Origin of the sequence: Erwinia sp. INIA01 (assembly GCF_025947915.1) — a bacterium.
Taxonomy (GTDB): Bacteria; Pseudomonadota; Gammaproteobacteria; order Enterobacterales; family Enterobacteriaceae; genus Erwinia; species Erwinia coffeiphila.
This window is the reverse complement of sequence record NZ_JAPDNC010000013.1, coordinates 1-115343: the sequence shown is the minus strand read 5'-3', so window position 1 is coordinate 115343 and position 115343 is coordinate 1. Positions and strand designations below refer to the sequence as shown.

The 115343-nt window shown below is 53.9% G+C and carries 111 protein-coding genes and 2 tRNA genes (1 of these 113 running past the window's edge); 55 read left to right on the top strand and 58 right to left on the bottom strand.

The features are described from left to right. Window positions 1-567, bottom strand: the beginning of a protein-coding gene (locus OMR58_RS21275; RefSeq protein WP_264546859.1) for a YjgN family protein. Its footprint begins 621 nt before the window's first position; the window shows 567 of its 1188 coding nt (coding positions 1-567); it begins with the start codon at window positions 565-567; its stop codon lies beyond the left edge, outside the window. Window positions 568-788: 221 nt separating this feature from the next. Here OMR58_RS21275 and OMR58_RS21270 point away from each other — a divergent pair, with 221 nt between their 5' ends. Then, window positions 789-1298, top strand: a complete 510-nt coding sequence (locus OMR58_RS21270) for a GNAT family N-acetyltransferase (protein ID WP_264546858.1) — start codon at window positions 789-791, stop codon at window positions 1296-1298. A 655-nt stretch (window positions 1299-1953) separates the two neighbouring features. Here OMR58_RS21270 and miaE read toward each other — a convergent pair. Together miaE and rraB are read right to left on the bottom strand one after the other, a co-directional pair. Beyond that, the gene (gene miaE, locus OMR58_RS21265) at window positions 1954-2715 is read right to left on the bottom strand and encodes a tRNA isopentenyl-2-thiomethyl-A-37 hydroxylase MiaE (protein ID WP_105593111.1); all 762 of its coding nucleotides are present in this window, start codon (window positions 2713-2715) and stop codon (window positions 1954-1956) included. A 64-nt stretch (window positions 2716-2779) separates the two neighbouring features. Then, entirely contained in the window at window positions 2780-3205 is a 426-nt protein-coding gene (gene rraB / locus OMR58_RS21260) for a ribonuclease E inhibitor RraB (RefSeq protein WP_105592974.1), read from the bottom strand. 158 nt (window positions 3206-3363) lie between these two features. On the opposite strand from rraB, the gene argF reads away from it, so the two are divergent. The 4 genes from argF (at window position 3364) to ridA (ending at window position 6527) form a co-directional block, all read left to right on the top strand. Further along, window positions 3364-4371, top strand: a complete 1008-nt coding sequence (argF, locus tag OMR58_RS21255) for an ornithine carbamoyltransferase (RefSeq protein ID WP_105592973.1) — start codon at window positions 3364-3366, stop codon at window positions 4369-4371. Between the two features lie 269 nt (window positions 4372-4640). Continuing rightward, entirely contained in the window at window positions 4641-5600 is a 960-nt protein-coding gene (pyrB, locus tag OMR58_RS21250; protein WP_205066796.1) for an aspartate carbamoyltransferase, read from the top strand. Beyond that, window positions 5587-6051: an aspartate carbamoyltransferase regulatory subunit gene (gene pyrI / locus OMR58_RS21245; RefSeq protein WP_105592972.1), complete on the top strand. Its 465-nt coding sequence runs from the start codon at window positions 5587-5589 to the stop codon at window positions 6049-6051. The genes pyrB and pyrI overlap by 14 nt, the downstream gene beginning before the upstream one ends. An 89-nt stretch (window positions 6052-6140) precedes the next feature. Continuing rightward, window positions 6141-6527 carry a 2-iminobutanoate/2-iminopropanoate deaminase gene (gene ridA / locus OMR58_RS21240; RefSeq protein WP_105592971.1) on the top strand — a complete coding sequence of 129 codons (387 nt, stop codon included), beginning with the start codon at window positions 6141-6143 and terminating at the stop codon, window positions 6525-6527. A gap of 45 nt (window positions 6528-6572) precedes the next feature. Here the strand turns inward: ridA and OMR58_RS21235 are convergent, their stop codons facing one another. Next, the gene (locus OMR58_RS21235; RefSeq protein WP_264546857.1) at window positions 6573-9131 is read right to left on the bottom strand and encodes a DEAD/DEAH box helicase; all 2559 of its coding nucleotides are present in this window, start codon (window positions 9129-9131) and stop codon (window positions 6573-6575) included. Window positions 9132-9495: 364 nt separating this feature from the next. Here OMR58_RS21235 and nrdD point away from each other — a divergent pair, with 364 nt between their 5' ends. The 3 genes from nrdD to OMR58_RS21220 all read left to right on the top strand — a co-directional run bounded on the left by nrdD (window position 9496) and on the right by OMR58_RS21220 (window position 12483). Continuing rightward, on the top strand, window positions 9496-11634 hold the full coding sequence (gene nrdD, locus OMR58_RS21230; protein WP_264546856.1) for an anaerobic ribonucleoside-triphosphate reductase: 2139 nt from the start codon (window positions 9496-9498) through the stop codon (window positions 11632-11634). Continuing rightward, entirely contained in the window at window positions 11631-12095 is a 465-nt protein-coding gene (gene nrdG, locus OMR58_RS21225; RefSeq protein ID WP_200561955.1) for an anaerobic ribonucleoside-triphosphate reductase-activating protein, read from the top strand. Before nrdD ends, nrdG begins: the two co-directional genes overlap by 4 nt. An 85-nt stretch (window positions 12096-12180) precedes the next feature. Next, window positions 12181-12483, top strand: a complete 303-nt coding sequence (locus OMR58_RS21220; RefSeq protein ID WP_105592967.1) for a GIY-YIG nuclease family protein — start codon at window positions 12181-12183, stop codon at window positions 12481-12483. On the opposite strand, the gene OMR58_RS21215 is transcribed toward OMR58_RS21220, so the two are convergent. Next, a complete protein-coding gene (locus OMR58_RS21215) occupies window positions 12470-12973 on the bottom strand; it encodes a GNAT family N-acetyltransferase (RefSeq protein WP_264546855.1) in 504 nt (167 codons plus the stop codon). The two genes, OMR58_RS21220 and OMR58_RS21215, sit on opposite strands and share 14 nt — an antisense overlap. After that, window positions 12967-13491, bottom strand: coding sequence for a ubiquinone anaerobic biosynthesis accessory factor UbiT (gene ubiT, locus OMR58_RS21210; protein ID WP_420830665.1), 525 nt, complete (start codon window positions 13489-13491; stop codon window positions 12967-12969). The genes OMR58_RS21215 and ubiT overlap by 7 nt, the downstream gene beginning before the upstream one ends. A 207-nt stretch (window positions 13492-13698) precedes the next feature. Between ubiT and ubiU the strand changes: the two genes are divergently transcribed. Both ubiU and OMR58_RS21200 read left to right on the top strand, forming a co-directional pair. Then, window positions 13699-14694, top strand: coding sequence for a ubiquinone anaerobic biosynthesis protein UbiU (gene ubiU / locus OMR58_RS21205; RefSeq protein ID WP_200546570.1), 996 nt, complete (start codon window positions 13699-13701; stop codon window positions 14692-14694). An 11-nt stretch (window positions 14695-14705) separates the two neighbouring features. Further along, complete coding sequence (locus OMR58_RS21200; protein WP_264546854.1) at window positions 14706-15584, top strand: U32 family peptidase; 879 nt, start codon at window positions 14706-14708, stop codon at window positions 15582-15584. Between the two features lie 9 nt (window positions 15585-15593). Here OMR58_RS21200 and OMR58_RS21195 read toward each other — a convergent pair whose 3' ends face one another. The 3 genes from OMR58_RS21195 to OMR58_RS21185 are packed head-to-tail and all read right to left on the bottom strand — an operon-like array spanning window position 15594 to window position 18819. Beyond that, a complete protein-coding gene (locus OMR58_RS21195) occupies window positions 15594-16715 on the bottom strand; it encodes an ABC transporter permease (protein ID WP_264546853.1) in 1122 nt (373 codons plus the stop codon). Then, window positions 16712-17866 (bottom strand): ABC transporter permease, encoded by a 1155-nt coding sequence (locus OMR58_RS21190; protein ID WP_444861333.1) that lies wholly within the window; start codon window positions 17864-17866, stop codon window positions 16712-16714. Before OMR58_RS21190 ends, OMR58_RS21195 begins: the two co-directional genes overlap by 4 nt. Further along, window positions 17848-18819 carry an HlyD family secretion protein gene (locus OMR58_RS21185; RefSeq protein ID WP_264546852.1) on the bottom strand — a complete coding sequence of 324 codons (972 nt, stop codon included), beginning with the start codon at window positions 18817-18819 and terminating at the stop codon, window positions 17848-17850. Before OMR58_RS21185 ends, OMR58_RS21190 begins: the two co-directional genes overlap by 19 nt. A 282-nt stretch (window positions 18820-19101) precedes the next feature. Here OMR58_RS21185 and OMR58_RS21180 point away from each other — a divergent pair, with 282 nt between their 5' ends. Next, window positions 19102-20109, top strand: a complete 1008-nt coding sequence (locus tag OMR58_RS21180; protein ID WP_105592959.1) for a luciferase-like monooxygenase — start codon at window positions 19102-19104, stop codon at window positions 20107-20109. A 65-nt stretch (window positions 20110-20174) separates the two neighbouring features. Here OMR58_RS21180 and OMR58_RS21175 read toward each other — a convergent pair whose 3' ends face one another. The 13 genes from OMR58_RS21175 to secG all read right to left on the bottom strand — a co-directional run bounded on the left by OMR58_RS21175 (window position 20175) and on the right by secG (window position 33128). After that, window positions 20175-22088 (bottom strand): DEAD/DEAH family ATP-dependent RNA helicase, encoded by a 1914-nt coding sequence (locus OMR58_RS21175; protein WP_105592958.1) that lies wholly within the window; start codon window positions 22086-22088, stop codon window positions 20175-20177. Further along, complete coding sequence (yrbN, locus tag OMR58_RS26075; RefSeq protein ID WP_370348261.1) at window positions 22081-22155, bottom strand: protein YrbN; 75 nt, start codon at window positions 22153-22155, stop codon at window positions 22081-22083. The genes OMR58_RS21175 and yrbN overlap by 8 nt, the downstream gene beginning before the upstream one ends. Window positions 22156-22264: 109 nt before the next feature. After that, window positions 22265-23149, bottom strand: coding sequence for a lipoprotein NlpI (gene nlpI / locus OMR58_RS21170; protein WP_105592956.1), 885 nt, complete (start codon window positions 23147-23149; stop codon window positions 22265-22267). Between the two features lie 121 nt (window positions 23150-23270). Continuing rightward, window positions 23271-25400, bottom strand: a complete 2130-nt coding sequence (pnp, locus tag OMR58_RS21165) for a polyribonucleotide nucleotidyltransferase (protein WP_264546851.1) — start codon at window positions 25398-25400, stop codon at window positions 23271-23273. A 301-nt stretch (window positions 25401-25701) separates the two neighbouring features. Beyond that, entirely contained in the window at window positions 25702-25971 is a 270-nt protein-coding gene (rpsO, locus tag OMR58_RS21160; protein WP_105592954.1) for a 30S ribosomal protein S15, read from the bottom strand. Window positions 25972-26136: 165 nt separating this feature from the next. Beyond that, entirely contained in the window at window positions 26137-27081 is a 945-nt protein-coding gene (truB, locus tag OMR58_RS21155) for a tRNA pseudouridine(55) synthase TruB (protein WP_200561933.1), read from the bottom strand. Beyond that, window positions 27081-27494, bottom strand: coding sequence for a 30S ribosome-binding factor RbfA (rbfA, locus tag OMR58_RS21150; RefSeq protein WP_200546561.1), 414 nt, complete (start codon window positions 27492-27494; stop codon window positions 27081-27083). The genes truB and rbfA overlap by 1 nt, the downstream gene beginning before the upstream one ends. A 124-nt stretch (window positions 27495-27618) precedes the next feature. Next, window positions 27619-30312: a translation initiation factor IF-2 gene (gene infB, locus OMR58_RS21145; RefSeq protein WP_105592951.1), complete on the bottom strand. Its 2694-nt coding sequence runs from the start codon at window positions 30310-30312 to the stop codon at window positions 27619-27621. 24 nt (window positions 30313-30336) lie between these two features. Beyond that, a complete protein-coding gene (gene nusA, locus OMR58_RS21140) occupies window positions 30337-31842 on the bottom strand; it encodes a transcription termination factor NusA (RefSeq protein WP_105592950.1) in 1506 nt (501 codons plus the stop codon). A 24-nt stretch (window positions 31843-31866) separates the two neighbouring features. Beyond that, window positions 31867-32319 carry a ribosome maturation factor RimP gene (rimP, locus tag OMR58_RS21135; RefSeq protein ID WP_146114134.1) on the bottom strand — a complete coding sequence of 151 codons (453 nt, stop codon included), beginning with the start codon at window positions 32317-32319 and terminating at the stop codon, window positions 31867-31869. A gap of 213 nt (window positions 32320-32532) precedes the next feature. Then, window positions 32533-32609 (bottom strand) — tRNA-Met (locus tag OMR58_RS21130). 48 nt (window positions 32610-32657) lie between these two features. Next, a tRNA-Leu gene (locus OMR58_RS21125) sits at window positions 32658-32744 on the bottom strand. 51 nt (window positions 32745-32795) lie between these two features. Then, on the bottom strand, window positions 32796-33128 hold the full coding sequence (gene secG, locus OMR58_RS21120) for a preprotein translocase subunit SecG (protein WP_105592949.1): 333 nt from the start codon (window positions 33126-33128) through the stop codon (window positions 32796-32798). Window positions 33129-33217: 89 nt separating this feature from the next. Between secG and OMR58_RS21115 the strand changes: the two genes are divergently transcribed. Next, window positions 33218-33421 (top strand): hypothetical protein, encoded by a 204-nt coding sequence (locus tag OMR58_RS21115; RefSeq protein ID WP_200546558.1) that lies wholly within the window; start codon window positions 33218-33220, stop codon window positions 33419-33421. A 20-nt stretch (window positions 33422-33441) separates the two neighbouring features. Here OMR58_RS21115 and glmM read toward each other — a convergent pair whose 3' ends face one another. The 4 genes from glmM to rlmE form a co-directional block, all read right to left on the bottom strand. Beyond that, the gene (gene glmM, locus OMR58_RS21110; RefSeq protein WP_264546850.1) at window positions 33442-34776 is read right to left on the bottom strand and encodes a phosphoglucosamine mutase; all 1335 of its coding nucleotides are present in this window, start codon (window positions 34774-34776) and stop codon (window positions 33442-33444) included. A 4-nt stretch (window positions 34777-34780) separates the two neighbouring features. Then, a complete protein-coding gene (gene folP / locus OMR58_RS21105) occupies window positions 34781-35617 on the bottom strand; it encodes a dihydropteroate synthase (protein WP_200561931.1) in 837 nt (278 codons plus the stop codon). A gap of 116 nt (window positions 35618-35733) precedes the next feature. After that, window positions 35734-37632, bottom strand: coding sequence for an ATP-dependent zinc metalloprotease FtsH (gene ftsH / locus OMR58_RS21100; protein ID WP_105592945.1), 1899 nt, complete (start codon window positions 37630-37632; stop codon window positions 35734-35736). A gap of 113 nt (window positions 37633-37745) precedes the next feature. Further along, a complete protein-coding gene (rlmE, locus tag OMR58_RS21095; protein ID WP_264546849.1) occupies window positions 37746-38375 on the bottom strand; it encodes a 23S rRNA (uridine(2552)-2'-O)-methyltransferase RlmE in 630 nt (209 codons plus the stop codon). A gap of 127 nt (window positions 38376-38502) precedes the next feature. Here rlmE and yhbY point away from each other — a divergent pair, with 127 nt between their 5' ends. Beyond that, window positions 38503-38796: a ribosome assembly RNA-binding protein YhbY gene (gene yhbY, locus OMR58_RS21090; RefSeq protein WP_105592942.1), complete on the top strand. Its 294-nt coding sequence runs from the start codon at window positions 38503-38505 to the stop codon at window positions 38794-38796. Between the two features lie 143 nt (window positions 38797-38939). Here yhbY and greA read toward each other — a convergent pair whose 3' ends face one another. Continuing rightward, window positions 38940-39422: a transcription elongation factor GreA gene (gene greA / locus OMR58_RS21085; RefSeq protein WP_200561929.1), complete on the bottom strand. Its 483-nt coding sequence runs from the start codon at window positions 39420-39422 to the stop codon at window positions 38940-38942. Between the two features lie 250 nt (window positions 39423-39672). Between greA and dacB the strand changes: the two genes are divergently transcribed. From dacB to OMR58_RS21045, 8 genes are all read left to right on the top strand, one after another. Further along, window positions 39673-41106: a serine-type D-Ala-D-Ala carboxypeptidase gene (gene dacB / locus OMR58_RS21080; protein WP_105592940.1), complete on the top strand. Its 1434-nt coding sequence runs from the start codon at window positions 39673-39675 to the stop codon at window positions 41104-41106. A 3-nt stretch (window positions 41107-41109) separates the two neighbouring features. Further along, a complete protein-coding gene (gene pmrA / locus OMR58_RS21075; RefSeq protein WP_200561927.1) occupies window positions 41110-41772 on the top strand; it encodes a two-component system response regulator PmrA in 663 nt (220 codons plus the stop codon). Beyond that, window positions 41769-42827, top strand: coding sequence for a two-component system sensor histidine kinase PmrB (pmrB, locus tag OMR58_RS21070; RefSeq protein ID WP_200561925.1), 1059 nt, complete (start codon window positions 41769-41771; stop codon window positions 42825-42827). The genes pmrA and pmrB overlap by 4 nt, the downstream gene beginning before the upstream one ends. Before the next feature lie 258 nt (window positions 42828-43085). Then, window positions 43086-44261, top strand: coding sequence for an isochorismate synthase (locus OMR58_RS21065; RefSeq protein ID WP_200561923.1), 1176 nt, complete (start codon window positions 43086-43088; stop codon window positions 44259-44261). Window positions 44262-44270: 9 nt separating this feature from the next. Then, window positions 44271-45884, top strand: coding sequence for a (2,3-dihydroxybenzoyl)adenylate synthase (locus OMR58_RS21060; RefSeq protein WP_264546848.1), 1614 nt, complete (start codon window positions 44271-44273; stop codon window positions 45882-45884). A 15-nt stretch (window positions 45885-45899) separates the two neighbouring features. Further along, on the top strand, window positions 45900-46760 hold the full coding sequence (locus OMR58_RS21055) for an isochorismatase family protein (protein WP_200561862.1): 861 nt from the start codon (window positions 45900-45902) through the stop codon (window positions 46758-46760). Continuing rightward, window positions 46760-47518, top strand: coding sequence for a 2,3-dihydro-2,3-dihydroxybenzoate dehydrogenase (gene dhbA / locus OMR58_RS21050; RefSeq protein WP_264546847.1), 759 nt, complete (start codon window positions 46760-46762; stop codon window positions 47516-47518). Before OMR58_RS21055 ends, dhbA begins: the two co-directional genes overlap by 1 nt. A gap of 7 nt (window positions 47519-47525) precedes the next feature. Continuing rightward, entirely contained in the window at window positions 47526-47939 is a 414-nt protein-coding gene (locus OMR58_RS21045) for a hotdog fold thioesterase (RefSeq protein ID WP_264546871.1), read from the top strand. A gap of 45 nt (window positions 47940-47984) precedes the next feature. Here the strand turns inward: OMR58_RS21045 and cgtA are convergent, their stop codons facing one another. The 4 genes from cgtA to rplU form a co-directional block, all read right to left on the bottom strand. Next, on the bottom strand, window positions 47985-49163 hold the full coding sequence (cgtA, locus tag OMR58_RS21040) for an Obg family GTPase CgtA (protein ID WP_105592933.1): 1179 nt from the start codon (window positions 49161-49163) through the stop codon (window positions 47985-47987). Window positions 49164-49363: 200 nt separating this feature from the next. Beyond that, the gene (locus OMR58_RS21035) at window positions 49364-49513 is read right to left on the bottom strand and encodes a hypothetical protein (protein WP_444861332.1); all 150 of its coding nucleotides are present in this window, start codon (window positions 49511-49513) and stop codon (window positions 49364-49366) included. A gap of 98 nt (window positions 49514-49611) precedes the next feature. Continuing rightward, window positions 49612-49869 carry a 50S ribosomal protein L27 gene (gene rpmA, locus OMR58_RS21030; protein ID WP_017349604.1) on the bottom strand — a complete coding sequence of 86 codons (258 nt, stop codon included), beginning with the start codon at window positions 49867-49869 and terminating at the stop codon, window positions 49612-49614. Window positions 49870-49884: 15 nt separating this feature from the next. Continuing rightward, window positions 49885-50196 carry a 50S ribosomal protein L21 gene (rplU, locus tag OMR58_RS21025; protein WP_004155106.1) on the bottom strand — a complete coding sequence of 104 codons (312 nt, stop codon included), beginning with the start codon at window positions 50194-50196 and terminating at the stop codon, window positions 49885-49887. Between the two features lie 262 nt (window positions 50197-50458). Here rplU and ispB point away from each other — a divergent pair, with 262 nt between their 5' ends. Then, complete coding sequence (gene ispB, locus OMR58_RS21020; RefSeq protein WP_105592932.1) at window positions 50459-51433, top strand: octaprenyl diphosphate synthase; 975 nt, start codon at window positions 50459-50461, stop codon at window positions 51431-51433. 303 nt (window positions 51434-51736) lie between these two features. Further along, window positions 51737-51997 (top strand): helix-turn-helix domain-containing protein, encoded by a 261-nt coding sequence (locus OMR58_RS21015; protein ID WP_105592931.1) that lies wholly within the window; start codon window positions 51737-51739, stop codon window positions 51995-51997. A 50-nt stretch (window positions 51998-52047) separates the two neighbouring features. On the opposite strand, the gene murA is transcribed toward OMR58_RS21015, so the two are convergent. The 7 genes from murA to mlaF form a co-directional block, all read right to left on the bottom strand. Continuing rightward, window positions 52048-53310, bottom strand: coding sequence for a UDP-N-acetylglucosamine 1-carboxyvinyltransferase (murA, locus tag OMR58_RS21010; protein WP_200561844.1), 1263 nt, complete (start codon window positions 53308-53310; stop codon window positions 52048-52050). Between the two features lie 79 nt (window positions 53311-53389). After that, window positions 53390-53644: a BolA family iron metabolism protein IbaG gene (gene ibaG, locus OMR58_RS21005; RefSeq protein ID WP_105593107.1), complete on the bottom strand. Its 255-nt coding sequence runs from the start codon at window positions 53642-53644 to the stop codon at window positions 53390-53392. A gap of 228 nt (window positions 53645-53872) precedes the next feature. Further along, window positions 53873-54172, bottom strand: a complete 300-nt coding sequence (gene mlaB / locus OMR58_RS21000) for a lipid asymmetry maintenance protein MlaB (protein ID WP_200546545.1) — start codon at window positions 54170-54172, stop codon at window positions 53873-53875. 5 nt (window positions 54173-54177) lie between these two features. Further along, the gene (gene mlaC / locus OMR58_RS20995) at window positions 54178-54813 is read right to left on the bottom strand and encodes a phospholipid-binding protein MlaC (RefSeq protein WP_105592928.1); all 636 of its coding nucleotides are present in this window, start codon (window positions 54811-54813) and stop codon (window positions 54178-54180) included. After that, the gene (gene mlaD / locus OMR58_RS20990; protein ID WP_105593106.1) at window positions 54813-55367 is read right to left on the bottom strand and encodes an outer membrane lipid asymmetry maintenance protein MlaD; all 555 of its coding nucleotides are present in this window, start codon (window positions 55365-55367) and stop codon (window positions 54813-54815) included. The genes mlaC and mlaD overlap by 1 nt, the downstream gene beginning before the upstream one ends. Window positions 55368-55371: 4 nt before the next feature. Further along, window positions 55372-56154, bottom strand: a complete 783-nt coding sequence (gene mlaE / locus OMR58_RS20985; protein ID WP_105592927.1) for a lipid asymmetry maintenance ABC transporter permease subunit MlaE — start codon at window positions 56152-56154, stop codon at window positions 55372-55374. Between the two features lie 7 nt (window positions 56155-56161). Next, entirely contained in the window at window positions 56162-56974 is an 813-nt protein-coding gene (gene mlaF, locus OMR58_RS20980; protein ID WP_105592926.1) for a phospholipid ABC transporter ATP-binding protein MlaF, read from the bottom strand. A gap of 227 nt (window positions 56975-57201) precedes the next feature. Between mlaF and OMR58_RS20975 the strand changes: the two genes are divergently transcribed. From OMR58_RS20975 to npr, 11 genes are all read left to right on the top strand, one after another. Beyond that, complete coding sequence (locus OMR58_RS20975; RefSeq protein WP_264546846.1) at window positions 57202-58182, top strand: calcium/sodium antiporter; 981 nt, start codon at window positions 57202-57204, stop codon at window positions 58180-58182. Window positions 58183-58197: 15 nt separating this feature from the next. Beyond that, on the top strand, window positions 58198-59184 hold the full coding sequence (kdsD, locus tag OMR58_RS20970) for an arabinose-5-phosphate isomerase KdsD (RefSeq protein ID WP_105592924.1): 987 nt from the start codon (window positions 58198-58200) through the stop codon (window positions 59182-59184). Between the two features lie 17 nt (window positions 59185-59201). Beyond that, window positions 59202-59768 carry a 3-deoxy-manno-octulosonate-8-phosphatase KdsC gene (kdsC, locus tag OMR58_RS20965; protein WP_105592923.1) on the top strand — a complete coding sequence of 189 codons (567 nt, stop codon included), beginning with the start codon at window positions 59202-59204 and terminating at the stop codon, window positions 59766-59768. After that, complete coding sequence (gene lptC / locus OMR58_RS20960) at window positions 59765-60340, top strand: LPS export ABC transporter periplasmic protein LptC (RefSeq protein WP_200561838.1); 576 nt, start codon at window positions 59765-59767, stop codon at window positions 60338-60340. The genes kdsC and lptC overlap by 4 nt, the downstream gene beginning before the upstream one ends. After that, entirely contained in the window at window positions 60312-60860 is a 549-nt protein-coding gene (gene lptA / locus OMR58_RS20955) for a lipopolysaccharide ABC transporter substrate-binding protein LptA (protein WP_264546845.1), read from the top strand. The genes lptC and lptA overlap by 29 nt, the downstream gene beginning before the upstream one ends. A 5-nt stretch (window positions 60861-60865) precedes the next feature. After that, the gene (gene lptB, locus OMR58_RS20950; protein ID WP_200546540.1) at window positions 60866-61591 is read left to right on the top strand and encodes an LPS export ABC transporter ATP-binding protein; all 726 of its coding nucleotides are present in this window, start codon (window positions 60866-60868) and stop codon (window positions 61589-61591) included. Between the two features lie 46 nt (window positions 61592-61637). After that, complete coding sequence (gene rpoN, locus OMR58_RS20945) at window positions 61638-63071, top strand: RNA polymerase factor sigma-54 (RefSeq protein WP_264546844.1); 1434 nt, start codon at window positions 61638-61640, stop codon at window positions 63069-63071. A gap of 22 nt (window positions 63072-63093) precedes the next feature. Further along, window positions 63094-63381: a ribosome hibernation promoting factor gene (gene hpf, locus OMR58_RS20940; protein ID WP_105592918.1), complete on the top strand. Its 288-nt coding sequence runs from the start codon at window positions 63094-63096 to the stop codon at window positions 63379-63381. A 172-nt stretch (window positions 63382-63553) separates the two neighbouring features. Beyond that, window positions 63554-64030: a PTS IIA-like nitrogen regulatory protein PtsN gene (ptsN, locus tag OMR58_RS20935; protein WP_105592917.1), complete on the top strand. Its 477-nt coding sequence runs from the start codon at window positions 63554-63556 to the stop codon at window positions 64028-64030. 61 nt (window positions 64031-64091) lie between these two features. Next, the gene (gene rapZ, locus OMR58_RS20930; protein WP_105592916.1) at window positions 64092-64946 is read left to right on the top strand and encodes an RNase adapter RapZ; all 855 of its coding nucleotides are present in this window, start codon (window positions 64092-64094) and stop codon (window positions 64944-64946) included. Continuing rightward, window positions 64943-65215 carry a PTS phosphocarrier protein NPr gene (npr, locus tag OMR58_RS20925; protein ID WP_105592915.1) on the top strand — a complete coding sequence of 91 codons (273 nt, stop codon included), beginning with the start codon at window positions 64943-64945 and terminating at the stop codon, window positions 65213-65215. The genes rapZ and npr overlap by 4 nt, the downstream gene beginning before the upstream one ends. 25 nt (window positions 65216-65240) lie before the next feature. Here the strand turns inward: npr and mtgA are convergent, their stop codons facing one another. Together mtgA and arcB are read right to left on the bottom strand one after the other, a co-directional pair. Further along, window positions 65241-65933, bottom strand: coding sequence for a monofunctional biosynthetic peptidoglycan transglycosylase (mtgA, locus tag OMR58_RS20920; protein ID WP_444861334.1), 693 nt, complete (start codon window positions 65931-65933; stop codon window positions 65241-65243). An 808-nt stretch (window positions 65934-66741) separates the two neighbouring features. Next, window positions 66742-69084, bottom strand: a complete 2343-nt coding sequence (arcB, locus tag OMR58_RS20915; RefSeq protein ID WP_264546842.1) for an aerobic respiration two-component sensor histidine kinase ArcB — start codon at window positions 69082-69084, stop codon at window positions 66742-66744. Between the two features lie 1134 nt (window positions 69085-70218). On the opposite strand from arcB, the gene OMR58_RS20910 reads away from it, so the two are divergent. Both OMR58_RS20910 and OMR58_RS20905 read left to right on the top strand, forming a co-directional pair. After that, window positions 70219-75744, top strand: coding sequence for a glutamate synthase-related protein (locus OMR58_RS20910; RefSeq protein WP_264546841.1), 5526 nt, complete (start codon window positions 70219-70221; stop codon window positions 75742-75744). A gap of 105 nt (window positions 75745-75849) precedes the next feature. Further along, window positions 75850-77607 carry a sulfite reductase subunit alpha gene (locus OMR58_RS20905; RefSeq protein WP_200561828.1) on the top strand — a complete coding sequence of 586 codons (1758 nt, stop codon included), beginning with the start codon at window positions 75850-75852 and terminating at the stop codon, window positions 77605-77607. 96 nt (window positions 77608-77703) lie between these two features. Here OMR58_RS20905 and sspB read toward each other — a convergent pair whose 3' ends face one another. From sspB to zapE, 5 genes are all read right to left on the bottom strand, one after another. Next, entirely contained in the window at window positions 77704-78198 is a 495-nt protein-coding gene (gene sspB / locus OMR58_RS20900; protein WP_200546533.1) for a ClpXP protease specificity-enhancing factor, read from the bottom strand. A 5-nt stretch (window positions 78199-78203) separates the two neighbouring features. Then, on the bottom strand, window positions 78204-78845 hold the full coding sequence (gene sspA / locus OMR58_RS20895; RefSeq protein ID WP_105592909.1) for a stringent starvation protein SspA: 642 nt from the start codon (window positions 78843-78845) through the stop codon (window positions 78204-78206). A gap of 311 nt (window positions 78846-79156) precedes the next feature. Further along, entirely contained in the window at window positions 79157-79549 is a 393-nt protein-coding gene (rpsI, locus tag OMR58_RS20890) for a 30S ribosomal protein S9 (RefSeq protein ID WP_056231096.1), read from the bottom strand. A gap of 15 nt (window positions 79550-79564) precedes the next feature. Next, window positions 79565-79993: a 50S ribosomal protein L13 gene (rplM, locus tag OMR58_RS20885; protein WP_105592908.1), complete on the bottom strand. Its 429-nt coding sequence runs from the start codon at window positions 79991-79993 to the stop codon at window positions 79565-79567. 243 nt (window positions 79994-80236) lie between these two features. Further along, complete coding sequence (gene zapE / locus OMR58_RS20880; RefSeq protein WP_264546840.1) at window positions 80237-81364, bottom strand: cell division protein ZapE; 1128 nt, start codon at window positions 81362-81364, stop codon at window positions 80237-80239. Window positions 81365-81541: 177 nt separating this feature from the next. Here zapE and zapG point away from each other — a divergent pair, with 177 nt between their 5' ends. From zapG to degS, 3 genes are all read left to right on the top strand, one after another. Then, window positions 81542-81943: a Z-ring associated protein ZapG gene (gene zapG, locus OMR58_RS20875; RefSeq protein WP_105592906.1), complete on the top strand. Its 402-nt coding sequence runs from the start codon at window positions 81542-81544 to the stop codon at window positions 81941-81943. Window positions 81944-82063: 120 nt separating this feature from the next. Further along, window positions 82064-83437 (top strand): serine endoprotease DegQ, encoded by a 1374-nt coding sequence (gene degQ, locus OMR58_RS20870; protein ID WP_264546839.1) that lies wholly within the window; start codon window positions 82064-82066, stop codon window positions 83435-83437. 81 nt (window positions 83438-83518) lie between these two features. Then, on the top strand, window positions 83519-84574 hold the full coding sequence (gene degS, locus OMR58_RS20865) for an outer membrane-stress sensor serine endopeptidase DegS (protein WP_264546838.1): 1056 nt from the start codon (window positions 83519-83521) through the stop codon (window positions 84572-84574). A gap of 48 nt (window positions 84575-84622) precedes the next feature. On the opposite strand, the gene mdh is transcribed toward degS, so the two are convergent. Beyond that, a complete protein-coding gene (mdh, locus tag OMR58_RS20860) occupies window positions 84623-85558 on the bottom strand; it encodes a malate dehydrogenase (protein WP_105592903.1) in 936 nt (311 codons plus the stop codon). A 450-nt stretch (window positions 85559-86008) separates the two neighbouring features. Between mdh and argR the strand changes: the two genes are divergently transcribed. The 4 genes from argR to yhcN (OMR58_RS20840) all read left to right on the top strand — a co-directional run bounded on the left by argR (window position 86009) and on the right by yhcN (OMR58_RS20840) (window position 87938). Next, complete coding sequence (argR, locus tag OMR58_RS20855) at window positions 86009-86479, top strand: transcriptional regulator ArgR (RefSeq protein WP_105592902.1); 471 nt, start codon at window positions 86009-86011, stop codon at window positions 86477-86479. Window positions 86480-86931: 452 nt separating this feature from the next. Further along, window positions 86932-87195: a peroxide/acid stress response protein YhcN gene (gene yhcN, locus OMR58_RS20850; protein WP_264546837.1), complete on the top strand. Its 264-nt coding sequence runs from the start codon at window positions 86932-86934 to the stop codon at window positions 87193-87195. Between the two features lie 112 nt (window positions 87196-87307). Continuing rightward, window positions 87308-87577 carry a peroxide/acid stress response protein YhcN gene (gene yhcN / locus OMR58_RS20845; protein WP_105592900.1) on the top strand — a complete coding sequence of 90 codons (270 nt, stop codon included), beginning with the start codon at window positions 87308-87310 and terminating at the stop codon, window positions 87575-87577. 97 nt (window positions 87578-87674) lie between these two features. Then, entirely contained in the window at window positions 87675-87938 is a 264-nt protein-coding gene (yhcN, locus tag OMR58_RS20840) for a peroxide/acid stress response protein YhcN (protein WP_264546836.1), read from the top strand. Between the two features lie 80 nt (window positions 87939-88018). Here the strand turns inward: yhcN (OMR58_RS20840) and OMR58_RS20835 are convergent, their stop codons facing one another. The 4 genes from OMR58_RS20835 to aaeX all read right to left on the bottom strand — a co-directional run bounded on the left by OMR58_RS20835 (window position 88019) and on the right by aaeX (window position 91762). Further along, window positions 88019-88288, bottom strand: a complete 270-nt coding sequence (locus OMR58_RS20835) for a barstar family protein (protein ID WP_200561814.1) — start codon at window positions 88286-88288, stop codon at window positions 88019-88021. 358 nt (window positions 88289-88646) lie between these two features. Beyond that, window positions 88647-90605, bottom strand: a complete 1959-nt coding sequence (gene aaeB / locus OMR58_RS20830; RefSeq protein ID WP_370569484.1) for a p-hydroxybenzoic acid efflux pump subunit AaeB — start codon at window positions 90603-90605, stop codon at window positions 88647-88649. Window positions 90606-90618: 13 nt separating this feature from the next. After that, window positions 90619-91551 (bottom strand): p-hydroxybenzoic acid efflux pump subunit AaeA, encoded by a 933-nt coding sequence (gene aaeA / locus OMR58_RS20825; RefSeq protein WP_200561812.1) that lies wholly within the window; start codon window positions 91549-91551, stop codon window positions 90619-90621. A gap of 7 nt (window positions 91552-91558) precedes the next feature. Beyond that, the gene (aaeX, locus tag OMR58_RS20820) at window positions 91559-91762 is read right to left on the bottom strand and encodes a p-hydroxybenzoic acid efflux pump operon protein AaeX (protein WP_105592894.1); all 204 of its coding nucleotides are present in this window, start codon (window positions 91760-91762) and stop codon (window positions 91559-91561) included. 267 nt (window positions 91763-92029) lie between these two features. Here aaeX and aaeR point away from each other — a divergent pair, with 267 nt between their 5' ends. Further along, window positions 92030-92947 carry an HTH-type transcriptional activator AaeR gene (aaeR, locus tag OMR58_RS20815; RefSeq protein ID WP_105592893.1) on the top strand — a complete coding sequence of 306 codons (918 nt, stop codon included), beginning with the start codon at window positions 92030-92032 and terminating at the stop codon, window positions 92945-92947. An 81-nt stretch (window positions 92948-93028) separates the two neighbouring features. Here aaeR and tldD read toward each other — a convergent pair whose 3' ends face one another. The 8 genes from tldD to csrD all read right to left on the bottom strand — a co-directional run bounded on the left by tldD (window position 93029) and on the right by csrD (window position 105389). Then, on the bottom strand, window positions 93029-94474 hold the full coding sequence (gene tldD / locus OMR58_RS20810) for a metalloprotease TldD (protein ID WP_205066530.1): 1446 nt from the start codon (window positions 94472-94474) through the stop codon (window positions 93029-93031). Between the two features lie 102 nt (window positions 94475-94576). Further along, window positions 94577-98371 carry an AsmA2 domain-containing protein YhdP gene (yhdP, locus tag OMR58_RS20805; RefSeq protein ID WP_264546835.1) on the bottom strand — a complete coding sequence of 1265 codons (3795 nt, stop codon included), beginning with the start codon at window positions 98369-98371 and terminating at the stop codon, window positions 94577-94579. 40 nt (window positions 98372-98411) lie between these two features. Continuing rightward, window positions 98412-99881 carry a ribonuclease G gene (gene rng / locus OMR58_RS20800; protein WP_105592890.1) on the bottom strand — a complete coding sequence of 490 codons (1470 nt, stop codon included), beginning with the start codon at window positions 99879-99881 and terminating at the stop codon, window positions 98412-98414. After that, window positions 99871-100464, bottom strand: coding sequence for a Maf family protein (locus tag OMR58_RS20795; protein WP_264546834.1), 594 nt, complete (start codon window positions 100462-100464; stop codon window positions 99871-99873). The genes rng and OMR58_RS20795 overlap by 11 nt, the downstream gene beginning before the upstream one ends. 9 nt (window positions 100465-100473) lie before the next feature. Beyond that, window positions 100474-100962 (bottom strand): rod shape-determining protein MreD, encoded by a 489-nt coding sequence (gene mreD / locus OMR58_RS20790; protein ID WP_105592888.1) that lies wholly within the window; start codon window positions 100960-100962, stop codon window positions 100474-100476. Beyond that, window positions 100959-102011 carry a rod shape-determining protein MreC gene (gene mreC, locus OMR58_RS20785; protein ID WP_234471967.1) on the bottom strand — a complete coding sequence of 351 codons (1053 nt, stop codon included), beginning with the start codon at window positions 102009-102011 and terminating at the stop codon, window positions 100959-100961. The genes mreD and mreC overlap by 4 nt, the downstream gene beginning before the upstream one ends. Window positions 102012-102081: 70 nt before the next feature. Further along, complete coding sequence (gene mreB / locus OMR58_RS20780) at window positions 102082-103125, bottom strand: rod shape-determining protein MreB (protein ID WP_105592886.1); 1044 nt, start codon at window positions 103123-103125, stop codon at window positions 102082-102084. Between the two features lie 314 nt (window positions 103126-103439). Then, window positions 103440-105389, bottom strand: a complete 1950-nt coding sequence (gene csrD / locus OMR58_RS20775; RefSeq protein ID WP_264546833.1) for an RNase E specificity factor CsrD — start codon at window positions 105387-105389, stop codon at window positions 103440-103442. A gap of 226 nt (window positions 105390-105615) precedes the next feature. Here csrD and acuI point away from each other — a divergent pair, with 226 nt between their 5' ends. From acuI to fis, 11 genes are all read left to right on the top strand, one after another. Next, the gene (acuI, locus tag OMR58_RS20770; RefSeq protein WP_264546832.1) at window positions 105616-106593 is read left to right on the top strand and encodes an acrylyl-CoA reductase (NADPH); all 978 of its coding nucleotides are present in this window, start codon (window positions 105616-105618) and stop codon (window positions 106591-106593) included. A 126-nt stretch (window positions 106594-106719) separates the two neighbouring features. Continuing rightward, complete coding sequence (gene msrP, locus OMR58_RS20765; RefSeq protein ID WP_264546831.1) at window positions 106720-107724, top strand: protein-methionine-sulfoxide reductase catalytic subunit MsrP; 1005 nt, start codon at window positions 106720-106722, stop codon at window positions 107722-107724. A gap of 3 nt (window positions 107725-107727) precedes the next feature. After that, a complete protein-coding gene (gene msrQ / locus OMR58_RS20760) occupies window positions 107728-108330 on the top strand; it encodes a protein-methionine-sulfoxide reductase heme-binding subunit MsrQ (RefSeq protein ID WP_200561961.1) in 603 nt (200 codons plus the stop codon). 247 nt (window positions 108331-108577) lie between these two features. Next, window positions 108578-109030, top strand: a complete 453-nt coding sequence (gene aroQ, locus OMR58_RS20755) for a type II 3-dehydroquinate dehydratase (RefSeq protein ID WP_105592881.1) — start codon at window positions 108578-108580, stop codon at window positions 109028-109030. Between the two features lie 21 nt (window positions 109031-109051). Continuing rightward, on the top strand, window positions 109052-109528 hold the full coding sequence (gene accB / locus OMR58_RS20750) for an acetyl-CoA carboxylase biotin carboxyl carrier protein (RefSeq protein WP_264546830.1): 477 nt from the start codon (window positions 109052-109054) through the stop codon (window positions 109526-109528). Between the two features lie 11 nt (window positions 109529-109539). Continuing rightward, window positions 109540-110889, top strand: a complete 1350-nt coding sequence (gene accC / locus OMR58_RS20745) for an acetyl-CoA carboxylase biotin carboxylase subunit (RefSeq protein ID WP_200561802.1) — start codon at window positions 109540-109542, stop codon at window positions 110887-110889. 140 nt (window positions 110890-111029) lie between these two features. Next, complete coding sequence (locus OMR58_RS20740) at window positions 111030-111272, top strand: YhdT family protein (protein WP_264546829.1); 243 nt, start codon at window positions 111030-111032, stop codon at window positions 111270-111272. After that, window positions 111262-112716 (top strand): sodium/pantothenate symporter, encoded by a 1455-nt coding sequence (gene panF, locus OMR58_RS20735; RefSeq protein ID WP_264546828.1) that lies wholly within the window; start codon window positions 111262-111264, stop codon window positions 112714-112716. Before OMR58_RS20740 ends, panF begins: the two co-directional genes overlap by 11 nt. Before the next feature lie 10 nt (window positions 112717-112726). Beyond that, complete coding sequence (prmA, locus tag OMR58_RS20730) at window positions 112727-113608, top strand: 50S ribosomal protein L11 methyltransferase (RefSeq protein ID WP_200561796.1); 882 nt, start codon at window positions 112727-112729, stop codon at window positions 113606-113608. 305 nt (window positions 113609-113913) lie between these two features. Beyond that, window positions 113914-114879: a tRNA dihydrouridine synthase DusB gene (gene dusB / locus OMR58_RS20725; RefSeq protein ID WP_105592875.1), complete on the top strand. Its 966-nt coding sequence runs from the start codon at window positions 113914-113916 to the stop codon at window positions 114877-114879. 25 nt (window positions 114880-114904) lie between these two features. Further along, entirely contained in the window at window positions 114905-115201 is a 297-nt protein-coding gene (gene fis, locus OMR58_RS20720; protein ID WP_000462905.1) for a DNA-binding transcriptional regulator Fis, read from the top strand. Window positions 115202-115343: the final 142 nt, after the last annotated feature.

The following is a 115343-nucleotide window of genomic DNA, read 5'->3' as shown; positions in this document are numbered from 1 at the left end:
CAGCCCCACCAGATACAGTACGAAGCAAATCACGCCGACGGTCATTGTGGTGCTGATATTACCGCTGGTCGCACCTGCCGCGCCGATCATGCCGACCACCAGTAACAGTGCAAAAACCATCAGCACCGGTGCCAGATACATCGTCCAGTATGCTCGACCAATACGGCAGTGGTAGTTAAAGCGTACACCGCGGAAGCTGCTCATCAGCGCGTTGTAGCGCCAGCTGCGGATTATGATCCACGGGATGAGCGCAAAGAAGGCCAGCATCGCTACCAGAGTCAGGGTCGGGGAGATAGAGGAAATAATAAAGAACAGTACCAGACCGATAAAAACAATAATACGGCCAATAAGCAGGTTGATTGGCCGGGCGTGATAATCAAAACGATCGCCAGCAATTTCAGTATTACCATAGAAATAGCGACGGCGGCGTACGGTGGCCCAGGCAGAATATATCCCTAACGTCACCATGGTCAGTAATGCATTGACTAACCAGATTGAGAAATATTCACCGGCGCGGCCGTGAAACAGAACCGGATGGCGCTGAGAATGCGAGGTATTGTTTTCCATTAGATTTTCTTCCTGAAAATAAGAGAGCTAAATAATAATTCAGAATATGAAAGCGGTATAACTGCCTGCTATTTAATCATGGTGCCGATGGCCAAACAATGGAATAGTTATCATTAAGATTAACCCTGGTATTGCCGGGAGATCACTCATCCGCGCATTGCATCATCGCCTCAGCAATGTTATTACACTTACCTGCTGCCGAACTGCTACGAGCCTGATTTATGACAACCGCGATTCAATCTACCCTGACTGTGCAAGTACGTCCGATTACGCTTGCTGATAATCCCCATATTGCTGCGGTGATCCGTACGGTTTCTGCTGAATTTGGTTTAACGGCGGATAAAGGCTATACGGTTTCCGACCCGAACCTCGATCGTTTGTATGAGCTGTACAGTGAGGCGAACAGCGCCTACTGGGTGGTAGAAGTGGAAGGTAAGGTGGTTGGCGGTGGCGGTTTGGCTCCGTTGCAGGGTGGTGATGCGGACGTTTGCGAATTGCAGAAGATGTATTTCCTGCCGGAGGCTCGCGGTCTTGGCGTGGCACGAAATCTGGCATTGCAGGCGCTGGAGTTTGGCCGTGAGCGTGGGTTTAAACGCTGCTATCTGGAAACCACCGCGTCACTGACGCGCGCGATTCGTCTGTATGAGCATCTTGGTTTTCAGCATATCGATGGCCCGATGGGCTATACCGGGCATGTGGATTGTGAAGTCACAATGCTGAAGGCGCTTTAATTTTACCTGAGTCGCCTGAACGCTGGTGCTTTCGCTGAATGGTGTTGATTAAGATTTGATGTTATTTGCCTGAGTCGCCTGAACTTTAGTGCTCTCGCTGACTGGTGGTGGCTTCGGTCGGGCGGGTCCTCGCGCCGCGTTGCGGTCCCTTCTCTTCGTTCGTCAGCCTGTCGGACCGCCACAGACTGGGCTTCCTGCCCAGACCGTGCCTTTCGCCCACGTCCGTGTGGGCGAATCCTGGCTTCCTCTCTCTGTTCAGCGCTGCGGATGCACCGACCGAAGCCACCGCCAGTCCGCTGATAACGTCTGCGTTGCATGAAAAACGGACACACCAACCAACAGCCCATCAGCAAATAAAGTCTGCGTTACTGGAAAAACGCGCACCCTGTGTGAAGGGAGAGCGGCCTCTGCGGCTGACTGACAATCCGAAGCGCTGAGGAGCAGGCTGTGGGACCGGAGAGACCAGCAGGGATGCTGGGCTCAGGCGCAGCGCGGGCAGGACGCCCGCTCTGCGCCGATCCGAAAGGCCCGCAGCCGAAGCCGAAGGCACCGCGAAGCGGCGCGAGGACCGTCCGGCAGCCGCAGAGGCCGCTCTCCGTATTCCCAGGCTAACCAGCTAACCAGCTAACCAGCTAACCAGCTAACCTGCGATAAATTAAAAATCCGGCATCCCGCTATGGAAACGCAGTTCGCTATCCGGCTCGCTGATTAAGCGGGCTTCGGTTTCACCAAACTTCCGTACCCGCGCGCTGATATCCTGCCCGGAAATCAGCGTCGCCAGCGCCAGATAATCCTGATAGTGGCGCGCTTCCGAACGCAGCAGCGAGACGTAGAAGGCCGACAGCTCGTCATCCAGATACGGCGCCAGGCTGGCAAAGCGCTCGCAGGAACGCGCTTCGATATAGGCGCTGCAAATCAGCTTATCCACCAGCGTCTGCGGCTCATAGGTGGCGACTTCTCGCAGCAGCCCTTTGGCATAGCGGCTGGCGGTAATTTTCGCATAGGGAATATTCCGCGCCTGCATAATCTCCAACACCTGATAAAAATGATGCAGCTCTTCTTTGATCAGCAGCACCATCTTATCCACCAGCTCGTCACCGTAGGGCGCTTCTTCGCGGGTAATAATGGTTTTAGACAGCGCCCGGTGCTGTTCAAGAAACGTCAGGTCGCTGTGCGAATTGTGGACAAAGTTTTCCCACGGCTTCAGCCACGCCAGCAGCGCATCGCCGCTGGCTTTATCGGCCACGTACTTACGGATCAGCCACATGGCGGTTTGTGCCGCTTTTAGCTCACAGACCAGATGATCGGTCAGCAGCAGGGCCAGATTTTGCGGTTTACGCGCTTCGTCGATCCACGCCTGCGGTGTGCGGCAAAGCAGGAAGCCGTGAATGGGAGCAAGGAGATGTTCGATATTCATCATTCGGACCAGAAAGGAAAGAATCAGCACACCGCAGAGAGCCTGCGGCGTGCACTATGCGGGATTAGTGACGTACGCCGTTATCTTCCTCGTCGTCTGCCTCATCTTCACCGTCTTCATCTTCGTCCTGAGCATCAGGATCTTCGAAGTAGGTGCCCCAGCCGTCGTAGTCAACGTTGAATTTCGCCACCAGATCCACCAGCTGTTCAACCTGCTTGTCGATCAGATCCGCGTTCAGCGCGCCTTCGCTCAGGATATCGCAGCACATTACGGTGGTGCCGTCTTCCAGCTCCAGCTCTTCCGGCTCGGTGACTTCATAACCCAGTTTGAACGCTTCTACCGCCGCCTTCTCCAGCGCGTCAAAGCTGTCGCAGGAAAAATGATGCTCAATCGTATACAGCGCATCAGGATCGCTACCGTCTTCCAGCAGCTCTTCGATAATTAACCGCGTCTCTTCACGCTGCTCAGCCAAAAATGCTTCATTAGCCATGATCCGTTCCTTAATTTATGGGTCTTGTTTGATTATTTTCCCACAGCGCCCTCTGCGCCACTACCTTTATACAAAAGTTTCTGCACGCCGGGGTTGAAAATGAATATTCATACGGTTAGATTGAATTTAAATTCATTAAAGATTACCTGGAGTGCTTTATGAGTCATCTGTACCAACGTCATTTCCTCAGGCTGCTGGATTTTACCCCCGCCGAAATCAACGGCTTACTCGCTCTGGCCTCAACGCTTAAGACCGATAAGAAAAACGGTGAAGAAATTCAGCATCTGAAAGGCAAGAATATTGCGCTCATCTTCGAAAAAGACTCGACCCGTACCCGATGCTCTTTCGAAGTTGCCGCTTACGACCAGGGCGCTAACGTCACCTATCTTGGCCCAAGCGGTAGCCAGATCGGCCACAAAGAGTCGATGAAGGACACGGCTCGCGTGCTGGGACGGATGTATGACGGTATTCAGTATCGCGGCCACGGCCAGGCGCTGGTGGAATCGCTGGCTGAACATGCCGGGGTGCCGGTATGGAACGGCCTGACCAATGAGTTCCACCCGACCCAGCTGCTGGCCGATCTGCTGACCATGCAGGAACATCTGCCGGAGAAAGCCTTCAGCCAGATGACCTTCGCCTACGTTGGTGACGCGCGTAACAATATGGGTAACTCCATGCTGGAAGCGGCGGCGCTGGTGGGTCTGGATCTGCGCCTGGTAGCGCCGAAAGGCTGCTGGCCGGATGAAAAGCTGGTGCAAGAGTGTCGCACAGCGGCAGAGAAAACCGGTGGCAAAATTACCCTGACCGAAGACATTGCGGCGGGTGTAAAAGGCGCTGACTTTATCTATACCGACGTCTGGGTTTCCATGGGCGAGCCGAAAGAAGTCTGGGCCGAACGTATTGCGCTGCTGCGTAGCTATCAGGTCAATACGGCGATGCTGGAACTGACCGGTAATCCGCAGGTGAAGTTCCTGCACTGTCTGCCCGCTTTCCACGACGATCAAACCACGCTGGGCCAGCAGATGGCCCAACAGTACGATCTGCACGGCGGTATGGAAGTCACCGATGAGGTGTTTGAATCTGCGCACAGCGTAGTGTTCGATCAGGCGGAAAACCGTCTGCATACCATCAAAGCGGTGATGGTGGCGACGCTGGCAAAACTGTAGTAATCCGGCGGGAGGCAAACGATTACCCGGCGCGCGATTTTCACTTGCCGTGCCGTTTCGAATGCGTATAATGCCCCCCGTTTGCCGGGAGGAACCATGCCACAGAACGCTATCAACATCACCGTTCACCCACGTCTGTACACAGGCGGGCAGTGCCGTTTTTCCTTCCGTTGCAAGACCGATCATCAGAAGAAAGCCCCTCATTGAGGGGCTTTTTTTTGTCCTTTTTTCAGTACCGGCACGCGTAGAGGAGAGTGAACATGGCGACTATTGCCAATCCGCTATATCACAAACATATTATTTCGATTAACGATCTCAACCGTGAAGAGCTGGAACTGGTGCTGCGCACCGCCGCCAGCCTGAAGGCGAATCCTCAGCCGGAACTGCTGAAACATAAAGTGATTGCCAGCTGCTTCTTCGAAGCATCGACCCGTACCCGCCTGTCGTTTGAAACGGCGATTCACCGCCTCGGTGCTTCCGTAGTGGGCTTTGCCGACGGCAGCAACACCTCGCTGGGTAAAAAGGGCGAAACGCTGGCGGATACCATTTCGGTGATTGGCACCTACGTCGATGCGATTGTGATGCGCCATCCGCAGGAAGGCGCTGCACGCCTGGCGACCGAGTTTTCCGGCGGCATCCCGATCCTGAACGCCGGTGACGGCGCGAACCAGCATCCGACGCAGACCCTGCTGGATTTGTTTACCCTGCAGGAAACGCAGGGCCGTCTGAACAACCTGCACGTGGCGATGGTCGGCGATCTGAAATATGGCCGCACCGTTCACTCGCTGACTCAGGCGCTGGCCAAGTTCGAAGGCAACCGTTTCTACTTTATCGCGCCGGATGCGCTGGCCATGCCGACCTACATTACCGATATGCTGGATGAAAAAGGTATTGTCTGGACCCGCCACGATAATATTGAAGAGGTGGTGCCGCAGGTGGATATTCTGTATATGACCCGAGTGCAGAAAGAGCGCCTGGACCCGTCGGAATACGCTAACGTCAAGGCCCAGTTTATTCTGCGCGCCAGCGACCTGGCCCACGCCCGCGACAATATGAAAGTGCTGCATCCGCTGCCGCGCATCGATGAGATCGATACCGACGTCGACAGCACGCCTTATGCCTGGTACTTCCAGCAGGCAGGCAACGGTATCTACGCACGCCAGGCGCTGCTGGCGCTGGTACTCAACAGCGAACTGGCTAATCAGGAGAAGCATGATGACGCACGATAATAAATTACAGGTAGAAGCGATTAAATGCGGCACCGTGATTGACCATATCCCGGCGCAGGTGGGCTTTAAGCTGCTTTCCCTTTTCCGCCTGACCGAAACCGATCAGCGCATCACCATCGGCCTGAACCTGCCGTCTGGCGAGATGGGGCGCAAGGATATCATCAAGATCGAGAATACATTCCTCACCGACGATCAGATCAACCAGCTGGCGCTCTACGCGCCGCACGCCACGGTTAACCGCATTGATGATTACGACGTGGTGGCGAAAAGCTCCCCGACGCTGCCGGAACGCATTGAGCGCGTGCTGACCTGCCCGAACAGCAACTGCATCAGCCGCAACGAGCCGGTGTATTCCAGCTTCGCGGTGAAAGCACGCAACGCCAGTCTCTACCTCAAGTGTAAATACTGTGAGAAAGAGTTTGCCCACCATGTGGTTATGGCAAACGACTGATTCCTGTTTGCAGGTTTGAGCCGATATGGTAAATATCGCTGGGGCGCGCTAAGTCGCCCCGCAAACCTCAGACACATTCAGGAGAAACTATGTCTCGCGAAATCAGTACTGAAAACGCCCCGGCAGCGATTGGCCCCTATGTTCAGGGCGTCGATCTCGGCAGCATGATTATCACTTCTGGCCAGATCCCGGTAGATCCAAAAACCGGCAGCGTGCCCGATGATATTACCGCGCAGGCGCGTCAGTCGCTGGAAAACGTACGGGCCATCGTGGAAGCGGCCGGTCTGAAAGTCGGTGATATTGTGAAAACCACCGTATTTGTGAAAGATCTGAACGACTTCACCACGGTGAATGCCGCATACGAAGCCTTCTTTACCGAGCATCAGGCCAGCTTCCCGGCGCGTTCCTGCGTGGAAGTGGCTCGTCTGCCGAAAGATGTGAAGATTGAGATCGAAGCGATCGCCGTTCGTCGCTAAAGGTGCGGGCGGAGGCTTCCGCCCCGCATTGACCGACCGGGGAAATCAGGTCAGCAGCAGGGTCAGGTCATCCTGACTGAAGCTGGCCGGTTCGCTCAGTTCATCCGCCAGGATCTCCCCCGCCAGTTCTGCTTTATGCTGCTGTAACGCCACCACTTTCTCTTCAATGGTATCCGCCGCAATCAGCTTGTAAACAAAGACAGGCTTATCCTGACCGAGGCGATAGGCACGATCGGTCGCCTGATTTTCCGCCGCCGGGTTCCACCAGGGATCGTAGTGGATCACCGTATCCGCCGCCGTCAGATTCAGGCCGACGCCGCCTGCTTTCAGGCTAATCAGAAATACCGGGACTTCGCCCTGCTGGAAGCGCCGCACCGGCTCATTGCGATCGCGGGTGCTGCCGGTCAGGGTGACAAAATCAATCCGCGCGCGCTGTAGCTCTTCCGCAATAAGGGTCAGCATCGAGGTGAACTGCGAGAAGATCAGAATACGGCGATCTTCAGCCAGCAGATCGTTGAGCATTTCGCGCAGCAGCTTAAGCTTGGCGGAGTGCTTTACTTTTTCCGCCCGCACGTCCTCCACCAGCCGCGGATCGCAGCAAATTTGCCGCAGTTTCAGCAGTGCATCCAGTACCAGCAGATGGCTGCGCCCCGCGCCCTGCTGCTGCACCGCCAGCTGCACCCGATCCTGCATCGCCGCGCGGACCTGGTCATACAGTTCACGCTGCGCACCTTCCAGCGGCACGCTACGCACGATGGTGTTTTTTGGCGGCAGTTCTTTCGCCACTTCCTGCTTGCGGCGGCGCAGCATAAACGGCCGTACGCGCTTCGCCAGCAGGTCACGACGAGCTTTATCCCCGTTACGCTCAACCGGAATCCGCCACTCCTGCATAAAGTCGCGTTCGCTGCCCAGGAACCCTGGCAGCAGGAAGTCGAACTGCGACCACAGCTCGCCGAGGTGGTTTTCCAGCGGTGTACCGGTCAGGCACAGACGATGACGGGTCTTCAGCCCGCGGATCACCGAAGCCGCACGTGAAGCGCTGTTTTTCACGTACTGCGCCTCGTCGAGGATCAGCATGTGGTAGGCGTGTGCGACCAGCTGCGGCTGATCGCGCCACAGCAGGGAGTAGGTGGTAATCACCACATCGTGCTGCTCCACCTGCTCGAAGAAGTCTTTACGCTGCGGACCGGTCAGTGCCAGCACGCGCAGGTCGGGCGCAAAGCGAGTCGCCTCGCAGCACCAGTTATGCACCAGCGTGGTCGGGACGACGATCAGCGCCGGTCGGTCAAGTCGGCCAGCTTCTTTCTCCAGCAGCAGATGCGCCAGAGTCTGAATGGTTTTACCCAGTCCCATATCATCCGCCAGCACGCCCGCCAGCTGGTGCTGACGCAGGAACTGCATCCAGCTGACGCCCTGCAGCTGGTAGTCTCGCAGCGTGGCTTTCAGCCCCGCTGGCGGAGCGACCGGCTGCACGCCGTCATTGCCGCTGAGCTTCTGTGACAGCTGGTGCACCGCGCTGTCGCTGTCAAAGGTCCAGCGGCTATAGGGATCGCTCTGGCCAAGTCGACCGACGTCCCATGCGGCCAGCCTGAGCGGCTGCGGGTCCTGCCTGTCGAACAGGTCAATCAGGTTACCCACCAGCGGCTTGAGCTGCGCGGCGCGGAACAGCAAACGCCGATCGCGTTCATCGCGCAGTTCAATTTGTTCATCATCAGGAATCAGGTTCAGGCTACCGCCCATCCAGCGCCTGTCGCGGGCAAACAGCCCCGCCAGCAGCGGTTCCAGCCTCACGCGCTGCCGCCCCAGTTTCAATGCCAGCTCCAGATCGAACCAGCCATCCTGAGCCTGCACCGCACGCCCTTCAATGGCGTCGACTTCGGTCACGTTCCAGGTAAAGTCGCTGTCCATGCGGATTTTCCAGCCGCGCCTGCGCAGGGCCGGCAGGCCGGTTTTAATAAAATCTCGCCATTCAGCGGGCGTTTCCGGGGCGAAGATCTCCGGTGGCAGCGGCGCTGGGGTATAGATATGGCCCGCCGGGATGGTTTGCAGCCCGGCATGCTGGATCTGCGCCAGCCAGTTCTGTTCTTCTTCTATATGGCGGGCAACGTGATAGTGCTGTCCTTTGCGGTCGCTGAAGCTTTGCGCACGGCTTCCCGCATCGACCCGCACGCCGGCGTAGTCGAAGCTGACCGAGGCGAAGTCCAGGCGTTTCTGCCGGTGGCCGTAGTGGCCGTAACCGCTGATAAACTTGGCCCGGGATTCAAGTTGTAACGTGGGGATCGGCTCGGCGTGGATGGTGTTCAGTACGGCTTTTTCCACGGTCTGCCGCGGGCGCAGATTGGCGAGCATCACCGCGGCGACGTGGCGACAGTTATTTTTTACCGCGCAGCTGCATTCGCCGCTGGCCTGTAGCCTGCCCTGAGGACGGCTGAAATGCACCAGTACGCTGTAAGGCTCTGCCGCTCGCCCGGCAACTTCGCCGGTCAGCAGTCGGTTCTGCCACTGGATATTCTGCACGCTGGCGACCAGATCGCGCGCACGGGCAACGGTTCGTACCCCCAGCCAGCGGACGACCTGATTTTCGTTGTAGGTGACGGACGACATCGTGCAGTTATTCCTGGTTGAATCGGGCAAATACACTTTTGCCCCACGGCAACCGGCAATAATATTAATTCCGGGGGTAGGAATGCAACTGCGACAGCACACTAGCGGGCTAAAAGCAGACTGATGCGGCTTGCCTGCTCAGGTATTCATCCACTGCGGGTCATTTTTACCTCTTCACCGCGTCCTGATTTCCTGCCCCCCTGGAAATATCTGTAGCAATCCATCCAGACGGCTGGCCAGTCTCCCACACGTCGTAATCTTTGCTTCAGGTCAACAAAATCTCGTTTAAATACGATCAAAGCACTACATATAGCGCTTAATATACTTATCGCAACCTATATATAGATTTCACAGGAGAGTGGCGGTGGTAACTGAGGTCATCAAACGGGACGGCTGCATTGTGGCTTTTGATCCCGCACGTATTGAGGCGGCGATTCGTGCTGCCGCTCAGGCGGCACGGGTTGAGGATAAGGATTACTGTGCCACCGTCGCCGGTCTGGTCAGTGCTGCACTGGCCGGGCATCAGCGGGTTGATATTGCCGACGTGCAGAAGGCGGTGGAGGATCGGCTGATGGCCGGTGCCTATCCGCAGCTGGCACGCTGCTATATTGAGTATCGTCACGATCGCGATGTCGCCCGCGAGCTACGCGGGCGGCTGAATCATGAGATCCGCGGGCTGGTTGAACAAAGCAACACCGCGCTGCTGAATGAAAACGCCAACAAAGACAGCAAGGTGATCCCAACCCAGCGCGATCTGCTGGCAGGGATCGTGGCAAAACACTATGCTCGCCAACACCTGCTGCCACGCGATGTGGTCAGCGCCCACGAGCGCGGCGAGATCCACTATCACGATCTCGACTACTCGCCGTTTTTCCCGATGTTTAACTGTATGCTGATCGATCTGCGCGGCATGCTGACCCACGGCTTCAAAATGGGTAATGCCGAGATTGAGCCGCCAAAATCAATCTCCACCGCCACCGCCGTGACCGCACAGATTATTGCTCAGGTCGCCAGCCACATTTACGGCGGCACTACCATCAACCGTATTGATGAGGTGCTGGCTCCCTACGTTGAGGCCAGCCTGGAAAAACATCGCCAGGTGGCGCTCAGCTGGCAGATTGCGGACGCCGAAGCCTATGCCCGCAGTCGTACGGAAAAAGAGTGCTACGACGCCTTCCAGTCGCTGGAATATGAGGTCAACACGCTGCATACCGCCAACGGTCAGACGCCGTTTGTCACCTTCGGCTTTGGCCTGGGGGAGAGCTGGGCCGCCCGGCTGATCCAGCAGTCGATTCTGCGCAACCGCATTGCCGGGCTCGGGAAAAATCACAAAACCGCCGTGTTTCCGAAGCTGGTGTTCGCCATCAGGGCCGGGCTTAACCGCCTGCCCGGCGAAGCTAATTATGATATCAAGCAGCTGGCGCTGGAGTGTGCCAGCAAGCGTATGTACCCCGATATTCTTAATTACGACCGGGTTGTTGAGGTGACCGGCTCCTTTAAAACGCCAATGGGCTGCCGCAGCTTCCTCGGCGTTTATGAAGAAAACGGGGAGCAGATCCACGATGGCCGCAACAATATCGGCGTGATCAGCCTGAACCTGCCGCGCATCGCGCTGGAAGCGAACGGTGACGAAAAGCGCTTTTGGGCGCTGCTGGACAGTCGGCTGCTGCTGGCTAAAAAGGCGTTGATGACCCGCATTGCCCGGCTGGAAAACGTCAAGGCTCGGGTCGCCCCCATCCTGTATATGGAGGGTGCCTGCGGCGTGAGGTTGCAGGCGGATGAACCGGTTGCCGGTATTTTTAAAAACGGCCGGGCATCGATTTCCCTCGGCTATATCGGGATTCATGAAACGCTGAACGCCCTGAGCGGCGGTGCGGTTCACCCGTATGATGACACCCGCCTGCGGGAGACCGGGTTGGCGATTGTCAGTCACCTGCGCCAGGCGGTGGATTGCTGGAAGGCCGAAACCGGCTACGGCTTCAGTCTGTACAGTACGCCAAGTGAAAACCTCTGCGATCGCTTCTGCCGTCTTGATGCCGCCGAGTTTGGCGTGGTCGCCGGTGTGACCGATAAAGGCTATTACACCAACAGTTTCCATCTGGACGTTGAGAAGAAGGTGAACCCTTACGATAAAATCGACTTCGAAGCCGCCTACCCGCCTTTAGCCAACGGCGGGTTTATCTGCTACGGCGAGTATCCGAATATTCAGCACAACCTGAAAGCACTGGAGGACGTCTGGGACTACAGCTACCAACACGTGCCCTACTACGGCACTAATACGCCGATTGATGAGTGCTACGAGTGCGGATTTACCGGGGAGTTCGACTGTACCAGCAAAGGCTTTACCTGCCCGAAATGCGGTAACCATGACAGCAGCCGGGTATCGGTTACTCGTCGGGTGTGCGGCTATCTCGGCAGTCCGGATGCTCGCCCGTTTAATTCCGGCAAGCAGGAAGAGGTTAAGCGGCGGGTTAAACACCTTGCATCAGGTCAGCTGGGGTGAATATCCATCAGTATTACCCGGTTGATATCGTTAACGGGCCGGGTACACGCTGCACGCTGTTTGTCTCCGGCTGCGAGCATCAGTGCCCCGGCTGCTATAACCAGAGTACCTGGCGGGTAAACTCCGGGGTGCCTTTTTCCATTGAGATGGAAGAGCGACTGATCGCCGACCTCAACGACAGCCGCATCCCACGCCAGGGGCTGTCGCTGTCCGGCGGCGATCCGCTGCATCCGGCCAACCTGAGCGATGTTCGACGGCTGCTGAGCCGTGTGCGGCGCGACTGCCCGGGAAAAGATATCTGGATGTGGACCGGCTATCAGATGGCGGAACTGAGCGAACGGCAGCAGGAGGTGGTGGCCCAGGTCAATGTACTGATTGACGGGAAATACGTCCGGGAATTACGCGATCCGTCGCTGCTGTGGCGCGGCAGCAGCAATCAGGTGATCCACCGGCTGCGTTGAAGATCGGCGACGGCGGTGAGATGCGCCCCCCTGCTCACGCATTTTTACGCTAAAGTAGCGGTGACCGCCGTTTTCGAGAAGACTCATGAGCACAACTGCCGCCAGCTGGCGACTCTACATCCTGCGCACCGCGAAAGGCATGCTGTATACCGGCATCACCAACGATATAGACCGGCGTTTTAACCAGCATCAGAGCGGTAAAGGCGCGAAAGCGCTGCGTGGAAAAGGGCCACTGGAGCTGCTGTTTCACTGTGAAGCCGGCGATCGCTCGCAGGCATCAAAGCTGGAATATCAGGTGAAACAGCTGAAAAGAAATGAAAAAATCAGGCTGATTACCCACCAGCCTGAATCTTTATCTGCCTGGCTTGAAGGACTCAGAAACGGTTAAACGGCTCGGAATAGCCAATTTCACCCGTTACGCTTTCAAAAGCATCGTCCGCCAGTTTATAGACCTGCAACGCCGTTTCCGTATCTGGCCAGCGGCAATGTAGCTGGTGCTGCGCGGCGCTTTCAAAGCCGAACCGAGTGTAGAAGTTCGCATCGCCTAAAACCACAACGGCGGCATAGCCGAACTCATTTAACGTATCCAGCCCTTCATAAACCAGCTGCTTGCCCAGCCCCTGGCCACGGACGCTTTCGTCAACAGCCAGCGGGGCAAGGCCAACCCACTGCCGATCTTCTTCATTCAGCGTGACCGGGCTGAAGGCCGCGTAGCCCAGTACCTGGCCTTCGTCATCGGTGGCAACGACGCCCAGCGTCAGCAGCCCGTCTTCACGCAGCTGCTGCACCAGTTCCGCTTCAGCAGATGTCGGGAAACTACGGCGCAGCAGACCATCGATGCTGGCGGCATCAACACCAATTTCGGTACGAATTAACATGACACACCTGCGCGATCCGGCGAGGAAGTCGCGTCCTCTTTTAGTCCGGCCTCAACAAAGTCGGCCAGTTGCATAAGCCCGAGGCGCATTGGCTTCGGCATGGATTCAATATCGATTGCGTCCATCAAATTCTTCACTTCCAGACCCAGTTCGGTATCGCCTTCAATATGCAGTCGGCGCTGGAAGAACAGCGTGTCGGGGTCCTGCCTGCGTGCCGCAATCAATAACAGGTCGTTAGCATTACCGCGAAACCAGACGTCGCAGTCGCTGCGCTCGGCAACCAAAAGCTGCCCATTTTCAACCGTAACTGACCAGCGTAGCTCAAGATCGCTAACTTCTATACCCAGCCAGCGATTTTCAAGAAAATCCAGCTCGCCTTCTGCCAGCGCCTGCTGAAACTGCCAGCGTAACAATCCCTGTAATAGCGGCTTTTTTAGCGCAAACGGGGTGAATCGCAGTGGGAAGCGCAGCAGCTGCGGCCCTTTACGAACGCAGTGGGTACGTAGCGGGTTCAACACCATTATTACTCCTTACGAAAAATTTCGCCTATTTTGCCACAATGGCAGAGCGCGTCAGGCGGCTGGATCAATAAAATGGGCGAACTATACGGTTTTTAGCAGGGAATCCGTCCCTCATCAATACGCCATTCGATGCCTTAAATCAAAATTTGTCGCCGCTTTCCTCTCTAGAATCATCGATTCTTCTGTCTAATGGGATTGATCCTTATGGAACTGCTGTGCCCGGCCGGGAATCTTCCGGCACTGAAAGCCGCCATTGAAAACGGCGCTGACGCGGTCTACATCGGTCTGAAAGATGAAACCAACGCCCGTCATTTTGCCGGTCTTAACTTCACGGATAAGCGCCTGCAGGAAGCATCTCGCTTCGTTCATCAGCATAAACGCAAGCTGCATGTGGCAATTAACACCTTTGCTCATCCTGATGGCTACAGCCGCTGGCAGCGAGCGGTGGATATGGCCGCCGATGCCGGTGCCGACGCGCTGATCCTCGCCGATATCGCCATGCTGGCCTACGCCGCTGAGCGCTATCCGCAGATTGAACGCCATCTCTCCGTACAGGCCTCCGCGACCAATGCCGCAGCCGTACGTTTCTATCAGCGTAACTTTGATGTGGCTCGGGTGGTACTGCCGCGCGTGCTATCTATCCATCAGGTGCGCCAGCTCGCACGGGATACCAACGTGCCGCTGGAGGTGTTCGCTTTCGGCAGCCTGTGCATTATGGCCGAGGGCCGTTGCTACCTCTCTTCTTACCTGACCGGCGAGTCGCCCAATACCGTCGGAGCCTGTTCTCCTGCCCGCTTTGTTCGCTGGCAGCAGACCGCTGACGGGCTGGAATCGCGGCTGAATGAGGTGCTGATCGATCGCTACGAGAACGGCGAAAATGCCGGTTACCCTACCCTGTGCAAAGGCCGCTACAGGCTGGACGGTCAGCGCTATCACGCGCTGGAGGAACCCACCAGCCTGAACACGCTGGAGCTGCTGCCGGAGCTGATGGCAACCAATATCGCCTCGGTCAAAATCGAAGGCCGCCAGCGCAGCCCCGCCTATGTGGCTCAGGTGACGCGTATCTGGCGACAGGCTATCGATCGCTGCAAAACGTCCCCGGAAAACTTTGTCGCTCAGCCCCAGTGGATGGCGGCATTGTCCGAGCTGAGTGAAGGTACGCAGACCACGCTGGGTGCCTGGCACCGGCAGTGGCAATAGGAGAATTGAAAATGAATTATTCCCTGGGGCCGGTGCTGTGGTACTGGCCGCATGAGGCGCTGCAGGATTTCTATCGCGCGGCTGCGGGAAGCGAAGCGCAGATTATCTACCTTGGTGAATCGGTATGCAGCAAGCGGCGGGCGACCAAATTCAACGACTGGCTGGCAATGGCCCGGGAGCTGGCAGCAGCAGGAAAACAGGTGGTGCTGAGCACGCTGGCGCTGTTGCAGTCGCCCTCCGAGCTGAACGAGCTGAAGCGCTATGTGGATAACGGCGAGTTTATGATTGAGGCCAGTGACTTTGGTGCGGTCACGCTGGCCAGCGAGGCCGGGCTGCCCTTCGTGGCCGGACCTGCGCTGAATGTCTATAACGCCGTCACGCTGGAACTGCTGCTCAAGATGGGGATGACTCGCTGGTGTATGCCGGTTGAGCTTTCAAGGGACTGGCTGGCCAATCTGCTGACGCAGTGTGAAGAGCTGGGTATTCGCGATAAGTTCGAGGTTGAGGTGATGAGCTACGGTTATCTGCCGCTCGCTTATTCTGCCCGCTGCTTTACCGCACGTTCGGAAAACCGCAGCAAGGATGACTGCCAGACCTGCTGCATTAACTATCCCCAGGGCCGCAGCCTGCACACTCAGGAAGATCAGCAGGTGTTCGTACTCAACGGTATTCAGACCATGAGTGGGTACTGCTACAACCTCGGTAATGAGCTGGCCTCAATGCAAGGGCTGGTCGACGTGGTGCGCCTCTCTCCATCGGGCATCGATACGCTGGAGGTTGTCAGCCAGTTTCGGGCCAATGAAACCGGCCACAGTCCGATAGCGCTGGCAGCACGCGGTGATTGCAACGGTTACTGGCAGCGAGTGGCCGGGCTGGAGCTAATTGGATAAGCGCAGCATTTAGCCCGGTGGGCGCAGCCGCCAGCCGTTTTCGCGCAGTTTTGCCACCAGAAATCCCGCGGTGGCATAAACTGCGCCCATCGCCAGCAGTACAATGACATACTCCCTGACTTCCGCGACCGGCAGCCCCATCTGATTCACCCCGGCAATCATTCTGGTTCCCCATGTGGAGGGAAGCATCATCGAAATAGTGCGAACCCAGCCGGGCATCGACTGAACCGGCCAGAGAGTACCCGAAAGATAGTAGACCGGGGTGGTGATAAACGACAGCGACAGATAGATACGTTCAACCTCTCGAATGCATTCGGTAAGCAGCTTAGCCAGCCCCAACACCGCCAGCTGAAACGGCAGCGTCAGCAGCAGAAGTTCCGCCAGCGGGGCCGTTTGCCGGTAGCCCAGCACCCACGGCCACAGCCCAAACAGCACGATCGATAAAAACAGCCAGATCGGTATCAACGCCGACAGCGCACCCAGCGTCACGGACAGCGGCAGCTTGCCCTGGCTGCGCAGGGTTAAATTGACCCGCACCCCGGCAATCAGCAGCGAATGCTGTAGCAGCATCACCAGTAGCCCGGGGAACACGATAGCCGCAAAACTAATTCCGGGGTTAAAGACGTCGACGGTCTGGCCAACAACGGGCGTCAGAATAATTTCGGCCTGGCGGGCGCTGAATCCCTGCTTCATCATCAGCTGGATACTGTACTGGCTCAACACCTGCTGATAAGCGGCAATCACATCCAGCTCAATCTGACCGTTAGCCAGCCGGTTGGTCGCATCGCCGTAAACCGGAATATTCACCTGTTTACCCGACAGCATTTTTTGCTCCAGATCCTGCGGCATTAACACCACTGCAAACAGCTTGCGCAGCCCAAGATCGTGCAGGGCATCCGGTAGATTTTCATAAATCTGCGTGTTGACCTTTGGCGTCGCGTTCAGCTGCCGGGTAATCAGCCGGCTGGCCTTGCTGTGGTCCATATCAATCACCGCAACCGGCAGGTCCCATACGCTGCGGTTCATGTAAACGGTGCTCATCACACACAGCGAAAGCAGCAGCATCATCCACATCGGTTTTTGCAGCATGCGCATTAGCGTGGAGTAGAAGGTTTGCCACCACAGTTTCACTGTGCCGCCTCCGGTTTAAGCAGCCGCTGATAGAGGCGTTTGCGTACAAGCAGCGCTGAGAACAGTGGATAAACCATAAGCAGCGCGCAGACGCTGAGCACCGGTTTTCCGGGTACATCCCGCAGGAAAAGATCAAACATGGCATAAAGCGCATGGGTGAGTGGTTCGATATTGGATATCAGTTGAGCAGGCCACGGCATCGACAGTTCCGGCATTGCAATACCGGAAAACGTCAGTGCAAGACTGACGAAAATCCCCATCATGCTGTAGGCAGTAATCGCACTGCCGGTAAAGGTAAACAGCATCACTCCAAGGCTTTGCGCCGCCATGACGTAAAAAAACGCCACGGCCAACATATAAAACGGATTTCCCACCACCCTAGCACCAAAGATCCCCACCAGCAACGCGATCTCCATCATCAGCAGCGCGGTATAGCACAAGGTGAACGGAAACAGTTTACCGAGCAGTGCCATGCCAAAATGGCTTTGATAAATTAACGGGCGCGCCCGTGCCAGCAGCCAGATAGTCAGAGTGACGGTGAATAGCTGAACCAGATGAATGCAGGCTGCGAATTGCTGATAGTAGATATAGCTGCCGCTGGCGTTGAACAGGCTGTCGTAGTCCAGCGTAACGTTCGGTAGCACCGGCATTGAACGCCCGCTAGCTGCCATCAGCCAGGGTTGGTACTGGCTGTTCAGCCCGGCTATCACGCCGCTAAAGTCCTGCGTGGAGTAAAACCCGGCGCCGTAAAACAGCGCGTTGTAGTAGAGGGTGACGCGCGGCTGCCGGCCAGCCAGCAGGTCGGCTTCGAAAAAGGGGGGGATCATTAGCACCGAATAGTCTTCGGCACGACGCAGCCGCTCCAGCGCAGCCGGTAAGCCACCGTCGGCAACGGTAACCTGCCCATGTGAACCTGCATTCAGATTGCGGATCAGCTGACGCGATGCTTCACTGTGATCGCGATCGACGGCGACGATCGGCAGATCGAGCAGCGTTCCGGCAGAGAAATCGCTGGCGATCAGCGCGAACAACAGCAGCGGGAAGCACCAGCCTAGCCAGTGAACGACCGGCTTACGCCAGGCAACCAGAATCTCATGACGAAAAGCGCGCAGGAAGGCCCAAAGCCTGCGATTTATTCCTGCCATTGCCATAGCGCACTCATTCCCTGACGTAAGTCTTTTACCGGTGCTAACGGATACAGGCGAACTTCAAACGTCTTCAGGTCGAAGTCACCGGTGGCACGGGTCGCGCGTTTTGTCGCATAGTCACCCAACGGAGCGATGTAGCGAACTTCAGCCTCAATTTGCTGATTGTTCAGCGCAGGCACACGCAGCAGGACTTTATCGCCTTTGCGCACGTGCGCAAGAATGTCCTCGCGCAAATCAAACACAAACCACGCCGTGGGTAATTCAAGAAGCGTAATCAGCGGGCTACCGGCATTGAGTAATTCACCTCGTTCAGCAGGGATTGGGCCAACTTCGCCTGCAACCGGCGCTCTGACCAGCAGTTCATCGGTTTGCGCCTTGATCTCCAGCAGATCCTGTTCGGCCTGATGCAGCTGGGCGACATAGGCAGCACGCTGTTCAACACGATCGCCGTGCAAACCCTGATCGAGATTCGCCTGTGCAGCCAGCATCTGCTGCCGGGCGCTGTCGCGGCTTCTGCGGGCATTATCCAGGTCCTGGGCGGAAATATAGCCCTGCTTTGCTACAGAGAGGTCACGCTGCCAGGTTGCCTCGGCATTAAGATAGTCGGCACGGGACTGTTCGAACTGAGCACGTAAATTACGGATCGTCTCTTCGCGGGTGCCGTCAAGGGAAAGGTTGAGTATCTGCTGTGCCTGCTCGCGAGCCGCTTCAGCGGCTTTCAACTGGGCGATAAGTTCGGGAGCTTCAAGCCGGATAAGAGGTTGCCCGATAACCACATCATCACCACGACGAACCAGTTTTTCGACTACGCGGCCGCGAGCTTTGGAAGAGACAATAACTTCCGTAGCGTCAACTTCGCCCTGTAACAGCAAATAATGATTGTGTGCACGAATCAAAATGGTCAAAGCAACTGCCAGAACGATCAGCAGAAGGGTAAAAAATGCCGTTTTCTTCATGAAATTTCCCCGTTTTTTATCAATAAATGGGGAAACGACCAGCCAGCCATTGTGCTTTCCTTTGCATAAAAATGGTCCATATTGAAGGAATATACGATCGCTGATTTAAGGTTTCTTACCGTAAAACCACTTTTAGCGGTATAACGCATTCACAGACACCCGCACGAAGATCGTGGGCGGTTAAATCTTTTACAAAGTGCTGCAAACGGACAATCGTTTGGCAAACATATATCGTAGCCTTGCACGATGTATGAGTCGGAATCTGAGAATAAGTGAGCATCTATGTCTGAGAAAAAAACGGTACCGCTTTCGGTACTCGATCTTGCCCCTATTCCGCTTGGTGCTTCCCCGCGCGAGGCGTTTCACAATTCGCTGGCTCTGGCCAGGCAGTCCGAGAAGCTGGGCTATCACCGCTACTGGCTGGCTGAGCACCACAACATGACCGGTATTGCCAGCGCGGCGACCTCGGTGCTGATTGGGTATCTGGCGGCGAATACGCAAACCCTGCGGCTTGGCTCCGGCGGCGTGATGCTACCAAACCACTCCCCGCTGGTGATTGCCGAACAGTTCGGCACGCTGGAATCACTGTATCCGGGCCGTATTGACCTGGGACTTGGCCGCGCGCCGGGCTCCGATCAGCGCACGATGATGGCGCTACGCCGTCATATGGGCGGACATGTGGATAATTTCCCTGCCGATGTGGCTGAAATGATTAGCTGGTTCGATGCGGCCGGGAACGATGCACCGGCGGTACAGCCAGTGCCGGGACTGGGATTAAATATTCCGGTGTGGCTGCTGGGCTCCAGCCTTTACAGCGCACAGCTGGCGGCCCAGTTGGGTCTGCCGTTTGCATTCGCCTCACACTTTGCTCCGGATATGCTGATGCAGGCGCTGCATCTGTACCGCGAAAACTTTAAACCGTCGGCACGTCTGTCACAACCTTATGCCATGGTGTGTATCAATATCGTTGCCGCCGACAGCGAGCGCGATGCCCGGTTCCTGTTTACCTCAATGCAGCAGCAGTTCATTAACCTGCGCCGGGGTCAACCTGGTCCGCTGCCGCCGCCGGTGGAAAATATTGATAGTTTGTGGTCGTCTTCCGAGCAATACGGCGTGCAGCAGGCGCTGAGTATGTCGATCGTGGGTGATAAAGAGAAGGTACGTCAGGGGCTGGCAAACCTGATGCGTGAGACTCAGGCGGATGAAATTATGGTTAACGGGCAGATTTTCGATCCCGAGGCACGCCTCTACTCCTTTGAGTTGGCCATGCAGGTACGGAACTCTTTGTAATTTTTCACGAATTGCAGACATAAAAAAACCAGCCCGCAGGCTGGTTTTTTATTTGGCATCAGTGATTATGCATCACGACGACGGGCTGGCGCGCTGCCGCCTTCTTCACGACGTGGACCACGGTTGCCACCGTCACGGTTGAAGCCGCCCGGGCGACGTTCACCGCTGCGCTCGTTGCTGAAGCGACGACCGCCTTCACCACCACGACCGCCTTCACGACGCTCGCCACCGCCGAAACCACCACGGCCTGGGCCGCCCGGACGACGCTCACCGCCGCGATCGCTGCGTGGCTGTGCATCGCCAATCAACTGCATATTCATTGGTTTGTTCAGAATACGCGTACGAGTAAAGTGCTGAAGCACTTCGCCCGGCATGCCTTTTGGCAGTTCGATAGTAGAGTGAGTACCGAACAGCTTGATGTTACCGATGTAACGGCTGCTGATATCGCCTTCGTTAGCGATCGCGCCAACGATATGACGAACTTCAACACCATCATCACGGCCAACTTCAATACGGTACACTTCCATATCACCAACATCACGACGCTCACGACGCGGACGGTCACCGTCGCGCTCACCGCGTGCTTCACGTGGACCACGCTCTGGACGGTCACCGCGACGATCGTCACGCTCACGGAATTCACGACGTGGGCGCTGTGGAGCATCAGCAGGAACGATCAGAGGACGTTCGCCCTGGGCCATTTTCAGCAGGGCTGCGGCCAGAGTTTCGATGTCCAGCTCTTCAGCAGGCTGCAGTTTAGCCAGCAGTGCGCGGTACTGATCCAGATCGCTGCTTTCCAGCTGCTGCTGTACTTTTGCTGCGAACTTAGCCAGACGACGTTCACCCAGCAGTTCTGCGTTAGGCAGATCCACTTCAGGGATGGTCAGCTTCATGGTGCGTTCGATGTTACGCAGCAGACGACGCTCGCGGTTCTCAACGAACAGCAGTGCACGACCAGCACGGCCAGCACGGCCGGTACGACCGATACGGTGGACGTAAGACTCGGCATCCATAGGGATGTCGTAGTTAACCACCAGGCTGATACGCTCAACGTCCAGGCCACGAGCCGCAACGTCGGTCGCAATCAGAATGTCCAGACGGCCATCTTTCAGACGCTCCAGAGTCTGCTCACGCAGAGCCTGATTCATGTCACCGTTCAGCGCTGCACTGTTGTAACCGCTGCGCTCCAGCGCTTCAGCCACTTCCAGCGTTGCGTTTTTGGTACGCACGAAGATGATTGCAGCGTCGAAGTCTTCCGCTTCCAGGAAGCGAGTGAGTGCATCAGTTTTACGGCCATAGGCAGTCCAGTAGCTCTGGCTGATGTCAGGACGCGTAGTCAGGCTTGACTGAATGCGCACTTCCTGTGGATCTTTCATGAAACGCTTAGTGATACGGCGAATGGCTTCCGGCATGGTTGCAGAGAACAGCGCGGTCTGATGACCGTCTGGGATCTGCGCCATGATGGTTTCAACGTCTTCGATGAAGCCCATACGCAGCATTTCATCTGCTTCGTCCAGTACCAGACCACGCAGGTTAGACAGGTCCAGAGTGCCACGCTTCAGGTGGTCCAGCAGACGGCCTGGAGTACCAACAACAACCTGAGGTCCCTGGCGCAGAGCACGCAACTGCACGTCATAACGCTGGCCGCCGTACAGGGCCACAACGTTAAGACCACGCATGTGTTTAGAGAATTCGGTTACGGCTTCGGCAACCTGAACCGCCAGTTCGCGGGTCGGTGCCAGCACCAGAATCTGTGGTGCTTTAACAGTTGGGTCAATGTTGTTCAGCAGCGGCAGGGAGAATGCCGCAGTTTTACCACTCCCGGTCTGTGCCATACCCAGAACGTCACGGCCCGCCAGCAGGTGAGGAATACACTCAGCCTGGATTGGGGAAGGCTTCACGTAGCCCATACCGTTCAGTGCTTCAAGGATATCAGCGTTCAGGCCAAGGTCAGAAAAAGTGGTTTGAATATCAGTCATGTAGTACACGTGCCTCGTAGATTTCGGCGGCCAGTCTACATAACTCGTCGTGAAAATTTTCAGTCATTTTCATCAAAAAGTGTGAACCGGCTCAAATTAGTGGTTTCGACAAACAAAAATGCCCTCATCCGCGAAGATGATGACTTTTCAAAGTTCAGGCAATAAAAGTTCGTCAGCTATTGCTGGTCGGATTCTGATAAATCGTCTTGTGTCTGGCCGAGTAGCGCCAGCTCCAACAATGCATATCGGTGCTCAACGAAGTTATGAACGTTGTTAGCGACCGTCAGCTTGAACAACGCTTCTGCGTTGTCCTTCTCCCCCAGACTTAGGTAGTACTTACCTAAATAGAAGTTGGTTTCACTGAGATGTTCAGCGAGCGAAGTGTTATCCGTTGCGTCCGCCTGGAGGCGCTCCGTCAGCGTTTTTTCGCTGATGTCGCCCAGGTAGAACTCGACAATATTCCATCCCCATTGGTCCTTTACCGCTTTGTCGTAACGCTGCTTCAGCGATACTTTGGCCTGTTCTGCGTCGATCTCACGTTCAGTGAGATACAGCCACAGGCTGCGGAAGGGATCGTTAGGATCGTCTTGATAAAACGCCTGCAGATCATCTTGCGCTAATTTAAATCTTCCGCCGTAGTAAAGGGCGATACCGCGATTTAAGTGCGCATAATTGTAAGTTGGATCAAGCTCAAGTACAGAATCAAACGCTTCATAGGCAGCATCAAAGTTGCCTGCCTGCGTTAAATATATGCCTAAGTAGTTGAATACTTCGGGCATATCCGGTCTGATAGATAGCGCCTGAGAAAAGTCATTCCGCGCCAGTGCTCTCAAACCTAAACTATCATACAACACTCCGCGCTCATATAACAGCTGTGCGCGTTCATCATCGGTCAATGACCGACTGGCAAGAATTTGTTCCATGCGAGCAAGAATGACTTCCTGTTGCAGCGTAGGCTGCAGCGGAACTGCCAAAATTTCGTTCTCACGCCAATTGGTGTTGCTGCATCCTGCCAGCGTTAAAGCTGTCGCAACGAAACACCAGCGCAAAAATGGCTTCATTTCCCACTCCCACAAACAAACATTGGGATGATCATCCTGTCATCCGCCTGCCGCATACAGGGGTCCAACCCTGCGATGAAACAGCTCTCCGCCATACGACGGAGAGCTCAATGGTGGTGCTTTATTCTGCTTCTGGTGCCGCAGGAGCTGCAGCTTCAGGCTGAGCCTGTTCGCTGGCTTCTTTGATGCTCAGACGCACGCGACCCTGACGGTCAACTTCCAGTACCTTGACCGGTACTTCCTGACCCATCTGCAGATAGTCGGTCACTTTCTCAACGCGCTTGTCAGCGATCTGAGAAATGTGTACCAGACCTTCTTTACCGCCGCCGATAGCCACGAAGGCACCGAAGTCGACGATACGCGTCACTTTACCGTTGTAGATGCGACCAACTTCGATCTCTGCGGTGATTTCTTCAATACGACGAATTGCGAATTTCGCTTTTTCGCCGTCGGTTGCAGCAATCTTAACCGTACCATCATCTTCGATTTCGATGGTCGTACCGGTTTCTTCGGTCAGCGCACGGATAACAGAACCACCTTTACCGATCACGTCTTTGATCTTATCAACGCTGATCTTAATGGTGTGGATACGCGGTGCGAACTGAGAGATATCGCCGCGCGGGGTGCTGATAGCCTGTTCCATCACGCTCAGGATGTGCAGACGCGCACCTTTAGCCTGGTTCAGAGCAACCTGCATGATCTCGCGGGTGATGCCTTCGATTTTGATGTCCATCTGCAGCGCGGTGATACCTTCACGGCTACCGGCAACTTTGAAGTCCATATCGCCCAGGTGGTCTTCGTCACCCAGAATGTCAGACAGAACCACGAAGTTGTTTTCGTCTTTCACCAGGCCCATTGCGATACCCGCAACGGCGGCTTTGATAGGCACGCCTGCGTCCATCAGCGCCAGAGAAGCACCACAAACGGAAGCCATTGAAGAAGAGCCGTTTGATTCAGTGATCTCAGACACAACACGCACGGTGTACGGGAACGCATCGCCTTTAGGCATAACGGCCAGCACGCCACGTTTCGCCAGACGACCGTGACCAATCTCGCGACGCTTCGGTGAACCCACCATACCGGTTTCACCAACAGAGTACGGAGGGAAGTTGTAGTGGAACAGGAAGCTGTCGGTACGTTCGCCCATCAGCTCGTCCAGGTTCTGTGCATCACGTGCAGTACCCAGAGTCGCGGTAACCAGCGCCTGAGTTTCACCACGGGTGAACAGTGCGGAACCGTGGGTACGTGGCAGAACGCCGGTACGCACGTCCAGACCACGGATCATGTCTTTTTCACGGCCATCAATACGTGGCTCACCGCGCAGGATGCGGCTACGAACGACGTCTTTTTCCAGCGCGTGCAGGATGTCGCTGATTTCGCCAGCATCCAGGCTCTCGTCTTCAGCCAGCAGCGCAGCAGTCGCTTCAGATTTGATCACGTCAACCTGGGCATAACGCTCCTGTTTTTCGGTGATGCGGTAAGCATCGCTCAGACGCGCTTCAGCCAGGGCAGCAATACGTGCGTGTAACGCTTCGTTTACAGGCTCTGGCTGCCAGTCCCAGCGAGGTTTACCGGCTTCAGCAACCAGTTCATTGATGTTATTGATAACAACCTGCTGCTGATCGTGGCCAAATACGACCGCGCCCAGCATCTGGTCTTCGCTCAGCAGCTCAGCTTCTGATTCAACCATCAGTACCGCGCCCTGAGTACCGGCAACAACCAGGTCCAGCTTGCTCTCTTTCAGCTCATCGCAGGTTGGGTTCAGCACGTACTGGTCGTTGAGGTAACCGACGCGAGCGGCACCGATAGGACCATTGAACGGCAGGCCAGACAGCGCCAGCGCCGCTGAAGCACCGATCATTGCGACGATGTCCGGGTTAACCTGTGGGTTAACGGAAACCACGGTAGCAATAACCTGCACTTCGTTAACGAAGCCTTCAGGGAACAGAGGACGAATCGGGCGGTCAATCAGGCGAGAAATCAGAGTTTCGCCTTCGCTTGGACGGCCTTCACGACGGAAGAAGCTACCCGGGATACGACCAGCAGCGTAAGTACGCTCCTGATAGTTTACTGTCAGCGGGAAGAAGTCCTGGCCTGGTTTGGATTTTTTCTGGCCGACAACGGTAACGAACACAGCGGTGTCGTCCATGCTTACCATTACGGCAGCCGTTGCCTGGCGAGCCATCATACCGGTCTCAATGGTGACGGTATGCTGACCATACTGGAATTTTTTTACGATCGGGTTCAGCAAAATTAGTTCCTTAAACATCTGGGCAGGGTTTAATCCCACCGTGGATTACTAATCTTCACTTTGCATCCTCGCGACTAATGACAACCCTAATCCCCAATGGGATAAAGCCTCTCATTAGCCGCGCGAACCTCTGCAACTGAAGATCACACTCAGCAACAATACAATAGTTTGCCCGGAATTGCTGCCGATTGCTTGAAAAAAGGGGCCATAAAGGCCCCTTTCCAGCGAAACTCGTTCCAGGCTGTACGTTTGCCATTTTGTTATCAGATCGCTCTGAAAACGGGCAGAACAGCCTTAAGACTTAGCGACGCAGACCCAGACGCTCGATCAGGCTGGTGTAACGAGAAACGTCTTTACGCTTCAGGTAGTCCAGCAGTTTACGACGCTGAGAAACCATACGCAGCAGACCGCGACGGCTGTGGTGGTCTTTCTTGTGTTCAGAGAAGTGACCCTGCAGATGGTTAATCTGCGCAGTCAGCAGAGCAACCTGCACTTCAGTAGAACCGCTGTCGTTAGTACCACGACCGAAATCAGCAACGATCTGCGCTTTAGTTTCAACACTTAGAGACATGAGACAACTCCAAATTATAAGGTAAATGTACAGGCGCCGATCTCTAATTCAGCAACCCAGTGTAAAGCCGCGCCATTCTACTCCGCGCAATGCGCAAGCGCAAATTTACCCGTTATCTTTTCGTCAGCAGAAGCAAGGTCTGCCGACCGAACGAAACAGAGTAAATTAGTCGAAATGTTCCACAACCAGACGGCGTGGAGCCACTCGCCCATCATCGGCAATTTCGGCCATGCCGATGAATTTGTGTTCGTCGCCTTCGGTCACGCGCACCAGACCTGCACTTGGTGCACCTGCTACCCGAACCGGCATACCCTGTTTAAACCAGGCGGCCACTTCACTCAGCAGATTCACCACCGGGTATTCTGCTGCCGGGCTGTCCATCGGCATCAGTAAAGCATCAAGCAGAACCGCAGGCGGCTGTTCGCTTCGATGCGCTTCTTCCGCCAGTGCATTCAGCTGTTCCAGCGTCACCATTTTAGCAATCGGATAAGTGGCGACCTGTAAACGACGCAGATAGGTAACGTGCGCGCCACAGCCCAGTTTCTCGCCAAGATCGTCAATAATGGTACGAATATAGGTGCCTTTGGAAACGTGAATTTCCAACTCCAGCTCATTCCCCTCATGGCGAATGAACAGCAGCTCGTAGACATTGATGCTGCGAGACTCACGAGGAACTTCTATCCCCTCGCGGGCATATTCATACAGCTTACGGCCCTGATACTTAAGCGCAGAATACATCGACGGGATTTGCTGCGTTTCACCGCGAAAGCTTTCCATCGCTTCCATCAGCGCTTCCGCAGTAAAGGTTACCGGGCGCTCACTGACTACCACACCATCTGCATCTGACGTGTCGGTACGCTGCCCCAGCCGCGCAATCACACGATAACGCTTGTCTGAATCCAGCAGGTACTGAGAAAACTTGGTGGCTTCCCCAAGGCAGATAGGCAACATGCCCGTCGCCAAAGGGTCCAGCGCGCCGGTATGGCCCGCTCGATTAGCATTGTAGAGGCGTTTCACTTTTTGCAGAGCATCGTTAGAGGATAAGCCCTGCGGCTTATCCAGCAACAGCACCCCGTGGATATCGCGACCGCGACGGCGAGGACGGCTCATTAATCTTCTTTACCTTCTTCCTGCTCATCTTCTGTCGGACCACGGCGCTCAACGTCTTTTTTCACTACGTTGGTCACCAGGTTAGACATGCGCATCCCTTCAACAAGAGAGTTGTCATAGAAGAAGGTCAGCTCCGGCACAATGCGCAGACGCATTGCTTTACCCAGTAACGTACGGATGTAACCCGATGCATCACCCAGTGCACGCAGGCCGGCTTTAATTGCCGCTTCGTCTTTGTCGTTGAGGAACGTGACGAACACTTTCGCGTAGGCCAGATCGCGGGACACATCAACGCCAGAAACGGTGACCATCATACCCAGACGCGGATCTTTAATCTCGCGCTGCAGAATGATAGCGATCTCTTTTTGCAGCTCCTGAGAAACGCGCTGCGGGCGACCAAATTCTTTCGCCATAATTTATCTCTCCAAATAATTTGGGAGGCCAGAAGCCTCCCAAATAATATCCTGCAATCTTCACATCGCCGCTGCGTTAACTGCCCTGCTGCAACGCGAAATCTACCGGATATCTGCCAGTCGATTAATCGATGGTACGCTGAATTTCGATAATTTCGAATACTTCGATCATATCGCCAACGCGAACATCGTTGTAGTTCTTCACGCCGATACCACATTCCATGCCGTTACGAACTTCGTTAACGTCATCTTTGAAGCGGCGCAGGGATTCCAGCTCGCCTTCATAGATAACCACGTTGTCACGCAGTACACGGATTGGGTTGTGACGCTTGATGTTACCTTCGGTGACCATACAGCCCGCGATAGCACCAAATTTCGGTGATTTGAACACGTCACGCACCGCTGCAAGACCAATGATCTGCTGCTTGTATTCTGGTGCCAGCATGCCGCTCATCGCTGCTTTCACTTCGTCGATCAGATTATAGATCACGGAGTAGTAACGCAGATCCAGGCTTTCAGAATCAATCACGCGGCGAGCAGAGGCATCGGCACGGACGTTGAAGCCAACCAGGATAGCGTTAGATGCGGCAGCCAGGGTGGCGTCGGTTTCGGTGATACCACCTACGCCGGAACCAACGATTTTCACTTTCACTTCATCGGTAGAAAGTTTCATCAGTGAGTCAGCAATGGCTTCTACAGAACCCTGTACGTCGGCTTTCAGTACGATGTTCAGTTCAGATACTTCGCCTTCGGTCATGTTCGCAAACATGTTTTCCAGCTTAGATTTCTGCTGACGTGCCAGTTTAACTTCACGGAATTTGCCCTGACGATACAGCGCAACTTCACGCGCTTTCTTCTCGTCACGAACAACCGTTGCTTCATCACCCGCAGCAGGAACACCGGACAGACCGAGGATCTCAACAGGGATAGATGGGCCAGCGGTCAGAACTTCACGACCCAGCTCATCACGCATCGCACGAACACGACCGTACTCGAAACCGCACAGTACGATATCGCCTTTGTTCAGCGTACCTTCACGCACCAGCACGGTAGCAACCGGACCACGACCTTTATCCAGGAAGGATTCGATAACCACACCGCTCGCCATACCCTGACGCACGGCGGTCAGTTCGAGAACTTCAGCCTGCAGCAGGATAGCGTTCAACAGGTCGTCAATACCGGTACCGGCTTTCGCAGATACGTTGACGAACATGTTTTCACCGCCCCACTCTTCCGGAATAATTCCGTACTGAGTCAGCTCGTTCTTAACGCGATCCGGATCGGCTTCTGGCTTATCGCACTTGTTCACCGCAACAACAACCGGCACTTTCGCCGCTTTGGCGTGCTGGATTGCTTCGATAGTCTGTGGCATCACGCCATCATCAGCAGCAACAACCAGGATAACGATATCGGTAGCCTGAGCACCACGAGCACGCATTGCGGTAAACGCGGCGTGGCCCGGGGTATCAAGGAAGGTCACCATACCGTTGTCAGTTTCAACGTGGTATGCACCGATGTGCTGGGTAATGCCGCCCGCTTCGCCAGAGGCGACTTTCGTGGAGCGGATATAGTCCAGCAGTGAGGTTTTACCGTGGTCAACGTGGCCCATGATGGTCACGACCGGCGCACGGGATTCCAGCACGGCATCGGTGTCACGGTCGCTCATTACCGCTTCTTCCAGCTCGTTTTCGCGGCGCAGTGTCACTTTGTGACCCATTTCTTCCGCAACCAGTTGGGCAGTTTCCTGGTCGATGACCTGGTTGATGGTCGCCATAGCACCCATCTTCATCATCACTTTGATGACCTGGGAGCCTTTCACTGCCATCTTGTTAGCCAGTTCCGCTACGGTAATGGTTTCACCAATCACCACATCACGGTTTACTACCTGAGCTGGCTTATTAAAGCCCTGCTGCAGCGAGCTTGGCTTACGCTTGCCACCTTTGCCGCCGCGAACCTGCGCACGCGCTTCTTCACGGTCGGTTTTGGCTTCAGCGTGTTTGTTGCCCTTTTTACGAACCGGGGCTTTAGCTGGACGTGCTGCCGCACGAGTACGACGGTCACCTTCAACCTGTGCATCGCTCTCGTCTTCTGCAGCACGCGCGTGAGTGGATGTGGTGACGTGGTAGTCAGAGGTGTCTTCTTCCTCTTTGACTGATGCCCACTCTTCACCCTTTTCTTCCGCCATTTTACGCGCTTCTTCAGCTACACGCTTCGCATCTTCTTCGATCTTGCGACGCGCTTCTTCCTCGGCTTTACGCTTCAGTTCAGCTGATTCAGCTTCACGGCGGGCTTTGTCGGACTGTGAAGCCCGGGTCATTTCATCGGTATGTTGATTGCTCACTTTATCTCTTTCCGCTGCTTCACGTTTGGCTTTATCAGCTGCCTCACGCTTGGCCTGCTCCTCGGCTTCACGCTTCGCTTTCTCTTGAGCTTCGCGCTGGGCTTTTTCTTCAGCCTCGCGACGAGCCAGTTCTTCCGCTTCACGCTGTGCCTGCGCTTCTGCTTCAGCCTGTTCAGCTTCAGCCGGATCGCCTTTTACATAGGTGCGTTTTTTGCGGACTTCAATTTGCACCGATTTACTTTTACCCCCGGTGCCTGGGATATTCAATGTGCTGCGTGTTTTACGCTGCAGAGTTAGCTTACCAGATCCACCGCCATGTTCGCGATTCAGATGGGTAAGTAAAGTTTCTTTTTCTTGCTGGGTAACAGAGTCTGTTTCAGACTTTTGGATCCCTGCATCAGCAAATTGCTGTACCAGGCGTTCAACCGGTGTCTGAATCTCTGCTGCCAGTGATTTTACGGTTACATCTGTCGTCATACTGTTCCTTCCTGCTACAGTTTATTACGCGTCGTCGCCGAACCAGCAAATATTACGTGCAGCCATAATCAGCTCACCGGCCCGCTCATCGGTCAGGCCATCAATATCTGACAGGTCGTCAACACCCTGCTCGGCAAGATCTTCCAGCGTACGAACGCCTTTCGCGGCTAGCTTGAAGGCCAGCTCACGTTCCAGACCTTCCAGGCCCAGTAAATCTTCCGCAGGTTGGGCATCGCCCAGGCTCTCTTCTTTCGCCAAAGCCAGGGTGGTTAACGCGTTTTTAGCTCGGTCGCGCAACGCTTCTACTGTCTCTTCATCCAGGCCGTCGATCTCCAACAGCTCGTTGATCGGCACATAAGCCAGCTCTTCCAGAGAAGAGAAGCCTTCTTCTACCAGTACGGTAGCGAAGTCTTCATCGATATCGAGGTGTTTAGTAAAGACGTCAATGGCAGCATGCGCTTCGGCCTGATGCTTAGCTTGCAGGTCGTCGACCGTCATCACGTTCAGCTCCCAGCCACTCAGCTGTGAAGCCAGACGCACGTTCTGGCCATTACGGCCAATTGCCTGAGCCAGGTTTCCGGCTTCAACGGCAATATCCATGGTGTGATTATCTTCATCAACCACGATAGAAGCGACATCCGCTGGAGCCATCGCGTTGATCACGAACTGCGCCGGATTATCATCCCACAGTACGATATCAATACGTTCGCCACCCAGCTCGCTGGATACCGCCTGAACACGCGCACCGCGCATACCAACGCAGGCACCGACCGGGTCGATGCGCTTATCGTTAGTTTTCACAGCGATTTTGGCACGGGAGCCTGGATCGCGCGCAGCGGCTTTAATTTCAAGAACTTCTTCAGCAATTTCCGGCACTTCAATACGGAACAATTCAATCAGCATTTCCGGCTTGGAACGGCTGACGAACAGTTGCGCACCGCGGGCTTCTGGACGCACGGCATACAGAACACCACGAATGCGGTCACCCGGACGGAAGTTTTCACGCGGCAGCATATCTTCACGAATGATGACGGCTTCGGCATTGGTGTTAGAACCATCGGTAGGCCGAACTTCCAGGGAGATGTTGTCGCGGTTAACTTTCTTAACTACACCGGTGATGATCTCGCCTTCCTGCTCGCGGAACTGATCCACGACCATTGCTCGTTCTGCTTCACGGACTTTCTGAACGATAACCTGCTTGGCGGTCTGAGTGGTGATACGGTCAAAGGTCACGGATTCGATCTGATCTTCAACGAAATCACCGAGATCCAGCGATTCATCTTCGTAACGTGCTGCTTCCAGCGTGATTTCACGGGTCGGCTGCGTCACTTCGTTAACGATCAGCCAACGACGGAAAGTGTCGAAATCGCCGCTTTTACGATCGATGGTGACGCGAACGTCAATTTCCTGCTCGTATTTTTTCTTGGTGGCTGTAGCCAGCGCGCTCTCCAGCGCTTCGAAAATCTTCTCGCGCGGGAGGGATTTCTCATTAGAGACCGCTTCTACAACAGCTAAGATTTCTTTGTTCATCCTGGTATGCCTCAATCCGGACTTTTAAAAGTGGGGAACCAGGTTCGCCTTCTGGATGTTGCTCAGTGCGAACACTTCGTCGTTACCCTCAACGGCAACGGTAATCATTTCACCTTCGACAGATTTAATGATGCCCTGCCATTTGCGGCGGTTCTGTACCGCCATACGCAGAACCAGGCTGACTTCTTCACCAGTAAAACGTACGTAATGATCTGCGGTAAACATTGGACGGTCAAGACCAGGTGAAGAGACTTCAAGGTTGTATGGCACGGTAATCGGATCTTCAACGTCCATCACCGCGCTAACCTGGTGGCTCACATCAGCGCAATCATCAACATTGATGCCATCTTCACTATCAATATAGATGCGCAGGGTGGATGTGCGACCGCGTACAAACTCAATACCTACCAGTTCGTAGCCAAGCGCTTCTACCGGTGCTGAAATCAGCTCTGTTAATTTTTGCTCTAATGTGGACAATCCCACCCCCAAGACATAAAAAAAGGGCCTATAGCCCAGTGTTACTGTTTCCTGATAACAAAAAACCCCGAAAATTCGGGGCTTTATGCGACTGGACCCTGTATACCGCAATAGATGCGGCTCGGCACAATCCAAAAGAATTTTTTTCAAAATTCGCTGTAAACGCGCCGTTCTGTGCATACAGTATATTTGAAAAAGAACTCTAAGGGAAAGTGGTTGCGGGGGCCGGATTTGAACCGACGACCTTCGGGTTATGAGCCCGACGAGCTACCAGGCTGCTCCACCCCGCGTCCGAATACTACGCAAAACTTGCACAAATTGCAAGCAAAACTGAGATTTGGTACCGAGGACGGGACTTGAACCCGTAAGCCCATGCGGGCACTACCACCTCAAGGTAGCGTGTCTACCAATTCCACCACCACGGCACTAAAGTTGCGATTTTTTTATTTCTATCGCGTCGAAATGTAACTCAGGTCTTACTGCGGGATATCACTGCCCGGCGCTGCCGGTTTAGCTGGCGCAGTCTGCTGAGACTGTGCTGGCTGAGTCAGATTTTCCCACTCGCTTCCTTTCTGGGTTTTGTTGCTATTAAGGTTACCCAGGATCAAGCTGATAATGAAGAACAGGGTTGCCAGCACTGCAGTCATACGGGTCATGAAGTTACCTGAACCGTTAGAACCAAACAGTGTACCAGAAGCGCCTGCACCAAATGATGCTCCCATATCAGCGCCTTTACCTTGCTGCAGCATGATCAGACCAACAAGGCCGATTGCCACAATAAGGAAAACTACTAAAAGAGCTTCGTACATAATCAACCTTCTTCCTTGCACGTTAGATGTGCATTAAAAGCTTCAAACCAGTTAAATCGATAGTGAACCACTACCCATCAGAAGCGGGTGTGAATACTAACCAAAGGCGCTCTTCCGTGCAAGGGCAATTTTACAACATCACACTGATTGCAGAAAAAAGCGGCAAAAGACCAATTTATGGAGAAAAAACACGCTATTCATCAATGATTTTTCACAAAAAAACGACCAGACAAAAAACAAAAAGAACGCCGTTTTGTACGATAGAACAAGACCTGAAACAGGGGCCGAAGTGAATGTCCGGCCCCGCTCCGGATTATACGGCTTTCACCGCATCGGCAATACGGTGGGCAAGTGCGGTAACCTGAGCTTCGTCCTCACCTTCCACCATTACACGGATCAACGGTTCGGTGCCGGATTTACGCAGCAGCACACGACCACGCCCTTTCAGCTCAGCTTCCACTTCACTGGTTACCGCTTTAACCTGTGCATCTTCCAGCGGATCGTTTTCGCCACTGAAGCGCACGTTAACCAGAATCTGTGGCAGCAGCTTCATTCCACTACACAGATCGTGCAAAGTCATATGATTGCGGACCATCGCAGTTAGTACTTGCAAACCTGCAACCACACCGTCGCCGGTGGTCGTCTTATCAAGCAGGATTACGTGGCCTGAATTCTCAGCGCCAAGACGCCAGCCTTTTTCCTTCAGCTTTTCCAGTACGTATCGGTCACCCACTTTCGCCCGGGCAAACGGGATACCAAGCTGTTTAAGCGCCAGCTCCAGGCCCATATTGCTCATCAGCGTACCGACAACACCACCGCGCAGTTGCCCCTGGCGTAAGCCCTCACGGGCGATGATATAGAGGATCTGATCGCCATCAACCTTCTGCCCAAGATGATCAACCATCATGATACGGTCGCCATCACCGTCGTAGGCCAGTCCCAGACCGGCTTTCTCAGCCAGTACACGCTCCTGTAACAGGCGCAGATCGGTTGCACCGCACTCTTTATTAATGTTCATCCCGTCAGGCTGCACGCCAATCGAGATGACGTCTGCACCCAGTTCACGCAGCACATTAGGCGCAATGTGATACGTCGCGCCGTTCGCGCAATCCACCACGATTTTTAATCCGTTAAGGCTTAACTCGCTCGGGAAGGTTCCTTTGCAAAACTCGATGTAGCGCCCGGCGGCATCAACAATACGGCTGGCGCGTCCCAGTTCGATAGATTCAACGCAGGTAATCGGCTTTTCCATCTCGGCTTCAATCGCTTCTTCCACTTCATCCGGCAGCTTGGTGCCCTCGGTGGAAAAGAACTTAATGCCGTTATCATCGAACGGATTATGAGAGGCAGAGATAACAATACCCGCTTCGGCACGGAATGCGCGTGTCAGGTAGGCCACCGCAGGCGTAGGCATTGGCCCGGTAAACGCGGCTGACAATCCGGCTGCGGCCAGACCCGCTTCCAGCGCAGATTCCAGCATATAGCCAGAGATACGCGTATCTTTCCCGATGATAATTTTCTTCGAACCGTGGCGTGCCAGCACCTTTCCGGCAGCCCAGCCAAGTTTCAGCACAAAATCAGGAGTGATGGGATATTCACCCACTTTGCCACGAATGCCATCGGTACCAAAATACTTGCGGTTGCTCATAACGTTATTCTTCCTTCGCTGACTGTGTCGCTTCGACGACGCGCATCGCCTCTACGGTTTCTTTTACATCGTGTACGCGCAAAATATGAGCCCCCTGCATAGCAGCAATCACCGCACAGGCGATGCTGCCGGTTAAACGCTGCCCGGGACCCACGTTCAGCAGCTGGCCAATCATACTTTTACGTGACATGCCGACTAATAGCGGCAGGCCAAAGTGATGATAGTCGGCCAGGTGCGCCAGAAGTTGATAATTATGGGAAAGATTCTTACCGAAACCAAAACCCGGGTCGAGCAGCAGCTGTGATTTTTTTATCCCTGCCGCTTCGCATCGGGCAATATGCTGAACGAAAAAGTCATCAACATCGCGCAGAATGTTCTGATAGTGCGGTGACTGCTGCATGGTTTTCGGTTCGCCCTGCATATGCATCAGGCATACCGGCAGCCCGGTTTCAGCGGCGGCTTCAAGCGCTCCCGGTTCCTGTAGTGAACGAATATCATTGATAATGTGCGCGCCCGCGCGGGCAGATTCGCGGATGACCTCGGGTTTAGAGGTATCCACCGATATCCACACCTCAAAACGCTGTGCAATCGCCTCTACCACAGGAATAACGCGCTCCAGCTCCTCTTCCACGCTGACGTCTTTGGCGCCGGGACGGGTCGACTCTCCGCCGACATCAATAATCGTGGCACCGGCGTTAATCATCTCGTTAGCGTGGGTCAGAGCATGGATCAGTTCGTTATGCTTTCCGCCATCTGAAAACGAATCGGGAGTGACGTTCAGGATACCCATCACATGCGGATGTGAGAGGTCGAGTACGGTATCTCTGGCGTACAGCTTCATAACAAACAGTCTCCAATAGTAGATATAAAAAAACCCCGACCATAGCCGGGGTTTGCATTATAACAGCATATTGACTGCAATCTGGCGGACTCCATCAGGTTTCCGCCACACCGCTATCACACGATTTTATCTGAACCTGGCATGTCGTCGTTCGGGCGAGATGCCTGAGGCGCTGCTGTTTTCTCAATATTAACTGGCCCTTCCCAACCCGCTGGCGGACGAACCTCACGACGCGCCATCAGATCGCTGATCTGAGGTGCATCAATGGTTTCATACTTCATCAGCGCATCTTTCATCGCATGAAGAATGTCCATATTTTCGTCCAGAATGCGGCGAGCACGAGCATAGTTGGTATCAATCAGTTTTTTCACTTCCTGATCGATGATACGTGCCGTTTCGTCGGACATATGCTTAGCCTTAGCCACTGAACGGCCGAGGAATACTTCACCTTCCTCTTCAGCATAAAGCAATGGGCCCAGCTTTTCTGAGAAGCCCCACTGAGTAACCATGTTACGCGCAACGCTGGTCGCCATTTTGATATCAGACGACGCGCCGGTAGAAACGTAGTCCGGCCCGTAGATAATCTCTTCCGCCAGACGTCCACCGTAGGCCACGGAAATTCGGCTTTCCAGCTTCTGACGATTGGCACTGATCTCGTCCCCTTCCGGCAGGAAGAAGGCTACGCCCAGCGCTCTGCCACGAGGAATGATGGTGACTTTGTGCACCGGGTCATAACCAGGAACCAGCGTACCCACAATGGCGTGACCTGCTTCATGGTAAGCGGTTGATTCTTTCTGCGCTTCAGTCATCACCATGGAGCGACGTTCTGCACCCATCATGATTTTGTCTTTCGCTTTTTCGAATTCAACCATCGACACCACACGCTTGTTACCGCGGGCAGCAAACAGCGCCGCTTCGTTAACAAGGTTAGCCAGATCTGCACCGGAGAAGCCAGGGGTACCACGGGCAATGATTGCCGCATCGATATCTGGTGCCAACGGTACACGGCGCATGTGCACTTTCATGATCTGCTCACGACCACGCACATCCGGTAAACCGACGACAACCTGACGGTCGAAACGACCCGGACGCAGCAGTGCGGGGTCAAGCACATCGGGACGGTTGGTGGCGGCAATAACAATGATGCCTTCGTTACCTTCAAAGCCATCCATCTCAACCAGCATCTGGTTCAGCGTCTGTTCACGCTCATCATGACCACCGCCCAGACCTGCACCGCGCTGACGACCTACCGCATCGATTTCATCGATGAAGATAATGCACGGCGCGGCTTTCTTAGCTTGTTCAAACATATCGCGTACGCGGGATGCACCCACACCAACGAACATTTCAACAAAGTCAGAGCCAGAGATGGTGAAGAAAGGCACTTTAGCTTCGCCTGCAATCGCTTTCGCCAGCAGGGTTTTACCGGTACCCGGAGGACCGACCATCAGTACGCCTTTCGGAATTTTACCGCCCAGCTTCTGGAAACGGCTAGGCTCGCGCAGGTATTCAACCAGCTCGCCCACTTCCTCTTTCGCTTCGTCGCAGCCTGCAACGTCAGCAAAGGTGGTTTTAATCTGATCTTCTGTCAGCATGCGGGCTTTGCTTTTGCCGAAGGACATCGCGCCCTTGCCGCCTCCGCCCTGCATCTGCCGCATAAAGAAGATCCAGACACCAATCAGTAACAGCATTGGGAACCATGAGATAAAGATCGAAGCCAACAGGCTTGGCTCTTCCGGTGGTTCACCGACTACTTTCACATTTTTAGTCAACAGGTTATCGAGTAACTTGGGATCGTTGACGGGAATGTAGGTCGTGTAGCGATTACTATCTTTTTTGGTTACGTTAATTTCACGCCCGTTAATACGTGCCTCGCGGACCTGATCCTGGTTCACTTCAGACAGGAAGGTTGAGTAATCAACCCTACGGCCATTCGACTCGCTGGGCCCAAAGCTCTGGAATACAGACATCAGCACAACTGCGATGACTAACCAGAGAATTAGGTTTTTCGCCATGTCACTCAAGGGATTAACCTCTTATTACAACTGTGTTAACAGACAGCGTAGGGTACTACATATCCTTCACACTTGGAATCGCTGCAAAACTGCGGCTAATCCGGCGATGATGGTTACAGTTTGCGCCCTGTCGCTACAATATACACTTCACGCGAACGAGAACGTGAAGCGTCCGGCTTACGAATTTTTACTTTCGTAAACAGGGAGCGAATTTCCCGCAGGTATTCTTCAAAACCATCTCCCTGAAACACCTTTACTAAAAAGCTGCCACCGGGTGCCAATACGTCACGACACATATCCAGGGCAAGCTCACATAAATACATCGACCGGGGAATATCAACAGCAGGCGTACCCGTCATGTTGGGTGCCATATCCGACATCACAACCTGAACTTTAGTCTCACCCACACGTTCCATCAGAGTTTTCAGTACGCTTTCGTCACGAAAATCGCCCTGAAGAAAGTCGACGCCAACAATGGGGTCCATCGGTAGGATATCACAGGCAATAACACGACCTTTTGACCCAATCTGCGTTACCACATACTGTGACCAACCGCCCGGAGCCGCACCGAGGTCAACCACGGTCATACCGGGTTTGAAAAGTTTGTCACCCTGCTGTATTTCATCCAGTTTAAACCAGGCGCGCGAACGCAACCCTTTTTTCTGCGCCTGAAGCACATATTTATCGCTAAAGTGTTCCTGTAGCCAGCGGCTGGAACTGGCCGAACGCTTTTTACCAGTCATACAATTTCCAACTATGATTCATTGTTCGCGATAAATAACCGCACAAATCAGCGAAGCCGATTTGGTGATACACTCGAGATGGCGGTAGAATGACCCGTTTTCAATCCCAATGTAAGTAAAAAATACGATGAATCTGAGTACCAAACAAAAACAGCACCTGAAAGGTCTGGCCCATCCGCTGAAGCCAGTAGTCATGCTGGGCAACAACGGCTTGACCGAGGGAGTGCTGGCCGAGATCGAACATGCACTGGAGCACCATGAACTCATCAAGGTGAAAATCGCCACGGAAGACCGTGAGACGAAAACCCTGGTGGTTGAAGCTATCGTGCGCGAAACCGGTGCAGTTAATGTGCAGGTAATCGGCAAGACGCTGGTGCTGTACCGTCCAACGAAGGAACGCAAGATCTCCATTCCGCGCTGAGGGGGGGGCTGGTCAGCTGACCGGCCTTTCCGAACAAACTCAGGTCAGGAGAAAGTGCCACGCTCCTCATTCCGATAAAAGGCCGCAGTGCGGCCTTTTTCTTATCTTTACAAAACCCTCATCCATAATGAGGATAGTCAATATCAGAGATACTGGACGTTTAACACTTCATATTCCACGTCGCCGCCCGGCGTTTTGATGATAGCAACATCATCAATTACCTTACCTACCAGGCCACGCGCCATCGGTGAATTGATCGAGATAAGATTTTGCTTAAAGTTAGCTTCGTCATCACCCACAATACGATAGGTAGACTCTTCATCACTATCCACATTTAACACGGTAACGGTGGCACCAAAAATCACCCGGCCGTTAGCGTTGCCAGCCATTTTTGTGACATCAATCACCTGGGCATTAGAAAGCTTTGATTCAATTTCCTGGATACGGCCCTCGCAGAATCCCTGCTCTTCGCGAGCAGCATGATATTCCGCATTTTCCTTCAGGTCACCGTGCTCCCGCGCTTCAGCAATTGAGGCAATAATCCTGGGGCGTTTTACCGTTTTGAGCTCTTCCAGCTCTTCGCGCAGTTTCTCTGCGCCTTTTAACGTCATCGGAATCTGATTCATCTCAATACCTCTTAAAATCTTTCCTGTTCAAAGTGTCGTCGTCCTGACGGATGGTATGCAGAAAAAGGCGTTCTGCGCCGCTTTCTACTGATTTAAAACAAAAGAAACCTGACCCGGAGTAAACTCCAGGTCAGGATCTATTTTTCAATTTGATACGTATTTTACCCCAGAGTTCCCTGGGGGTCATCGTTTACTTTCCACCGCAATGCACCGTAGTATGACAGCATCACCTGTCAGTTACCGCGAGATTATGCGATTTTCACGAATTGTTACCGGCCTTAGCTGCGCTTTTATGCTGCAGGCGCAGGCAGCCCCCGTCGAAGACTACACCCAGTACCTTCCCGACGGCGCAAACCTGGCGCTCGTAGTGCAAAAAATTGGGGCAACAACACCCTCTATTGACTATCACAGCCAGCAGATGGCACTACCTGCCAGCACAATGAAGGTGATTACCGCGCTGGCTGCTATGTTGCAACTGGGCCCTGATTACCGCTTCAACACTCAGTTGGAAAGCAAGGGTAGCATTAGCGGCAATACGCTGCGCGGCGATCTGGTTGCCCGTTTCGGCGGTGACCCAACGTTAACGCGCCAGGATCTCCGTAATATGGTCACGAACCTGAAAAAACAGGGCGTGGAACATATTGCCGGCAATCTGGTTATTGATACCTCGGTTTTTGCCAGCCACGATAAGGCCCCCGGCTGGCCGTGGAACGATATGACCCAGTGCTTCAGCGCACCGCCAGGTGCTGCAATCGTAGACCGTAACTGCTTCTCGGTTTCACTCTACAGCGCTCCGACCCCGGGGGAAAAAGCCTTTATTCGCGTGGCCTCCTGGTATCCAGTCAATATGTTCAGCGAAGTCAGAACGCTGGCCAGAGGATCGGCAGACGCGCAGTATTGTGAACTGGATGTCGTTCCGGGTGAACTGAATCGCTTTACGCTAACCGGCTGCCTTACCCAGCGTTCTGAGCCATTGCCGCTGGCTTTCGCTATCCAGGATGGCGCCAGCTATGCCGGAGCGATCCTGAAATCTGAACTGCAAAACGCGGGTATTGATTACAGTGGCCATCTGATACGCCAGACTCAGGTCACCCAACCTGGAACCGTTCTGGCACAAACTCAGTCGGCGCCGCTTCGCGACCTGCTGAAAATTATGCTGAAAAAGTCAGATAACATGATTGCGGATACCGTATTCCGTACGATTGGTCATGAACGCTTTAACGTACCGGGTACCTGGCGCGCTGGCTCGGATGCAGTGCGCCAAATCCTGCGTCAGAAAGCCAATATCGATCTGGGCAATAGTATTCAGGTAGACGGCTCCGGGCTATCCCGCCACGATCTGATTTCTCCTGCTACCATGATGCAGGTACTGCAATATATCGCACAGAACGATCAGCAGCTCAATATCATCTCGATGCTGCCGCTGGCCGGTTATGATGGCACGCTGCGCTATCGCGGCGGGCTGCATGAAGCGGGCGTTGACGGCAAAGTCTCCGCCAAAACCGGTTCATTGCAGGGTGTGTATAACCTGGCCGGATTTATGACCACCGCCAGCGGGCAACGGGTGGCCTTTGTACAGTTCCTCTCCGGTTATGCCGTGCCGCCGGAAGATCAACGCCAGCGCCGCATCCCGTTGGTTCGCTTTGAAAGTCGTCTGTATAAGGACGTTTACCGGAATAATTAATCATTGAAAATATTAATTGTTGAGGACGATGAACTGCTACAAAAAGGCCTGACTCTGGCAATGACCGGAGAAGGTTACGCTGTGGACTGCGCGGCAAATGCGACCCAGGCGGTCGTATTCCTGCGCAGCAGCCAGTACAGCCTGATCGTGCTGGATCTCGGTTTGCCCGATCGTGACGGTACTGAACTGTTGCGCCAGTGGCGTAAAGAACAGAACGATTTGCCGGTGCTGATCCTGACGGCACGTGACGCGCTGGAAGATCGGGTTGAAGGGCTGGATGCCGGTGCTGATGACTATCTGGTGAAGCCATTTGCACTGGCTGAACTTAAAGCCCGCGTTCGGGCGCTGATTCGCCGCTATCAGGGCCACAGCGATAATCTGCTGGAGCGCGGCGACATCACGCTAAATCTCACATCCCAGCAGGTGGCCGTCGAAAATCTCCCCGTTGAAGTCACGCCAAAGGAGTTCGCCCTGTTGACTCGCCTGCTGATGCGCCTGGGCCAGACGGTTCATCGCGAAACGCTACAGCAGGATCTCTACAGCTGGCAGGATGACACCAGTTCGAACACACTTGAAGTACATATCCATAATCTTCGACGCAAACTTGGCAAAGATCGCATCAAAACCGTTCGCGGCGTCGGTTATCGTTTGGAAGAGCGCGAATGAACAGCATGCGTCGGCGTTTATTGATTATGCTGGCGCTAATTCTGCTGAGCTGTCAGCTGATGAGTGCTTTTTGGCTGTGGCATGAAAGCCGGGAGCAAATCAGTTTTCTGGTAAATGAAACGCTAACTAATCATGCCCGCAATGAGCATGTCGAAAATGAGATCCGCGAAGCCATTGCCTCGCTGCTGCTGCCGTCCCTGGTGATGGTGTGCTTTACCCTTCTGCTCTCCTTCTGGGCAATCAGCTGGATAATTCGACCTCTGCGCTCGCTACAAAGCAGCCTGGCCTCACGCTCTGCGGACAACCTGACCCCCCTGCCGCTGCATTCGGATATGGATGAAATTGTGGCGGTTACCGGCGCACTGAATCAGCTACTGGCGCGCCTGGACCATACACTGCAGCAGGAACGGCTGTTTACGGCAGATGCGGCCCATGAATTACGTACCCCGCTGGCTGGCCTGCGGCTGCACCTGGAGCTGTTGGAGCAGGACGGCAACCCGTTGGGTACGATGCTGGTCGCACGGGTCGATCAGCTGATGCATGTTATCGAGCAGTTGCTGATGCTGTCGCGAGCCGGACAAATGATGGTAAGTGGTCACTACCAGACTTTGAGCTGGAAAGAAGTGATTCAGCCACTGCGTCAGGAGATGGAAGAGATGCTGGCGCTTAACCAGCAACGACTTGTTGTTGACGATACCAGCGACGGCAGCCGCGTGCAGGGTGATGCCGTACTGTTGCGCCTGATGCTACGTAATCTGTTGGAGAACGCTTCGCGCTACAGCCCGCAGGGCAGCATTATCACGTTGATAGTCACATCCAGCGAAAACGGTAGCATAGTGACCGTGCGTGATGAAGGCCCTGGCATTGATGCCAGCGAGGTTCAGGAAGTGGTGAAAGCGTTCCGCCGAATGGATCAGCGGTTTGGCGGCAGCGGCCTGGGTCTGAATATCGTTCAGCGCATAGTGCAACTCCACCACGGCCAGCTAAGCCTGACCAATCGCACCGATCGTAGCGGGCTTGATGCCCGATGCAGGTTCCCGCAGCAGCTCAACTGAGCCAGCAATTCTTACAGAACATTCTGGAATTTTAATTAGCAACGCTAACCCGTTAAAAGTCGATCACCTGCAATTACCCTGTCAGATCAACGAAAAACCGCTAAAAATAGTGTAAAAAGCGATTATTCCCTCACGAGTACGAGCCTAATAAATCAATTTACCTTTATTGACACTTCGAAGCATTCAACGTAGCTTACTGGCCCTGAAAGCAAATGATAATAATTCTTACTTAGTTTATCATTTAAATAAGGACGTAGAATGGAATTGTTAACCTCAGAAAGCACGCTGCAATTTGCCGCAGATGCTGCCGCCAGTGGCTTTTTCTTTATGTCTCCCTGGCGCAGTCTCGCAGCGAAAGGTTGCTTTACCACTATCAATACGCCGGCATATGAAGGTGAAATGCTGACGGGTCGTTTTCAACACGATATCCGGCATCATCTGTCAGAAGCAAAACGGCAGGGAATACGTCATCCGGTCGTTGTGGGGGCAATCCCTTTTGATGTCCGCCAGCCTTCAGCTCTGTTTATCCCTGAAACCAGCCACTTTTTTGACCGCAGCAGCTTTCAGCGGCAGGTACAGACACACGGCTCATCACATAACGACATTCTGCGGCGTACTGCACTGCCTGAGCAGCCTGAATTTATGCGAATGGTCAGCGAAGCTATTGCGGCCACGGCTTCCTCGCAGTTGGATAAGGTCGTGCTCTCGCGCCTGATGGACATCGTCACGGAAAAACCTGTCGACGTTGCTGGCCTGATGCAACAGCTCATCGCGCAGAACCCCACTAGCTACAATTTTCACGTACCGCTTGCGCAAGGCGGGTCGCTGCTGGGAGCCAGCCCGGAACTGCTGCTGCGCATGCACGATCGCCGCTACTACACCCACCCGCTGGCGGGCTCGGCAAAGCGGGACAGCGATCGCGAACGGGATCGCGCGGCCGGTCAGCAACTGATGAAGTCGCAAAAAGACCGCTATGAACATCAGCTGGTGATCGATGCTCTGCGTCATGTGCTGCAATCGCGCAGCAAGCGCCTCGCCATCCCTGCGGAACCGGAGCTGCTGACCACCGGCACGCTTTGGCATCTCGGCACCCCGATAGAGGGTGAAGTCAGTCATGCGGCGGAAAACGCGCTTTCGCTGGCCTGCCTGCTGCATCCAACTCCGGCGCTGAGCGGATATCCTCATGCCAGCGCGATGCAGATGATTGCCAAACTTGAACCCTTCGAGCGCGATTTATTCGGCGGCATTGTCGGCTGGTGCGATGAGCATGGCAACGGCGAGTGGGTGGTCACTATCCGCTGCGGAAAAGTTGCCGGAAACCGGGTTCGTCTGTTTGCCGGGGCGGGAATTGTTCCTGACTCAACGCCTGAATCCGAATGGCGTGAGACCGGCGTCAAACTGAATACCATGCTGCGTGCATTTGGCCTCAATTAAAGGTAAATCATGACTATTCCCTACACTCACTGGCCTGATGAGCTGGCCGCACGCTATCGCGCGAAGGGTTACTGGCTCGATCGGCCGATGACGGATATTCTGCACAGTCAGGCTGAAAATACTTCTGTCGCAGTCATCGAAGGCGATCGGCATTACAGCTATCAGCAGCTGGCACAACTTTCCGCTCGGCTGGCGGCGGCACTTCAGCGACGCGGACTGAAAAGCGGTGATACCGCCCTGGTTCAGCTCGGTAACGTCGCGGATTTTTACATGGTGTTTTTCGCCCTGCTTAAAATCGGGGTGGCACCGGTTAATGCGCTGTTCAGTCACCAGCGTAACGAGCTGGACGCCTACGCGTCACAGCTGCAGCCATCGTTGCTCATTGCCGATCGACAGCATCCGCTTTTCAGCAATGATGATTATCTGCAGCAGCTCAAACAGGCTATTCCGGCACTCAGCGTGATCGCCTTACGTCATGAACATGGTGTAGCGATGTCCCTGGCGGGGATGGCCGATGAGGCAGCCGGAAGCTTCTCAGAAACACCTTCTGCGGCAGATGAGGTGGCCTTCTTCCAGCTTTCCGGCGGCAGCACGGGTACGCCGAAACTCATCCCGCGAACCCACAATGATTACTACTACAGCATTCGTGGCAGCGTTGATATTTGTCAGTTCAGCCGCAGCACCCGCTATCTCTGCGCCCTGCCCGCTGCGCATAACTATGCGATGAGCTCCCCGGGCGCACTGGGTGTATTTTACGCCGGTGGCTGTGTAGTGCTGGCACACGATCCCAGCGCTAACCTCTGTTTCCCTCTTATCGAAAAACATCAGGTCAACGTTGCCGCACTGGTTCCGCCCGCCGTCAGCCTGTGGCTACAGGCTATCCAGGAGTGGGGAAGCAATCGCGCCCTGGCTTCGCTGACTCTGCTGCAGGTTGGCGGGGCCAGGCTGAGTGAGTCACTTGCTGCTCGTATTCCCACGGAAATCGGCTGCCAGCTGCAACAGGTGTTCGGTATGGCCGAAGGACTGGTTAATTACACCCGTCTGGATGATGACAGCCAGCATATTCTGACCACCCAGGGGAGGCCAATCTCTGAAGATGACGAGGTCTGGGTAGCCGATGAGTTCGGTAATCCGCTCCCAGCCGGAACAACCGGACGTCTGATGACCCGTGGCCCCTACACGTTTCGCGGCTACTACAACAGCCCTGAACATAATGCCGCCAGCTTCGATCGTCAGGGGTTTTACTGCTCTGGCGATCTGATCTCCATCGCTCCCGATGGTTATATCACCGTGCAGGGGCGTGAAAAGGATCAGATCAACCGCGGTGGTGAAAAGATCGCAGCAGAGGAGATCGAAAACCTGCTGCTCCGCCACGCTCAGGTGATCCACGCCGCGCTGGTTTCGATGGAAGACAGTCTGATGGGCGAGAAAAGCTGTGCCTTTATTGTGACAAAGGGGGTGCTGAAGCCGGTGGCGCTTCGCCGCCATCTACGTGAGCTGGGCGTGGCGGAGTTCAAACTGCCGGATCGCATCGAATGTGTTGATTCACTGCCCCTCACACCGGTCGGCAAAGTAGATAAAAAACGCCTGCGCCAGCAGCTTGCCCATACTCAGAGCCTCTAATTTTCAGGAGAGACCATGGCTATCCCTAAACTCCAGTCCTATCTGCTACCTACGCAGGCAGAGCTGCCGGTAAACAAAGTGAAGTGGGATTTTAACCCCGCACGTGCGGCGCTGTTAATTCATGATATGCAGGAATATTTCCTCAACTTTTGGGGAGAAGACAGCCCGTTGATCGATCAGGTAGTGGAGAACGTTGCTCGCCTGCGTCAGTTCTGTAAATCTCAGGGCATCCCGGTGTTTTACACCGCCCAACCCAACCAGCAGAGTGACCAGGATCGCGCGCTGCTGAATGATATGTGGGGCCCCGGTCTCAACAAGCATCCCGATCAGCAGCGAGTGGTCAGCGCGCTGGCACCCGATGAACAGGATCAGGTACTGGTAAAATGGCGCTACAGCGCTTTTCATCGCTCCCCGCTTGAGTCAATCCTTAAAGAAACCGGACGAGATCAGCTGATTATTTGCGGTGTTTACGCCCACATTGGCTGCCTGACCACCGCGACAGATGCATTTATGCGCGACATTAAACCGTTTATGGTTGCCGACGCGCTGGCAGATTTCAGCCGCGAGGAACATATGATGGCGCTGAACTATACCGCCGGGCGCAGCGGAAAGGTGGTGATGACCTCTGAACTGCTGCCGGCAACAACACCAGCCAGTAAAGCCCTGCTGCGCGCGCTGGTGCTGCCGCTGCTGGATGACGATGCAGAGGATCTGGATGATGCGGATAATCTGGTGGACTACGGTCTTGATTCCGTGCGGATGATGGAGCTCGCCGCCCGCTGGCGCCAGATCCATAGCGATATCGATTTTATTTCTCTGGCCAAAGATCCGAGTATCGATGGCTGGTGGAAGTTACTGTCACGGGAGCCAGCATAATGTCCGCCAGTTTCGATTTTACCGGTAAGCAGGTTTGGGTTACCGGCGCGGGCCAGGGCATCGGCTACCACACCGCGCTGGCTTTTGTTGCCGCTGGCGCTTCCGTTGTCGGCTTTGATAAACAGTTCTCGCAGAGCGATTATCCGTTCCAGCGCGAGATCGTCGATATCGCCGATCCATGGCAGGTGAAGCGCGTCTGCGAAAAAGTACTTTCCGATACCCGACATCTTGACGTGCTGGTCAATGCTGCCGGTATTTTACGCACCGGCTCCACCGAGGAACTGGCATTTGCAGACTGGCAGGTCTGCCTGGCGGTTAATGCCGGAGGCGCTTTCAACCTGTTCCAACAGACTCTGCCGGTATTTCGTCAGCAGCGTGCCGGTGCGATAGTCACGGTCGCTTCTAACGCAGCTCATGCGCCGCGTATCGGCATGTCTGCATACGGTGCTTCAAAAGCCGCGCTGCGCAGCCTGTGCATGACCGTCGCTCTCGAAATGGCACCTTATGGCGTGCGCTGTAATATTGTTTCGCCGGGTTCAACGGATACCGCGATGCAGCGCAGCCTGTGGCAAACCCCGGCAGATGAACAGCAGATGATTGCGGGTTATCCGGAGCAGTACAAACTGGGCATCCCACTGGGTAAAATTGCCCGCCCTGATGACATTGCCAGCGCGGTGATGTTCCTGGCTTCCGACAGCGCCAGCCACATTATCATGCAGGATATCGTGGTTGACGGTGGGGCTACGCTCGGTGCGTAAGCCGCAATTGCTGTGGAAGCGCCAAAGCAGCACGGAGGCACTCAACCAGATGGCCGAAGGCAATATGATCGCCGGGCTGGGGATCCACTTTACCCATCTGACAGAGGATCGTCTGGAAGCGACCATGCCGGTTGATTCACGTACCCATCAACCGTTTGGCCTGCTGCACGGCGGGGCGTCGGTGGCTTTAGCGGAGTCACTGGGATCGATGGCGGGCTGGCTATGTTCGCAGCATGGGCAGAACGTGGTAGGTACAGAAATCAGCGCCAGCCATCTGCGGGGCGTATTCAGCGGCACGGTACGCGGCGTCTGTCGTGCTTTACACGCCGGGACGACCAGTCAGGTATGGCAGATTGAGATCTTTGACGATCGCGATCGGTTATGCTGCATTTCGCGCCTGACCACTGCCATTATCGGCTAATGAAAATAAACAGGGACGCCATGGCGTCCCTGTTTTCATCGCAGATTAGCGCTGATAGATAATTTCAACGCCTTCGTCGTCTTCATCATCCCAGTCATCATCCCAATCGTCATCTTCTTCGACGGCAGGCTGTGCTTCTTCCAGCTGCTGACGATGGTAGTCGTCCCACATAAACTCCACTTTCTCTGGCTGCTTCGCTTCCAGTTCAGCTTGTTTCGGGTTGGCATTCATGAAGGACATAATGTCCCAGCATAATGCATTAACGCCTACACGATTCGCAGCAGAAATCAGGTAGTATTTATCGGTCCAGCCAAGCGCATCAGCAATCGCCTTAGCACGTGCTTCGGCTTCTTCGCTGTCCAGCAGGTCAACCTTATTGAACACCAGCCAGCGCGGTTTCTGGAAAAGCTTCTCGCTGTACTTTTCCAGCTCACCCAAAATAACACGGGCATTTTCCACCGGGTCGCTTTCATCGATCGGTGCCAGATCGATGGTATGCAGTAGAACGCGGCAGCGCTCAAGGTGCTTAAGGAAGCGAATTCCCAGACCGGCACCATCTGAAGCCCCCTCAATCAGGCCCGGAATATCGGCAACCACAAAGCTCTGCTCGTTATCCATACGCACTACGCCCAGGCTTGGTACCAGGGTAGTGAAGGGATAATCGGCAACTTTTGGTTTTGCAGCAGATACGGCGCGGATGAAGGTCGATTTACCCGCGTTAGGCAGGCCCAGCATACCTACGTCAGCCAACAGCATCAGTTCCAGCTGCAGATCACGTTTCTCACCCGGCGTACCCATTGTTTTCTGGCGTGGAGTACGGTTAACGGATGACTTAAAGCGGGTGTTACCCAGCCCGTGCCAGCCACCCTTCGCGACCATCAGCAGTTGCTGATGATGGGTCATATCGCCCAGCGTTTCACCCGTTCCCTGATCGATAACACGCGTACCGACAGGAACTTTGATGATGATATCTTTACCACGTTTACCGGTACAGTCACGGCTCTGGCCGTTTTGACCCCGTTCAGCGCGGAAGGATTTTTCGAAACGATAGTCAATCAGGGTATTCAGGTTTTCGTCGGCCTGCATGTAAACATCGCCGCCGTCACCGCCGTCGCCGCCGTCCGGTCCACCACGAGGAATATACTTCTCACGACGGAAACTGACGCAACCATTGCCGCCGTCACCTGCTACAGCCAGGATCGTCGCTTCATCAACAAACTTCATTTTACTTCTCCGTCACTCATTCGCCCGTGGCCCAGTGTCTTTGCACCGGAACGGGATTGCTCCGCCGTGGCCATAAGCGATGACCCATTGCGGAAAATATGGCACCTGGCCGGGCGCCAGTCACTCCGATTGAACCCTGAAACTTCAGAGGCGGAATGGAAAGCGTTCGAACCAGCCAGGCGATAATAATTCTGAAAACTTCAGCGTAAAGGCGTCAGCGTCTCTTTTTCGCTGACCAGCACCACCCGTTCGATGAAAGGAATACCCGTCACCGACAGCAGCACCATCACTGAACATAAAGTGTACAGCAAAAACAGGATCTGTTGCGAGGCCAGTCGACGCAGTAGCATTCCTAACGGGCAGAATGTAAAAAGCCCCGCACTGAGATGCGGGGCTTTTAATTTCGCAGCAAGAAGTGACTTAAAAATCACTCTGCGGCTCTAAAACCTTACTCAGCAACGATGCTGATGTATTTACGGTTGTTCGGGCCTTTAACTTCGAATTTGACCTTGCCGTCTGCAGTTGCAAACAGGGTGTGGTCACGACCGCAGCCAACGTTGGTGCCGGCGTGGAATTTAGTACCACGCTGACGAACGATGATGCTACCTGCCAGAACTGATTCGCCGCCGAAACGTTTTACGCCCAGACGTTTTGCATTGGAGTCACGACCGTTACGAGTCGAGCCACCAGCCTTTTTATGTGCCATTTGTCAGATCTCCTCTTAGGCGCTGATGCCAGTGATCTTCACATCAGTGAACCACTGACGGTGACCCTGCTGCTTACGGTAATGCTTACGACGACGGAACTTAACAATCTTGATCTTGTCGCCACGACCGTGAGCAACGATTTCCGCTTTGATCACGCCACCTGAAACTAAAGGCGCGCCGATTTTAACGTCTTCGCCGTTGGCAATCATCAGAACCTGGTCGAACTCAATAGTTTCGCCGGTTGCGATGTCCAGCTTTTCCAGGCGAACGGTCTGACCTTCGCTTACTCGGTGTTGTTTACCACCACTTTGGAAAACCGCGTACATATAAAACTCCGCTCTCGCGCTTGCCTTTTTTTGATTATCAGGCTGCGCTATAAATATTCACAATAGGGCGCGAATTCTACGCAACTTCGCTGCCAATGACAAGTGCCAGTTACGCTGTATTGCAGAAAAAAAACGCAACGTGCATGGGACGCTTTCACCGTTGTGTTTTTCAAGTACAATCTGTCATACATTTCATGCCACAGGCACGCGTAAAGGCGCTTATCATACCAGCAAACTGAGCGAGCGATAGCTGAACAGACTGATGAACTTAGAACAGATAAATGAACTTACCGCGCAGGATATGGCGGATGTCAACGCGACAATACTCGACCAGCTGAACTCGGACGTATCCCTTATCAATCAGCTGGGCCATTACATTATTAGCGGCGGTGGGAAACGTATCCGACCAATGATCGCCGTTCTTGCTGCACGCGCTATCAACAATTACGACGGCAAGCAGCACATCGCCGTGGCGGCACTAATCGAATTTATCCACACCGCTACGCTGCTGCACGACGATGTGGTCGACGAATCGGATATGCGCCGTGGTAAAGCAACGGCCAATGCGGCATTTGGCAACGCGGCCAGCGTACTGGTTGGTGATTTTATTTATACCCGTGCCTTCCAGATGATGACCAGCCTCGGCTCGCTGCGGGTGCTGGCGCTGATGTCTGAAGCGGTTAACGTGATTGCCGAAGGTGAAGTGTTACAGTTGATGAACTGTAACGATCCGGACATCACTGAAGAAAGCTATATGCGGGTGATTTACAGCAAAACTGCTCGCTTGTTTGAAGCCGCCGCGCAGTCTTCCGGGATACTGGCAGGTGCCACCGCAGAGCAGGAAAAGGCTCTGCAGGATTATGGACGCTACATTGGCACCGCTTTCCAGCTGATTGACGATCTGCTGGATTACAGCGCAGATGGTGCAACACTTGGTAAAAATGTGGGTGACGATCTCAGCGAAGGTAAACCGACGCTGCCGTTGCTGCACGCCATGCGCAACGGTACTGCTGAGCAGGCCAGCATGATCCGTAAGGCTATTGAGGAAGGTAATGGCCGCCATTTACTGGAACCCGTTTTGGAAACCATGAACCAGTGTGGCTCGCTGGAATGGACGCGCCGTGCTGCCGAGCAGGAAGCGGACAAAGCCATTACTGCCCTGCAAGTACTACCTGAATCTCCATGGCGCAGCGCACTTGAGGCACTTGCTCATATGTCTGTACAACGCGAATTCTGATTGAAAATGCGCGGAAATCCGCGCTTTTCATGATTCATCTTAGCCATTCCCCCACCGCCAGTCCTGATATTACTGCACGATGTAACGTTACATCATTTGTCTCCACTTTTGCGTAGAGCTACGCAAAACTGGCTCTTTGCATAAAAATTACTGGAAATTAAAGGAAACAAGTTGATATAAAGCTCTTATAAATTCCGTTACTATCGTCAGGGTTAATACGGTAAATACGGATGCGCAGGAAAAGACTTTCCCTGTGCAGATTATTTCCTGTTGTTTCCACAAGTGCACAAGGAGAAAGAGCACGTGGCCTATAATTCTCAAGACTGGCATCCTGCCGATATCATTGCCGCCCTGCGTAAAAGAGGCACCACTCTCGCCGAACAGTCGCGCCGCGCAGGCTTAAGCTCATCAACGCTGGCTAATACGCTATGCCGGCCGTGGCCGAAGGGGGAATGGCTGATTGCTGACGCCCTGGAGATACACCCGGCAGAGATCTGGCCCAGCCGCTATTACGATCCTAAGACAAAGCAGTTGATCGATCGTAAAAAACTGATCAGAAAATAAAAAGGGCCGGTATTGAAGACCGGCCCTTGCTAAAAGACTACAGGCAACGTTTATTCGTCACCGCTGACCCGCTGGATATTGGCACCCAGAGCCATAAGCTTGTCTTCGATATGCTCATAGCCACGATCGATATGATAAATACGATCGACGATCGTTGTACCTTCCGCAATACAGCCAGCCAGAACCAGGCTGGCTGATGCGCGAAGATCGGTCGCCATTACCTGAGCACCCGATAGCTTTTCTACACCGTGGCAAATCAGCGTGTTGCTTTCAATTTCACCGTGCGCTCCCATACGTACCAGTTCCGGTACGTGCATAAAGCGGTTTTCGAAAATGGTCTCAGTGATCACCCCAGTGCCTTCTGCTACCAGATTCAGCAGGCTGAACTGTGCCTGCATATCCGTCGGGAATCCTGGATGCGGCGCGGTGCGCACGTTCACGGCTTTCGGTCGCTTGCCGTGCATATCAAGGCTTATCCAGTCCTCGCCCACTTCAATGTCGGCCCCCGCCTCACGCAGTTTGGCCAATACGGCATCCAGCGTGTCAGGCTGAGCAGCACGGCAGACCACTGCACCACCGGAAATCGCAGCCGCGACGAGGAACGTACCGGTTTCGATACGATCGGGAAGCACACGGTACACGCCACCGCCCAGGCGCTCAACGCCCTCGATGGTAATGCGATCGCTGCCCGCGCCCGTAATTTTTGCACCCAGCGTATTCAGGAAGTTGGCGGTATCAACGATTTCCGGCTCGCGCGCGGCGTTTTCGATAATCGTTGTGCCGGTTGCCAGCGTAGCGGCACTCATGATGGTTACCGTGGCACCCACGCTGACCTTATCCATGACGATATGCGCGCCCTTCAGGCGGCCATCGACCGAGGCCTTAACGTAGCCCTCTTCCAGCTTGATCTCAGCACCCAGCTGTTCCAGGCCGGTAATATGCAGATCGACCGGACGCGCGCCAATAGCGCAGCCGCCGGGAAGCGATACCTGACCCTGGCCAAAACGCGCCACCAGCGGGCCAAGCGCCCAGATAGAGGCACGCATGGTCTTCACCAGATCGTATGGGGCACAGTAAACATCAACCTTACTGGCATCCATATGCACCGAGCCGTTACGCTCGGTCTTCACACCCAGTTGGCCCAGCAGCTTCATGGTGGTATCGATGTCCTTCAGTTTCGGGACATTCTGAATCTCTACCGGTTCTTCAGCCAGCAAAGCAGCGAACAGGATCGGCAGGGCAGCATTTTTAGCCCCGGAAATTGTGACTTCACCACTCAGCCGGGTTGGACCCTGCACACGAAATTTATCCATTGCAACTGCTCTCTGTTGTCAGACCAAAAATCTGCGGCTCAGCCCGCCAGCACATCATCGCGCGGTGGACAGCTGCCGCTTAGAAACCGTTTAACTTACGGTCACGCGCCCACTCTTCAGGAGTGTAAGTCTTGATTGAAACGGCGTGAATACGGTTGTCCGCAATATAGGCCATCAGGGGTGCATAGACCGTCTGCTGCTTCTTCACGCGGCTCAGTTCACCGAATAACTCACCCACGGCAATCACCTGAAAATGGCTGCCATCGCCAGTGACGTGGACTTCCTGCAGCGGTAACGCGCTCATAAGCACGGACTGAATTTCACTATTTTCCATGATGCTTTCAAATTCACCTGATAATAAACAGGCACACATATTAGTGGAATCTGCCCTACTCTTAAACAAGCAATAAATGCCAGGATCGTCAGAAAAAGGCTAAATGAGAATGAATAACGCTATACGTCGCTCAGGCCTGGAGGATCGGGGGAACGAAAAGGAAAGCAAAGATCAACGAACTCAATATGTTCCGCAAGAGTACGGCGGCCTGAGCCGCCGTGTCCTGGATCAACGATTATCGGCAATAATTTCCTGAAGATTATACAGGGTAATCAGAGAACGGAGCTTATCGGGGATACCGGTGAAATGAGGTGTTTTGCCCTTTTGTAACGCGATTTGCCGCAGATGAACCAGTAATGCCAGCCCCGCAGAATCAACGCGATCCAGGCTGGATACATCAATAACCTCAGCCTGCTGCATTAGTTGATCCCGCTGCTGCCATAGCGGCAGCAGGGTTTCGCGCTCAAGCTCACCGCTAAGACGCAGCAGGCCGGAGTCGACTGTCCAGCTAAGCAAATCTGCCGTCATGTTGCTCACTGCTGTTTGTCCAGCGTGATTGGCTGTTGCGCATAGGATTTTAGCCGCTCGGTCAAACCATCGATGCCTTTCTGTCGCAGGATGTCACTCCATTCGTTTTGTTTGGTAGTGATCATACTGACCCCCTCGGCAATCATGTCATACGCCTGCCATTCGCCCGTACGACTGTTTTTACGCCACTGGAAATCCAGACGTACCGGAGGGCGGCCATTTTTATCAATGATGGTAACGCGGATAGCAATGATATCGGCATTCCCCAGCGGCTGCTCGGGAGCTATCTGGTATGTCTGACCGTTGTAAAGCGCCAGAGCCTGACCGTAGGCCTGTGCCAGATAGTCACCAAATGCGCTAAAATAGGCTTCTCGCTGTGCCGGAGTGGCCTCTTTGTAATAGCGGCCCAGCACCAACGCTCCGGCATATTTTATTTGCACGTACGGCAGCAGTTCTTCTTTAACAACCTGACGCAGATAGTTCGGGTCCTGCTTGATCTTAGGTTGCTCATTCTTCAAACGATCGAAGGTTTTTGCTGCCGCTTCATTCATCATCGAATAAGGGTTAGTTTTATCAGCCGCCGCGTTAGCCGCAATCGGGGCAACGATCAGCATTGCCACCATCAGTAAACGTTTAAACATTACTTATCCTCTCCTGGAGTGTTAGCCACAGCCGGTTGCTCAGAAGCACCGTTATCATCTGCTTTGTCTGCGCTCTTATCGTTGCCATTTCCGCTTTTGTAGAGGAACTGGCCGATCAGATCTTCCAGCACCATTGCCGACTTGGTGTCCTGCAGCGTGCTGCCATCTTTCAGCATCGCGGTACCCATTTCCGGGTCATCGAAACCGATATTCATCGCCAGAAACTGTTCGCCCAACAGGCCTGATGTACGTACCGCCAGTGAGCTGGTATCCGGGATATTGTTATACTTTTCATCAATATCCATAGTGACCCGCGGCGAGTAGTTTTTTGGGTCAAGCGTGATATCCGTTACGCGGCCAATCACAACGCCACCCACTTTTACCGGCGATCCTGATTTTAAGCCGCCGATATTGTCAAAGGTAGCATAGAGTTTCCAGGTCGGTTCATTGCCGAGAGACTTCAGATCGGCAACGCGCAGACACAGAAAAACGATCGCGCAAAGCGCTAACAATAAGAAGGCACCTACCCAAATTTCGCTTTTTTTCGTTTGCATCGAATCAATTCCCAAACATCAGTGCCGTAAGCACAAAATCCAGACCGAGTACAGCCAGAGAGGCATGTACCACAGTACGCGTTGTTGCCCGACTAATCCCTTCAGACGTCGGAATGGCGTCGTAGCCGTTAAACAGCGCAATCCAGGTCACAGTAATGGCAAACACGAGGCTCTTAATCACGCAGTTGATAATATCAGTACGCACATCGACCGCATTCTGCATCGCTGACCAGAAGAAGCCACTGTCGATCCCTTTCCAGCTCACGCCAACCATCGCACCGCCGAGTATCCCCACGGCAACAAAAATCAGCGTCAGCAGAGGCATGCTGATCGCCCCAGCCCAAAAACGCGGTGAAACAATACGCCGCAGCGGATCAACCGCCATCATTTCCATGCTGGAGAGCTGTTCCGTGGCTTTCATCAGACCGATCTCAGCGGTCAGCGCGGAACCGGCCCGTCCTGCAAACAGCAACGCGGTGACCACCGGCCCCAGCTCGCGCAGCAGAGACAGTGCCACCAGCATCCCGAGGCTGGTTTCAGCACCATAGGTATTCAGCACCAGATAGCCCTGCAGGCCCAACACCATACCAATGAACAATCCGGAAACCACGATAATCAATAGCGATAATACGCCAACGCTATAAAGCTGCTTTACCAACAGCGGCGCATGTTTGCGAAAACTGGGAACGCCGATAAGTGCATGGAAAAGCATCAATCCGGCACGGCCAAAGGCGGCACAGGTATTAATTCCCTGACGTCCTAATGACGCCAGCGCTCGTAAAAACATCAGTATGTTAACTCCCTGAGCCGACTAAATCGTGAAGATAATCTCCCGCCGGGAAACGAAACGGCACCGGCCCATCAGCAATACCATCAATAAACTGACGCACGCGAGCATCATTATTCTCTCTCAGTTGAGGTGCCGTACCCTGGGCGATAACTTTCTGGTCGGCAATGATATACGCATAATCAGCAATACTCAGTACTTCAGGTACATCGTGGGAAACTACAATGCAAGTGACACCCAGCGAATGATTTAGTTCGTCGATAAGCTTGACCAGTACGCCCATCGTGATGGGGTCCTGACCGACAAAAGGTTCATCGAACATAATCAGATCGGGTTCAAGCGCAATGGCTCGCGCCAGCGCAGCACGTCGCGCCATTCCCCCGGACAGCTCGGAAGGTTTAAGATTCGCCGCACCCCGCAGCCCCACCGCTTCCAGCTTCATCATCACCGTGCTGTGCAGCAACGCCGCAGGCAACTGAGTGTGCTCGCGCAGCGGCCAGGCAACGTTATCGAAAACGCTCAGGTCGGTAAACAATGCGCCGGACTGGAACAGCATGCTCATTTTTTTGCGGGCGGCGTAAAGGCGGGAACGCGAAAGCGTGGGGATATTTTCACCGTTGAACCAGATTTCACCACTGTCGGGCGGTATCTGCCCCCCAATTAAGCGCAGTAGCGTTGTTTTACCAATGCCAGAGGGTCCCATAATGGCGGTAATTTTCCCTTTGGGCACCGTAAGCGAGATGTTATCGAAAATAGGCCTGTTGCCACGGGAGAAACAGACATCCCGGACATCTACCAAATTCGTTTCCGTCTGGCCCATAGTTACCTCGATCCTCAATTCAGGCGTTAAATATACTTCCGATGGTAACGCATTAACCGCCGGACTGGACACTTTTACAGAAACTTACTGCAATCACTTCGCGAAAGCTGGCATAAGTTTTACTTTTTAGCTTTAGACCGTCAAAATCACGGGCATTAAAAAAACGTAACCAGAAACGCTTCGTCACATGCAGCAACCGACGATTATATCCGATAAAAGGACATTTCATGCTCGTAGCTATAGCACTATTGATTATCGGTTTAGCCTTACTGGTTTATGGGGCCGATCGTCTGGTGTTTAGCGCCGCTATTTTATGCCGATCGCTGGGTATCCCGCCGCTGATCATCGGGATGACCGTGGTAGGCATTGGCACCTCCCTCCCCGAGCTGATTGTTTCGTTTTCAGCGGCAACGCACGGACAGATGGATATCGCCGTTGGGACAGCAATTGGTTCCAATATTACCAATATCCTGCTCATTCTCGGCGGTGCAGCACTGCTGCATCCACTCACCGTACATTCCAACCTGATACGCCGCGAGCTGCCACTGATGCTGCTGGTGACTCTGCTGTGCGGCATCATACTCTTTGATAATCACCTTAGCCGGAATGACGGGCTGGCGCTGATTGCCATCGCCGCCTGCTGGCTGCTGTGCACCATAAAAATCGCCCGCCGGGCAGAGCGAGAGAATAATGACACCCTGACCCGTGAGCAACTGGCCGAACTACCGCGTGATGATGTCGGCAACACTGTAGCTTTCCTGTGGCTGGCCGTTGCGCTGATATTACTGCCTGTTTCAACCCGTATGGTGATTGATAACGCCACGGTGATTGCCGACTACTTCGGCATCAGCGAGCTGGTTATTGCACTGACGATTATTTCCGTTGGCACCAGCCTGCCGGAGCTGGCCACAGTGATCGCCGGCGCGTTGAAAGGCGAAGATGATATCGCCATCGGTAACCTGATTGGGTCTAACATTTATAATATGGTGATTGTCCTGGGCATCCCGGCACTGATTCATCCCGGTAGCTTTGATGCCAGCGCATTTGCCCGAGATTACTGGGTCATGCTGGGCGTCAGCGCCCTGTTTACGCTGATCTGTTTGCAACGCAACCGCCGGATTGGCCGGATAGCCGGTGCGTTGCTGCTGTGCGGATTTATCCTCTGGGTGGTCATGCTGTACGGTTTCCCCTCAGTGACTTTCTGGTAAAAGGACTGAAGAGTTATGGCGCATATCATTACCGATTCTGATTTTGACTTTATAACGGCCGGAAAAGAGGTTTTACAGATCGAGCGAGAGGGACTGGAACAGCTCGATCAGTACATTAACGGTGATTTTAACCAGGCCTGTTCGCTGATTTCACGCTGCCGTGGCAAAGTGGTCGTTATGGGGATGGGTAAATCCGGGCACATCGGCAAAAAAATCGCCGCCACCTTTGCCAGCACCGGGACACCCGCTTTTTTTGTCCATCCGGGTGAAGCCAGCCATGGCGATCTGGGGATGGTCAGCCCCAATGATGTGGTTATCGCCATCTCTAATTCTGGAGAATCCTCCGAAATTTTGGCCCTGATACCGGTGCTGAAACGCCTGCATGTTTCCCTGATTTGCATGACCAGCCGCCCCGATAGCGCAATGGGGCGTGCTGCCGATATTCATCTGTGTGTTAAAGTGCCGCAGGAAGCCTGCCCGCTGGGCCTTGCACCAACAACCAGCACGACGGCTACACTGGTAATGGGTGACGCCTTAGCGGTTGCTTTGCTTAAAGCTCGCGGCTTTACCGCGGAAGACTTCGCGCTGTCGCATCCTGGTGGTGCGTTGGGGCGTAAGTTGCTGCTGCGGGTTGATGATATTATGCATTCTGGTGACGAAATGCCGCATATCAGTAGTGATGCATCACTCCGCGATGCGCTGTTGGAAATTACCCGCAAAAATATGGGCATGACGGTCATCTGTAACGATCTGATGAAAATCGAAGGTATCTTTACCGATGGTGACTTGCGTCGCGTGTTTGATATGGGCATCGATATACAGCACGCCAGCATTGCCAGCGTGATGACCCCTGGTGGCATTCGCGTCCGTCCCAATACGCTGGCGGTAGATGCGTTGAATCTGATGCAGAACAAGAACATTACTTCCGTGATGGTGGCCGACGGCGACCATCTGTTGGGCGTGGTACATATGCACGATATGCTGCGTGCCGGCGTTGTTTGATAAGGAATAAAACGAGAATGAGTAATCCAGCAGCCACCGTTGACACCTGCTATGGCCCGGTAAGTCAGCAGGTCATGGCGCAGGCACAGCAAATTAAATTGCTGATCTGTGATGTGGATGGGGTGATGTCTGATGGCGTGATCTATCAGGGTAACAACGGTGAAGAGCTGAAAGCATTTAATGTTCGAGACGGCTACGGCATCCGTTGCCTGCTGACCTCGGATGTGGAGGTCGCGATTATTACCGGTCGCAAAGCAAAACTGCTGGAAGATCGCTGTACCACGCTGGGTATTACCCATCTTTACCAGGGGCAGTCTGATAAGACTTTGGCCTTCCGCGAACTTCTGGATAAACTAGCGCTGAATGCCAGCCAGGTTGCCTACATTGGTGATGACCTGATTGACTGGCCGGTTATGGCCCAGGTTGGCCTGAGCGTGGCCGTCGCCGATGCGCATCCGGTACTGCTGCCTAAAGCTGACTACGTGACCCGTATTGCCGGGGGACGCGGAGCCGTTCGGGAACTTTGTGACCTGATTTTAATTTCTCAGGGTACGTTTGATAAGGCCATAGGGCAGTCTGTATGAGTAAAACAAGACGCTGGATTACACTTTTACTGACGCTGATTGCCATCATCTTGATTGGCTGGAATCTGGCGGATTCTGATAACGGTGACGGTGCAGTCAGCAACAACGATAGCGAACCCACCTATCTGAGTGATAATTCACATACCGTCGTTTACAACCCCGAGGGTGGGCTGAGCTACAGACTGATTTCAGACAAGGTGACTTACTTTTCAACGGACGCCATCAGCTGGTTCGACAACCCGAAGATGACGACTTACGATGAAAACAAAGTCGCTACCTGGTCAGTAAGCGCCGATAAAGCCAAACTGACTAACGATCGTATGCTGTTTCTGTACGGCAATGTCGTCGTAAAAAGCCTGACGAAAGATGCGCAGTTGGAGAAAATTACAACCGACAATGCGCTGGTGAACCTGACAACTCAGGATGTCACCTCTAACGATCAAGTTACGCTTTATGGCCGCAGCTTTAACTCCACAGGAATGAAGATGCGCGGAAATTTACGGAAGAAAACTGCCGAGTTGATTGAAAAGGTCAAAACATCTTATGAAATTCAAAATGAAAAACAGCCTTAAGTTCCTGACGGCATCTCTGTTCCTCGCTGCCAGCGTTCCGGCTTTGGCCTTGACCGGGGATTCCGACAAACCGGTCAATGTCGACTCGGAGAATCAGGCACTGGATATGCAGGGGAACGTGGCCACCTTTACCGGTAAAGTGATCGTTACCCAGGGATCGATCAAGATCACTGCCGATAAAGTGGTAGTGACTCGTCCCGGTGGCGACAGCAATAAAACTATCGTTGATGCCTATGGCAATCCCGCAACCTTCTATCAGATGCAGGACAACGGTAAACCGGTTCAGGGACACGCGCAGAAAATGCATTATGAACTGGCCAAAGATTTTGTTGAGTTGACTGGTAATGCCTATCTGGAGCAGCTGGACAGCAATGTCAAAGGCGATCGCATTACCTATCTGGTCAAAGAGCAGAAAATGCAGGCTTACGGCAGCACCGGCAAACGCGTGACAACCGTACTTGTACCGTCACAGCTGCAGGATAAAAGCACAACGTCTAACGGTCAGAAGAAGAGTAACTAACTAACATGGCAACGTTAATTGCGGAAAACCTGGCGAAGGCCTACAAAGGCCGCCGCGTGGTTGAAGACGTCAGTCTGGAAGTGAAATCCGGTGAGATTGTCGGACTACTGGGGCCAAACGGGGCCGGCAAAACCACCACCTTTTATATGGTAGTGGGTATCGTTCCGCGCGATGCAGGCCGTATCGTGATTGATGATGAAGATATCAGTATCCTGCCCCTGCACGCGCGCGCGCGCCGGGGGATTGGTTATCTCCCTCAGGAAGCCTCCATTTTCCGCCGTCTGAGCGTTTACGATAATCTGATGGCGGTCCTGCAAATTCGTGAAGACCTGACCAGCGAACAGCGTGAAGATCGTGCCAATGAGCTGATGGCCGAGTTCCACATTGAACATCTGCGCGACAGTCTGGGCCAGGCGCTTTCCGGCGGCGAACGTCGCAGGGTTGAAATTGCCCGCGCGCTGGCTGCAAATCCCAAATTTATCCTGCTGGATGAGCCTTTTGCCGGTGTTGACCCTATTTCCGTTATTGATATTAAAAAGATTATCGAGCATCTTCGTGATAGCGGACTTGGTGTGCTGATTACTGACCACAACGTTCGTGAAACGCTGGCGGTCTGTGAGCGCGCTTATATCGTCAGCCAGGGGCACCTTATCGCACACGGTACGCCTGAAGAAATCCTTGCCGATGAGCAGGTGAAACGCGTCTACCTGGGCGAAGAGTTCAGACTCTGATAAGGTGGCCATAAGGTTTGTTTTTTAGGGAATTATTATCCTGAATATGAAGCAAGGTTTACAACTCAGGCTGAGCCAACAGCTTGCCATGACGCCACAGTTACAGCAGGCCATTCGGCTGCTGCAACTCTCTACGCTTGAACTACAGCAGGAAATTCAGCTGGCGCTGGAAAGCAACCCGTTGCTCGAGCAGAGCGATGTTCACGAGGAAATCGACTCTCGCGAATATCAGGAAACCGAAGCGCTGGATACCCGGGAAGCGCTTGAACAAAAGGATATGCCTGAAGAGCTGCCGCTGGATGCCACCTGGGATGAGATTTACACCGCAGGTACACCTTCCGGCACCGGTACTGACTACCATGACGACGAACTGCCGGTTTATCAGGGGGAAACCACCCAGTCACTGCAGGATTATCTGATGTGGCAGGTGGAGTTAACGCCTTTTACCGACACCGATCGTGCGATCGCGACTTCAATCGTTGATGCCGTGGATGAAACCGGCTATCTGACCATCTCGCTGGACGATATCCTCGATAGTATGGGGAATGAAGATCTCAGCCTGGATGAAGTTGAAGCGGTGCTGAAGCGCGTACAGCGATTCGATCCGGTGGGCGTATGTGCCCGCGATCTGCGCGACTGCCTGCTGGTCCAGCTTTCTCAGTTCTCTGACGATCTTCCTCTGTTGAAAGAAGCGCGGCTGATCGTTAGCGATCACCTCGATCTGTTAGCAAATCATGACTTCCGCAGCCTGATGCGCCTGACAAAGTTAAAAGAAGAGGTTCTAAAGGGTGCCGTTCAGCTGATCCAGTCCCTCGATCCACGTCCCGGACAGTCGATCAATACGCAGGAACCTGAATATGTCATTCCTGACGTACTGGTACGCAAAGTCGGTGCGCGCTGGACGGTTGAACTTAACGCCGACAGCGTTCCGCGTTTAAAGATCAATCAGCACTATGCTGCACTCGGCGGTTCAACCCGTAACGACAGTGATTCACAATTTATCCGTAGTAATTTGCAGGAAGCAAAATGGCTGATTAAAAGCCTTGAGAGCCGCAACGACACGCTGCTAAAAGTGACCCGCTGTATTGTCGATCAACAGCAGGCATTTTTTGAACAGGGCGAGGAATATATGCGGCCGATGGTACTGGCAGACATAGCCAGCGCAGTCGATATGCATGAATCAACTATATCGCGCGTAACAACGCAGAAGTATCTGCATAGCCCACGCGGTATATTTGAACTGAAGTACTTTTTCTCCAGCCACGTGAGTACTGAAGGCGGGGGGGAAGCCTCTTCTACTGCTATTCGTGCATTGGTTAAGAAATTAATTTCGGCGGAAAATCCCGCCAAGCCGCTGAGCGATAGCAAGCTGACTTCTCTGCTTTCTGAGCAGGGGATTATGGTCGCGCGCCGTACTGTGGCAAAATATCGAGAGTCTTTATCCATCCCGCCATCAAACCAGCGCAAACAGCTGGTCTGAAAGAACTGAGAAGGAAGACATCATGCAACTCAATATCACTGGACTAAACGTTGAAATTACCGAAGCCCTGCGCGAATTTGTGACAGCGAAATTCGGTAAACTGGAACAATATTTTGACCGGATTAATCAGGTCTATATTGTTTTGAAGGTGGAAAAAGTGACTCAAATTGCAGATGCGACGCTGCATGTGAACGGCGGGGAGTTGCATGCAACCGCAGAAGAAAAAGATATGTACGCGGCGATTGACGGCCTGGTCGATAAGCTGGCTCGCCAGTTAAATAAACACAAAGATAAGCTTAAACAACACTAAATTTCACCATGCGCTGATTGTCTCTGCAGCACCCCACATCGGGTTAAGCTAAAGTCAGCGGCGGCTCGTATCTTTATAAGGGTACGAGCCGCTAATCAATCAGGGGGTCAACGACGGCTATTAAAACGGCCTGAGTTAATCGCCATGCGGATGTGAACACGTAAGTGAAACTATGATGAACAACGATCTAAAACTGGAACTGGGCTCGGTCCTGAACCTGTCCTGCACCCGTAATGGTGTACATTGCCAGAGTAAAAAACGGGCGCTGGAAATTATCAGCGAACTGGCGGCCAAACAGCTAAACCTTCCGCATCAGACTATTTTCGAAGCAATTCTGACGCGCGAAAGAATGGGCAGTACGGGTATCGGTAACGGGATCGCCATCCCGCACGGTAAATTACTCGAAGATACGCTGCGGGCGGTTGGTGTATTTATCCACCTGGATCAGCCGATTGCCTTTGACGCCATTGATAATCAGCCAGTGGATCTGTTGTTCGCCCTGTTGGTCCCGGCAGACCAATGTAAAACTCACCTGCATACGCTTTCACTGGTAGCCAAACGTCTGGCAGATAAAACCGTTTGCCGACGTCTGCGCGCGGCCCAGAGCGATGAAGAGCTGTACGAGATCATCACGGAAGATCACGATTAAGCCAGCCGTTGTATATTCACCACGACATCCGTGGTAACAGGTTAAATTGGGGGAAGAGTTAATGGTGCTGATGATCGTCAGCGGTCGTTCCGGTTCAGGTAAATCCGTGGCGTTACGTGCGCTGGAGGATATGGGATTCTACTGCGTGGACAACCTCCCCGTGGTGCTGCTTCCCGATCTTGCTAATTCGCTCTCTGAACGCAATATGTCTGCGGCGGTCAGCATTGACGTTCGTAATATGCCGGAATCCCCCGAAGTTTTCGAAACCGCACTCAACAATCTGCCCGACTGCTTTTCGCCGCAGCTTCTGTTCCTGGATGCCGATCGCAACACGTTAATCCGTCGCTACAGTGACACTCGTCGCCTGCATCCCCTCTCCAGCAAAAACCTGTCGCTGGAGAGCGCTATTGATGAAGAAAGCGACCTGCTGGAGCCGCTGCGTTCCCGTGCCGATTTGATTATCGACACTTCGGAAATGTCAGTTCATGAGCTGGCCGAGATGTTGAGGACCCGGCTGTTAGGCAAGCGCGAGCGCGAGCTGACAATGGTATTTGAGTCATTCGGCTTTAAGCATGGAATCCCAATTGATGCCGATTATGTCTTCGATGTCCGCTTTCTACCAAACCCGCACTGGGACCCCAAACTGCGTCCGATGACCGGTCTCGATCGCCCGGTAGCGGCCTTCCTCGACCGCCATACCGAAGTGCATAATTTTATCTATCAGACGCGCAGCTATCTGGAACTGTGGCTGCCGATGCTGGAAACCAACAATCGCAGCTACCTGACCGTGGCGATTGGCTGTACCGGCGGTAAACACCGTTCGGTATATATCGCTGAGCAATTAGCCGACTACTTCCGTTCGCGTGGTAAAAACGTGCAGTCCCGTCACCGTACGCTGGAAAAACGTAAATCATGACCGTTAAACAAACCGTGGAAATCAGGAATAAGCTGGGCATGCACGCTCGTCCGGCAATGAAGCTTTTTGAACTGGTGCAGAGCTTTGACGCTGAAGTGCTGCTGAGAAACGAAAGTGGTACGGAGGCCGAAGCCAGCAGCGTTATTGCGCTACTGATGCTGGATTCCGCCAAGGGTGGTCATATAGAAATCGAGGCCAGCGGACCACAGGAAGCGGAAGCACTGGCGGCAGTGATTGAACTGTTCGATGCCGGATTTGACGAAGAGTAATGGCCAGGGTTGTGATAATTTCCAGTTAGTTAAGGTGATTTCTGGAAAGAAAAGTTTCACCACCCAACTGACGCATCTGTCGCATTATCCACTGCTGACGCTGGCGAACATAACCTGAAGGTGCTGCGGCTTTAAAACGTATTGGATTCGGCAAAACGGCCGCCAGCAGCGCCGCTTCGGACATGGTTAACCGGCTGGCAGGCTTATTAAAGTAGCGCTGCGCCGCCTCTTCTACACCAAACACACCGTCACCAAACTCAGCGATATTAAGATAAACGGTAAGAATACGCCGTTTAGTCCACACGGTTTCAATACCGACGGTCAGCCCGGCCTCCAGCCCTTTTCTCACCCAACTACGCCCATCCCAGAGAAACAAATTCTTAGCGGTTTGCTGAGACAACGTTGAAGCGCCGCGCATACGAGAGTTTTCGCCGTTACTATCAAGCACAGACTGAATGGCATCGACATCAAAACCCCAGTGCGTAGGGAATTTTTGATCTTCAGAAGCAATAACGGCCAGCGCCATCCATGGAGATATTTCATCGCGCCCGACCCAGTCAGAATGGGCAACATAGCTAAAATTACCCTGTAGCCAGGAGCCAAGCTGCCTTTCAACCATAACTGCGGAGAAAGGTACAGGGATAAAGGCGAAGAGCACTATACCGAGCAGCCAAAGGCCGACAATCCCCATCAGCAAACGCAACACGGCCTTTTTCATCCATACCCATCCCGGACGTCGGTTACGGCTCATTCGTCGACTCCATTATCATCATCTTCAGACAAAGCTAATTATTTTGGTCAGGTCCCTACCATGAGCTGCTTTCCCAGGAATCGGTTCCATAACGCGCCATAGTTTAATACATTTTAGGGTGCCACTATTCAGGGCGAAAAAACATTTTCAAATTGATTTACATTGCTTATAAATTTCACTGGGTACATTTCGAAATCACAAAACTCGAAATAGAAAACCATCGATAAATGAAACGAAATAACATCTTGTCGGCACTGTTTTCTATTAAATCGTGAGATTTATCTTGCTGAACTGTGTCAGCATTTTTTCGCCGAATGACGCCCTGAAGCCTGTTTGTGCTAGCAGAAACCAAAACGTTTCGGAAGAATTCAGCAAAAACCACAAAAAAAGCAGTACAAACAGTATATTAAACGCATTAAAAATGCTGAAATCGCATTTCAGCTGCGGGGCCGGGACAATCCAATCCGACAACGTAACCCGTCAAGAATTTCCATGAATAAAATACAACAATCGTACAATAATCCATCATAAAAAAAGCAAAATGAATTACCTGCTTGACTGAGAAAGTAATTTGATGTCTTCTATTTACAAACACTGCTCAACATCACACATTTTAATGAATCTGGTAACATGTGATGTTAGATTTGCTAAGGTAGTGGCTGAGAGTTCTACCCAATACCCGGCCTGCGCTCCCGACGATTCATATCAGAATAGCGTGGGTTTCCATTTTCCCTGGTGTTGGCGCAGTATTCGCGCACCCCGGCCTAGGTCGGGGTCATTTTTTTTCAGAAGCCTTAACCCATTCACGCAACACATTCACGTCGTTACGCCATTCCTGTTTAAGCTCATCAATCCACTCTTGTACATTGTCCCACCAGGCGGGTAGTTCAGGGCTTTGGATCTGTTTAGCGATCTGCTGCAAATGTACCAACCCAACCGAACCTGCAGCGCCTTTGATCTTATGCCCTTCTTCCGCAATGCCTTTCTGGTCGCGGGCCATCATGTTGGAATCCAGAACATCCAGATACCCAGGCATCATCTGTTCAAACATTTCCAGACTTTGATGAATCAACTTCGGCCCAACCAGTTCGATATACTGCTCCAGCATCACCACATCCAGCAGTGCCAGTTTTTTCTCATCCATATTGATCTCCTGCGCAGGCATCACCTGTTCCTCGCTTTGGTAGTTCCAGTACTTCTTAATCATCGCTGTGAGAGCGGGCACTGCAAGAGGTTTGCTCAACACATCATCCATTCCCGCATCCAGATATTCCCGTTTATCCTTCAGCACGTTGGCCGTTAATGCCACCAGAGGCGGTAACTGTTTCCCTGCGTGGCGCTGATGAATGCCACGTGCCACATCCAGTCCGGTCATATCCGGCAGTTGGATGTCCAGCAGAACCAGATCGAATTCATCCGGATCGAACATATCCAACGCTTCCTGCCCGGTCATCGCCACCTCGACGCTGTTACCCAGCTTCTCCAGCACCGACCTCGCCACCACCACGTTAAGCTCAATATCTTCCACCAATAGCACATGCAGCGCAGGCAGAGGAAGGTCGTCTTCAGGTTGTTCATCCTCAACCTCTTCCGCAACCCGGGGCGCGCTCAGCGTCAGCGTAAAGCATGAACCCTGCCCCTGTGCGCTACGCACACTGATATCCCCACCCATGGCCTGCGCCAGGCGACGAGAAACCGCCAGTCCGATGCCAGTGCCGGTTGCCGGCTTACCTCCGCGCTGATCTTTAACCTGATAGTACATGGCAAAGATTTTATCCTGTTCATCCTGCGGGATGCCCATTCCAGAATCTTCCACTTCGAAATAGAGATGGTCTTCACCACGGTAACCTACCCGGACGACTATCTCGCCACGCTGGGTGAACTTCACCGCGTTGCCGATCAAATTCCACAGGATCTGCCGTAACCGCGTCCCGTCCGCCACAATTTTGTGCGGCAGCGGTAGCTCAGGCTGCAGAATAAATTTCAGTCCTTTAGGTTCAGCCAGCAGGCCAGACAGGTTTTCCAGATCGGCAAGCAGCCCGGTGAAATCGAGTGGCTGATTATCCAGCTGCACCTTCCGGCGCTCGATTTTGTCCATCTCAATCACATCGTTGAAGATATTGCCAAGAGTGATGGCGGAGACATGAATAGTTTTAAGGTACTTGAGCTGTTCCTGGTTTAAATGGGTGTCCAGCAGAATGCGACTTAGTCCGACAATGCCGTTAAGCGGCGTACGAAGCTCGTGGCTAATCGTAGAGATAAAGGTCGTCTTTTCCCTACTGGCATTCTCTAACGCGTCCTGGTAACGCTTACGCTCCGTTATATCGCGTCCGAAGCCCATCAGGCCGCTGCGTTTCCCCACGCGATCGTAATAAGGAACCTTGCGGATCTCAAAACAGGCTTTACGGCCATCGGGATACTGTAGCCACTGCTCGTAGGTCAGAGAAACGTTATGGCGGAAAACTTTCTCATCCGTTTCCAGCACCTTTAGCGCCGCATCGTCGTCGTAGACGTCATTCGGGGTTAATCCTATAAGCTGCTTCTCGCTTTTCCCCGTCAGCAGCTCCATAGCCCGATTACAGCCGGAGAACTGCTGATCGGCATTACGATAGAAGACCAGGTCCGGCGAAGCATCCAGAAATGAGCGCAGAAAGGTCGACTGCTGCTCCAGTTCGATTTGCGCCTGCTCACGACGTGCCATTTCCTCTTTCAGCCGGGTCATCACCTGCAGACGCGCTTCTTCCGCCTTAATACGATCGGCAATTTCCTGATTGAGCTGTGTGATGTTTTCCTTCATTTGCTGATTCAGCTCAAGGTCGCGATTGCGCATCTCCTCAAGCTTATCGACCAGCCGCGCCAGTCTCTGGCGTGACTCTTCCAGCTGCTCAACAACGACCGAAAGGAAATATACCGCCCAGGGCGTAATCAGCAGGCCGAAAAACACCGAACGCACCACGTCGATGCTTTCCACATGCCCGCGCAGCACCATGGTCACGGCCATCTGGACAATCATTGCCAGTACCACCAGGGCGGAGGCCAGTAGCAAAGAGAAGCGCACAAGCCCCAGCTTAACCATCAAATCAACGTAGTACTGGGCTAATAATCGAATTTGTTTCATGTAGGGTCCTTTCCGGTCTGAATCACACAATCATACCGGAATCGGATAAAAGTCCCACAGGTTAACGCGATGAGGAAAATGCACAAAAATAGTGCAACGCACAATGAAGATCAGGGTATTTGCACAGTTATAGTTCATTAAATGTTAATCAATACATACATTGCACAGTTATAGTTCATTTGTTTTTTATTAATGAAACTATTGCACGATATTAGTGCAGCACACTCTATATCTTGAAAGGTATTATTATGGAATTTTCATCGCCTGATGAAGTTTAGATTCTGCCGCTGAGATTCGCCTTACAGCCTGTACTGGCGCGGCCTTTGCGAGAAATTTTAATTATTTTGCCTTCAGAGCAAAAAGTTGTCGTCGTATATATTGACTAAATTTTATAACTGCATAATCTATAAAGCCGCTCAAAATCCAGAGCAACCCGCTTCGCCAATATAATTCATAGTGATGATGCAGATCGCTCACTATTCCTTGGTTACATCCAAACGAATAATCATTCATAAAATCCGAAATTCTAGTCATACCCTGGGTGATTAATTTTGCTAATAACCCCCCCTGTTTAATTCAAATATCCCCACTGATTAAAAACAGTGCGTTGATGTGGGTATTACCCCTCATTCAGCATATTATGCTGCAACCAGACATGATTCCAGCATGGTGCAGCGATTTGCTCGCTGCACTATAGTGAGACAGCTCACACTTCTTTACACGACGCCCCCCCATCCATAGGGGTAAAATATGACAATATTTCATTATTTATCATCACCTTAACAATGAAAACTCATAAAAAGGCATAAGAAAGATCGGTATTTGACCTCTGTACGCTTTCCCGATAAGTTGGGAATCCGCTGGAAGCTTTGCTTACGGGCCAGTGTCTCGGCATACATATGCAGTTAGACGACTCCCTCGTGATACCGGATATCTCCATTTAATGAGACCAGGAATCTAGAGAGTTTTTCATTCACGGACGATGCGCTTATGTCTCAGGATGGAATGCTCGGAGTCATGGTGTCCGCGTTTTAGCGGCAAAGAAAATTGATACAGACCCTGAGGTGACCGCTCAGCTGCGTTCTGTGCCTGAACAATATAGGTAATGTACAAAAGAAGTTAAGGAGGCCCTCGATGTCTGACTCAAAACCTTATCCCTATGGCTTGTATGATCCAACAAAAGAGAGTGATAGCTGTGGCGTGGGTTTCATTACACGTAAGGACGGCGAGCAAACTCATGAGGTCCTCCAGATGGCACACAGTGCCCTGTGTACCGTTCCTCATCGCGGCGGTATGTCCGCTGAAGGCGTGGGCGACGGCGCGGGCGTCAACGTCGACATCTCTCTGCATTTCTTCCGCAAAATTACCGGTCAACAGCTTGAATCGGGTCGTTTTGGCGTAGGCAATTTCTTTGTACCGAAAGACAGTGCGCTGCGCGCAAATGCCGAGCGTCTGGTTGAGGAAACCCTTGCGGCTTACGGCCTGTCGGTGATTTTAAAACGTGATATGCCGCTGGACACTGACGTACTGCGTCCGGCAGCCATTGTCTCACAGCTGCCTATCGCACAGTGGATCTTCACTATTCCTCAGGATATCGATAATCAAAACGATTTCGAAAAACGCATCTATCGTGCCCTGCTGGATATCGAAGCCCGCGCCTTTACTGAAAGTGAGTTTGGCGGCCTCTACCCGCTGTCACTCTCCTCGCGCACCCAGGTATTTAAAGCGCGCCTGAATTCCAATGAAGTGATCCCTTACTTCAAAGATCTGACCGATCCCGATCATCGCGTTCGCGGTCTGTTCTTCCATACCCGTTTTTCAACCAACACCGATCCGCATACGACGATGGCGCAGCCGTTCCGTTTGATGGCGCACAACGGTGAGCTGAATACCGACCGTAAAAACCGCATTGCGGAATCCGCGCTGGCTTCGGCTCGCGGCAAGAAAATCGTGCGTCCTAAAGGGCAGTCGGACAGCTCGCGTCTGGACCAGAGCATCCACAGCCGCCTGATGGAAGATAACCTCGACCTGATTAACGCCGTAGTTTCCATGATGCCACCGGCCTGGGAAAACGATGATTCTCTTTCCGATAACGTTCGCGCCATGCTCGAATACTTCTCCCTTTATGAAGAGAAGAATGACGGCCCGGCAGCACTGATCTTTGGTAACGGTGAAATCATCGGTGCCCGCCTTGACCGTCTGGGCCTGCGTCCGCTGCGCTCAGTGGAAACCGCGGAATACATCGGTGCAATGTCCGAAGCTGGCCAGATCGCCTTCCCACCGGAAAGCGTGCTGCGCCGCGGCCGTATCGAAGCGGGCGGAATGCTGTACTACGATCACAGCGAAAAACGCAGCTACACCACCGTAGAAGCGCTGGAAAAACTCGCTGCGGAGAAAGACTACCCGGCGCTGGTTGCCCAGGCTCGTATTACTCTGCAAGAACTGCCGGTGATCCCGGCAGAAAAACAGGGCTCCCCGCTGCGTTACAGCGGCGACCTGAAAACCTATCAGCGATTTGTGGCTTACTATTACAACCAGGAAAGCTTCAAATTCATGATGGACCCGATGCTGAGCACCGGGGCAGAAAAAATTTCAGCCATGGGTTATGGCAACGCGATCAACGCCTTATCCGATCATGAAGGCGGTATGGCGCACTACTTCTCCCAGCGCTTCGCGCAGGTGACGAACCCACCGTTAGACTCCATTCGTGAAGTTGACGGCATGACGCTGCGCGTGGCGCTGGGCGCTAAGCCGCATCTGGGCCGCAGTAAAGGTCGCCAGATCATCGTGCCAACGCCGATCCTGACCCACCTGGATATGCTACAGCTGCGCGAGCAGGATGTGGCACCGTATGCCCGTTTTGAGATGCTCTATGCACCGGTGCTGGGTAGCGATGCAGAAAGCCGCCAGAAAAATGCCGATGCGCTGGAGCAGGCGATTGACGATCTTGCTCAGCAGGTGGTTGATTTTGCCCGTGAACAGGGCGGAATCGCAGTACTGACCGACCGCCACATCTCCTCGACTCAAGCCGCGATACCGATGCTGCTGGTGGTGTCCGCCATCAACCAGCGCCTCGTTCAGGAAGGTCTGCGTCTTGATGTTTCGCTGGTGGTTGAAAGCGGTCAGAGTATTTCTTCGCACCACATTGCCGCTGCGCTGGGCTTTGGTGCCTCAGCAATCTATCCGCTGGGCGTGCAGATGCGTGCCGAAGAGAAATATGGTGAAGGCGAAGAAGGCAATAAAGCCTTTAAGCGCTATGCCAAGGCCGCAGAAAAAGCGCTGATGAAAACCATGGGCAAAGTGGGCCTGTGTACCGTCGAAAGCTACAGCTGCGGTGAATTCTTCGAGCCAAACTTCCTCGATACGGAAGATCGCGTGCTGAAGAAATATTTCCCGAACATTAAAACCCCGGTGGGTGGCGCAGGCTTTGCCTCTATCGCGCAAATGGCGGTGGACTGGCATCAGAGCGCCCTGAAAATTCAGGGAGAAGCTGAAGTTCCGCTGCTGGGCCTGTTTAAAGAACGTGCAGAAGGTGCCGGTCACTCTTACGGAACCATCGCCGTACGTACCTTTATCGACATGACCGAGCAGCCTATCCGCTTCGCAGATAAGCAGCGTGAAGAAGATCAGTTTATTCGCCTGCTGACGCTGGCCAAACTGGACAACGCTTTCAATATCAAAGCGAAGTCCTTTGCTGACAGCAGCTTTGAGCGCATCCCTGATGACGTCATTAACGCCTTTACTATCACGCCGGATTACCGTCAGTTCTCCAGCCTGATGCACGAAGAGCGCAAACGTCGCCCGGCCGCGCTGCGCGATATCCTCGCCTTCCCGTGCGATCTGACCCACGTTGACAGCCTGGCTGAATTCAGCCGTAAGCTGGGACGTTATTCGCTGGTCAACAACAGCTTCGCCGTGCGCGGGCTGACCTGTGAAGCCGGAAGCGCAGGCCAGTTTACCCTGCGACTGACCGATGCGATTGAAGGCCTGAAGCCGGAACATGAGCGTCTGCTGGTGCTGGCAACTGCGCTGAAAAACCGCTTCCTGGATGAAATTGAGCACACTGAAATTACCGCTGACGGCCTGCAGATCACCGCACAGGGCAAAGCGGCTGACTATCTGTCACGTATTTTCGCCACTCAGCCTTCCCTGCCGCTGAGCGAAGTACAGCCGGCCTGCGAGATCACCCGCACGTTCGCCTCCGGTGCGATGAGCCACGGTGCGCTGGTTGCTCCGGCTCACGAAGCGGTGGCCCACGGCACCAACATGGTTGGCGGCATGAGCAACTGCGGTGAAGGCGGCGAGCACTATTCGCGCCACGGCACCATCCGTGCCTCTCGCATTAAACAGCTGGCATCCGGTCGTTTTGGCGTCTGGGCGGCTTATCTGGCCGATCCGATGCTGGAAGAGCTGGAAATCAAAATCGGTCAGGGTGCAAAACCGGGTGAAGGCGGTCAGCTGCCTGCGCCGAAAGTGACGGTTGAGATCGCCGCTGCTCGTGGCGGTACGCCGGGCGTGGAGCTGGTATCCCCTCCTCCGCACCACGATACCTACTCCATCGAGGATCTGGCACAGCTGATCCACGACTGTAAGGCCGCACGCGTTCGCGTCATCGTTAAGCTGGTATCTTCTGAAGGGATCGGCACTATCGCCGTCGGCGTGGCGAAAGCCGGTGCCGATGTGATCAACGTGGCGGGTAACACGGGCGGAACCGGTGCAGCATCGGTGACCAGTCTGAAATACACCGGTCGCGTTGCCGAAATCGGTATTGCCGAAGTGCACCAGGCGCTCTGCGCCAACGGCCTGCGTGAAAAAGTACTGCTGCGCTGCTCCGGCGCACAGCAGACCGGCAGCGACGTGGTGAAATCGGCCCTACTCGGCGGCGACAGCTTCGAATTTGGTACTACTGCGCTGATGATGCTGAAGTGTGTGATGGCGAAAAACTGTAACGTGAAGTGCCCGGCCGGTCTGACCACCAATGCCGAAGCCTTTGATGGCGATCCGCGCCAGCTGGCACAGTATTTCATCAACGTTGCGCATGAAGTACGTGAGATGCTGTCTCGCCTGGGATTACGCTCTCTGCGCGAAGCGCGCGGGCGCTCTGACCTGCTGCACCTGATGGATCACCCGCTTGAAGTCGGCAAACTCGATTTGCGTGCCATGCTCACCGTGGTACCGGAAGTGAAGATCGCCAAGCCGGTTTATCTGGAAAAAGACTTCGCCCTCGATAACGACTGGGTGGAACTGCTGAACGATGCACTGGTGGTTCAGGGAAGCACTGATATCCGTCTGGGCAACGGCATCACGCTGAACAACCGTAACAAGAGCGTCGGCGGCCAGCTGGCCATCGATATCGAGCGTATGCTGAACCACACGCTGAACGCTGAACAGCTGGCAGATATCCCGGCTGCGCTGCTCGACGATCGCGGCCGCCGCTACCTGGCGCCGGGCACGGTGAACATCTTCACCTCTGGATCTGCCGGTCAGTCTTATGGCGTATTCTGTAACGACGGGATGCAGATGACGCATTCCGGCACCTGTAACGACGGTGTGGGTAAAGGCCAGTGCGGCGGCGAGATTATCGTTGTTTCACCTGGCGGCGGCTCTGAAGATGCTGAAGGCAACGTGCTGATCGGTAACTTCGCGCTGTTCGGTGCCACCGGTGGCCGTCTGTTCGTTCAGGGCCAGGCCGGTGACCGCTTCGCGGTACGTAACTCCGGTGCGACCGCCGTTGTGGAAGGCGTCGGTGATTTCTGCTGCGAATATATGACCAACGGTGCCGTTCTGAACCTCGGTACGTTCGGTAAAGGTTTCGGTAACGGGATGAGCGGCGGCTTTGCCTACCAGTACGATCCGTACGGATCGCTCGCCAGCCATGCTGCCGGTGATTCCGTGCTGTTCGGCTCTATCGCCGAAGACAATGAAATGGCCCGCGTACACAAACAGGCGGTGTTCACCATGCTGACCTGGCATCTGGAGGCAACGAACTCACCTCGCGCCGCCTGGCTGCTGGACCACTGGGAAACCGAGTGCCAGAACTTTGTCTACGTGATGCCGCGCTCCCTGCTGCTGTATCAGGACAGCGCTGAGATCCTGAAAGCGAAAACCCGTAAGGATCTGCTGGAAGAGCTGTCTACCGCTCTGGCCGGCCATCAGGTAGCGAAATTCAAAGCTGCATGGCGTGAAGGTAAGCCGATCGCTAACGGTGCAGTACCGGCCTACGGTGCCACCGATACGCCGGAAATGCTGGTGTTGTTGAATAACTACACCGTACTGAGTTCTGCCCAGCAGTTAGCACTCTCCCGCCTGCCGAAAGGCACTGCGGTAGATGATGCCGCCGTTGAAAAAGCGGTACGTAACCTGCTGATGACAGAAGACTTTTCCCTGATCTCTAAGCTGCAGCGTCACGCTCGCGCAGCAATTGAGAACTACAACGACGAAGAGCTGTCCTGCCTGATCGCTGCCAAACGTATGGCGGACTACAAGGCAGCGCTGACTCAGCGTAACATCCGCTCAATGGATAGTCTGGCGACCTACGGCTGGATCATCTATCAGGATGCCAGCAACCGTCAGGTGCTGGGTGGATTGCCTGACTTTGAGGAACTGTTTGCCCGCGCCGCGCTGCCGGAGTTAGCCGCTGCGGTAGGCAAACTGGCCTGATAACAGCCTGAATCAACCGCGTTAACCGGCGCGATATCCCACGGGATGCCGCGCCGGAATGCAGGTTACTGAACATGACGAAACGGGATTGAGTATAGAAAACCCATGAAAATTCCTTATATTCCTGAAGATGCACCATTTAATGGTGAGCAGAAATTCTGGCTGGCAGGCTTCCTCGCCGGGTTACATTCACGTCTGCTGGTGCTGGAAGACAAACCGCAGGCGGGAGCAAGCGCGGGCGCGGCAACCACCACCCAGCTGCATATCCTGTTTGGTTCACAGACCGGTAACGCTGAGGCGTTAGCGCAGAGCGCCGCGAAAGCCGCACGTGCCAAAGGTCTGGTACCGGTAGTTCAGGGGCTGGGTGAAGTCGATATCGATGTATTCGCCACCATGCGCCACGTGCTGATTATCACCTCTACCTACGGTGAAGGTGAAATGCCGGATAACGCCGAGCTGTTCTGGCAGGCGCTTTCCGCCAGCACCGCACCGCGTCTGGAGCAGATGCACTTTGCTATCCTCGCCATCGGTGACACCGGCTACGACGGTTTCTGCCAGGCGGGTAAATTCTTCGATATGCGTCTTGAGCAGTTGGGTGCGAAGCGCGTATTCGACCGCATTGACTGTGACATTGATTACGAAGAACCTGCCGGTGAGTGGATTGCTAACTCAATGCCGCAGTTCGCCGCCAGTGCGGGCAGCACCGGCGCAGCGCTGGAGAACCTGCCGGAAGCGCCGGTGATCCCAGGCAGCAACAAAAACAACCCGTATGCCGCCGCCCTGGTGACCAACAAGCGCCTGTCCGGCGAAGCGTCCGGTAAAGACATTCGCCACTTTGAATTCGATCTGACCGACAGCGGTCTGAAATATGAAGCTGGCGATGCGCTCGGGGTGATCCCGGTCAACGATCCGGTCCTGGTCGATCTGCTGCTGACGCAGCTCAAATCCGATTATCAGAGCCCGGTTCCTGGCTTTGACCGCAGCCTGGGCGATCTGCTGACCTATCAGTTCGAAATCTCCGAGCCTTCACGCAAGCTGATCGAATGGGTAGGCCAGAACACCACTAACCAGGAGCTGCGTCACGTGCTTCAGCACGACGATAAAGATGCGCTTGGCGTCTGGTTGTGGGGTAAAGACACCCTGGATCTGCTGCAGCTGGATCTGACCCGCACGTTGACTACCGCTGAGTTTGTTACGCTGCTGCGTCCGTTGCAGCACCGCGCTTACTCCATCTCGTCCAGCTCGAAGGCGCACCCAAATCAGGTACACCTGACTATTGCTTCCGTGCGCTATCACAGCGCGGGACGTGCGCGTAACGGCGTTTGCTCAACCTATCTGGCAGAACGCGTTGGTCGCGGCGGCAAGCCGGCAATCTTTATTTCGCCTAACAAAGCTTTCCGCGTACCGTCAAACGGTAACGCACCGCTGATCATGATCGGCCCGGGCACCGGTATTGCACCGTTCCGCGCCTTCCTTCAGGAGCGTCAGGCAACCGGCGCCAGCGGTAAAAACTGGCTGTTCTTCGGCGATCAGCACCAGGAACACGACTTTATTTACCAGGATGAGCTTAACGGCTGGCAGGAAAGCGGTCTGCTGACTCATCTGGATCTGGCCTTCTCACGCGATCAGTCGAAAAAGATTTACGTGCAGAACCGTATGCTGGAACAGGGCGCTGAACTGTTTGCGTGGCTGCAGGAAGGGGCTTACTTCTACGTGTGCGGCGATGCATCACGCATGGCGAAAGACGTGGATAAAGCACTGTATGAAATCGTTTCTCAGTTTGGCGGTATGTCTGCCGAACGCGCAGCTGACTACATCGATCAGTTGAAGAAAGAGAAACGCTACCTGCGCGACGTATATTAATCATCCTTTGGATGCGGCCAGCCCGCATCCATTGACGATATGCAGTTAAAAAAAACGGGCCAATTGGCCCGTTTTTCTATGCTGCTTATTAATGGCTTACTTCACAACGCGTAATGCCGGGCGGCCACCGCGCGGCGGCGGCTCATCGTCTGGCGTGTGATCGTCATTTTCATCATCCGGACGATCGCCATCGATCACCGACATCAGGGTTTCCGGTGCTTCATCCTGTTCGGTTGAAGCATCAAACTCCCCGGCACCGTCGTAGGCTGGCTCCGGTTCGAACATTGTACCGGCGCCGTTTTCCCTGGCGTAGATCGCCAGCACCGCTGCCAGCGGCACGTTCACCTGACGCGGAACGCCACCAAAGCGAGCATTGAAACGAACTTCATCATTGCCCAGCTCCAGATTCCCCACGGCACGCGGCGCGATATTCAGTACGATCTGACCATCCCGCGCATATTCCAGAGGGACCATCACACCCGGCAAATTGATATCGACGACCAGATGCGGGGTGAGCTGGTTCTCAAGCAACCACTCATAGAAAGCGCGCAACAGATAAGGACGACGTGCGGTAAGTTGCGACATTTCCATCGTAATCAGCCCCGCGTTTGCAGGCGCATTTCACGCTCGGCTTCGGTCAGGGAAGCAAGGAATGAATCACGCTCAAAGACGCGAGTCATATAGCCCTTCAGCTCTTTCGAACCGGCACCGTTCAGATCAATACCCAGCTGCGGCAGACGCCACAGCAGCGGAGCCAGATAGCAGTCAACCAGGCTGAATTCTTCGCTCATAAAGAACGGCGTGCGAGAGAACAGTGGGGCAATCGCCAGCAGCTCTTCACGCAGCTGTTTGCGAGCCGCTTCGGCTTCCTGCGCCGTGCCGTTCTCAACTTTACGCATCAGGCTGTACCAGTCTTGCTCAACGCGGTGCATCATCAGACGACTTTCACCACGTGCGACCGGATACACCGGCATCAATGGAGGATGCGGGAAACGCTCATCCAGATACTCCATGATGATACGAGATTCATACAGCGTCAGCTCACGATCAACGAGTGTCGGCACGGTACGGTACGGGTTGAGGTCGATCAGATCCTGGGGCAGATTATCCGTTTCAACCTGCTCGATCTCGACGCTTACACCTTTCTCAGCCAGTACGATACGAACCTGATGGCTAAAAATGTCAGTCGGACCAGAAAACAGCGTCATTACCGAACGTTTGTTGGCAGCGACAGCCATGTAAACCTCCAAGTTTATCCAGAAAATTACTGCGAATAGCCATCCACGCGGCGACTCGTTATTGCCATTAGCCCGATGATTGGCCACTCCAGCCGTAAGCGGGAGCTGCACGTCATTGTTGACTGGCCAATGGGCACAAAGTGACACATAGTCTACCAGATTTTAGTCAGCTTGTGCGGAGACGAATGCCGATTTACGAGGGAAAAGTGATAAAGCAAGATAACTTTCGCGCTTTTTGCACCAGCAGAAAATAAAAAACCCGGCGCTGAGCACCGGGTTTTCGATAACTGACTCTGCCGAAGCAGAATAAATTAACGTTTGGAGAACTGTGGACGACGACGTGCTTTACGCAGGCCGACTTTCTTACGTTCAACCTGACGAGCATCACGAGTAACGAAGCCTGCTTTACGCAGTTCGCCACGCAGAGACTCATCGAACTCCATCAGAGCGCGGGTGATACCGTGACGGATCGCACCAGCCTGACCAGAGATACCACCACCTTTAACGGTGATGTACAGATCGAATTTACCAACCATGTCCAGCAGTTCCAGCGGCTGACGAACTACCATGCGGGCAGTTTCACGACCGAAGTACTGTTCCAGAGAACGCTGGTTGATTACGATGTTACCACTGCCCGGCTTGATAAATACGCGAGCGGTAGAGCTTTTGCGGCGACCAGTGCCGTAGTTTTGATTCTCAGCCATTGCCTGTAATCCCGATTAAATGTCAAGAACTTGCGGTTGCTGTGCCGCATGGTTGTGCTCGTTGCCCGCGTAAACTTTCAGTTTACGGTACATAGCACGACCCAGCGGGCCCTTTGGCAGCATGCCTTTAACCGCGATTTCAATCACACGCTCAGGACGGCGAGCAATCATCTCTTCGAAGGTCGCTTGCTTGATACCACCGATGTGGCCGGTGTGATGGTAATACACTTTATCGGTACGCTTGTTACCAGTTACGGCAACTTTCTCAGCGTTCAGAACGATAATGTAATCACCAGTATCTACGTGCGGAGTGTATTCCGCTTTGTGCTTACCGCGCAGACGACGAGCAAGTTCAGTCGCTAAACGACCTAAAGTTTTGCCTGTTGCGTCAACAACATACCAGTCACGTTGGACGGTTTCTGGTTTAGCTGTAAAAGTTTTCATCTAAAAGCTTACCCAAATTAAGTTACACGTTGGTGAAATCCCAAACGCTTGAATAAACGGTTGGAGCTCACACGACCATCTTGACCAGTAAGCCCACCCCTTCGGATAGAGTTACTGGAACACAAAGAGTTTTGGGAAAAAAACCTTTGTTGTAACGTGGGGTCGCAAGATTATAGAGAAGTCGCCCATAAAAATCGAACACTTTCTACGATAAAATTGCCGTTCCGCCACGCCCTTTTTTACTCAGGGCAGATGCTGCAGGCGCAGGTATTCTTCACTCTGCATTTCCTGCAAGCGGGAAACACAGCGCTGATACTCAAACTTCAGCCGCGTGCCCTGATAAATTTCATACAGTGATGTTTCCGCCGAAACCACCAGCTTCACGTGACGCTCGTAAAACTCATCCACCAGCGCCAGAAAACGCCGGGCCTGATCTTCGGTTTTGTAAATCATCACCGGCACATCATACAGCAATACGCTGTGAAAACGGCGAGATAGCTCAATATAGTCGTGCTGGCTTCGCCCTTCACCACACAGGGTGAGGAAACTCATTGCGAGTACGCCTTCCGCCATGCCGAGCGTAGGGAGCTGCCGATGGTTGATTTCCAACGGTGCATGCGCTTCACGGGGTTTACCGGCCAGCGCGACAAACATCCGTTCCATCTCTTTTGAAGTGGAGGCGTCCAGCGGCGTCATCCATAAATGGGCAGAAGTCAGCGTGCGCAGGCGATAATCAATCCCGGCATCAACGTTCATAATGTCGCAATGCTGCTTAATCATTTCGATTGCTGGCAAAAAACGTGCGCGTTGCAAACCGTTACGATAGAGATCGTCCGGGGGAATGTTAGACGTTGCAACCAGGGTAATGCCACGGCTGAACAGCGCTTCCATCAGCGTGCCCAGTAACATTGCATCAGTGATATCGGAGACAAAAAATTCATCAAAACACAGTAGATCCGTCTCTGCCTTGAAGCGGTCGGCGACGGTTTGCAGCGGGTCGCTTTTCCCCTGCAGCTCGGTCAGCTCTTCATGCACGCGCAGCATAAAACGATGAAAATGCAGACGCTGTTTGCGCTCACCAGGAATTGCCTGAAAAAACATGTCCATCAGCCAGGTCTTTCCACGCCCAACGCCACCCCACATATACAGGCCACGCGCCGGGGGCTGAGGGTCGGTTTTCCCTTTGCCTAACAGCTTATTTAATTTACCAAACAACCCACCGCTGCTCGCGGCGGGAGCGGGACGAGAACCGCTTAACGCCTGCCATATGCCGTCAAGCTGGGTGATTGCTGCGCGCTGTACTTCATCAGGCTGATACTCGCCGTTTTCCAGCGCCTGCTCATAGAGCGCCAGAGGGGACATCTTTTGCATAATTTAGTCACATTCCCTGAAAAAATGGCCGTGCCGGGGGGTTGATCGTCGAAAAAAAAGTCGTTCTACACTAAGCGAAGCGGCCACAGGATTCCACTTCCATAACATTAGCGGTTATAGTGGCTAGTAGTGAATGGAAAGACCCTACGGAACAACGAAGACAAAACGGGAGTTATTATGACCTGGGAATACGCGCTCATTGGGTTAGTTGTTGGGATTATTATCGGCGCGGTTGCAATGCGTTTTGGCAACAAGAAACTGCGTGAGCAGCGCTCGTTGCAGTATGAACTGGAAAAAAGCAAAGCTGAGCTGGCGGAATACCGTGAAGAGCTGACCAACCATTTTGCCCACAGCGCTGAGCTGCTGGACAATATGGCCCGCGATTATCGCCAGCTGTACCAACATATGGCAAAAGGGTCTAATGACCTGTTACCGAACCTGCCGGGAGAGAAAAATCCCTTTGCTTATCAGCTAACTGAGTCAGAAGCCGATAACGACCAGGCCCCGGTACAGATGCCGCGGGACTACCCGGACAGCGCTTCCGGCCTGCTGCGTGGTGAACGCCCCGCAGGAAAATAAGCCATTCTTATGGGGTGCCTGGCACCCCGTTTCGTTGCAAGTATCGCTGTCAGTCACATCTCAGAGCCTGCATGTGCAGGGTATTCATATCACTTCTCCGGTAGCGTGAGCGTCGTAACGATGAAAAAAACGTCATTTCTGTTAAGCGCATTAGCACTCAGTCTCGGCCTTAATCTGGCTATGATGACTCCTTCGGCCCAGGCTTCTCTCCCTTCGCAAGTTGAAGGGCAACCGTTGCCCAGCCTGGCCCCTATGCTGGAAAAAGTGTTACCAGCCGTGGTCAGTGTCTACGTGGAAGGCACACAGAAGCAGGAACAGCAGATCCCAGAACAGTTGAAACGTTTTCTGGGCCAGGACGGCGAACAGGATGACGGACCAAAGCAGCCTTTTGAAGGCCTGGCCTCCGGTGTCATCATCGATGCGGCGAAAGGCTATGTGCTGACCAACTACCATGTGGTGAACGGCGCAGACAAAATTAAAGTCCAGCTCAGCGACGGGCGTGAATTTGACGCCAAACTGATTGGTGACGATGAGCAAACTGACGTGGCGCTTATTCAACTGAACGGTGCCACGAAGCTGACCCAGGTCAGCATTGCCGACTCGGACCAGCTAAAAGTCGGTGACTTTACCGTCGCCATCGGGAATCCGTTTGGCCTGGGTCAGACGGCAACCTCCGGTATTGTCTCAGCCCTGGGGCGCAGCGGCCTGAATCTGGAAGGTCTGGAAAACTTTATCCAGACCGATGCGGCGATTAACCGCGGTAATTCCGGCGGCGCGCTGGTTAACCTGAACGGTGAGCTGATTGGCCTGAATACCGCAATTCTCTCCTCCGCGGGCGGCAACATCGGCATCGGTTTCGCGATTCCGAGCAATATGGCGATGGATCTGGCCCAGCAGCTGATTAAATTTGGCGAAGTAAAACGTGGACAGCTCGGCATTAAAGGCACGGAAATGACCGCCGATATGGCCAAAGCCTTTAACGTTGACGTCCAGCGTGGGGCCTTCGTCAACGAAGTGCTGGCAGGTTCGGCAGCGGCAAAAGCGGGCATCAAAGCCGGTGACATTATCATCAGCGTGGACGGCAAACCGGTTAATAACTTTGCCGAGCTGCGGGTAAAAATCGGCACCACCGCACCGGGACAGGAGGTAAAAGTTGGCCTGCTGCACGAAGGAAAACCGGCGACTGTCAGCGTCAAGTTGGATAACAGCAGCCAGAGCACCGTGAGTGCAGAACAGCTGGCTCCGGCCCTTCAGGGCTCAACACTCAGCGACGGAGCGGCTGCCGATGGCACCAAAGGTATCAAAGTGGATAATGTTGAGAAAGGCACTCCTGCGGCGCTCGCGGGCCTGCAGAAAGATGATGTCATTGTCGGCCTGAATCGCACCCCGGTTCAGAATCTGGCTGAACTGCGCAAGCTGCTGGAGGGCAAACCTCCGCTACTGGCGCTGAATATTATTCGCGGTAGCGACAGCATCTATTTACTGCTTCAGTAGTCCCCTTCGCGGGCACAGGCTACTGTGCCCGCGCAACTCATGTTATCCTGCATTTAGTTCATTCATTCACCGCTTAAAACCATGTTTCTTAAACTTTTACGTTCCGTGATATTCGGCCTGATTGTGGCGGGTATTCTTCTGGTAGCCGTTCCGGGCCTTAAGTTCGGCGGCGATCTGCTGTCCCAGCCTGGCAACAACGCCGATCAGGAACCGGTCAGCTACAACGATGCCGTGCGGCGTGCGGCACCGGCGGTGGTTTACGTTTATAACCGCAGCGCCAGCAACTCTTCTGATGTCCTGGGTTCCGGCGTCATCATGGACCCTCGCGGCTATATTTTGACGAACAAGCACGTCATCAACGATGCCAACCAGATTATCGTGCGCCTGCAGGATGGCCGTTACTTTGAAGCAATGCTGGTGGGGTCAGATTCGCTGACAGATCTTGCCGTACTGAAAATTACCGCATCGAATCTGCCGGTCATCCCGATCAACCCGAAACGCGTGGCGCATATCGGCGATCTGGTGATGGCAATTGGTAATCCTTATAACATCGGTCAGACGGTCACTCAGGGCATTATTGGTGCAACCGGCCGCGTGGGGCTGAGCCCATCACGCCATCAGGACTTCCTGCAAACGGACGCCTCGATTAACCGCGGTAACTCCGGCGGCGCGCTAATTAACTCGCTGGGCGAACTGATGGGGATTAACACGCTTTCATTCGATAAGAGCAGCGATGGCGAAACGCCGGAAGGGCTGGGTTTTGCTATCCCGACACGGCTGGCCACCAAAATTATGGATAAGCTGATCCGCGACGGACGAGTGATCCGCGGATATATCGGTATCACCGGGGAAGAAATCCCGCGCTTTACCGGCCAGAATACCACGCTGGAGCATCCGCAGGGCATTGTCATCACCGGTATGAACCCTACCGGCCCGGCGCAAACAGCCGGCTTGCAGATCCACGATGTGATTACGCGGGTGAATAATGTTCCCGCCGTTTCCGCAATGGAAACCATGGATCAGGTCGCGGAGATCCGTCCTGGGACAGTCATAGAGGTTGAGATCCTGCGTAACGATAAGAAGATGACGCTACCGGTCACGGTACTGGAATACCCGGAAGAGAACAAAAGTCAGTAGGGAAAAGTGGCTGTATCGCCCCGTCTGGAGACGGGGCGAAATGCGGACTTACTTAATAAAATCTTCGCCCAAAGCGATATCTTTTTTCAGCGTGTCCAGCATCTGATCAAGCGACTGCTGCTCAAACGCGCTCAGTTTACCAATCGGACGGCGTTCAACAATACCGTTTTTGCCCAACAGCAGCGGCTGTGAGAAGAAACGGGCGTATTCGCCGCTGCCTTCAACATAGGCACATTCGACAACATTGCTTTCCCCTTTCAGGGCGCGAACCAGCGACAGTCCGAAACGCGCCGCAGCCTGGCCCATTGAGAGCGTCGCCGACCCGCCACCCGCCTTCGCTTCAACAACCTCAGTACCGGCATTTTGAATGCGTTTAGTCAGATCCGCCGCCTCCTGCTCGGTAAAGCTGACGCCTTCAATCTGCGACAACAGAGGCAGGATGGTAACACCAGAGTGACCGCCCACTACCGGAACGTTCAGATCCTGCGGCTGTTTGCCTTTCAGCGCAGCCACAAAGGTGTTGGCGCGAATAATATCCAGCGTGGTCACGCCGAACAGTTTGTTTTTGTCATACACACCGGCTTTTTTCAGTACTTCAGCCGCAATGGCGACTGTGGTATTAACCGGGTTAGTAATGATGCCAATCAGCGCTTTCGGCGCGGTCGCAGCAACCTGTTCAATCAGGTTGCGTACAATGCCGGCATTGACGTTAAACAGGTCGGAACGGTCCATACCCGGTTTACGCGCTACGCCAGCGGAAATCAGAACCACATCAGCGCCCTGCAAAGCCGGGGTCGCATCTTCACCACTGAAGCCTTCAATTTTGACTGCTGTAGGGATATGGCTAAGGTCTACCGCAACACCCGGAGTGACGGGGGCGATATCATAGAGAGAGAGTTCTGAACCAGCCGGAAGCTGGGTTTTCAGTAGGAGGGCCAGAGCCTGACCGATACCACCCGCTGCACCGAGAACTGCAACTTTCATCCTAAACTCCTTATTATTTTGAGCATGTTATGCCGGGAAATCCATCTGCTTACGACCTTAGACGACCTGCGGGATAATGACGATAGCGGGTTTACGGTTTTGCGTGCTTAAGCACTAAAAAGCAGCAAATGCTGAAGATATGCCCGCATTGCATCCTGTTATCGCTGGTCGCCAGTCGTTGCAACATGCAGACATCGTGATCCGGCGTACCTTACACCTATAGCACTTATCCGAACAACATCAATTTTATAACAAATTGTTCACTTATTGTGCAAAGTAGTACCGGCCCGTTAGATTTCTTTTCAGTGCCAAAGTTTGTTAGACTTCGGCTCCCTGCCAGGCTTTCACCTCGCACCACAATTCAAGTTTGCATAAAAATTCATTTAATTGCATAATAATGTACTATCCCGCTTGGGGTTCCCCCATTCACTTCCTTTTTATCGGTAACCTATGCGTAACCCATCAAAGCAAGAAGAACTGATTAAGGCGTTCAAGGCCTTACTGAAAGAAGAAAAATTCAGCTCGCAGGGCGAAATCGTCAATGCACTGCAGGAAGAAGGCTTCGAGAATATCAATCAGTCAAAAGTCTCGCGGATGCTGACTAAGTTTGGCGCGGTTCGCACCCGTAATGCGAAAATGGAAATGGTGTACTGCCTGCCGGCTGAACTTGGCGTTCCCACCACCACCAGCCCGCTGAAAAACCTGGTGCTGGATGTCGACTTCAATGATGCCCTGGTGGTGATCCATACCAGTCCGGGAGCCGCTCAGCTGATTGCCCGCCTGCTCGACTCACTGGGAAAAGCCGAAGGTATCCTTGGTACTATCGCCGGGGACGATACCATCTTTATTACCCCTGCCCGCGCCTTTACCGTCAAGCAACTGCATGATGCAATCCTGGTCCTGTTCGAGCAGGAGCTTTAAAGGAAAGAGTTATAAGCAGTCTTGTTATGCCCCATTGCTTAACCTCGTGCTAACACCTGTTACCGGGGCATTTATGAGCTGTCGCAAGGCAGCTCTTACCTCAGTTGTCGAGCCACCGCCCCCGTCTATTAGCACATATCACTGGCTTTTCGCGAGAAAACAGCCTGTCTGGCAAAGCACTATTTATTTCACCTGTGTGATCGCCCGCAAATAACCGCACAAATAGTTAAAGTCATCCAGGTTGATGTTTTTACGTGAATTTAACAAAGCCAGAGCAAAATATAAGCACTTCTTATAACTAGTGGTTATTAAAACCGCACACAGTTGCAATAAATCCCAGAAAAATATTATTAGCCTGCTATTAATATTTTCCGTTATCAGATCTATACTTATTTCCGTGATGAGAATCACAGTAACTAAAAAGATAAAAACAGTTGACGAGGAATAAAATCATGAACGTAAAAACTACCATTGCCGCTCTAAGCGTACTCTCTGCTCTGTCATTCGGTACATTTGCCGCCGAATCTGTTAACGCCACTCAGGCGCAGAATCTCCAGTCAATCGGTGTGGTCAGCGTCAGCGGCGTCGCCGGTTCACCAATGGATATCCGCCAGGCGCTGGATAGCAAAGCGACGGAGAAAGGTGCCAGTGCATACCGCGTTATCGAGAGTTATCAGAACGGTAACTGGCATGCCACCGCCGAGATTTACAAATAATACCGGTTTAAAAAAGTTATTCAGTGTCAAAAAATTAGTACGGTAACCCCAAGAATAATAAATGCTTTTTAGCCCTTTCGGTTACCGAAAAACCTTATCTGGAGTCAATATCATGAAAACTACATTTACTATCGCTGCCTTAGGTCTTGCTTCTGTTCTTTCATTCGGTGCCAGCGCTGCACAACTGGTGACTAACGATCAGGTTGCTCAACAGAATCTGCAATCTGTCGGCACCATCAGCGTTAGCGGCATCGATGCGGCGCCAAGTGATATCCGCCAGCAATTGTCAGATAAAGCTGACCAGCAAGGTGCAACCTCTTATCGCGTGATCGAAGCGCATAATGATGGCAACTACCACGCGACTGCTGAACTGTACAAATAAGTCATCGCACCGGATGCCCGGCATCCGGTGGTGGTATCGACGACCTGGTCATTATGACGTAGCCCGTAGGTTGTTGATTGCAAATGGGAGATAATCTATGAAAATCAAAACAACCATCGCTGCATTGAGTCTTTTGTCAATGATCGGTTTCGGCGCTTCTGCCGCCGAACTGGTCAATAGCCAACAGGCAGAGAACTTGCAATCTGCGGGGACAATTACGCTAAGCGGTGTGGCCGGAGTACCCTCGGATATTCACCAGCAGCTGTCACAGAAAGCAGATATGCAGGGTGCCAGCGCCTATCGCGTGGTAGAAGACCGCAATCAGGACAACTGGCACGTGACCGCTGAGATTTACAAGTAATTCCTCGTCGAGGCTATCCATTAATAGCCGCCTATGACGAACTCTTTGGCCCCGTTCGCCGGGGCCCTTTTTGATAAAGACTATCTGACATTGAAGTGGAGCTGGCCCTCCAGCTCCTCTTCAGCTTCATCAAATAGCAGGATCAGCGCTCCATAGCGCCGCTTCTGCCCACTCCCCAGATTGATAAACTCAATTTCCAGCGGTAGCGGCATCTTCACCGCGATCAGCACATCCCATAAACTGTCGAGATCGGTAATACCGTGTGGCTCCAGAGCGAAGCGCTCGCTGAACTGGCGGTAAAAATGCGCGCGATCGACAATCTCGTTAAAGTCAAAAATCTCTTTTCTCATTAAGGCTGCTCCGCTGAAAAAACTGCCGGACGACGGTGTGCCGCCCGCCGGGTTACAGTCCACCAATATGCAGGCCAGGCATCGACCTTTTACTCCACAGATAAAACGTTTTAGGCCTATGGAAGGTGCCGGATGGCATTCCCAACACGCGGGTTTACATCTCTTTCCGCAGCAAAGTATCCCGGCTGTACAGGCCACTTTTCCTTAAAAAAGGAGATCTTTTTTGGCCGGTCCCGGTTCAATTACGGTTATATGAACAAGTATAGATGGCAAAACCATGCTGTTTTGTGACGGTGTGGCATCGTGATGGGAAAAAGTACGGCGAAGATGCCGGTAGTCTGCACTACCGGCGAAAGGATCAAATCTGGATCAGGGTGTTCTGGTATTTTTTCAGCATTTGGGCAAGCCGGGCAACCGGTTCAGTCACGCTGATCGGTGCCTCATACAGCGCCAGCTTTTGCTGGTAAATATCAAACTCGGACAGCAGACGGGTGAAATAGTGACGCCGCTTCGCATCACTACTCGCCGAAATAACCCGGTCAGCGGTGTGGCGCAGCTGTTTATGGAAGGCAGACAGGTCGTCATTAATCGGAATATCCGCATCGCGCAGCCGTTGATGGCCAATAATCAGCGTCAGCGCCAGGCGGAATTTATCAATATCGCCCGGGAAGATATTCAGCAGCATGAACAGCTGCTGATACAGCGCAGGCAGATGGTTTTCCCGCCGCCTGGCCGTATTGGTGGTCATCGCTGACACCGCCGCATACATAAAGCGATTCAGCAGCGTGCGACCTATACGCGCCTTAGAGCTGTCGCGAATAAGCAGAATCACCAACAGTGCCACAAAACAGCCAATGGCCTGCCCCAGCGCACCGTCAAGGAAAGTACTGACGTGGAAGGTCATCGGGTTATCCAGCGTCAAAATGTTAATTGTGCCAACCAGCGCGCCCAGCGTGCCGATCTGACGCCGCTGAATAAAGATACCGGCCACAAATGCCATCACGCCAAGAGCAATACACAGCAGCAGCATACTTTGCTGCGTCGCGGGCATGATCACCATGTAATACAGCGCACCAAGCGGAACGGCAAAAATCATCCCGTAGAGGAAATCCTTGGCCATCATCAACGGGTTTGGCATACGCATAGCCAGAGCGGTAATGACCGCCAGCATAATCATCGCCCCGCTGCCGGAGGCCCAGCCGGTCCACAGCCAGAATATAGAACCCACGGCCGTGGCAACGAAAGTACGAACACCGTTGATAATAGCGTGCCGGGATTCTGCCGAACGCATTCTGACGACCGGCTCGGCATTCAGCACCTCTTCTTCGATACGGCTGATGCTGCTGTTGGTGTGGATACCCTTCAGCAACAGCAAATAGCGGCTGGCCGCAGCGACCCAGCTGCGAATCGTTGCCGGTGTATTTTTGCTGCCGCTGACGGTGATAATCCGGCGCATGATTTTCATCCGCTTATGGATGTCTGCCGTGCTTTCAACCGGCTTTTCAAACAGCAGCAGAAACTGTGGCGGCACATATTCCGGGCGGGAGTTCTGGATCAGGAACGTTTCACAGGCCTGGGTAATCAGCGTCAGTGAAAGCGTGTTCAGCACCGCCATTCGGCGCTCCACCTTCGGCCAGCCGCCCGATTCCATCATCAACAGCGAACGCATTCCCTTCAGAGCGGTGGTTCGACGAACCAGTCCAGCCCAGGTTTTATCCACTTCATCCTTGTCGGCATGGGCAACGCAAAGCTGCATCAGCCGATACTGCTCCAGCAGAAGTGCATCGGCCTCGCGGTCGATATCCTGCTTGATGGATCGTGGCGAAAACAGCATATCGGCGAGAATGGCGCAAACAATACCAATAATGATTTCGCTACAGCGCTCTACGGCGAACTGCGGCGCAAGCAGCAGCGAACCGCTGGAATCAACGCTGACCACGATAATCAACGCGGTATAACCGGCCAGGCCTAAGGCATAGGAGTTCTCAAGCTTGATCAGCGATGACAGCCACACGCACACGCCGGCCCACAGGCAGCACAGCAGCAGCATCAGCAGCGGCGCGCGGATGGTGGCAATCATGATGGTCAGTGCCGCGATACAGCCGATAAAGGTCCCGACAATACGCAGCATACCGCGGTAGCGCAACGCCCCGGAGAAGGGATCGCCCCCGGCGGCAAAGGCCGTACCGCCGGCAACAATCGCGGCGGTCATCACCGACCAGCGCGGAGTTTCAAGATTGAATTCAAAGCCCACAAACAGCGCCAGAATGATGGCAAAAGTCAGCTTGATGGGAAATCGCAGACGATACCACTGCATCATTTACTCCACCTTAGCCAAACTCGCGCAGGCGATGCATCAGTTTCATCAGCGGGGAGATGTCTTTTTCCTGGCGATCCTGCGCACCGGTGACCACAACGGTCGCCGTGGTGCCTGACGGGAACAGGTTACCCGGCTGCTTGTCCAGGCGAATACGCACAGGCACACGTTGTGCCAGACGTACCCACTCCAGATTCGAATCGACGGTCGCCATGCCTTTGCTGTCAACGGTACTGCTGCTGTTCGTCACCCCGGCGGCCATGCTGTCAACGGTGCCAAGAATGACCTGGTTGCTGCCAAGCGGCGTGATCTCAACACGATAGCCAGGACGAATACCATCCAGCTTAGTCTCTTCCATAAAGGCCAGTACATAGAACGAATTCTGTTTGACCAGCGCCACCGACGTGGAACCCCGGGTAATAAACTCACCGGCATAGACGTTCAGGTTGGTGATCCACCCGGCCGAGGGTGCCTTCACTACGGTACGTTCCAGATCCAGTTTCGCCAGATCGCGCGTGGCGATGGATTTCGCCAGCTGATGCTCCGTGGTCTGGTAATCATTGTTGGCTTGATCGATAGCCTCACGCGACATGGCGGAAACGCCCAGCCGGTTGCGACGAGACGCTTCGCGACGCTTCTCATCCAGAATGGCCTGGTAGTAGGCAACGTCGGCATTAGCCTCGTCCAGCGCTTTTTGATAGCGCGGCTGGTCAATCACGAACAGCACCTGGCCTTTCTCAACCAGCTGGTTATCACGCACACGCACATCGGTTATCAGGCCACTCACATCGGGTGCAATCGCGACCACATCGGCGGTAAACTTTGCATCGCGGGTCCACGGGGATTCGGTGTAAAACACCCAAACGCGGAAAATCAGAACCACCGCGATCGCCACCAAAATCAGGGTGATGGCGAAACGGGAAATTTTTCTTATTAGTGCTTTCACGATGACCTCAGACGAACAAGCGGGATACAAGGTAGAACAGACAGCAGTAAAGCGCGGTGTTAAACAGCGCTGGATGCCAGACCCTGTCATAGAGTCCGGTCGGCATAAGCAGGCGACGAACCAGCCAGAACAGCATCAATGACACGACGATTTCAAAGAAAATGGGCGGAAAAGAAAGCCCGAAAACCACGATAACAGGAAGCACACTCATCTCTTATCCTTGTAAAAACAGTGCCGGAATACGAAGACGCAATAACGATCTCCCACCTGTTTCAGGGCAGTTTAAAGTTCAGGCTGATGATGGCCACGAAGTCGGGCCCGGATCACAACCGATACTCACAGAATAGTAGCTTATAAAGTGAGCTTTAAAATAGGGAGTAGGACTTCAGAACGGTAGTCCGGCACTGCTATAGTAACGCGCTTGACTATAAGTTATCTACCAAATGTGATCTAAATCACTTTTAAGCCAGGGTTAATAATGGAAAGACTGAAAGGCATGTCCGTTTTCGCCAAAGTGGTGGAACTGGGCTCGTTCACCGCCGCAGCACAGCAGCTACAGCTCAGCGTTTCTGCGGTCAGCCAGATTGTCGCCCGGCTGGAAGATGAGCTGCAGGTTAAATTGCTTAATCGTAGTACGCGCAGTATCGGGCTGACCGAAGCAGGGAAGATCTATTTTCAGGGCTGTCGGAGAATGCTGTCTGAAGTTCAGCAGGTTCATGAACAGCTGTGGGCATTTAATAATACGCCCATCGGTACGCTGCGCATCGGCAGCTCTTCCACCATGTCGCAAAACCTGCTGGCCCCGATGACGGTGGAGATGCTGAAAGAATATCCCGGCCTGACAATTAATCTGGTCACCGGTATTCCGGCCCCTGACCTGATCGCCGATGGTCTGGATCTGGTCCTGCGTGTGGGTGCTCTTCAGGATTCCGGTCTGTTTTCCAAACGCCTGGGATCGATGCCGATGGTGGTCTGTGCAGCAAAAAGCTATCTGGCACAGCACGGTACGCCGGAAAATCCAGAGGATATCAGTAACTTTTCATGGCTTGAATACAGCGTGCGCACTGACAATGATTTTGAACTGACTTCACCGGAAGGTAAATCTGTTCGCTTATCGCCGCAGGGGCGTTTTGCCACCAATGATGCTCAGACGTTAATTCGCTGGCTGAAAGCCGGGACCGGTATCGCCTACGTGCCGCTGATGTGGGTGATTGAAGAGATTAACGCCGGTGAGGTTGAGATCCTGTTTACCCACTATCATTCGATGCCGCGCCCGGTCTATGCGCTCTATACGCAAAAAGACAAGCTGCCGCTCAAAGTTCAGGTATGTATTAACTACCTTATCAGTTACTTCGATAAGGTCGATGAAATCTACCGGGAATTCCGAAAGGTGTAGCGGGGAAATAAAAAATCGGGCGGCCGCCTGTGCGATCGCCCGATTTAAATAACTGAACGTTGCGAGAAAACCAGCGTTGAATTACGCCGTGCCGCCTACCGTGATTTTATCCAGCTTCAGCGTTGGCTGGCCGACGCCGACCGGCAGACTTTGCCCTTCTTTACCGCAGACGCCAACGCCTTTATCCAGCGCCAGATCGTTACCGACCATCGAAATCTGCTGCATCGCCTCAATGCCGGAACCGATCAGGGTTGCCCCCTTCACCGGTTTAGTCACTTTGCCGTTCTCAATCAGATAGGCTTCTGAGGTTGAGAACACAAACTTACCGGAGGTGATATCCACCTGACCACCGCCGAAGTTCGGCGCGTACAGGCCATATTCAACGCTGGCAATAATGTCTGACGGCGTCGATTTACCGGCCAGCATATAGGTGTTGGTCATCCGTGGCATCGGCAGGTGCGCGTAGGACTCACGGCGGCCGTTACCGGTTGGCTTAACGCCCATCAGACGCGCATTGAGCTTATCCTGCATGTAGCCTTTCAGAATACCGTTTTCAATCAGTACGTTGTACTGTCCCGGAACACCTTCATCATCAACGGCCAGCGAACCACGTAGCCCTTCAATGGTGCCGTCATCCACTACGGTACAGAGTTCAGAAGCCACCAGCTCCCCCATCTGACCGCTGAATACCGAAGTACCACGACGGTTGAAGTCGCCTTCCAGGCCGTGACCCACCGCTTCATGCAGCAGCACGCCCGGCCAGCCTGCGCCCAGTACCACAGGTACGGAGCCTGCCGGGGCCGCTACGGCGTTCAGATTCACCAGCGCCATACGGACCGCCTCACGCGCCCAGGCGTCGGCACGAACTTCACCGTCTTCATTCGCAAGGAAGAACTCATAACCATGACGACCACCGCCGCCGCTGGAACCACGCTCGCGCTTGCCGTTATCCTCAACCTGTACGCTGACGGACAGACGAACCAGCGGACGGACATCCGCCGCTAGCGTTCCATCCGTGGCCGCCACCAGCACCAGTTCGTAGACGCCGGTCAGGCTGGCAGAAACTTCCTGAACGCGCTTATCTGCAGCACGCGCGGCACTGTCAACACGGTGCAGCAGGGCAATTTTTTCTTCGCGGGTCAGGCTTTGCAGCGGATCGAGAGCCGGATACAGCGGGCGATGCAGCACCGCACCTAAGGTGTGCGACTGACCGTTGCCCTGTTCACGCACGATGCTTCTGGCCGCCGTTGCGCTCTGGTGCAGCGCATTCAAGGTGATCTGATCGGCATAGGCAAAACCGGTTTTCTCGCCGCTTACCGCGCGCACGCCCACACCCTGATCGATATTGTAGGAGCCATCTTTAATGATGCGGTCTTCCAGCACCCAGGATTCATGATAGCTGGACTGGAAATAGAGATCGGCGTAATCCAGCTTACGCTCGGAGAGCTGGCCGAGAATGGCAAACAGATCGTTATGACTAATATTATTGGCAGCCAGTAGCTGCTCACTCACCAAATTCAGACTCATGAATTCTCACTCAGTATGGATGAGCCAGATGCGACTGGCCCTCAATATTCATTTAGGTTCGCTATGTTTACAGCGTGAGGCAATTCCATAGCCACGTCAAATTCACTTATCGTCGTTTTCTCGCGGCTTGCGCAGTACCTCATTGATTTCAGGCTTATCAATTGGCCCGGTGATGTGATAGCGCAGTACTGAAATTTTATTCCACAGCGGCCCCAGCACCTTGCTGGCGGCAAACACGGCAGCACCCACAACCGGGTTAACGGCAAAGGCCACACCAACCCCGACCGTCGTAGAAATCTCCGGCGCGACCACTGCTTCCATATCAATCTGCCGTCTTACGAGATCCATTTTACCCTTCATGGCAATGTCCGCTTCCAGCCCATCCACCAGCAGGTTATCCGTGTGCATCACGCCATTTTCTATCCACGCGGTGCCGTTGATCGAATCAAACCAGAAGCCCTGACCAAAGGTGTCGCTGAAATCAAAACGCAGCTTGCGGATCAGCGCATCGAAGCTGACCAGCCGCAGCAGCTGACCGGCACGCCCGGTTGAGACGTCGGTAATCTGCCCCGCGCCAAGGTGCGATTTCAGCACCCCGCTCAACGTTTCTTCCGAAGGCTGCCACGGCGCAGAACGCCAGTGCAGATCGTAGTCGACGTTAAACGGCGCATCGCGCAACGGGCTGCTAATGCCGAACCAGTTGGTCGCCTCGTTGATTTTTTTGCCGCTCAGGACACCTTTCAATGAGGTGCGCTGACCATCAGGACGATTTACCCACTCACCGTTAACCGTCAGGCGTGCATTACCGCTGTCAATCAGCCCGTTCTCCAGCTTCAGCGTGTCGCCCGTCGGCGTCAGAGAAGCCTGCATGCGGCCAAATTTTTGCCCGCGCAGCCAGCACTCGGCGCAGTTCAGATTCAGTGCTGGCCAGCGGCTGAAGTCGATGCTGGAAGCATCGGCCGGCAGCGGAGCACCGCCGCCCGAGGTCTGCCACTGCGGGTTGTAATAGAGATATTTGAGCTGAGCGATCCAGGGGGCCGAGCGCTTCATCATCAGCGTCCCCTCCACTTCTTTCCCCTTCGCCGCGACCGTCGTGTCGCCAGCAACATCCTGGCTTAGCGTGACGTTGAGATCCTGCCATCGCTGCCCCGCCAGCGTCAGAGCGGGCGTATGCAGCCGGATATCGCCCGGTAACGTGCTGCTGCCCGCCTTTTCGTTCTCAGAACCGGCAGCGGCCATAAGCCCCATCCACGCGCTACCATCAAGCGGCGGCAGATTCAGCACCATACCCTGAGTCTCCGGCAGCGGCGGCGTGCGTTTCGCATCATTCTCCCAGATGCCACGATCGATGCGCAGCTGTTTGCCCAGCAGCCAGCGGCTGTTAAAACGATGACGACTGCCGACCGAGCCACTGAGATCGAAGCTATTAAGATTACCTTTCGCTGTCAGTTTGACTGGCGTATTTGCAGGCTTACTGAGATCCAACGGTGCAGGTAAGTGACTACTTACATTTTTCAGATCGCTGTCGATATCAACCTGATAATTTGCACCGCCGCCGTGCGGTAGCGTGATTTGAACTTTACCCTGCCATGGCAGATTCCCCGCCAGCTGCGACCTTACCGCTGCCGGTATAACATTGACCTCACCGGGCTGCCAGTCTGCCTGCAGATCTACACCAATCTGATAATCTTTCTCACCTTCCAGCGTACTAAAACTGACCGCCAGCGGCTGACCGAACCAGCGGGCATGCATCTGGTCGCTTTTCAAATCGCCGTTATCATAGGTGAGTCGCCCGGAAAGCTGCTCAAACGTGGTTTCCAGCGGTTTGATATGCAGAGAGTTGTTTTTAAAGTTAACGTCACCGGTCGCGCGGACCTGCCTGCCATCCAGCGGGATATCAATATGTAAGTTACCACTCACATTGCCGCCAACCTGTAGTTCATCAAGCGCAGCACCCAGCGATGACTTCAACGGCGAATCGTTGAAATAGTCGCGAACCTGGTCACCGCCGCCGCTAATTTCACCGTCAATCAGCAGTTTCTCTTCCAGATAATCAGGAATGACCGCCGAGATGTTACGCCCCTGCACCTCACCCAGCTTTGTTTCTTCAGCCTTCATCCACAGGCCGTTATTCACAAAATCGAGATCGATAGCCAGGTTTTCCAGCAGCGGCCAGCCGGGTTCGAATTCGTAGGTGGCTTTTCGCAGCGGTACCGCCACCTCAAACATGCCTTCGTTATGTTTAAACGGGAACTGATGCGGGTCACCGGCGAAGATCAGCGTGGCGTTATCCACCTGCCCGCCTTTTAGCGCACCGCTGAGGTAGTTGGTCAGTGACGTGCCCATTAGCGGTTCAGGGAAGTAGCGCCAGGCATCGGCGGCATCCGTCAGCTTGATACCGGCCAGGATGTCCAGGCGCGGGGACTGACCTTTCTGCTGTTGGTAATGGAAATCACCGCGGGACCAGAGCGAACGGGCCTGTACGTCAAGCTGCTCGCCGGACAGCGTCAGTCCGTCGGCATTATGCTGCCAGTTCAGCGCACCCGAAGCCCGGCTGATTTCCAGCGGAGCGCGGAACATATCGCCGTAGGGTAGTGTCGCCTGCTGTACGGCAAACGCCAGCTGACCGTCCGCCGCGCTGCCGGAAAGCGAACCGTTAAGGTGCTCCATGCCCGGCAGCAGCTTCCACTGCTGCCAGCTGAGGTTTTGCCAGCGTGCCTGGAAACGGGTCAGTTCGGGCTGGTTCAGCGGCACATCGGCGGCCAGCGACTGTATCTCGCCGCGCGGCTGCAGCGCGCGCCAGTTTTCCAGCAGTTCCGGCGAAAGTTTGGCAAATAGCGGAACCAGCGGGTCAAGCGAACCTAAATCCAGATGCGTGGCACGCACGCGCAGTTCAGCCTGCTTATCCGGCCCCGGCAGGTCGCTGCTTTGCGGCAGCCAGAGCATGGAAAGCTGACCCTTTGGCCACGGATTGTCGTCAGTGATAAAGCGCGTTTGCGGGATATTAAGCAGCCAGCCGCGGTTAAAGCGGCTGATATGCGCAGTCAGGTTATCCACGCGAAGGTGGTGCGGCCGATCGGCCCCCTCCCACTTTGCTCCGCCTCGCTTCAGCCAGACATCGCCACCCCAGACCTCACCGTTTTTCACTTCCATCCATGCGGCAAGGCTGAATTTTGCGCTTTCCAGGCTGGTATTATCGCGCATCCACTGCCCCAGCCACGGCTTCACATCCACATCATCGGCCTGCATCCACACGCGGCCGGTATCGAGATAACCGTTGCTGTCACTCAGATCGAGGCGAACCTGCACCTCGCCGTGCTGGCCGGTAAAGCTGGAAAGGCTGACCAGCCCCTCTGCCCGGTGGCGGTTACTTTCGTTAAGCCAGGTGAGCTGAGGAATTGCCAGTTGGGCACGTTGCCCGGAAGGGGTAACGAAGCTGATTTCACTGTCGCGCAGGTCGAAGTGATCGAACTGCCGCAGGAACAGGTTGTTGAGGCGATCGGCCTGTAAATCGGTTTGACCGCCGCCGCCGGTTAGCGGGGTGTTGGTGACCAGATTAAGCTGCCAGAAGGTCAGATCGCGAAACTGCCAGCGCAGATGCAGCAGTGACTGCCAGACATCCAGTGCCAGCGTGACGCGCTGAATGCTGACGCTGCCGCCGTCAGACAGCGCCGCCTGAATATCCTTAATTTCCAGGCGCGGACCGAAAGATTCCCAATTTCCAGACAGCGAACTGGCCGTTACCTTACCGCCTGCCGCGGCAGATACGCGCTCAAGAATCGGCTCGCGCCAGGTATTCATATGCGGCATCACCAGGCGTAAGCCACTAACCAGCAGCGCAATAACCACAACTAACGTTGCGCCAGTCAGTAGCAAAATCCTCGGCAGTTGCCTCACATGCCTCTCCTTGTTTCGTTCCGGGGTAACAGTTTTTACTCTACATCATCACTACGTCAAACTGTTCCTGCGTATAGAGCGGCTCAATCTGTACTTTAACCTGCTTGCCGACGAAGATTTCCACTTCTGCCAGCGCATGCGATTCATCGCTTTTCAGCGCCTCACCGACCGCCGGGGAAGCGTAGACAAGGAAGCGATCGGAGTCATAGGCATGATGCACACGAACGATCTCACGCATAATTTCATAACACACGGTTTCTACCGTTTTCAGCGTGCCGCGGCCTTTACATACCGGGCAGTCCTGACACAGCACGTGCTCAATACTTTCGCGGGTGCGCTTGCGCGTCATTTCCACCAGGCCGAGCTGAGAGAAACCGTTAATGCCGGTCTTCACCCGATCTTTGCTCAGCGCCTGCTCCAGCGAGTGCAGCACCCGGCGGCGGTGATCTTCATTACTCATATCGATAAAGTCGATAATAATAATGCCGCCGAGATTACGCAGCCGCAGCTGCCGGGCGATGGCCTGTGTGGCCTCGATATTCGTATTGAAGATGGTTTCTTCAAGATTACGATGGCCAACGAACGCACCGGTATTGATGTCGATGGTGGTCATCGCCTCGGTCTGATCAATAATCAGGTAACCACCGGATTTCAGCTCAACCTTACGGTCCAGCGAGCGCTGAATTTCATTTTCCACGTCGAACAGGTCGAATATCGGCTGCTTGCCGGTATACAGCTCCAGCTTCGCGGTCATTTCCGGGATGTACTCGCTGGTGAATTCCACCAGGTGTTCGAAAGTTTGACGTGAGTCGATACGAATGCGATCCAGCGCCGCGCCGGCAAAGTCGCGCAGAATACGCTGTGAAAGCGCCACCTCGCCGTACAGACGGTAGCGGGTTTGATTGCGCTTCTTGCGCTCAATCACCTTGGTCCACAGACGCTTGAGGAACGCAGCATCCGAGGCCAGCTCTTCTTCACCCACGCCTTCCGCCGCGGTGCGGATAATATAGCCGCCCAGCTCATCGCAGTAGCCGGAGACCACCGCTTTCAGGCGGTCGCGTTCGGCTTCGCTGTCAATGCGCTGTGAAACGCCGACGTGGGAGGCACCCGGCATAAACACCAGATAGCGTGATGGCAGCGTAATGTCGGTGGTCAGACGTGCGCCTTTGGTGCCCAGCGGATCTTTCACCACCTGCACCATCAGATCCTGCCCCTGACGAACCAGCTCGGAGATATCCCGCACCGAGAAGTTTTTCTGTTCATCGCCCGCGACGCATTCGGTGTGCGGCATGATGTCTGAAGCATGAAGAAAAGCGGCTTTCTCCAGACCGATATCCACAAACGCCGCCTGCATCCCAGGCAGTACCCGGCTGACGCGGCCTTTATAAATATTACCGACGATGCCACGGCGCGCTTCGCGCTCGATATGAATTTCCTGCAAAATGCCGCCATCGATGTAGGCTACGCGGGTTTCCGACGGCGTAATATTAACCAGCAGTTCAGCTGTCATCTTGTCCTCTCACTTCACGCAGCGCCAGGAAGCTGCTGAACAGCTCGGCTGTTTCAACCAGAGGCAATCCCACCACTGCGTAATAACTTCCGTTAATTTTTCTGACAAAGTTTCCACCCAGTCCCTGAATACCATACGCACCGGCTTTGTCCATCGGCTCGCCGCTGGCGATATAGTTCCTGATATCATCTGGTGTCAGTGAGCGAAACGTCACATCGGTGACAACAAGGCAATCAAGCGACCGCTGGCTGTCGGCAAACGCTACGGCAGTCATCACCTGATGGGTCTGGCCGGAGAGCTTTGCCAGCATCGCGGCTGCGGCATCTTTATCGGCTGGTTTTTCCAGCACTTCATTATGTAATACGGCTATGGTATCGGCCCCAAGTACGGGCAGATCCTGGCGGGCAACGGCCACGCCGGCCTGCGCTTTTTCCAGCGCCAGCCGACGGACGTAGTGTTCGGCCTGTTCACCATCGCGGCGCTGCTCTTCTACCTCAGTAGAGATGCGCTCAAATGATAAACCAAGCTGAGTCAGTAGTTCACGACGACGGGGAGAACCAGAAGCCAGATACAGGGATACCATAATTGTCCTTTATTGTACGGCAAACTGGCGGCGAATTTTTCTCATCAGTAAGAACAACCAGGGCCAGAGTATGCCGTCGATGACGCTGCTCCAGAAAATTTCTGGTCTGAACGAAACGTTGATTACCAGGAATTCGGCCCAGAAGACGATCACATCCATCGCCAGCGACAGCACCATCACCATCAGTGCCTGCTGCCACAGCGCCAGATTGCGGAACAGCTGGAATTTAAACGCCACCAGATACGCGATAATGCTCAATGCCAGCGCGCGTACGCCCAGCGTTGAACCAGAGATGAGGTCCATTATAGATCCCATCACGAATCCCGTACCGACATTTACCCGATGCGGCAGCGCCAGCACCCAGTAAATTAAGATCAGCAGCAGCCAGGATGGCCGGAACATATAAATCTGTTCCGGCCAGGGCATGATTTGCAATACCAACGCGACGAGGAATGAGAGCCAGATGACCCAGCGGCCATGACTGCGATAGCTACTCAAGGCTGACCTCCACGCACCGGTGACTGGCGGCGAACCGGCGCAGCCTGAGCTGGCGCGGGTTCCGTCACGGCAGCCGTGCCGGGCGCGGTGCTACCACTGTCACTAACAGCAGGCGGAGCCGGAGGCCCCATCTCGCTTACCGGCGGCAGTACCTGAGGCATCATCTGCATCAGACGTTCGTTTGCCACGCGGTGAACTTCATCAGGCGCCATTGGCATAGTGCCGTTACGATCGGCCCCCCACAGCAGCAGCAGATAGCGCAGACGCTGCAGTCCGGCGGTTGGACGAGCCTGAATCACCGTATAGGCACGCTGCGTATCCACTTTCACCGACGACACAACGCCGACGGGATAGCCTTCAGGGAAACGTCCACCGAGGCCCGACGTTACTAGCACGTCACCAACCCGAATATCGGTATTGCCCGGCAGATGCTCAAGCTGCAAATCTTCCGTGCAGCCGTTGCCCGCCGCGATCACGCGGATATCGTTGCGCAGCACCTGGATCGGCAGTGCATGGGAAGCATCGCAAATCAGCAGCACGCGGCTGGTGATTTTACCGACGGCAACCACCTGTCCGACGACGCCCTTATCGCTGATAACAGGCTGCCCTTCGTAAACCCCGTTTACGCTGCCTTTATCAATCACTACCTGATCGGTATAAGGATCGCTGCCAGTAGAGATGACCTGGGTCACCATCTTGTGTTCATCCTGACGCAGCGGCGAACCCAGCAGTTCGCGCAGGCGGGCATTTTCCTGTTTGAATTGTCCCAGCATCAGCAGCTCGCTGTTCTTCAGGATCAGTTCACGACGTAAGGCTTTATTTTCCAGCTCGACCTGCTGGCGGGAGGCCAATGTTTCAGAAACATCGTCCAGAATTTGACGCGGCCCATTGGCCAGAAAGTAGAATGGACTAACGGCGGTATCCATATAGGTGCGTATTTGGGTGAAAGCCCCCATACGACTATCGGCAACAATAACGCCTATTGCCACTATAACCGCTAAAAATAAGCGTAACTGCAGGGAAGGCCCCCTGCTGAACATCGGCTTCATAAAATCGGCGTTTTCCTCGACAACATGAAAAAGGAGTGCGGGCAGCGCCCCGCCACTCCCTTCAGGCAAATTATTCTTCGCTGAACAAATCGCCGCCGTGCATGTCAATCATTTCCAACGCTTTACCACCACCGCGTGCTACGCAGGTCAGCGGATCTTCTGCAACGACTACCGGAATGCCGGTCTCTTCCATAAGCAGGCGGTCCAGGTTACGCAGCAGCGCACCACCACCGGTCAGTACCATGCCGCGTTCGGAGATGTCAGATGCCAGCTCTGGTGGGCACTGTTCCAGTGCAACCATAACGGCGCTCACGATACCGGTCAAAGGCTCCTGCAGCGCTTCCAGGATCTCGTTTGAGTTCAGCGTGAAACCACGTGGAACCCCTTCAGCCAGGTTACGGCCACGCACTTCCATTTCATGCACTTCATCACCCGGGTACGCCGAGCCGATACCGTGCTTGATGCGTTCTGCGGTTGCTTCACCGATCAGTGAACCGTAGTTACGACGCACATAATTAATGATGGCTTCATCGAAGCGGTCACCACCAATACGTACGGAAGAGGAATAAACCACGCCGTTGAGGGAAATCACGGCAACTTCTGTTGTACCGCCACCGATATCCACCACCATCGAACCGGTCGCTTCAGATACCGGCAGACCAGCACCGATTGCCGCCGCCATTGGTTCCTCAATCAGGAACACTTCACGCGCGCCTGCCCCCTGGGCAGATTCACGGATAGCACGACGTTCAACCTGCGTTGCGCCCACAGGAACACAAACCAGCACGCGCGGACTTGGGCGCATAAAGCTGTTGCTGTGTACCTGTTTAATAAAGTGTTGCAGCATTTTTTCGGTCACGAAGAAGTCAGCGATAACGCCGTCTTTCATTGGACGAATAGCCGCGATATTGCCAGGCGTACGGCCCAGCATTTGTTTTGCATCATGACCTACTGCCGCCACGCTCTTAGGAGAACCGGCACGATCCTGACGAATAGCAACGACGGAGGGCTCATTAAGAACGATGCCCTGTCCTTTCACGTAGATCAGGGTATTGGCTGTACCCAGGTCGATGGACAAGTCGTTGGAAAACATGCCACGAAATTTTTTAAACATACTAAAGGATAATCCTGCAAGCTGGGGGCGGATAATAAAATCCGCTTACTTTACCAACCACACGAAGCAGCGACAAGGCGCAAAAACAGTCTACTTCGGTGAAAAATCATGCTATCTCGCGCCGGTGTCACAACCTTCAGCAGCATCTTCTGCAAAAAATGCTGATAACGCGGCATCCTGCCCTGGGGTTTAGACGGATAAAGCGGACATAACATACATAATATTTAACATTTTAGTTTCGCTTCGGCTGGCAAGGAAGCCGCTTCGAACCACACCGCGCGGCTATTCTACGTGAAAACCCGGCTAACGGCAGGCTAAACTCGATATCTTTGCGAATATTTTTTCACGTTGCTGTTGACCGGCTGAGAGGATGCAAAAAAGTCCCCCTGACCACCGGTAACGCCCAGCTCAACCAGAGTTTGCCACTCCTCTTTAAAACGCACTCCGGCGGCAAAAACCCGTGTTGATGTGTGCTTGCAGCTCTCAATCAGGCTCTGTACAAACAGCTGATTTTCCGTACGCCGCTCGATATTACGCACCAGCCCCGGATGCAGCTTAATCAGCTCCACCTGAAACTGCCGTATATAAGCGGTGCTAACCACGGTTAACCCTGCCTGGTTGATGGCCACGCGGCAGCCAAAACCATAGATCAAACGAAACACCGGGTCTAATCGGTTGAAGTGTTGACACACATCCGCTTCTGCAAGTTCAAATAAAATACGTTTTCTTTGTGATTTAGTGCATTGCAGCAAACTATCGCGCAGCCAGTTGAGGAAACTGCGCTGCAGCAGGGAGTCCAGAGTCAGGGGAATCGCCAGCGTCTCTTCGGGCCACAGGTCGACCAGCGTCAAGATCCGCGTCACCATCTGGCGGTCGTAGCGCTCCGCCAGTCCAAGCTGCTGCGCCAACGGCAGGTATTCCGCCGCCAGCAGCTCTTTTTCACCGTCAAATATGCGCGGCATCATCTCACGGTGATGAACCTTGCCTTCGCTGGTTACCGCCGGTTTCTGATACAGGCGAGGGCCGCCACGATTAACGGTATTTTCCAGTAGCGTGCGCCATTTCACGCTGCCCCGCCCCAGATCCTGAAGTGCACCTTCACCGACCGACCAGCCGTTTCCACCTTGTAACGTTGCCTGACGAGTGGCCAGCTCGGCATTCTCCATTACCTGCTGCGTAGTCTGCCCGCTGCGCCAGCCGCTGATACCGATATGGATCATATCCTCCCGATCCAGCATGCGCGTTGGCGGCAGCGTATCCACCGCCTTAATCAGCTGTGACGCAATGCCATCGGCATCTTTGACGCTGCGGTGCGGCAACAGCACGGCAAAGTCGCTGCGGAAGTAACGCGCCAGCAGCGCGCCGGGGTAGCGTAAAACGAAGGTCGACAGCAGATTGACTAGCGCAAACAGATAGTCCTGAACCTCGGTATGCCCCCAGCGCTCGCGCAGCGTGTCAAAATCCGGCAGGCGGATCATCATTACCATCCCGTGCGTGCCAACCGCCTCAGGATCTTCCAGTAACGTGGTCAATTGATTATCAAAGAACAGGCGATTATTTAATCCGGTACGCGGGTCCTGAGCGGCGAAGGTGCGGATCAGCGTGTCGACGCGGTAATGCTGCTCTCCCGCCTCTTTCAGATCCGCCAGCAGCAAATCAATTGCGCTACTCGCTTTTGCCGGCCATTCATGTATCGACCCCGGGCGTACGCTGGCGCGTTCACCTTTGATGATGGCTTCTGCACGCACCTCCAGCTTTTCCAGGCCTTTCAACTGCCGGTAAAGCCAGCGGTGGGCCTGCACCAGCAAAAATGTCATGATCGCCACCACGGCAACGATAGCCAGTAGCGTTGAGGCTCCAATCATCGAGCTGAACCACGTTTTGGTCGGATCGATCCACATAATGCGCAGAGTTAAATGCGGATGCTGGCGAAGATGAATATCGGTCTGACGAAAGCGGTTCGGTTCATCATCAAGCAGTGACTGCTGATGGCGGGTGACCTGCAACAGGGTGTTGTTGCCGTCATTCAGCTCAATGCGCTCAATCTGTAAGGGGTTCATGACCTGATGGAGCCAGGGAGAGATCTGCTGCGGAGACTGGGTTAACAAGGCGAGATCGACATCGTCAGCCATCCGTTCAACCCGAAATTCTGCTCTCTGGTTGCTAATATAGAAGAAGCTCAGCACACAGCCCACCAGCATTAGCAACATTCCTAATGTGCAGAGCAGTGTGATAATCGCAGAAAGTTTGGTGGTTAATCGCATCCTTGTGCCCATTCAACTGCGGTGACAGATACGCCATTAACGGTAATGTACGCTCGTAGATTAATGGCAGGTGGAAAGCAGGCACCCTAGCCTGAGTAACACGGAATGGAAAAATACCATAACCCGGATGCCGTTTGCTTGTCTGGTGTCAGATAATCAGAGGTTTCTGCGAGTATAGTCGTACCAGGTACTTTTTTCATTGAACACGCGATTTCAGGAGATTCACATGCAGGCACTGGTTCTCGAACAGGCAGACGGCAAGACACTGGCATCCATCCAGCAGGTTGACAGCAGCGATCTCCCTCCCGGCGACGTTACGGTGGATATTGAGTGGTCAGGCATTAACTATAAGGACGCGCTGGCGATTACCGGTAAGGGAAAGATTATTCGCCAGTTCCCGATGGTTCCCGGCATTGATTTTGCGGGAATAGTACACACCAGCAGCGATCCGCGCTTTCACAGCGGCCAGTCGGTGGTACTCACCGGCTGGGGCGTTGGCGAGAACCACTGGGGCGGACTGGCTGAACAGGCGCGGGTGAAAGCGGACTGGCTGGTTGCGCTACCTGAAGGCTTGGAGGCTCGCCAGGCAATGATTATCGGCACCGCCGGGCTGACTGCCATGCTTTGCGTCATGGCGCTTGAAGAAGGTGGAGTGACTCCGGAAAGCGGAGAGGTACTGGTAACAGCAGCCAGCGGCGGCGTGGGCAGCACGGCAATTGCCCTGCTGCACGCGCTGGGTTACCGAGTGACCGCCGTCAGCGGACGTGAATCTACCCACGACTATTTACAGCAGCTGGGCGCCACCCACATTTTGCCACGCAGCGAGTTCAGCGAAGCCTCCCGCCCGCTGGAAAAACAGCGCTGGGCAGGAGCAATCGATGCCGCAGGTGGCCAGGTACTGGCCAGCGTACTGGCGCAAACCTCCTGGGGCGGCGTGGTAGCCGCCTGTGGCCTTGCCGGTGGCTTCGATCTGCCCACCAGCGTGATGCCGTTTATTTTACGTAATGTGCGCCTGCAAGGGGTCGATTCCGTGATGGCCCCAACCGCACGACGTATTGCCGCCTGGAAACGCCTGGTCAAAGTTTTACCTGCCTCGTTCTATCAACAGGCCACGACGGAGATTTCGCTGTCACAGGCCCCTGAAGCCGCAGAAAAATTGTTAAATAATCAGATAACCGGCCGGACGCTGGTACGGGTTCGCTAATCCTTTCGCCCCGGTTTATTTGCCGGGGCTGATTTAACCGCAAATGCTCCATTTTACCTGAATGCTCGCTGAAACTTCTTCGCCAGGCCATGCTCTAATATCCACAGTCTTTGTCGAGAATTCCCCATGAAAACCGTAAACACACTGTCTGAAAACGACGTCACGCCGGAGAGCGTGTTTAATACCCGCCGGCGCACGCTGTTAAAAACCTTAGGACTTGGGGCTGCGGCTTTCACCCTGCCCGTTGCTGCCAGAGCCGATGTGCTTTCATGGTTTAAAGGCAACGATCGCCCAAAAGCGATGCCGGGTAAGGCACTGGAATTCAGTAAACCCGCGCAGTACCAGGCCGATTTACCGCTAACGCCGGAAGATAAGGTCACCGGTTACAATAACTTCTACGAATTCGGGCTGGATAAAGCCGATCCTGCCGCCAATGCGGGCACGCTAAAAACCACCGACTGGAAAATCACCATCGACGGTGAAGTGGCGAAACCACTGACTTTAGATATGGATGATATCTTTAAGCGCTTTCCACTGGAGCAGCGAATCTACCGCATGCGCTGCGTTGAAGCCTGGTCCATGGTGGTGCCGTGGATTGGCTTCGAACTGGGTAAATTGCTAAAAGCCGCTGAACCCACCAGCAATGCACGCTATGTCGCCTTCCAGACGGTCTATGCCCCGGATGAAATGCCCGGTCAGCAGGATCGTTTTATCGGCGGCGGGCTGGATTATCCCTATGTAGAAGGATTACGGCTGGATGAAGCCATGCATCCCCTGACCCTGCTGACCACCGGCGTTTATGGCAAAGCGCTGCCGCCGCAAAACGGCGCGCCGATCCGTTTGACCGTACCCTGGAAATACGGCTTTAAAGGGATTAAATCCATCGTAAAAATCAGTCTGGTCAAAGATATGCCGCCCACAACCTGGAACCAGCTGGCACCCAACGAATACGGGTTCTATGCCAACGTGAATCCACACGTCGATCACCCACGCTGGTCGCAGGCCAGCGAGCGCGTGATTGGATCAGGCGGTATTCTTGATGTTAAGCGCCAGCCGACGCTGTTGTATAACGGCTATGCCGAACAGGTGGCTTCGCTCTACCGTGGCCTTGATTTACGGGAAAATTTTTAAGTGATGCGCCTGAATGCGAAACAAATAACCGTCCTGAAGGTTCTGCTGCATCTGGCTGGCTTCCTGCCGTTCCTCTGGCTGCTGCTCTCTATCGATCAGGGCTGGTTCAGCGCCGATCCGGCGAAGGATATCCAGCATTTTACCGGCAGAATGGCGCTGAAGTTTCTGCTGGCCAGCCTGGCCGTCACACCTGTTGCTCGCTATGGAAAGCAGCCCCTGCTGATCCGCGTACGCCGATTGCTGGGGCTCTGGTGCTTTGCCTGGGCGACCCTGCATCTGCTCAGCTATTCGCTGCTGGAGCTGGGCCTCGACAATATTGGGCTTCTGGGTTCGGAACTGATTTACCGGCCGTATCTGACCTTCGGCTTGATCAGCTGGGTTATCCTGCTGCTGCTGGCCGCAACCTCCTTCCAGAAAGCCCAGCGTCGATTAGGAAAACGCTGGCAAACGCTGCATTACACCGTCTATCTGGTGGCAATTCTGGCACCCATTCACTATCTTTGGTCGGTGAAAGTGCTTTCGCCACAGCCGTGGATTTATGCGTTACTTGCCGCGATCCTGCTGGCATTCCGTTATAAAACATTCCGCAAGTGGTGGCCGTGGTAACCGGTTCTGCCCCCGCAGATAGCGTGTTCTCTGTCACAACGGGGTAAATCTTCGGCGTCTTTTTCACGGGCGCTGTGGATTATCTTCGCTGATAAGACCAGTATTTAGCTGCTAATTGCGTTGATATCGTTATAATGCCCGACTTCGTTTGCCAGCCGACATCAAATTTCATCTGAATGAGGTGACAAACCGGCTTTGGCGATGTATTTTGTGCGATGCCTCAATTATCGCAGGAGATAGCAGCAAGATGACGGATAAGTTTCATGTACTCCTTTTGAACGGTCCCAACCTGAATCTGCTGGGTACGCGTGAGCCGGAAAAGTATGGCCACACGACGCTGGGCGAGATTGTCAGCGATCTGACGGCACAGGCCGCAGCGCTGAACGTTACCCTGAGTCATCTCCAGTCCAATGCGGAACATGCGTTGATTGATCGCATACATGAGGCAAAAGGCAATGTCGATTATATCGTCATCAACCCGGCGGCATTCACCCATACCAGCGTAGCACTGCGTGATGCGCTGCTGGCAGTTAGCATCCCGTTTATCGAAGTTCATCTGTCAAATGTGCATGCCCGTGAGCCTTTTCGCCATCATTCATATCTTTCTGATATTTCTGCCGGCGTGATCTGTGGACTTGGCGTCGACGGTTATTCCTGGGCTTTACAGACAGCGGTAAAACGCCTGTCACCATCTAATTAAACAGAGTACGGAACCACACTTATGGATATTCGTAAGATTAAAAAACTGATCGAACTGGTTGAAGAATCAGGTATCGCTGAACTGGAAATCTCTGAAGGCGAAGAGTCAGTTCGTATCAGCCGTTCCCCGGCTAACGTTGGCTATCCAATGATGCAGCAGGCTTACGCTGCACCAATGATGCAGCAGCCGCAGCCCGCTCTGGCCGCCGCCGTGGCTCCTGCCACTGCACCGGCTATGGAAGCACCAGCGGCAGCTGAGATCAGCGGCCACATCGTGCGCTCTCCAATGGTAGGCACCTTCTACCGCACTCCTAGCCCGGATGCGAAAGCCTTCATTGAAATTGGCCAGAAAGTTAACGCCGGCGACACTCTGTGCATCGTTGAAGCGATGAAAATGATGAACCAGATCGAAGCCGATAAATCCGGCGTAGTGAAAGCGATCCTGGCCGAAAGCGGTCAGCCAGTTGAATTTGACGAGCCGCTGGTAGTCATCGAATAACGAGGCGAACCATGCTTGATAAAATTGTAATTGCTAACCGTGGTGAGATTGCGCTGCGTATTCTGCGTGCCTGTAAAGAGCTGGGCATCAAAACCGTTGCCGTGCACTCCACTGCGGATCGCGACCTGAAGCACGTGCTGCTGGCAGACGAAACCGTCTGCATCGGCCCGGCTCAGTCGGTAAAAAGCTATCTGAATATTCCGGCGCTGATCTCCGCGGCGGAAATCACCGGTGCGGTGGCTATCCACCCGGGTTACGGATTCCTGTCCGAGAACGCGGACTTTGCCGAGCAGGTTGAGCGTTCTGGCTTTATCTTTATCGGACCAAAAGCGGATACTATCCGTCTGATGGGCGATAAAGTTTCCGCTATCACCGCGATGAAGAAAGCCGGTGTGCCTACCGTTCCAGGTTCAGACGGTCCACTGACCGAGGACATGGATAAAAACCGTGCCTTTGCAAAACGCATTGGTTATCCGGTGATTATCAAAGCCTCCGGCGGCGGCGGTGGTCGCGGTATGCGCGTTGTGCGCAGCGACAAAGATCTGGAGCAATCCATCACCATGACGAAAGCGGAAGCCAAAGCGGCTTTCAACAACGACATGGTGTACATGGAGAAGTACCTGGAAAATCCACGCCACATCGAAATCCAGGTTATGGCCGATGGTCAGGGCAACGCTATCTATCTGGCCGAGCGCGACTGTTCCATGCAGCGTCGTCACCAGAAAGTGGTGGAAGAAGCGCCAGCACCGGGCATTACTGAAGAACTGCGTCGCTATATCGGCGAGCGTTGCTCTAAAGCCTGTGTGGATATCGGCTATCGCGGTGCGGGTACTTTCGAGTTCCTGTTTGAAAACGGTGAGTTCTACTTCATTGAAATGAACACCCGTATTCAGGTTGAGCACCCGGTTACTGAAATGATCACCGGCGTTGATCTGATCAAAGAGCAGCTGCGTATCGCTGCCGGTCAACCGCTGTCAATCAAACAGGAAGAAGTGACCGTTCGCGGCCATGCGGTGGAATGCCGTATTAACGCCGAAGACCCGAACACCTTCCTGCCAAGCCCTGGCAAGATCACCCGCTTCCATGCGCCTGGTGGTTTTGGCGTGCGCTGGGAATCACATATCTACGCCGGTTACAGCGTGCCGCCGTATTATGATTCAATGATTGGTAAGCTGATCACCTACGGTGAAACCCGCGATGTTGCGATCTCCCGCATGAAAAATGCGCTGGCGGAGCTGATTATTGACGGGATCAAAACCAATATCGAACTGCAGATGAAAATCATGTCAGACGAGAACTTCCAGCACGGTGGAACCAACATCCACTACCTGGAGAAAAAACTCGGCCTGCAAGAGAAGTAATCCTGCCTGCTCGTGGGCCTGCATCGTCAGGCCCATTCTCCTTCCCCGTAAGTCACTTCTAAAGGTATTGCCGGGTCATGAGCCTTAACTCTGCTATCCCAGCATGAAACAACCTTTGCCGTCACTCTGAGGAGATACGGATGGATACGCGTTTTCTACAGGCAAATAAAGAGGCCCGCTGGTCGTTCTGGCTGGCTGTAGCCTATCTTGCCTGCTGGGTGCTGACGGCCTGGCTGTGGGACGAACGCGCCGGCATCACCGGGCTGCCGCACTGGTTTGAACTCTCCTGCCTGCTGGTGCCCGGCCTGTTTATTTTTCTCTGCTGGCTGATGGTTCGCGTGATTTTCCGCGATATTCCCCTGGAGGATGACAGTGAAGCTTGAGATTATTTTACCGCTGATTGGTTATTTACTGCTGGTCGCCGGTCTGTCGGTGTTTGCCATGCGCAAGCGCCGCGAAGGCAGCTTCCTCACCGAGTATTTCCTTGGCAGCCGTTCCATGGGCGGCTTTGTACTGGCGATGACCCTGACAACCACTTATATCAGCGCCAGTTCCTTTATTGGTGGGCCAGGTGCCGCCTATAAATACGGCCTCGGCTGGGTGCTGCTGTCGATGGTACAGGTTCCCGCTGTCTGGCTGGCGCTGGGCGTACTGGGGAAAAAGTTCGCGATTCTTGCCCGTCGCTATAACGCCGTCACGCTCAACGATATGCTGTATGCCCGCTACCGCAGCCCGCTGCTGGTATGGCTGGCGAGTCTTAGCCTGCTGGTTGCTTTTATCGGCGCGATGACAGTGCAGTTTATCGGCGGTGCGCGCCTGCTGGAGACGGCAGCGGGTATCCCTTACGATACCGGCCTGCTGATTTTCGGCGGCAGTATTGCGCTATATACCGCCTTTGGCGGCTTCCGCGCCAGCGTGCTGAACGATGCGATGCAGGGCCTGGTGATGCTGCTGGGAACGTTTTTGCTGCTGTATGCGGTGATCCACGCGGCAGGTGGAATGCACAGCGCCGTTGCCAAACTGGAAGCGATCGATCCCCGGCTGATTACGCCTTCCGGTGTGGATAATATTCTGACGCCAACGTTCCTCGCCTCTTTCTCGGTCCTGGTCTGCTTCGGGGTGATTGGCCTGCCGCATACCGCCGTGCGCTGTATCTCCTATAAAGACAGCAAAGCGGTACATATGGCGATCGTTCTCGGTACTATCGTGGTCGTTGTGCTGATGCTGGGTATGCATCTGGCCGGTGCACTTGGCCGCGCAGTGCTGCCGGATCTGGCGATCCCCGATCAGGTGATCCCAACGCTGATGATCCAGGTATTACCGCCGCTGGCTGCAGGGATCTTCCTTGCCGCTCCGATGGCGGCGATCATGTCAACGATCAATGCCCAGCTGCTACAATCATCGGCAACGATCGTGAAAGATCTCTACCTGCGCGTGCGGCCTGAGCATATGGCGAACGAGCGCCTGCTTAAACGCTTCTCCAGTCTGGTAACGCTGGTGTTGGGTTTGCTGCTGCTGCTGGCGGCGTGGAATCCGCCCGATATGATCATCTGGCTTAATTTGCTGGCCTTCGGGGGGCTTGAAGCCGTGTTCCTCTGGCCGCTGGTGCTGGGGCTGTACTGGGAAAAGGCGAATGCCGCCGGTGCTCTGAGCAGCATGATTACCGGTGCTGCCTGCTACACACTGCTGGCCAGCCTGCACGTTGAACCGATGGGTTTCCACCCGATTGTGCCCGCGCTGCTGCTCAGCCTGCTGGCATTTATTGCCGGTAACCGTTTTGGTCACTCTGCCGCTGAACCGCAGAAGACCTCCACCCTGTTTGAATAAGAGAATTGCTATGCCCTGGATACAGATGAAGATTAATACGACCGGCGCTCAGGCTGAAGAACTCGGTGACGCACTGATTGAAAACGGCGCGGTATCGGTGACCTTCCAGGATACGCACGATAATCCGGTTTTCGAACCGCTGCCGGGCGAAACCCGCCTGTGGGGCGACACCGATGTGATCGGCCTGTTTGACGCCGAAACCGAGATGCCGGACGTGATCGCCGGACTGGAACAGCATCCGCTGCTGGGATCGGGCTTCCACCACAAGATCGAGCAGATCGAAGATAAGGACTGGGAACGTGAGTGGATGGACAATTTCCACCCGATGCGTTTTGGTCAGCGTCTGTGGATCTGCCCAAGCTGGCGCGATGTGCCCGATCCTGAGGCGGTTAACGTGATGCTCGATCCGGGGCTCGCCTTTGGCACCGGCACCCATCCCACCACAGCGCTCTGCCTCGCATGGCTGGATGGCCTGGACCTGGTGGGTAAAACAGTAATCGATTTTGGCTGCGGCTCCGGCATTCTGGCCATTGCGGCGCTGAAGCTGGGTGCAGCACAGGCGATTGGCATTGATATCGATCCTCAGGCTATTCAGGCAAGCCGTGACAACGCTGAACGTAACGGTGTTTCTGAACGCCTGTCGCTGTACCTGCCCCACCAGCAGCCGGACAACCTGAGTGCCGATGTGGTGGTCGCCAATATTCTTGCAGGCCCGCTGCGCGAGCTGGCACCGCTGATTAGCGTGTTACCAAAAAGCGGTGGTCATTTGGGGCTTTCCGGCGTACTGGCGAGCCAGGCAGAAAGCGTCTGTGAAGCCTACGCAGACACCTTTACTCTCGACCCGGTCGCCGAGAAAGAGGAGTGGTGCCGTATTACCGGTATCCGCCACTAAAATTTCGCTGGTACAGGTCATTAGAACTGTGCCAGCGCGTTCTTTGCGTCACATGTGCCAAATAACACCCAATCTGACGTGAAAAATGTTGTTATATTGGTCACAAAAAAAGAAAAATCTTTGTACACAATTTCAGCATATTTTTTTAATTTATTGTTTTATATGAATTAAAATATACAACATGAGCTGAGCTACGCACGACATTGACCGCTAGCGTTAGATTGTTCAAAGTTTGGCCTTTCATCTTCCTGAAAAAATGCGTAATATACGCCGCCTTGCGGACACACTATGGTCACTTTTTTTTCATGCGCATAGGAAATCACCAGCTTCGTAATCGATTGATTGCAGCCCCGATGGCCGGGATCACCGACAGGCCGTTCAGGACCCTTTGCTATTCAATGGGCGCTGGAATGACCGTATCCGAGATGTTGTCGTCTAACCCTGAAGTTTGGGCCAGCGATAAATCACGGTTGCGTATGGTACACAGTGATGAGCCAGGTATTCGTACCGTGCAAATTGCAGGTTGTGACCCGGAAGAGATGGCACAAGCCGCGCGTATCAATGCAGCATCAGGTGCGCAGGTCATTGACATCAACATGGGATGTCCGGCCAAAAAAGTGAATCGGAAAATGGCAGGTTCGGCACTGCTGCAGCACCCTGAGCTGGTGAAGTCTATCCTCTCGGCGGTGGTCAATGCAGTTGACGTACCGGTAACATTAAAGATTCGCACCGGCTGGGACAGCGACAACCGCAACTGCGTAGAGATTGCCCAATTGGCTGAACGCTGCGGTATTCAGGCCCTGACAATTCATGGACGCACACGCGCCTGTTTGTTCAACGGCGAAGCTGAGTACGACAGCATTCGGACAGTTAAGCAGAACGTATCCATTCCGATTATCGCGAATGGAGACATTACTGACCCGCATAAAGCCAGAGCTGTGCTTGACTATACGGGGGCTGATGCCCTGATGATAGGACGCGCGGCTCAGGGAAGACCGTGGATCTTCCGGGAAATCCAGCATTATCTGGACACTGGGGAGCTGCTGGCACCGATGCCACTGGCTGAAGTAAAGCGCTTGCTCATCGAGCACTTACGGGAACTGCACGACTTTTATGGTCACCGCAAAGGATACCGTATTGCCCGAAAGCACGTCTCCTGGTATCTCCAGGAGCATGCCCCAAACGACCAGTTTCGGCGCACATTCAACGCCATTGAGGATGCCAGCGAACAGCTGGAGGCGTTGGAGGCATACTTCGAAAATCTTGCGTAATTAGAAATAAAGAGCTGACAGAACTATGTTCGAACAACGCGTAAATTCTGACGTACTGACCGTATCTACCGTGAACTCACAGGATCAGGTGACCCAAAAGCCACTTCGTGATTCGGTCAAGCAGGCACTGAAGAACTATTTTGCTCAACTGAATGGTCAGGATGTGAATGACCTGTATGAGCTGGTACTGGCTGAAGTAGAACAGCCTCTGTTGGACATGGTGATGCAATACACCCGTGGCAACCAGACCCGTGCAGCCCTGATGATGGGTATCAACCGCGGAACACTGCGTAAGAAACTGAAAAAATACGGCATGAACTGATACTAATCAGTTATGTGTTTGATAAAAGGCGCTCCTCGGCATGGGAAGCGCCTTTTTTAATGGCCTTGACCCGTCCTGAATAGCGTTGACACGTTCCCGACTTAAATACGGAGAACGTGATGATGACTGAGTTCAAACGCAC

Bases quoted from the DNA above. Each gene is read 5' to 3' on its own strand.
- OMR58_RS21270 (WP_264546858.1), top strand. From the start codon at position 789: ATGACAACCGCGATTCAATCTACCCTGACTGTGCAAGTACGTCCGATT.
- miaE (WP_105593111.1), bottom strand. From the start codon at position 2,715: ATGAATATCGAACATCTCCTTGCTCCCATTCACGGCTTCCTGCTTTGC.
- rraB (WP_105592974.1), bottom strand. From the start codon at position 3,205: ATGGCTAATGAAGCATTTTTGGCTGAGCAGCGTGAAGAGACGCGGTTA.
- argF (WP_105592973.1), top strand. From the start codon at position 3,364: ATGAGTCATCTGTACCAACGTCATTTCCTCAGGCTGCTGGATTTTACC.
- pyrI (WP_105592972.1), top strand. From the start codon at position 5,587: ATGACGCACGATAATAAATTACAGGTAGAAGCGATTAAATGCGGCACC.
- ridA (WP_105592971.1), top strand. From the start codon at position 6,141: ATGTCTCGCGAAATCAGTACTGAAAACGCCCCGGCAGCGATTGGCCCC.
- OMR58_RS21235 (WP_264546857.1), bottom strand. From the start codon at position 9,131: ATGTCGTCCGTCACCTACAACGAAAATCAGGTCGTCCGCTGGCTGGGG.
- OMR58_RS21220 (WP_105592967.1), top strand. From the start codon at position 12,181: ATGAGCACAACTGCCGCCAGCTGGCGACTCTACATCCTGCGCACCGCG.
- OMR58_RS21215 (WP_264546855.1), bottom strand. From the start codon at position 12,973: ATGTTAATTCGTACCGAAATTGGTGTTGATGCCGCCAGCATCGATGGT.
- ubiU (WP_200546570.1), top strand. From the start codon at position 13,699: ATGGAACTGCTGTGCCCGGCCGGGAATCTTCCGGCACTGAAAGCCGCC.
- OMR58_RS21200 (WP_264546854.1), top strand. From the start codon at position 14,706: ATGAATTATTCCCTGGGGCCGGTGCTGTGGTACTGGCCGCATGAGGCG.
- OMR58_RS21190 (WP_444861333.1), bottom strand. From the start codon at position 17,866: ATGGCAATGGCAGGAATAAATCGCAGGCTTTGGGCCTTCCTGCGCGCT.
- OMR58_RS21185 (WP_264546852.1), bottom strand. From the start codon at position 18,819: ATGAAGAAAACGGCATTTTTTACCCTTCTGCTGATCGTTCTGGCAGTT.
- OMR58_RS21180 (WP_105592959.1), top strand. From the start codon at position 19,102: ATGTCTGAGAAAAAAACGGTACCGCTTTCGGTACTCGATCTTGCCCCT.
- OMR58_RS21175 (WP_105592958.1), bottom strand. From the start codon at position 22,088: ATGACTGATATTCAAACCACTTTTTCTGACCTTGGCCTGAACGCTGAT.
- nlpI (WP_105592956.1), bottom strand. From the start codon at position 23,149: ATGAAGCCATTTTTGCGCTGGTGTTTCGTTGCGACAGCTTTAACGCTG.
- rpsO (WP_105592954.1), bottom strand. From the start codon at position 25,971: ATGTCTCTAAGTGTTGAAACTAAAGCGCAGATCGTTGCTGATTTCGGT.
- truB (WP_200561933.1), bottom strand. From the start codon at position 27,081: ATGAGCCGTCCTCGCCGTCGCGGTCGCGATATCCACGGGGTGCTGTTG.
- rbfA (WP_200546561.1), bottom strand. From the start codon at position 27,494: ATGGCGAAAGAATTTGGTCGCCCGCAGCGCGTTTCTCAGGAGCTGCAA.
- infB (WP_105592951.1), bottom strand. From the start codon at position 30,312: ATGACGACAGATGTAACCGTAAAATCACTGGCAGCAGAGATTCAGACA.
- nusA (WP_105592950.1), bottom strand. From the start codon at position 31,842: ATGAACAAAGAAATCTTAGCTGTTGTAGAAGCGGTCTCTAATGAGAAA.
- secG (WP_105592949.1), bottom strand. From the start codon at position 33,128: ATGTACGAAGCTCTTTTAGTAGTTTTCCTTATTGTGGCAATCGGCCTT.
- glmM (WP_264546850.1), bottom strand. From the start codon at position 34,776: ATGAGCAACCGCAAGTATTTTGGTACCGATGGCATTCGTGGCAAAGTG.
- folP (WP_200561931.1), bottom strand. From the start codon at position 35,617: ATGAAGCTGTACGCCAGAGATACCGTACTCGACCTCTCACATCCGCAT.
- ftsH (WP_105592945.1), bottom strand. From the start codon at position 37,632: ATGGCGAAAAACCTAATTCTCTGGTTAGTCATCGCAGTTGTGCTGATG.
- rlmE (WP_264546849.1), bottom strand. From the start codon at position 38,375: ATGACTGGTAAAAAGCGTTCGGCCAGTTCCAGCCGCTGGCTACAGGAA.
- yhbY (WP_105592942.1), top strand. From the start codon at position 38,503: ATGAATCTGAGTACCAAACAAAAACAGCACCTGAAAGGTCTGGCCCAT.
- greA (WP_200561929.1), bottom strand. From the start codon at position 39,422: ATGAATCAGATTCCGATGACGTTAAAAGGCGCAGAGAAACTGCGCGAA.
- dacB (WP_105592940.1), top strand. From the start codon at position 39,673: ATGCGATTTTCACGAATTGTTACCGGCCTTAGCTGCGCTTTTATGCTG.
- pmrB (WP_200561925.1), top strand. From the start codon at position 41,769: ATGAACAGCATGCGTCGGCGTTTATTGATTATGCTGGCGCTAATTCTG.
- OMR58_RS21065 (WP_200561923.1), top strand. From the start codon at position 43,086: ATGGAATTGTTAACCTCAGAAAGCACGCTGCAATTTGCCGCAGATGCT.
- OMR58_RS21060 (WP_264546848.1), top strand. From the start codon at position 44,271: ATGACTATTCCCTACACTCACTGGCCTGATGAGCTGGCCGCACGCTAT.
- OMR58_RS21055 (WP_200561862.1), top strand. From the start codon at position 45,900: ATGGCTATCCCTAAACTCCAGTCCTATCTGCTACCTACGCAGGCAGAG.
- dhbA (WP_264546847.1), top strand. From the start codon at position 46,760: ATGTCCGCCAGTTTCGATTTTACCGGTAAGCAGGTTTGGGTTACCGGC.
- cgtA (WP_105592933.1), bottom strand. From the start codon at position 49,163: ATGAAGTTTGTTGATGAAGCGACGATCCTGGCTGTAGCAGGTGACGGC.
- OMR58_RS21035 (WP_444861332.1), bottom strand. From the start codon at position 49,513: ATGCTACTGCGTCGACTGGCCTCGCAACAGATCCTGTTTTTGCTGTAC.
- rpmA (WP_017349604.1), bottom strand. From the start codon at position 49,869: ATGGCACATAAAAAGGCTGGTGGCTCGACTCGTAACGGTCGTGACTCC.
- rplU (WP_004155106.1), bottom strand. From the start codon at position 50,196: ATGTACGCGGTTTTCCAAAGTGGTGGTAAACAACACCGAGTAAGCGAA.
- ispB (WP_105592932.1), top strand. From the start codon at position 50,459: ATGAACTTAGAACAGATAAATGAACTTACCGCGCAGGATATGGCGGAT.
- murA (WP_200561844.1), bottom strand. From the start codon at position 53,310: ATGGATAAATTTCGTGTGCAGGGTCCAACCCGGCTGAGTGGTGAAGTC.
- ibaG (WP_105593107.1), bottom strand. From the start codon at position 53,644: ATGGAAAATAGTGAAATTCAGTCCGTGCTTATGAGCGCGTTACCGCTG.
- mlaB (WP_200546545.1), bottom strand. From the start codon at position 54,172: ATGACGGCAGATTTGCTTAGCTGGACAGTCGACTCCGGCCTGCTGCGT.
- mlaC (WP_105592928.1), bottom strand. From the start codon at position 54,813: ATGTTTAAACGTTTACTGATGGTGGCAATGCTGATCGTTGCCCCGATT.
- mlaD (WP_105593106.1), bottom strand. From the start codon at position 55,367: ATGCAAACGAAAAAAAGCGAAATTTGGGTAGGTGCCTTCTTATTGTTA.
- mlaE (WP_105592927.1), bottom strand. From the start codon at position 56,154: ATGTTTTTACGAGCGCTGGCGTCATTAGGACGTCAGGGAATTAATACC.
- mlaF (WP_105592926.1), bottom strand. From the start codon at position 56,974: ATGGGCCAGACGGAAACGAATTTGGTAGATGTCCGGGATGTCTGTTTC.
- OMR58_RS20975 (WP_264546846.1), top strand. From the start codon at position 57,202: ATGCTCGTAGCTATAGCACTATTGATTATCGGTTTAGCCTTACTGGTT.
- kdsD (WP_105592924.1), top strand. From the start codon at position 58,198: ATGGCGCATATCATTACCGATTCTGATTTTGACTTTATAACGGCCGGA.
- kdsC (WP_105592923.1), top strand. From the start codon at position 59,202: ATGAGTAATCCAGCAGCCACCGTTGACACCTGCTATGGCCCGGTAAGT.
- lptC (WP_200561838.1), top strand. From the start codon at position 59,765: ATGAGTAAAACAAGACGCTGGATTACACTTTTACTGACGCTGATTGCC.
- lptA (WP_264546845.1), top strand. From the start codon at position 60,312: ATGAAATTCAAAATGAAAAACAGCCTTAAGTTCCTGACGGCATCTCTG.
- lptB (WP_200546540.1), top strand. From the start codon at position 60,866: ATGGCAACGTTAATTGCGGAAAACCTGGCGAAGGCCTACAAAGGCCGC.
- rpoN (WP_264546844.1), top strand. From the start codon at position 61,638: ATGAAGCAAGGTTTACAACTCAGGCTGAGCCAACAGCTTGCCATGACG.
- hpf (WP_105592918.1), top strand. From the start codon at position 63,094: ATGCAACTCAATATCACTGGACTAAACGTTGAAATTACCGAAGCCCTG.
- ptsN (WP_105592917.1), top strand. From the start codon at position 63,554: ATGATGAACAACGATCTAAAACTGGAACTGGGCTCGGTCCTGAACCTG.
- rapZ (WP_105592916.1), top strand. From the start codon at position 64,092: ATGGTGCTGATGATCGTCAGCGGTCGTTCCGGTTCAGGTAAATCCGTG.
- npr (WP_105592915.1), top strand. From the start codon at position 64,943: ATGACCGTTAAACAAACCGTGGAAATCAGGAATAAGCTGGGCATGCAC.
- mtgA (WP_444861334.1), bottom strand. From the start codon at position 65,933: ATGAAAAAGGCCGTGTTGCGTTTGCTGATGGGGATTGTCGGCCTTTGG.
- arcB (WP_264546842.1), bottom strand. From the start codon at position 69,084: ATGAAACAAATTCGATTATTAGCCCAGTACTACGTTGATTTGATGGTT.
- OMR58_RS20910 (WP_264546841.1), top strand. From the start codon at position 70,219: ATGTCTGACTCAAAACCTTATCCCTATGGCTTGTATGATCCAACAAAA.
- OMR58_RS20905 (WP_200561828.1), top strand. From the start codon at position 75,850: ATGAAAATTCCTTATATTCCTGAAGATGCACCATTTAATGGTGAGCAG.
- sspB (WP_200546533.1), bottom strand. From the start codon at position 78,198: ATGGAAATGTCGCAACTTACCGCACGTCGTCCTTATCTGTTGCGCGCT.
- sspA (WP_105592909.1), bottom strand. From the start codon at position 78,845: ATGGCTGTCGCTGCCAACAAACGTTCGGTAATGACGCTGTTTTCTGGT.
- rpsI (WP_056231096.1), bottom strand. From the start codon at position 79,549: ATGGCTGAGAATCAAAACTACGGCACTGGTCGCCGCAAAAGCTCTACC.
- rplM (WP_105592908.1), bottom strand. From the start codon at position 79,993: ATGAAAACTTTTACAGCTAAACCAGAAACCGTCCAACGTGACTGGTAT.
- zapE (WP_264546840.1), bottom strand. From the start codon at position 81,364: ATGCAAAAGATGTCCCCTCTGGCGCTCTATGAGCAGGCGCTGGAAAAC.
- zapG (WP_105592906.1), top strand. From the start codon at position 81,542: ATGACCTGGGAATACGCGCTCATTGGGTTAGTTGTTGGGATTATTATC.
- degQ (WP_264546839.1), top strand. From the start codon at position 82,064: ATGAAAAAAACGTCATTTCTGTTAAGCGCATTAGCACTCAGTCTCGGC.
- degS (WP_264546838.1), top strand. From the start codon at position 83,519: ATGTTTCTTAAACTTTTACGTTCCGTGATATTCGGCCTGATTGTGGCG.
- mdh (WP_105592903.1), bottom strand. From the start codon at position 85,558: ATGAAAGTTGCAGTTCTCGGTGCAGCGGGTGGTATCGGTCAGGCTCTG.
- argR (WP_105592902.1), top strand. From the start codon at position 86,009: ATGCGTAACCCATCAAAGCAAGAAGAACTGATTAAGGCGTTCAAGGCC.
- yhcN (WP_264546837.1), top strand. From the start codon at position 86,932: ATGAACGTAAAAACTACCATTGCCGCTCTAAGCGTACTCTCTGCTCTG.
- yhcN (WP_105592900.1), top strand. From the start codon at position 87,308: ATGAAAACTACATTTACTATCGCTGCCTTAGGTCTTGCTTCTGTTCTT.
- yhcN (WP_264546836.1), top strand. From the start codon at position 87,675: ATGAAAATCAAAACAACCATCGCTGCATTGAGTCTTTTGTCAATGATC.
- OMR58_RS20835 (WP_200561814.1), bottom strand. From the start codon at position 88,288: ATGAGAAAAGAGATTTTTGACTTTAACGAGATTGTCGATCGCGCGCAT.
- aaeB (WP_370569484.1), bottom strand. From the start codon at position 90,605: ATGCAGTGGTATCGTCTGCGATTTCCCATCAAGCTGACTTTTGCCATC.
- aaeX (WP_105592894.1), bottom strand. From the start codon at position 91,762: ATGAGTGTGCTTCCTGTTATCGTGGTTTTCGGGCTTTCTTTTCCGCCC.
- aaeR (WP_105592893.1), top strand. From the start codon at position 92,030: ATGGAAAGACTGAAAGGCATGTCCGTTTTCGCCAAAGTGGTGGAACTG.
- tldD (WP_205066530.1), bottom strand. From the start codon at position 94,474: ATGAGTCTGAATTTGGTGAGTGAGCAGCTACTGGCTGCCAATAATATT.
- rng (WP_105592890.1), bottom strand. From the start codon at position 99,881: ATGACAGCTGAACTGCTGGTTAATATTACGCCGTCGGAAACCCGCGTA.
- OMR58_RS20795 (WP_264546834.1), bottom strand. From the start codon at position 100,464: ATGGTATCCCTGTATCTGGCTTCTGGTTCTCCCCGTCGTCGTGAACTA.
- mreC (WP_234471967.1), bottom strand. From the start codon at position 102,011: ATGAAGCCGATGTTCAGCAGGGGGCCTTCCCTGCAGTTACGCTTATTT.
- mreB (WP_105592886.1), bottom strand. From the start codon at position 103,125: ATGTTTAAAAAATTTCGTGGCATGTTTTCCAACGACTTGTCCATCGAC.
- csrD (WP_264546833.1), bottom strand. From the start codon at position 105,389: ATGCGATTAACCACCAAACTTTCTGCGATTATCACACTGCTCTGCACA.
- acuI (WP_264546832.1), top strand. From the start codon at position 105,616: ATGCAGGCACTGGTTCTCGAACAGGCAGACGGCAAGACACTGGCATCC.
- msrP (WP_264546831.1), top strand. From the start codon at position 106,720: ATGAAAACCGTAAACACACTGTCTGAAAACGACGTCACGCCGGAGAGC.
- msrQ (WP_200561961.1), top strand. From the start codon at position 107,728: ATGCGCCTGAATGCGAAACAAATAACCGTCCTGAAGGTTCTGCTGCAT.
- aroQ (WP_105592881.1), top strand. From the start codon at position 108,578: ATGACGGATAAGTTTCATGTACTCCTTTTGAACGGTCCCAACCTGAAT.
- accB (WP_264546830.1), top strand. From the start codon at position 109,052: ATGGATATTCGTAAGATTAAAAAACTGATCGAACTGGTTGAAGAATCA.
- accC (WP_200561802.1), top strand. From the start codon at position 109,540: ATGCTTGATAAAATTGTAATTGCTAACCGTGGTGAGATTGCGCTGCGT.
- OMR58_RS20740 (WP_264546829.1), top strand. From the start codon at position 111,030: ATGGATACGCGTTTTCTACAGGCAAATAAAGAGGCCCGCTGGTCGTTC.
- prmA (WP_200561796.1), top strand. From the start codon at position 112,727: ATGCCCTGGATACAGATGAAGATTAATACGACCGGCGCTCAGGCTGAA.
- dusB (WP_105592875.1), top strand. From the start codon at position 113,914: ATGCGCATAGGAAATCACCAGCTTCGTAATCGATTGATTGCAGCCCCG.
- fis (WP_000462905.1), top strand. From the start codon at position 114,905: ATGTTCGAACAACGCGTAAATTCTGACGTACTGACCGTATCTACCGTG.